The organism is Pseudomonas chaetocerotis (genome assembly GCF_015712105.2).
GTDB lineage: Bacteria > Pseudomonadota > Gammaproteobacteria > Pseudomonadales > Pseudomonadaceae > Aquipseudomonas > Aquipseudomonas chaetocerotis.
Map to the genome: position 1 here is coordinate 169816 of NZ_JACFYX020000001.1, position 115343 is coordinate 285158.

The 115343-nt window shown below is 62.4% G+C and carries 109 protein-coding genes, 1 other RNA gene and 1 pseudogene (2 of these 111 only partly in view); 41 read left to right on the forward strand and 70 right to left on the reverse strand.

Going from position 1 to position 115343, the window contains the following annotated elements:
- From H3221_RS00850 to murJ, 5 genes are all read right to left on the reverse strand, one after another.
- On the reverse strand, positions 1–333 hold the 5' portion of the coding sequence (locus H3221_RS00850; RefSeq protein WP_160019541.1) for an FKBP-type peptidyl-prolyl cis-trans isomerase. The gene continues 105 nt to the left of window position 1, outside the view; the window shows 333 of its 438 coding nt (coding positions 1–333); its start codon is at positions 331–333; the stop codon falls past the left edge of the window.
- Complete coding sequence (gene lspA / locus H3221_RS00855; RefSeq protein ID WP_059390538.1) at positions 330–839, reverse strand: signal peptidase II; 510 nt, start codon at positions 837–839, stop codon at positions 330–332. Before lspA ends, H3221_RS00850 begins: the two co-directional genes overlap by 4 nt.
- Positions 832–3666, reverse strand: coding sequence for an isoleucine--tRNA ligase (gene ileS / locus H3221_RS00860; protein WP_196473680.1), 2835 nt, complete (start codon positions 3664–3666; stop codon positions 832–834). Before ileS ends, lspA begins: the two co-directional genes overlap by 8 nt.
- Entirely contained in the window at positions 3663–4613 is a 951-nt protein-coding gene (gene ribF, locus H3221_RS00865; RefSeq protein WP_196473681.1) for a bifunctional riboflavin kinase/FAD synthetase, read from the reverse strand. The genes ileS and ribF overlap by 4 nt, the downstream gene beginning before the upstream one ends.
- Before the next feature lie 151 nt (positions 4614–4764).
- The gene (gene murJ, locus H3221_RS00870) at positions 4765–6306 is read right to left on the reverse strand and encodes a murein biosynthesis integral membrane protein MurJ (RefSeq protein ID WP_196473682.1); all 1542 of its coding nucleotides are present in this window, start codon (positions 6304–6306) and stop codon (positions 4765–4767) included.
- Between the two features lie 191 nt (positions 6307–6497).
- On the opposite strand from murJ, the gene rpsT reads away from it, so the two are divergent.
- On the forward strand, positions 6498–6776 hold the full coding sequence (rpsT, locus tag H3221_RS00875; protein WP_003243036.1) for a 30S ribosomal protein S20: 279 nt from the start codon (positions 6498–6500) through the stop codon (positions 6774–6776).
- A gap of 198 nt (positions 6777–6974) precedes the next feature.
- Here the strand turns inward: rpsT and H3221_RS00880 are convergent, their stop codons facing one another.
- Complete coding sequence (locus H3221_RS00880; RefSeq protein ID WP_160019536.1) at positions 6975–7262, reverse strand: PA4642 family protein; 288 nt, start codon at positions 7260–7262, stop codon at positions 6975–6977.
- 172 nt (positions 7263–7434) lie between these two features.
- Between H3221_RS00880 and dauA the strand changes: the two genes are divergently transcribed.
- Positions 7435–9174, forward strand: a complete 1740-nt coding sequence (gene dauA / locus H3221_RS00885; RefSeq protein ID WP_196473683.1) for a C4-dicarboxylic acid transporter DauA — start codon at positions 7435–7437, stop codon at positions 9172–9174.
- 106 nt (positions 9175–9280) lie between these two features.
- Here the strand turns inward: dauA and H3221_RS00890 are convergent, their stop codons facing one another.
- The gene (locus tag H3221_RS00890; protein WP_196473684.1) at positions 9281–9838 is read right to left on the reverse strand and encodes a hypoxanthine-guanine phosphoribosyltransferase; all 558 of its coding nucleotides are present in this window, start codon (positions 9836–9838) and stop codon (positions 9281–9283) included.
- A gap of 239 nt (positions 9839–10077) precedes the next feature.
- Here H3221_RS00890 and upp point away from each other — a divergent pair, with 239 nt between their 5' ends.
- Both upp and H3221_RS00900 read left to right on the forward strand, forming a co-directional pair.
- A complete protein-coding gene (gene upp / locus H3221_RS00895) occupies positions 10078–10716 on the forward strand; it encodes a uracil phosphoribosyltransferase (RefSeq protein ID WP_196473685.1) in 639 nt (212 codons plus the stop codon).
- Between the two features lies 1 nt (position 10717).
- Positions 10718–11980, forward strand: a complete 1263-nt coding sequence (locus H3221_RS00900; protein WP_196473686.1) for a uracil-xanthine permease family protein — start codon at positions 10718–10720, stop codon at positions 11978–11980.
- A gap of 62 nt (positions 11981–12042) precedes the next feature.
- On the opposite strand, the gene H3221_RS00905 is transcribed toward H3221_RS00900, so the two are convergent.
- Both H3221_RS00905 and H3221_RS00910 read right to left on the reverse strand, forming a co-directional pair.
- A complete protein-coding gene (locus H3221_RS00905; protein ID WP_196473687.1) occupies positions 12043–13056 on the reverse strand; it encodes a DUF481 domain-containing protein in 1014 nt (337 codons plus the stop codon).
- 189 nt (positions 13057–13245) lie between these two features.
- Positions 13246–14238 carry a DUF481 domain-containing protein gene (locus H3221_RS00910; protein ID WP_196473688.1) on the reverse strand — a complete coding sequence of 331 codons (993 nt, stop codon included), beginning with the start codon at positions 14236–14238 and terminating at the stop codon, positions 13246–13248.
- 16 nt (positions 14239–14254) lie between these two features.
- On the opposite strand from H3221_RS00910, the gene H3221_RS00915 reads away from it, so the two are divergent.
- Both H3221_RS00915 and H3221_RS00920 read left to right on the forward strand, forming a co-directional pair.
- Positions 14255–14629: an MGMT family protein gene (locus tag H3221_RS00915; protein ID WP_196473689.1), complete on the forward strand. Its 375-nt coding sequence runs from the start codon at positions 14255–14257 to the stop codon at positions 14627–14629.
- Positions 14630–14668: 39 nt separating this feature from the next.
- The gene (locus tag H3221_RS00920) at positions 14669–16465 is read left to right on the forward strand and encodes an AmpG family muropeptide MFS transporter (protein ID WP_196473690.1); all 1797 of its coding nucleotides are present in this window, start codon (positions 14669–14671) and stop codon (positions 16463–16465) included.
- 52 nt (positions 16466–16517) lie between these two features.
- Here the strand turns inward: H3221_RS00920 and H3221_RS00925 are convergent, their stop codons facing one another.
- Complete coding sequence (locus H3221_RS00925; protein ID WP_196473691.1) at positions 16518–17345, reverse strand: mechanosensitive ion channel family protein; 828 nt, start codon at positions 17343–17345, stop codon at positions 16518–16520.
- Positions 17346–17449: 104 nt separating this feature from the next.
- The gene (locus H3221_RS00930; RefSeq protein WP_074675821.1) at positions 17450–17929 is read right to left on the reverse strand and encodes a YajQ family cyclic di-GMP-binding protein; all 480 of its coding nucleotides are present in this window, start codon (positions 17927–17929) and stop codon (positions 17450–17452) included.
- 135 nt (positions 17930–18064) lie between these two features.
- Between H3221_RS00930 and H3221_RS00935 the strand changes: the two are divergent.
- From H3221_RS00935 to H3221_RS00950, 4 genes and pseudogenes are all read left to right on the forward strand, one after another.
- Positions 18065–19030 (forward strand): annotated as a pseudogene (locus H3221_RS00935) (response regulator); the annotation flags it as partial.
- The gene (locus H3221_RS00940) at positions 19027–19938 is read left to right on the forward strand and encodes a putative 2-dehydropantoate 2-reductase (RefSeq protein ID WP_196473692.1); all 912 of its coding nucleotides are present in this window, start codon (positions 19027–19029) and stop codon (positions 19936–19938) included. The pseudogene H3221_RS00935 and the gene H3221_RS00940, both read left to right, overlap by 4 nt.
- 125 nt (positions 19939–20063) lie before the next feature.
- Positions 20064–22082, forward strand: coding sequence for an ATP-binding protein (locus H3221_RS00945; protein ID WP_196473693.1), 2019 nt, complete (start codon positions 20064–20066; stop codon positions 22080–22082).
- Between the two features lie 3 nt (positions 22083–22085).
- Positions 22086–22661, forward strand: a complete 576-nt coding sequence (locus H3221_RS00950; RefSeq protein ID WP_196473694.1) for a cob(I)yrinic acid a,c-diamide adenosyltransferase — start codon at positions 22086–22088, stop codon at positions 22659–22661.
- Positions 22662–22768: 107 nt separating this feature from the next.
- Here H3221_RS00950 and H3221_RS00955 read toward each other — a convergent pair whose 3' ends face one another.
- The 5 genes from H3221_RS00955 to H3221_RS00975 form a co-directional block, all read right to left on the reverse strand.
- Positions 22769–23710, reverse strand: a complete 942-nt coding sequence (locus H3221_RS00955) for a Nudix family hydrolase (protein ID WP_196473695.1) — start codon at positions 23708–23710, stop codon at positions 22769–22771.
- A complete protein-coding gene (locus H3221_RS00960; RefSeq protein WP_196473696.1) occupies positions 23707–24339 on the reverse strand; it encodes a glutathione S-transferase family protein in 633 nt (210 codons plus the stop codon). Before H3221_RS00960 ends, H3221_RS00955 begins: the two co-directional genes overlap by 4 nt.
- Before the next feature lie 114 nt (positions 24340–24453).
- Complete coding sequence (argJ, locus tag H3221_RS00965) at positions 24454–25671, reverse strand: bifunctional glutamate N-acetyltransferase/amino-acid acetyltransferase ArgJ (RefSeq protein ID WP_196473697.1); 1218 nt, start codon at positions 25669–25671, stop codon at positions 24454–24456.
- A 302-nt stretch (positions 25672–25973) separates the two neighbouring features.
- On the reverse strand, positions 25974–28709 hold the full coding sequence (gene secA, locus H3221_RS00970; protein ID WP_196473698.1) for a preprotein translocase subunit SecA: 2736 nt from the start codon (positions 28707–28709) through the stop codon (positions 25974–25976).
- Positions 28710–28947: 238 nt separating this feature from the next.
- Positions 28948–29868, reverse strand: coding sequence for a M23 family metallopeptidase (locus H3221_RS00975; protein ID WP_196473699.1), 921 nt, complete (start codon positions 29866–29868; stop codon positions 28948–28950).
- Positions 29869–29946: 78 nt separating this feature from the next.
- Between H3221_RS00975 and H3221_RS00980 the strand changes: the two genes are divergently transcribed.
- Positions 29947–30402, forward strand: a complete 456-nt coding sequence (locus tag H3221_RS00980; protein ID WP_196473700.1) for a DUF721 domain-containing protein — start codon at positions 29947–29949, stop codon at positions 30400–30402.
- Between the two features lie 155 nt (positions 30403–30557).
- Here H3221_RS00980 and lpxC read toward each other — a convergent pair whose 3' ends face one another.
- The 18 genes from lpxC to rsmI form a co-directional block, all read right to left on the reverse strand.
- Positions 30558–31469, reverse strand: coding sequence for a UDP-3-O-acyl-N-acetylglucosamine deacetylase (lpxC, locus tag H3221_RS00985; RefSeq protein WP_013714156.1), 912 nt, complete (start codon positions 31467–31469; stop codon positions 30558–30560).
- A gap of 111 nt (positions 31470–31580) precedes the next feature.
- The gene (gene ftsZ, locus H3221_RS00990) at positions 31581–32774 is read right to left on the reverse strand and encodes a cell division protein FtsZ (RefSeq protein WP_196473701.1); all 1194 of its coding nucleotides are present in this window, start codon (positions 32772–32774) and stop codon (positions 31581–31583) included.
- Between the two features lie 42 nt (positions 32775–32816).
- Entirely contained in the window at positions 32817–34064 is a 1248-nt protein-coding gene (ftsA, locus tag H3221_RS00995; RefSeq protein WP_160019515.1) for a cell division protein FtsA, read from the reverse strand.
- Positions 34065–34080: 16 nt separating this feature from the next.
- A complete protein-coding gene (locus tag H3221_RS01000) occupies positions 34081–34947 on the reverse strand; it encodes a cell division protein FtsQ/DivIB (protein ID WP_196473702.1) in 867 nt (288 codons plus the stop codon).
- 3 nt (positions 34948–34950) lie between these two features.
- Entirely contained in the window at positions 34951–35892 is a 942-nt protein-coding gene (locus H3221_RS01005; protein WP_196473703.1) for a D-alanine--D-alanine ligase, read from the reverse strand.
- Positions 35889–37289 carry a UDP-N-acetylmuramate--L-alanine ligase gene (gene murC, locus H3221_RS01010; RefSeq protein WP_224490475.1) on the reverse strand — a complete coding sequence of 467 codons (1401 nt, stop codon included), beginning with the start codon at positions 37287–37289 and terminating at the stop codon, positions 35889–35891. The genes H3221_RS01005 and murC overlap by 4 nt, the downstream gene beginning before the upstream one ends.
- A gap of 34 nt (positions 37290–37323) precedes the next feature.
- Positions 37324–38394, reverse strand: a complete 1071-nt coding sequence (murG, locus tag H3221_RS01015; protein WP_196473705.1) for an undecaprenyldiphospho-muramoylpentapeptide beta-N-acetylglucosaminyltransferase — start codon at positions 38392–38394, stop codon at positions 37324–37326.
- The gene (ftsW, locus tag H3221_RS01020; RefSeq protein WP_196473920.1) at positions 38384–39592 is read right to left on the reverse strand and encodes a putative lipid II flippase FtsW; all 1209 of its coding nucleotides are present in this window, start codon (positions 39590–39592) and stop codon (positions 38384–38386) included. Before ftsW ends, murG begins: the two co-directional genes overlap by 11 nt.
- Positions 39592–40938 (reverse strand): UDP-N-acetylmuramoyl-L-alanine--D-glutamate ligase, encoded by a 1347-nt coding sequence (gene murD, locus H3221_RS01025; RefSeq protein WP_196473706.1) that lies wholly within the window; start codon positions 40936–40938, stop codon positions 39592–39594. The genes ftsW and murD overlap by 1 nt, the downstream gene beginning before the upstream one ends.
- Positions 40939–40944: 6 nt before the next feature.
- On the reverse strand, positions 40945–42027 hold the full coding sequence (gene mraY / locus H3221_RS01030) for a phospho-N-acetylmuramoyl-pentapeptide-transferase (RefSeq protein ID WP_196473707.1): 1083 nt from the start codon (positions 42025–42027) through the stop codon (positions 40945–40947).
- Positions 42028–43398, reverse strand: a complete 1371-nt coding sequence (locus H3221_RS01035) for a UDP-N-acetylmuramoyl-tripeptide--D-alanyl-D-alanine ligase (protein WP_196473708.1) — start codon at positions 43396–43398, stop codon at positions 42028–42030.
- A complete protein-coding gene (locus tag H3221_RS01040; protein WP_196473709.1) occupies positions 43391–44854 on the reverse strand; it encodes a UDP-N-acetylmuramoyl-L-alanyl-D-glutamate--2,6-diaminopimelate ligase in 1464 nt (487 codons plus the stop codon). The genes H3221_RS01035 and H3221_RS01040 overlap by 8 nt, the downstream gene beginning before the upstream one ends.
- Positions 44854–46581: a peptidoglycan D,D-transpeptidase FtsI family protein gene (locus H3221_RS01045; RefSeq protein ID WP_196473710.1), complete on the reverse strand. Its 1728-nt coding sequence runs from the start codon at positions 46579–46581 to the stop codon at positions 44854–44856. Before H3221_RS01045 ends, H3221_RS01040 begins: the two co-directional genes overlap by 1 nt.
- Complete coding sequence (gene ftsL / locus H3221_RS01050; protein ID WP_160019505.1) at positions 46578–46871, reverse strand: cell division protein FtsL; 294 nt, start codon at positions 46869–46871, stop codon at positions 46578–46580. Before ftsL ends, H3221_RS01045 begins: the two co-directional genes overlap by 4 nt.
- Positions 46868–47812, reverse strand: coding sequence for a 16S rRNA (cytosine(1402)-N(4))-methyltransferase RsmH (gene rsmH, locus H3221_RS01055; protein ID WP_196473711.1), 945 nt, complete (start codon positions 47810–47812; stop codon positions 46868–46870). Before rsmH ends, ftsL begins: the two co-directional genes overlap by 4 nt.
- A gap of 2 nt (positions 47813–47814) precedes the next feature.
- Positions 47815–48270 carry a division/cell wall cluster transcriptional repressor MraZ gene (mraZ, locus tag H3221_RS01060; RefSeq protein WP_003459315.1) on the reverse strand — a complete coding sequence of 152 codons (456 nt, stop codon included), beginning with the start codon at positions 48268–48270 and terminating at the stop codon, positions 47815–47817.
- 308 nt (positions 48271–48578) lie between these two features.
- Positions 48579–48926, reverse strand: an RNA gene (rnpB, locus tag H3221_RS01065) — RNase P RNA component class A.
- A 59-nt stretch (positions 48927–48985) separates the two neighbouring features.
- Positions 48986–49885: a 16S rRNA (cytidine(1402)-2'-O)-methyltransferase gene (gene rsmI, locus H3221_RS01070; protein WP_196473712.1), complete on the reverse strand. Its 900-nt coding sequence runs from the start codon at positions 49883–49885 to the stop codon at positions 48986–48988.
- Between the two features lie 89 nt (positions 49886–49974).
- On the opposite strand from rsmI, the gene H3221_RS01075 reads away from it, so the two are divergent.
- The 4 genes from H3221_RS01075 to H3221_RS01090 are packed head-to-tail and all read left to right on the forward strand — an operon-like array spanning position 49975 to position 53288.
- Positions 49975–51783 (forward strand): penicillin-binding protein activator, encoded by a 1809-nt coding sequence (locus H3221_RS01075; RefSeq protein ID WP_196473713.1) that lies wholly within the window; start codon positions 49975–49977, stop codon positions 51781–51783.
- Entirely contained in the window at positions 51780–52139 is a 360-nt protein-coding gene (locus H3221_RS01080; protein WP_196473714.1) for a YraN family protein, read from the forward strand. Before H3221_RS01075 ends, H3221_RS01080 begins: the two co-directional genes overlap by 4 nt.
- A 25-nt stretch (positions 52140–52164) precedes the next feature.
- Complete coding sequence (locus H3221_RS01085) at positions 52165–52758, forward strand: phosphoheptose isomerase (protein ID WP_160019500.1); 594 nt, start codon at positions 52165–52167, stop codon at positions 52756–52758.
- On the forward strand, positions 52755–53288 hold the full coding sequence (locus tag H3221_RS01090) for a BON domain-containing protein (protein ID WP_196473715.1): 534 nt from the start codon (positions 52755–52757) through the stop codon (positions 53286–53288). Before H3221_RS01085 ends, H3221_RS01090 begins: the two co-directional genes overlap by 4 nt.
- Before the next feature lie 48 nt (positions 53289–53336).
- Here H3221_RS01090 and H3221_RS01095 read toward each other — a convergent pair whose 3' ends face one another.
- From H3221_RS01095 to rplM, 7 genes are all read right to left on the reverse strand, one after another.
- Entirely contained in the window at positions 53337–53750 is a 414-nt protein-coding gene (locus H3221_RS01095) for a ClpXP protease specificity-enhancing factor (RefSeq protein ID WP_196473716.1), read from the reverse strand.
- 13 nt (positions 53751–53763) lie between these two features.
- Positions 53764–54381 (reverse strand): glutathione S-transferase N-terminal domain-containing protein, encoded by a 618-nt coding sequence (locus tag H3221_RS01100; protein ID WP_192979975.1) that lies wholly within the window; start codon positions 54379–54381, stop codon positions 53764–53766.
- 167 nt (positions 54382–54548) lie between these two features.
- Entirely contained in the window at positions 54549–55328 is a 780-nt protein-coding gene (locus tag H3221_RS01105) for a cytochrome c1 (protein ID WP_196473717.1), read from the reverse strand.
- Complete coding sequence (locus tag H3221_RS01110; RefSeq protein ID WP_196473718.1) at positions 55328–56539, reverse strand: cytochrome b; 1212 nt, start codon at positions 56537–56539, stop codon at positions 55328–55330. The genes H3221_RS01105 and H3221_RS01110 overlap by 1 nt, the downstream gene beginning before the upstream one ends.
- Positions 56539–57132, reverse strand: a complete 594-nt coding sequence (petA, locus tag H3221_RS01115) for a ubiquinol-cytochrome c reductase iron-sulfur subunit (protein WP_196473719.1) — start codon at positions 57130–57132, stop codon at positions 56539–56541. Before petA ends, H3221_RS01110 begins: the two co-directional genes overlap by 1 nt.
- A gap of 254 nt (positions 57133–57386) precedes the next feature.
- A complete protein-coding gene (rpsI, locus tag H3221_RS01120) occupies positions 57387–57779 on the reverse strand; it encodes a 30S ribosomal protein S9 (protein WP_106738907.1) in 393 nt (130 codons plus the stop codon).
- 14 nt (positions 57780–57793) lie between these two features.
- Positions 57794–58222 (reverse strand): 50S ribosomal protein L13, encoded by a 429-nt coding sequence (gene rplM / locus H3221_RS01125; RefSeq protein WP_017678951.1) that lies wholly within the window; start codon positions 58220–58222, stop codon positions 57794–57796.
- A gap of 247 nt (positions 58223–58469) precedes the next feature.
- On the opposite strand from rplM, the gene H3221_RS01130 reads away from it, so the two are divergent.
- On the forward strand, positions 58470–59507 hold the full coding sequence (locus tag H3221_RS01130; protein ID WP_196473720.1) for an NADP(H)-dependent aldo-keto reductase: 1038 nt from the start codon (positions 58470–58472) through the stop codon (positions 59505–59507).
- Between the two features lie 75 nt (positions 59508–59582).
- Here H3221_RS01130 and H3221_RS01135 read toward each other — a convergent pair whose 3' ends face one another.
- A complete protein-coding gene (locus tag H3221_RS01135) occupies positions 59583–60722 on the reverse strand; it encodes an acyl-CoA dehydrogenase family protein (RefSeq protein WP_196473721.1) in 1140 nt (379 codons plus the stop codon).
- A gap of 247 nt (positions 60723–60969) precedes the next feature.
- Between H3221_RS01135 and H3221_RS01140 the strand changes: the two genes are divergently transcribed.
- The 4 genes from H3221_RS01140 to H3221_RS01155 all read left to right on the forward strand — a co-directional run bounded on the left by H3221_RS01140 (position 60970) and on the right by H3221_RS01155 (position 66400).
- Entirely contained in the window at positions 60970–61869 is a 900-nt protein-coding gene (locus H3221_RS01140; protein WP_178094761.1) for a GlxA family transcriptional regulator, read from the forward strand.
- A gap of 216 nt (positions 61870–62085) precedes the next feature.
- Positions 62086–63117: a hypothetical protein gene (locus tag H3221_RS01145; RefSeq protein WP_196473722.1), complete on the forward strand. Its 1032-nt coding sequence runs from the start codon at positions 62086–62088 to the stop codon at positions 63115–63117.
- Between the two features lie 52 nt (positions 63118–63169).
- Complete coding sequence (locus H3221_RS01150) at positions 63170–64168, forward strand: putative solute-binding protein (RefSeq protein WP_196473723.1); 999 nt, start codon at positions 63170–63172, stop codon at positions 64166–64168.
- 54 nt (positions 64169–64222) lie between these two features.
- On the forward strand, positions 64223–66400 hold the full coding sequence (locus H3221_RS01155; RefSeq protein ID WP_196473724.1) for a TRAP transporter large permease subunit: 2178 nt from the start codon (positions 64223–64225) through the stop codon (positions 66398–66400).
- Between the two features lie 39 nt (positions 66401–66439).
- On the opposite strand, the gene zapE is transcribed toward H3221_RS01155, so the two are convergent.
- From zapE to H3221_RS01170, 3 genes are all read right to left on the reverse strand, one after another.
- Positions 66440–67534 (reverse strand): cell division protein ZapE, encoded by a 1095-nt coding sequence (gene zapE / locus H3221_RS01160; protein WP_160019488.1) that lies wholly within the window; start codon positions 67532–67534, stop codon positions 66440–66442.
- A gap of 275 nt (positions 67535–67809) precedes the next feature.
- Positions 67810–69156 (reverse strand): tryptophan--tRNA ligase, encoded by a 1347-nt coding sequence (locus H3221_RS01165; protein ID WP_196473725.1) that lies wholly within the window; start codon positions 69154–69156, stop codon positions 67810–67812.
- A 111-nt stretch (positions 69157–69267) separates the two neighbouring features.
- Positions 69268–69897, reverse strand: coding sequence for an alpha/beta hydrolase (locus H3221_RS01170; RefSeq protein WP_196473726.1), 630 nt, complete (start codon positions 69895–69897; stop codon positions 69268–69270).
- A gap of 265 nt (positions 69898–70162) precedes the next feature.
- Between H3221_RS01170 and H3221_RS01175 the strand changes: the two genes are divergently transcribed.
- Positions 70163–70594 carry a YhcB family protein gene (locus tag H3221_RS01175; RefSeq protein WP_160019485.1) on the forward strand — a complete coding sequence of 144 codons (432 nt, stop codon included), beginning with the start codon at positions 70163–70165 and terminating at the stop codon, positions 70592–70594.
- 370 nt (positions 70595–70964) lie between these two features.
- Here H3221_RS01175 and cysN read toward each other — a convergent pair whose 3' ends face one another.
- The 3 genes from cysN to H3221_RS01190 all read right to left on the reverse strand — a co-directional run bounded on the left by cysN (position 70965) and on the right by H3221_RS01190 (position 74681).
- Positions 70965–72860, reverse strand: coding sequence for a sulfate adenylyltransferase subunit CysN (cysN, locus tag H3221_RS01180; protein ID WP_196473727.1), 1896 nt, complete (start codon positions 72858–72860; stop codon positions 70965–70967).
- Positions 72861–72872: 12 nt separating this feature from the next.
- Positions 72873–73790, reverse strand: a complete 918-nt coding sequence (cysD, locus tag H3221_RS01185) for a sulfate adenylyltransferase subunit CysD (protein WP_160019483.1) — start codon at positions 73788–73790, stop codon at positions 72873–72875.
- Between the two features lie 132 nt (positions 73791–73922).
- Positions 73923–74681, reverse strand: a complete 759-nt coding sequence (locus H3221_RS01190) for a Nif3-like dinuclear metal center hexameric protein (RefSeq protein WP_196473728.1) — start codon at positions 74679–74681, stop codon at positions 73923–73925.
- A 110-nt stretch (positions 74682–74791) separates the two neighbouring features.
- Between H3221_RS01190 and algW the strand changes: the two genes are divergently transcribed.
- The 3 genes from algW to H3221_RS01205 all read left to right on the forward strand — a co-directional run bounded on the left by algW (position 74792) and on the right by H3221_RS01205 (position 78837).
- Positions 74792–75934 (forward strand): Do family serine endopeptidase AlgW, encoded by a 1143-nt coding sequence (algW, locus tag H3221_RS01195; RefSeq protein ID WP_160019481.1) that lies wholly within the window; start codon positions 74792–74794, stop codon positions 75932–75934.
- An 88-nt stretch (positions 75935–76022) separates the two neighbouring features.
- Positions 76023–78104 carry a TonB-dependent siderophore receptor gene (locus H3221_RS01200; RefSeq protein ID WP_196473729.1) on the forward strand — a complete coding sequence of 694 codons (2082 nt, stop codon included), beginning with the start codon at positions 76023–76025 and terminating at the stop codon, positions 78102–78104.
- 13 nt (positions 78105–78117) lie between these two features.
- On the forward strand, positions 78118–78837 hold the full coding sequence (locus tag H3221_RS01205) for a DUF4198 domain-containing protein (RefSeq protein ID WP_196473730.1): 720 nt from the start codon (positions 78118–78120) through the stop codon (positions 78835–78837).
- A gap of 69 nt (positions 78838–78906) precedes the next feature.
- Here the strand turns inward: H3221_RS01205 and hisC are convergent, their stop codons facing one another.
- The 10 genes from hisC to H3221_RS01255 form a co-directional block, all read right to left on the reverse strand.
- A complete protein-coding gene (hisC, locus tag H3221_RS01210) occupies positions 78907–79959 on the reverse strand; it encodes a histidinol-phosphate transaminase (protein WP_196473731.1) in 1053 nt (350 codons plus the stop codon).
- Between the two features lie 128 nt (positions 79960–80087).
- On the reverse strand, positions 80088–81395 hold the full coding sequence (gene hisD / locus H3221_RS01215) for a histidinol dehydrogenase (RefSeq protein WP_196473732.1): 1308 nt from the start codon (positions 81393–81395) through the stop codon (positions 80088–80090).
- 265 nt (positions 81396–81660) lie between these two features.
- The gene (hisG, locus tag H3221_RS01220) at positions 81661–82296 is read right to left on the reverse strand and encodes an ATP phosphoribosyltransferase (RefSeq protein ID WP_017678932.1); all 636 of its coding nucleotides are present in this window, start codon (positions 82294–82296) and stop codon (positions 81661–81663) included.
- Between the two features lie 61 nt (positions 82297–82357).
- On the reverse strand, positions 82358–83623 hold the full coding sequence (murA, locus tag H3221_RS01225) for a UDP-N-acetylglucosamine 1-carboxyvinyltransferase (RefSeq protein ID WP_196473733.1): 1266 nt from the start codon (positions 83621–83623) through the stop codon (positions 82358–82360).
- A 22-nt stretch (positions 83624–83645) separates the two neighbouring features.
- A complete protein-coding gene (locus H3221_RS01230; RefSeq protein ID WP_003459267.1) occupies positions 83646–83885 on the reverse strand; it encodes a BolA family protein in 240 nt (79 codons plus the stop codon).
- A 117-nt stretch (positions 83886–84002) separates the two neighbouring features.
- Positions 84003–84311 (reverse strand): STAS domain-containing protein, encoded by a 309-nt coding sequence (locus tag H3221_RS01235; protein ID WP_196473734.1) that lies wholly within the window; start codon positions 84309–84311, stop codon positions 84003–84005.
- Positions 84308–84940 (reverse strand): MlaC/ttg2D family ABC transporter substrate-binding protein, encoded by a 633-nt coding sequence (locus H3221_RS01240; protein ID WP_196473735.1) that lies wholly within the window; start codon positions 84938–84940, stop codon positions 84308–84310. Before H3221_RS01240 ends, H3221_RS01235 begins: the two co-directional genes overlap by 4 nt.
- Before the next feature lie 14 nt (positions 84941–84954).
- A complete protein-coding gene (gene mlaD, locus H3221_RS01245) occupies positions 84955–85425 on the reverse strand; it encodes an outer membrane lipid asymmetry maintenance protein MlaD (protein WP_017678927.1) in 471 nt (156 codons plus the stop codon).
- On the reverse strand, positions 85425–86222 hold the full coding sequence (gene mlaE, locus H3221_RS01250; RefSeq protein WP_196473736.1) for a lipid asymmetry maintenance ABC transporter permease subunit MlaE: 798 nt from the start codon (positions 86220–86222) through the stop codon (positions 85425–85427). Before mlaE ends, mlaD begins: the two co-directional genes overlap by 1 nt.
- The gene (locus H3221_RS01255) at positions 86222–87031 is read right to left on the reverse strand and encodes an ATP-binding cassette domain-containing protein (protein WP_196473737.1); all 810 of its coding nucleotides are present in this window, start codon (positions 87029–87031) and stop codon (positions 86222–86224) included. Before H3221_RS01255 ends, mlaE begins: the two co-directional genes overlap by 1 nt.
- A gap of 245 nt (positions 87032–87276) precedes the next feature.
- Here H3221_RS01255 and H3221_RS01260 point away from each other — a divergent pair, with 245 nt between their 5' ends.
- The 10 genes from H3221_RS01260 (at position 87277) to H3221_RS01305 (ending at position 94314) form a co-directional block, all read left to right on the forward strand.
- Positions 87277–88251, forward strand: a complete 975-nt coding sequence (locus H3221_RS01260) for a KpsF/GutQ family sugar-phosphate isomerase (protein ID WP_196473738.1) — start codon at positions 87277–87279, stop codon at positions 88249–88251.
- Positions 88251–88772 carry a KdsC family phosphatase gene (locus H3221_RS01265; protein WP_196473739.1) on the forward strand — a complete coding sequence of 174 codons (522 nt, stop codon included), beginning with the start codon at positions 88251–88253 and terminating at the stop codon, positions 88770–88772. Before H3221_RS01260 ends, H3221_RS01265 begins: the two co-directional genes overlap by 1 nt.
- A gap of 8 nt (positions 88773–88780) precedes the next feature.
- A complete protein-coding gene (gene lptC / locus H3221_RS01270) occupies positions 88781–89347 on the forward strand; it encodes an LPS export ABC transporter periplasmic protein LptC (RefSeq protein ID WP_196473740.1) in 567 nt (188 codons plus the stop codon).
- Positions 89334–89873 (forward strand): lipopolysaccharide transport periplasmic protein LptA, encoded by a 540-nt coding sequence (gene lptA / locus H3221_RS01275; RefSeq protein WP_196473741.1) that lies wholly within the window; start codon positions 89334–89336, stop codon positions 89871–89873. Before lptC ends, lptA begins: the two co-directional genes overlap by 14 nt.
- The gene (gene lptB, locus H3221_RS01280; RefSeq protein ID WP_196473742.1) at positions 89873–90598 is read left to right on the forward strand and encodes an LPS export ABC transporter ATP-binding protein; all 726 of its coding nucleotides are present in this window, start codon (positions 89873–89875) and stop codon (positions 90596–90598) included. The genes lptA and lptB overlap by 1 nt, the downstream gene beginning before the upstream one ends.
- Positions 90599–90788: 190 nt before the next feature.
- Positions 90789–92282 (forward strand): RNA polymerase factor sigma-54, encoded by a 1494-nt coding sequence (locus H3221_RS01285; RefSeq protein ID WP_160019467.1) that lies wholly within the window; start codon positions 90789–90791, stop codon positions 92280–92282.
- 99 nt (positions 92283–92381) lie between these two features.
- A complete protein-coding gene (gene hpf, locus H3221_RS01290) occupies positions 92382–92690 on the forward strand; it encodes a ribosome hibernation-promoting factor, HPF/YfiA family (protein ID WP_003459233.1) in 309 nt (102 codons plus the stop codon).
- Positions 92691–92702: 12 nt separating this feature from the next.
- On the forward strand, positions 92703–93167 hold the full coding sequence (ptsN, locus tag H3221_RS01295; protein WP_160019466.1) for a PTS IIA-like nitrogen regulatory protein PtsN: 465 nt from the start codon (positions 92703–92705) through the stop codon (positions 93165–93167).
- A 2-nt stretch (positions 93168–93169) separates the two neighbouring features.
- Positions 93170–94027 (forward strand): RNase adapter RapZ, encoded by an 858-nt coding sequence (rapZ, locus tag H3221_RS01300; RefSeq protein ID WP_160019465.1) that lies wholly within the window; start codon positions 93170–93172, stop codon positions 94025–94027.
- Positions 94028–94041: 14 nt separating this feature from the next.
- Positions 94042–94314: an HPr family phosphocarrier protein gene (locus H3221_RS01305; RefSeq protein WP_196473743.1), complete on the forward strand. Its 273-nt coding sequence runs from the start codon at positions 94042–94044 to the stop codon at positions 94312–94314.
- A 56-nt stretch (positions 94315–94370) separates the two neighbouring features.
- Here the strand turns inward: H3221_RS01305 and pmbA are convergent, their stop codons facing one another.
- Positions 94371–95717, reverse strand: coding sequence for a metalloprotease PmbA (pmbA, locus tag H3221_RS01310; protein ID WP_196473744.1), 1347 nt, complete (start codon positions 95715–95717; stop codon positions 94371–94373).
- A 128-nt stretch (positions 95718–95845) separates the two neighbouring features.
- Between pmbA and yjgA the strand changes: the two genes are divergently transcribed.
- Positions 95846–96364 carry a ribosome biogenesis factor YjgA gene (gene yjgA / locus H3221_RS01315; protein ID WP_224490449.1) on the forward strand — a complete coding sequence of 173 codons (519 nt, stop codon included), beginning with the start codon at positions 95846–95848 and terminating at the stop codon, positions 96362–96364.
- A gap of 73 nt (positions 96365–96437) precedes the next feature.
- Here yjgA and tldD read toward each other — a convergent pair whose 3' ends face one another.
- The 8 genes from tldD to mreB all read right to left on the reverse strand — a co-directional run bounded on the left by tldD (position 96438) and on the right by mreB (position 107470).
- Positions 96438–97880 (reverse strand): metalloprotease TldD, encoded by a 1443-nt coding sequence (tldD, locus tag H3221_RS01320; protein ID WP_196473745.1) that lies wholly within the window; start codon positions 97878–97880, stop codon positions 96438–96440.
- Between the two features lie 2 nt (positions 97881–97882).
- Entirely contained in the window at positions 97883–98731 is an 849-nt protein-coding gene (locus H3221_RS01325; protein ID WP_196473746.1) for a carbon-nitrogen hydrolase family protein, read from the reverse strand.
- A 49-nt stretch (positions 98732–98780) separates the two neighbouring features.
- Positions 98781–102602, reverse strand: coding sequence for a YhdP family protein (locus tag H3221_RS01330; protein ID WP_196473747.1), 3822 nt, complete (start codon positions 102600–102602; stop codon positions 98781–98783).
- 17 nt (positions 102603–102619) lie between these two features.
- Positions 102620–104077 (reverse strand): ribonuclease G, encoded by a 1458-nt coding sequence (rng, locus tag H3221_RS01335; protein ID WP_055983995.1) that lies wholly within the window; start codon positions 104075–104077, stop codon positions 102620–102622.
- A gap of 103 nt (positions 104078–104180) precedes the next feature.
- A complete protein-coding gene (locus tag H3221_RS01340; protein ID WP_196473748.1) occupies positions 104181–104783 on the reverse strand; it encodes a Maf family protein in 603 nt (200 codons plus the stop codon).
- A gap of 49 nt (positions 104784–104832) precedes the next feature.
- Positions 104833–105321, reverse strand: a complete 489-nt coding sequence (gene mreD, locus H3221_RS01345; RefSeq protein WP_178094715.1) for a rod shape-determining protein MreD — start codon at positions 105319–105321, stop codon at positions 104833–104835.
- On the reverse strand, positions 105321–106247 hold the full coding sequence (gene mreC / locus H3221_RS01350) for a rod shape-determining protein MreC (RefSeq protein WP_397427947.1): 927 nt from the start codon (positions 106245–106247) through the stop codon (positions 105321–105323). The genes mreD and mreC overlap by 1 nt, the downstream gene beginning before the upstream one ends.
- A 185-nt stretch (positions 106248–106432) precedes the next feature.
- The gene (gene mreB / locus H3221_RS01355) at positions 106433–107470 is read right to left on the reverse strand and encodes a rod shape-determining protein MreB (protein ID WP_013714086.1); all 1038 of its coding nucleotides are present in this window, start codon (positions 107468–107470) and stop codon (positions 106433–106435) included.
- Between the two features lie 238 nt (positions 107471–107708).
- Between mreB and gatC the strand changes: the two genes are divergently transcribed.
- The 6 genes from gatC to H3221_RS01385 all read left to right on the forward strand — a co-directional run bounded on the left by gatC (position 107709) and on the right by H3221_RS01385 (position 113095).
- Positions 107709–107996 carry an Asp-tRNA(Asn)/Glu-tRNA(Gln) amidotransferase subunit GatC gene (gene gatC, locus H3221_RS01360; RefSeq protein WP_196473749.1) on the forward strand — a complete coding sequence of 96 codons (288 nt, stop codon included), beginning with the start codon at positions 107709–107711 and terminating at the stop codon, positions 107994–107996.
- A 15-nt stretch (positions 107997–108011) separates the two neighbouring features.
- Positions 108012–109463 carry an Asp-tRNA(Asn)/Glu-tRNA(Gln) amidotransferase subunit GatA gene (gatA, locus tag H3221_RS01365; protein ID WP_196473750.1) on the forward strand — a complete coding sequence of 484 codons (1452 nt, stop codon included), beginning with the start codon at positions 108012–108014 and terminating at the stop codon, positions 109461–109463.
- A gap of 113 nt (positions 109464–109576) precedes the next feature.
- Positions 109577–111025: an Asp-tRNA(Asn)/Glu-tRNA(Gln) amidotransferase subunit GatB gene (gatB, locus tag H3221_RS01370; protein ID WP_196473751.1), complete on the forward strand. Its 1449-nt coding sequence runs from the start codon at positions 109577–109579 to the stop codon at positions 111023–111025.
- Positions 111026–111097: 72 nt separating this feature from the next.
- On the forward strand, positions 111098–111520 hold the full coding sequence (locus H3221_RS01375) for a septal ring lytic transglycosylase RlpA family protein (protein ID WP_196473752.1): 423 nt from the start codon (positions 111098–111100) through the stop codon (positions 111518–111520).
- Between the two features lie 91 nt (positions 111521–111611).
- Positions 111612–112706 carry a calcium/sodium antiporter gene (locus H3221_RS01380; protein WP_196473753.1) on the forward strand — a complete coding sequence of 365 codons (1095 nt, stop codon included), beginning with the start codon at positions 111612–111614 and terminating at the stop codon, positions 112704–112706.
- 2 nt (positions 112707–112708) lie between these two features.
- A complete protein-coding gene (locus H3221_RS01385; protein WP_196473754.1) occupies positions 112709–113095 on the forward strand; it encodes a carboxymuconolactone decarboxylase family protein in 387 nt (128 codons plus the stop codon).
- Between the two features lie 54 nt (positions 113096–113149).
- Here the strand turns inward: H3221_RS01385 and H3221_RS01390 are convergent, their stop codons facing one another.
- The 3 genes from H3221_RS01390 to H3221_RS01400 all read right to left on the reverse strand — a co-directional run.
- Positions 113150–114091, reverse strand: coding sequence for an AEC family transporter (locus H3221_RS01390; RefSeq protein WP_196473755.1), 942 nt, complete (start codon positions 114089–114091; stop codon positions 113150–113152).
- A 195-nt stretch (positions 114092–114286) separates the two neighbouring features.
- Positions 114287–114847, reverse strand: a complete 561-nt coding sequence (locus H3221_RS01395; protein ID WP_024306962.1) for a response regulator transcription factor — start codon at positions 114845–114847, stop codon at positions 114287–114289.
- Between the two features lie 16 nt (positions 114848–114863).
- On the reverse strand, positions 114864–115343 hold the end of the coding sequence (locus H3221_RS01400) for an ATP-binding protein (RefSeq protein ID WP_196473756.1). It continues 774 nt past the right edge of the window; 480 of the gene's 1254 nt are visible here — the last part of the coding sequence; its start codon lies off the right edge, out of view; the stop codon is at positions 114864–114866.

The following is a 115343-nucleotide window of genomic DNA, read 5'->3' on the forward strand; positions in this document are numbered from 1 at the left end:
CACGCCCGGCAACTCGGTATTGGCGGCGTCGTTGAAGATCACCAGCAGCCCTTCGGAGAGCTCCATGCCGTCGAACTGACTACGCGGCATGATCTGCACATTCTGAGGGTTCGGCTGGCCGAAACCCTGCTCTGGCTGCACCTGTACGCTACGTTTATCGCCGGCCTTGAAGCCATATAGCGCCTGCTCGAAGCCTGGCAGCAGATTGCCGTCGCCGACCTTGAAGGTCGCCGGCTGCTTGTCGAATGTGCTGTCGACCACGTCGCCGTTTTCCAGCTTGAGGGCGAAGTGCAGGGTCACTTCCCTGTCCGGCCCGATGCGTACGTCTGTCATTGCGCAGCCTCCTTCGCGGACTTGTCGCTCTTGAACATATCCAGCGCCAACAGGATGGCGCCGATGGTGATGAAGGTGTCGGCCAGGTTGAACGCCGGGAAGAACCAGCGGCTCTGCCAGTGCACCAGGATGAAGTCGACCACATGGCCGAGCACCACACGGTCATACAGGTTGCCCAGCGCGCCGCCCAGGACCATGGCCAGTGCCACAGCCAGCAGGGTTTCGTGACGCTTGAGGCGCTTGAGCCAGATCACCAGCACGACGCTGACAACGATGGCGATGGCCGCGAAGAACCAGCGTTGCCAGCCGGCTGCATCGGCCAGGAAGCTGAATGCCGCGCCGGTGTTGTAGGCCAGGGTCCAATCGAAGTAGCCCGGAATGACTTCGATGCGCTGATACATGCTCAGCGTGCCCTCGAAGATGTCCTTGGTCACCCGGTCGGCGACCAGGATCAGCACGCTCAGCAGCAGCCAGGGCAGATGCCCGAAACGCGAGGACTCAGGCATGCTTGCGCACCTCACCGATGCCTTCGATGTTGCTCACGCAGCGACCGCACAACTCCGGATGCGCAGCATGACTGCCGACGTCGGCGCGGAAGTGCCAGCAGCGGCCGCACTTGGCATGGGCAGATTTGAGGATCTTCAGCTTCAGGCCTTCGACCTCGGTCACCACCGCATCACTCGGCGCATCGGCCAGTGGCGCGGTCTGCGCCGCCGAGGTGATCAGGGCGAAACGCAGCTCGTCGCCGAGCTTGGCCAGGTCGGCCTGCTTGACCTCGTCGCAGAACAGGGTCACTTCCGCCTGCAGGCTGGCACCAATGGCCTTGGCCGTGCGCAGGTTCTCCAGCTCCTTGTTGACCGCAGCCTTGACCTGCATGACGCGGTCCCAATAGGCACGATCCAGTTCGAAGCCTTCCGGCAGGCGCTCCAGACCGGCATACCAGGTATTGAGCATCACCGACTCGTTGCGCTCGCCCGGCAGGAACTGCCAGATTTCCTCGGCGGTGAACGCCAGGATCGGCGCGATCCAGCGCACCAGCGCCTCGCTGATGTGGAACAGCGCGCTCTGGCAGGAGCGACGCGCCACGCTGTCGACAGCGGTGGTGTACTGACGATCCTTGATGATGTCCAGGTAGAAACCGCCCAGCTCCTGCACGCAGAAGTTGTGCACCTTGGAATAGACGTTCCAGAAGCGGTAGTCGGCGTAGGCCTCGATGATCTCTTCCTGCAGGCGCAGGGCAGCGTCCACGGCCCAGCGGTCGAGGTCGAGCATCTGCTCGGGCTGCAGCAGGTCCCTGGCCGGGTCGAAGCCATTGAGGTTGGCCAGCATGAAGCGCGCAGTGTTACGGATACGCCGGTACGCGTCGGCGCTGCGCTGCAGGATCTGGTCGGAGACGGCCATTTCACCGGAGTAGTCGGTGGAGGCGACCCACAGGCGCAGGATGTCGGCACCCATGCTGTCGATCACCTTCTGCGGTGCGACCACATTGCCGAGCGACTTGGACTGCTTGCGGCCCTGCTCGTCGACGGTGAAACCGTGTGTCAGCAGCTCCTTGTAGGGGGCATGGCCGTCGATGGCACAACCGGTCAGCAAGGATGAATGGAACCAGCCACGGTGCTGGTCGGAGCCCTCCAGATAGAGGTCGGCAGCCGGGCCATCGACATGCGCCAGCTCAGCGTGGGAACCGCGCAGTACGTGCCAGTGGGTGGTGCCGGAGTCGAACCACACGTCCAGGGTGTCGCGGCTCTTGTCGTACTGGTCGGCCTCGGCGCCCAGCAACTCGGTGGCGTCCAGTTTGAACCAGGCCTCGATGCCTTCCTGCTCGACACGCTTGGCGACCTCTTCCATCAGCTCGACGGTGCGCGGATGCAGCTCGCCGCTTTCCTTATGGGTGAAGAACGGGATCGGCACGCCCCAGTTGCGCTGACGCGAGATGCACCAGTCCGGGCGGCCGGCGATCATGCTGTGCAGACGCGCCTGACCCCAGGCCGGGACGAACTTGGTGTCTTCGATGGCGGCCAGCGAACGCTCACGCAAGGTGGCGCCGTCTTTCGGCTTGGTATCCATGCCGACGAACCACTGCGCGGTGGCGCGGTAGATCAGCGGCGTCTTGTGGCGCCAGCAGTGCATGTAGCTGTGGCTGATGGTGGCGTGCTTGAGCAACGCACCGACTTCGGCGAGTTTCTCGACGATGGCCGGGTTGGCCTTCCAGATGAACTGGCCGCCGAAGAACGGCAGCGAGTCGACGTACACACCGTTGCTCTGCACCGGATTGAGGATCTCGTCGTTACTCATGCCGTAGGCTTTGCAGGTGCGGAAGTCGTCCTCGCCATAGGCCGGCGACGAGTGGACGATACCGGTACCCGCGCCCAGCTCGACGTATTCGGCCAGGTAGACCGGCGAGAAGCGCTCGTAGAACGGGTGGCGGAAGCGGATCAGCTCCAGCGCCGAACCGGGGGCAGTGGCGATCACCGTGCCTTGCAGGTCGTAGCGCTGCAGGCAGCTTGCAACCATTTCCTCGGCCAGCAGCAGGATGCGCTCGCCGGTGTCGACCAGAGCGTACGTAAATTCCGGGTGTGCGTTGAGCGCCTGGTTGGCCGGGATGGTCCAGGGCGTGGTCGTCCAGATGACGATGGCGGTCGGTTTGCTCAACTCGCTCAAGCCGAAGGCAGCGGCCAGTTTGTCGGCATCTTCGACCGGGAAGGCGACGTCGATAGCTTCGGATTTCTTGTCCTGATACTCAACTTCGGCCTCAGCCAGCGCCGAGCCGCAGTCGAAGCAGAAGTTGACCGGCTTGAGCCCCTTGAACACGAAGCCGTTCTTGACCATCTCCGCCAGCGCGCGGATCTCGCCGGCCTCGTTGGCGAAGTTCATGGTCAGGTACGGGTTGTCCCAGTCACCCAGCACACCGAGACGGATGAAGTTGGCTTTCTGCTCTTCGACCTGCTCGGCCGCATAGGTGCGGCAGCGCTCACGGGTCAGGTCCGCCGGCTGGTTCTTGCCGAAGGTGGTTTCGACCTTGTGCTCGATCGGCAGGCCATGGCAGTCCCAGCCCGGTACATAGGGCGCATCGAAGCCGGCCATGGTCTTGGAACGGGTGATGATGTCCTTGAGGATCTTGTTCAGCGCATGACCGATGTGGATGCTGCCATTGGCATAGGGCGGGCCGTCGTGCAGGACGAACTTCGGCCGATCTTCGCCAATCTTGCGCAGCTTGCTATACAGACCAATCTCGTTCCAGCGCTGCAGGGTCTGCGGCTCACGTTGCGGCAGGCCGGCCTTCATCGGGAACTGGGTATCGGGCAGGTTCAGCGTAGCTTTGTAGTCGGTCATTTCGGGCTCTTCATCAGCGGGTGGCTCTGCCAATAATCACGGGCAGCGGCGATATCGGCGGCAATCGCCGCCTTCAAGGCCTCCAGCGAGGCGAAACGCTGCTCATCACGCAGCTTGTGGTGGAAAGCCACCGAGAGACGCCGGCCATACAGATCGCCGGCAAAATCCAGAAGGTGAACTTCCAGATGGGCGCTGCCGTCACCGGCAACGCTGGGTCGCACGCCAATATTGGCGACGCCCGGTTGAATCACGCCATCGACTTCGCAGCTCACCAAGTAAACACCGGTCAGCGGCACCTTGCGCCGCTTGAGCTGGATATTGGCAGTCGGCGCATCGAGCTGGCGGCCGAGTTTCTGTCCGTGCAGGACGCGCCCGGCGATACGGAACGGTCGACCGAGCAGGGCTTCGGCCAGCTCGAAATCGCCATCGGCCAGTGCCTGGCGTACACGCGTGCTGCTGACCCGGCCACCCAGCACTTCGACGGTGGTAGAAGCATCGACGCTGAAACCGTGGCGCAGGCCTGCGGCCTTGAGAAATTCGAAATCGCCGGCACGGTCACAACCGAAACGGAAATCGTCGCCGATCTCCAGATCCTTGACCTTGAGCCCATCGACCAGTACGCGCTGGACGAACTCGGCAGCCGACAGTTCGCGCAGGCGGCGATTGAAGGCCAGGCACAGCACCATGTCGACGCCTTCTGCAGCCAGCAGGGCGAGCTTGTCACGCAGGCGAGTCAGGCGTGCCGGCGCGGTGTCCGGGCCGAAGAATTCACGCGGCTGCGGCTCGAAGATCACCACGCAGCTGGGCACGGCCAATTCCGCGGCACGCTCGCGCAGACGCGCCAGGATGGCCTGGTGCCCACGATGAACGCCGTCGAAATTACCGATGGTGACCACACAGCCCCGCGCCTGGGGCTGCAGGTTATGAAGACCTCGAACCAGCTGCATAGCACGCTTCTTGTTCACAAAGTGGCCGATTATACGCACAGCAGGCCACGCACAACAGGCATCGCGACGCCTTGAATCGCAAGGTGCGCCATGCGCACCACTCCTGCGCCGACCCGACGGTGCGCACGGCGCACGGCGCACCCAGCAACGGCTACAGCGACCGCCGGGCGAAATCGCGCAGGCGAAAACCCAGTACCAGCAACATGCCGAAGTAGGCGATCAGACCAGCAAACACCAGCGCGCCCAAACGCAACAGGCGCACGAGCATCTCGCCTTCAGCCCAGGCTGGCATGAGCTGCAGCAGCCCCAGCAGCACTGCGACCATCACCGCCACTGCGACCACCAGTTTGAGCAGGAACAGGCCCCAGCCAGGCAGCGGCTGGAAGATATCGGCACGGCGCAGCTGCCAGTACAGCAGGCCGGCGTTCAGGCAGGCCGCCAGGCTGATCGCAAGCGCCAGGCCGACATGCGCCATATCCAGGCCGAACACGAACAGCGCGTTCATCGCCTGAGTCGCCAGCAGGCTGACGATGGCAATGCGCACCGGCGTCTTGATGTTCTGCTGGGCGTAGAAGCCAGGCGCGAGGATCTTGATCAGAATCAGCGCAAGCAGGCCGACCGAATAAGCCACCAGCGCCCGCTGGGTCATCAGCGCGTCCTCTGCACCGAACTTGCCGTACTGGAACAGCGAGACCACCAGCGGCTCGGCGAGAATTGCCAGCGCCAGGGTGCAGGGCAGCACCAGCAGAAAGCACAGACGCAGCCCCCAGTCGAGCAGACGGCGGTACTCGTCGCGATTCTTGCTCGCATAGGTCTTGGAGAGTGCTGGTAGCAGGATGGTCCCCAGCGCCACGCCCAGCACACCCGAGGGCAGCTCCATCAGGCGGTCGGCGTAGTACATCCAGGACACCGAGCCAGCCACCAGGAAGGAAGCGAAAATGGTGTTGATGATCAGCGAAATCTGGCTCACCGAGACGCCGAAGATCGCCGGCCCCATCTGTTTGAGCACGCGCCAGACACCGAGATCACCGAAACTCAGGCGCGGTAGCACCAGCATGCCGATCTTCCTCAGATGCGGCAGTTGCCAGAGCAGTTGCGCCAGCCCCCCGACCAGTACCGCCCAGCCCAGCGCCATGATCGGCGGGTCGAAATAGGGCGTCAGAAACAGCGAGAAGACGATCATGCTGACGTTGAGCAAGGTCGGCACGAACGCCGGTACCGAAAAACGGTTCCAGGTATTGAGCACGGCCCCGGCCAGCGATGACAGGGAGATCAGCAATATATAAGGAAAAGTCACCCGCAGCAGATCGACAGTCAGCTCGAAACGCTCGGCCTCATCGGCAAAACCCGGTGCCGTGGCCCAGACGATCCAGGGTGCAGCGAGCACGCCGATGGCCGTGACCAGCGCCAGCACCAGGGTCAGCAAACCAGAGACGTAGGCCACGAAGGTGCGCGTGGCCTCCTCGCCCTGCTGCATCTTGTACTCCGCCAGAATCGGCACGAAGGCCTGCGAGAACGCCCCTTCGGCAAAAATACGGCGCAGCAGGTTGGGCAGCTTGAAGGCCACCACGAAGGCATCCGACGCCACCCCGGCACCGAAGGTACGGGCGATGATGGTGTCGCGCACGAACCCCAGCACGCGCGAAACCATGGTCAGTGAACTGACGGCAGCCAGGGACTTGAGCAGATTCATGGGGTGTTTCGGCTTCCATAAAAAGGTGCAGTAGCGGACAATCCGCCGCTCAACGAAGGCGTCGAGTGTAGCGAGCCACCACTGGTCAGGCCAGCACAGGAAAGCGTCATCAGACTTGACAGCAGGCAGATGGATCGGCATGATTCGCGGCCTTATTTGTCGTAACCCCCCAGTTTTCGAGGAGCTTGACGGTGGCCAACTCACCTTCTGCCAAAAAACGCGCCAAACAGGCTGAGAAGCGCCGTAGCCATAACGCCAGCCTGCGCTCGATGGTTCGTACCTACATCAAGAACGTAGTCAAGGCTATTGCTGCCAAAGATCTCGAGCTTGCCAAAACCGCTTACACCGCAGCTGTTCCGGTCATCGACCGCATGGCTGACAAAGGCATCATCCACAAGAACAAAGCCGCTCGTCACAAGAGCCGCCTGAACGCGCACATCAAGGCGCTGGGCGAAGCTGCTGCCGCCTAAATCGCGACAGGTTCTTGAAAAACCGGCCCCAGAGGCCGGTTTTTTATTGCCCGCCATGCCTGGCGGCCACTCTACAGAGTCATGACTGGGCAGCGCTGAAAACGCATCCCGGCAATTTTCAGTTGTCAGCAATCTGCGCGCATAAAAAATGCCCGCCTTCTCAATGGAACGCGGGCATTTTTGTCCTGCGGACGAGAATCAGCCGCGAGCAGCCTTGATCACGTCGATATAGGGCTCGGCATTGCGCTGATCCTGAATCAGCGCGATGAAATCATTGCCTTGCGCATCGGTGGCCGAAAGATCGTAACCCTCGGCAACGAAGAAACCCACGAAACGCTCGAAGTCATCGATACGCAGGCCGCGATAAGCCTTGACCAGCTTGTGCAGCGAAGGCGGTGTGGCGTCCGCTGGTTCCACTGCAAGGAACAGCTTGATCGAGTCATCGCTGATTTCTTCGCCAATCACCTGCTTCTTGTCTTTACGCATCGCCCGCTCCCGCCAGCATTACAGAGGGCCGGCAGTGTAACGCCGAGCCGCGCGCGGCTCAACGCGCAGCCAGGCAGGCTAACACGCGAACAATCGACACGACAGCCGACCTAGGTCATGCCGCGCCCAGCGAACTGGCTCCTATAATGCGCCAAGCCATTAGGAAGCCAGCATGTCACGCTCATCGTTACCGCTGTTCGCCGCCTGGCGCCAGACCCTGCGTGCAGGCTACTCGTGGAAGGCCCTGCGCGGAGACTTGGGCGCCGGCCTGACAGTGGGCATCATCGCGATTCCGCTGGCCATGGCGTTGGCCATCGCCGTGGGCGTGGCGCCGCAGCACGGCCTCTACACCGTGTTGATCGCCGCACCACTGATCGCTTTATGCGGCGGCTCACGCTTCAATATTTCCGGCCCCACCGCGGCCTTCGTGGTGATTTTGTTGCCGATCACCCAGCAGTACGGCCTCGGTGGCTTGCTGCTGTGCACGCTGATGGCTGGCGTGATTCTGATTAGCCTGGGCCTGCTGCGCGCCGGACGCCTGATCGAGTTCGTACCCTATCCGGTGACACTAGGCTTTACCGCCGGCATCGGCATCGTCATCGCCGTTCTGCAGATCAAGGACCTGTTTGGCCTGCGTCTGGCCGGAGCGCCTCAACATCTGCTGGAACAGATCACTCTGCTGGTCCGTGCACTTCCCAGCCTGCAGCCCGGCGACAGCCTGGTAGGCGCCGCGTGCCTGGCGACACTGCTGATCTGGCCGCGCCTGATGCCGAAGATTCCTGCGCACCTGGTCGCCCTGGCGGTTGGCGCGCTGCTAGCGCTCGTACTGGAACGCCTGGGGCTGCCGGTGGCGACACTGGGCGAGCGCTTCAGCTATTCACTCGATGGCATTGAACATCCCGGCATCCCGCCTTTCCTGCCTGATCTGGCGCTACCCTGGAACCTGCCGGGTGCTGACGGCCAGCCACTGGTGCTGTCATTCGAACTGATTCGCCAACTGCTGGCACCTGCATTCGCCATCGCCATGCTCGGCGCCATCGAGTCACTGTTGTGCGCAGTGGTCGCCGACGGCATGACCGGTAGCAAGCATGACCCCAACGCCGAGCTGATCGGCCAGGGCCTGGGTAATCTGGCCGCGCCGTTCTTTGGTGGCATCACCGCCACCGCCGCCATCGCCCGCACCGCAGCCAACGTGCGGGCAGGCGCCTTTTCGCCGATAGCGGCACTGGTGCATGCAGGCGTGGTGCTGGCAGCGATTCTGCTGCTCGCGCCGCTGTTCGGTTATCTGCCCATGGCCGCTCTGGCGGCGCTGCTATTGATGGTGGCGTGGAACATGAGCGAGCCACAGCATGTCGCCCACACCCTGCGCATCGCACCGCGCAGTGATGTACTGGTACTGCTGACCTGTCTGATGCTGACGGTGCTGTTCGACATGGTACTGGCCGTTGGCGTCGGCCTGCTGCTGGCGGCAGGGCTGTTCATCAAGCGCATGAGCGAGCTGACCGATACGGCTGCGCTGAGCCGGCAGCAGCGTCAGGCCCTGCAGGATCTGCCGGAGCACGTGCTGGCTTACGCCATTCGCGGTCCGCTGTTTTTCGGCGCAGCGGAGAAGGCGCTGAGCGTGCTGCGCCGCTTTACCCCAGGGGTGCGCGTGGTGATCGTCGATATCAGCGCAGTGCCATTACTGGACATGACCGCCATCGCCGCACTGGACAACGTGCTGCGTGACTACCGTCAGCAGAACGTGGCGCTGATTCTGAGCGGGCCGACTGCGCAGGTGCGCTTGCAGCTGCGGCGCGCCGGAGTGCATCGCCGCGAAGGCGAGCTGGCGTATGCGCGGGACCTGCCACAAGCACGGGAAAAGGCGCTGCGCTGGCTGGATGACACGCAGAGGAAGGTGCCACCCGAGTAGGGTGCGCCATGCGCACCGGGGACCGCGGCATGAAAGCCGGTGCGCACGGCGCACACTACCGGGCTATTGTCCGAGCAGTGCTAACGCTACGTATGGATAAAGGGACTTACAGCCCTTTGACCGCAAAGATCCCAGCAGCGTTGCGCCAGTAGCCCTTGTAGTCCATGCCATAGCCGAAGATGTAGCGGTCGATGCACTGCAGGCCCACATAGTTGGCCTTCAGGTCCGGGCGCGCCTTACGATCATGTTCCTTATCGATCAGCACCGCAGTGTGCACGGCGCGCGCACCGGCGTGGCGACAGAAATCGATGATCGCGCCCAGGGTGTGCCCCTCATCGAGAATGTCGTCGATGATCAGTACATCGCGGTCGATGAACGAAACTTCCGGCTTGGCCTTCCAGAACAACTCACCGCCACTGGTTTCGTTGCGATAGCGCGTGGCATGCAGGTAGGACGCCTCCAGCGGGAAGTTCAGTTTGGTCAGCAGCTTGCCAGAGAAAATCAGCCCGCCGTTCATGACGCAGAACACCACAGGGTTGCGCTCGGCCAGCTCGGCGTTGATCTGACTGGCGACCTGGTCGATAGCCGCTTCCACCTCGGCTTCGGTGAACAGGCAGTCGGCTTCCGCCATGACTTGGCGAATGTGCACGAGATCGGCGGACATGATGTGTTCTCTCTTGATCGGGCTGATGAATGGCGGCGGACAGCTTGAAAGCTGATCGAACCGTCAAATAAAAGCGGGCAAAGGTACAGACCCGGGCAACGCTTGCCAAGTATCGACTGACCAGCGTAGCCGATGCGCGGCACGGGGCATCGTGACTCATCAGTCACTCACCACTTGGCACAAGCAATGCTTTAATCTAACGCGATTTTTTCCCAGAGCCCCGTTGGAGATCCCAGCCCATGCCCACTCGCGAGATCCGCCACCCGCTGATCCGTCACAAGATCGGCCTGATGCGCCGCGCCGATATCAGCACCAAGAATTTCCGTGAGCTGGCCCAGGAAGTGGGCGCCCTGCTGACTTATGAAGCCACCAACGACCTGCCGCTGGAAACCTATGATATCGAAGGCTGGGCGGGCACCGTGCAGGTCGAGAAGATCGCCGGCAAGAAAATCACCGTGGTTCCGATCCTGCGCGCCGGCATCGGCATGCTCGATGGCGTGCTCAGCCTGATCCCCGGTGCCAAGGTCAGCGCCGTGGGCGTGGCGCGCAATGAGGAAACCCTGGAAGCGCACACCTACCTGGAAAAGCTCGCGCCGGAAATCGACGAGCGCCTGGCGCTGATCATCGACCCGATGCTGGCCACCGGCGGCTCGATGGTCGCCACCATCGACTTGCTGAAGAAGGCCGGCTGCAAGGACATTCGCGCCATGGTCCTGGTCGCCGCTCCGGAAGGCATCAAGGCCGTCGAGCAGGCTCACCCGGACGTGACCATCTTCACCGCCTCCATCGATCAGCGCCTGAACGAACATGGCTACATCATCCCGGGCCTGGGCGATGCCGGTGACAAGATCTTCGGCACCAAGCAGAAGGACGCCTGACATGTCGCAGTCGGAATTCAACGATCCGCTGTGGCGCCAGGGCATTTCCGGCGCGCAGATGCTGTTCGTCGCCTTCGGCGCTCTGGTGCTGATGCCGCTGATCACCGGCATGGACCCCAACGTCGCGCTGTTCACCGCCGGTATCGGTACCCTGCTGTTCCAACTGGTGACCAAGCGCCAGGTGCCGGTGTTCCTGGCCTCCAGCTTCGCCTTCATCGCGCCGATTCTGGCGGCCAAGGGAGAGTTCGGCCTGCCTGCTGTGATGGGCGGCGTGATCGCTGCCGGTGTGGTCTACATCCTGCTTTCGGCGCTGGTGAAACTGCGCGGCCCCAGCTTCATCGACCGCCTGCTGCCGCCGGTGGTGATCGCTCCGGTGATCATCTCCATCGGCCTGGCGCTATCGCCCGTGGCGGTGAACATGGCCATGGGCAAGGCCGGTGATGGTAGCGTCGAACTGGTGCCGTACAGCACGGCGATGATGATCTCGATGCCAGCGCTGATCACCACCCTGCTGGTAGCCGTGCTGGGTCGTGGCATCTTCCGCCTGGTGCCGATCCTCTCAGGTATCGCCGTTGGCTGCGCCATCGCTGCGGTGCTCGGCGTGATCGATACCAGTGCCGTCGATCAAGCGGCCTGGCTCGCCGTACCCAACTTCATCACACCCGAGCTGCACTGGGGCGCCATTCTGTACATGGTGCCAGTGGCACTGGCGCCAGCCATCGAGCACATCGGCGGTGTGGTGGCGATCGGCAACGTCACCGGCAAGAACTTCGTCAAGAAACCGGGCCTGCACCGCACCCTGCTCGGTGACGGCCTCGCCACCTCGGCGGCCGGTCTGTTCGGAGGCCCACCCAACACGACCTACGCTGAAGTCACCGGCGCCGTGATGCTGACCAAGAGCTACAACCCGAAGATCATGACCTGGGCAGCCATCTTCGCCATTGCCCTGGCCTTCATCGGCAAGTTCGGCGTGGCCCTGCAGAGCATTCCGGTTCCGGTGATGGGCGGCATCCTGTGCCTGTTGTTCGGTTCGATCGCCGTGGTCGGCCTCAACACCCTGATTCGCCATCAAGTGGATCTTTCCGAAGCTCGCAACCTGATCATCGTTTCGGTGACCCTGGTGTTCGGCATCGGCGGCATGGTCATCGGTGGCAAGGAGTTCGCCCTGTCAGGGATATCCCTGTGCGCGATCACTGCCCTGCTGCTCAATCTGGTGCTGCCAGGTGGCGCCGGCTGGAAACAAAGGGAACAGGAAGAAGCCTGATTCCGTCGCCCAATGAAAAGCCCGCGAGCAGATCGCGGGCTTTTCGTTTGCGATGCTGGAACTTACCAGCCGACACCGAAGCCAAGGGTATAACGGGTTTCGTCCAGATCACCCTCGGCACCACTGACCATGTCCTTCTCGGCCTTCATGTTCAGCGACGCCCAGTCGGTCACTTTGTAGCGCAGCCCTACCTCGGCATCCAGGCTGTAATCCGCCGCCCCACTCAGCGGACGACCTAGCTCTCCGACACTGAACAGCTCGACAGTCTTGCCGATCAGATAGCGGTTGTAGTCCCACTTCACGCTCATGGCGTAGAAGCGATCCTGCTCACCGTTGCTGTAGCGGTAATCGCTACGGTTGGCCAGGGTAGCGATGGAGAACGCGCCCAGTTCGTCATCCCAGAACTGATAACCAGGACCTGTACCGAGCGTGCGCTGACGCTCCACCTCTTCGATACGGTCGCGCTTGTACTCGAAGCGCCCCTGCCAGAACCATTTTTCCGTGAGAAAGCGGTCGAGCGCGTACTCGGCGCTCCAGTTGTCGGTGCTGACGACATCGTCTTTCAGTTCGCGGTTGTAGTCGGCGAGCGCATTGTGCCGCCAGAGACCATGGCGGGCCTGGGTCTTGATGCCGACATCGTAGTCGTCGGAGTCGCGCTCACCGCGCTTGTAGTCCAGACCGAGGTCGATGTTGCCCTTCCAGGTGAAGTCTTCCACCAGGGGCTTGGGCTTCATGATCTGCTCGATCTGCGCCAGCTCGATGGTCTTCGGCGACTCGCCATTGGCCAGCGTGACCTTACCCGGCTCAGCGGCCAGCAGCGACTTGGCACGCTCGCCATCTACCGGCCCGAGCTTGATCAGCAGCTCGTGATCACTTTCCAGGGTGGCGATTTTCTTCCAGTCCAGCGGGATGGAGCCGCCGTAGTCGGTTTCCAGAAGCAGTTTGCTACCGTCGAAGAAGCGGATGGTGCCGGAGAGACGATCACCGTTCTTCAACCAGACGGTATCGGCGAAGGTGGCGGAACTGCACAGAGCGATGCTCAGGCCAAGCAGGGACAGCGATATAGGGCGCGACATAAGTTGGATAATGGCGTTGGTGGGCGAAAGCCGGGCATTATCCGCAACCCCGGCGCCAGAGCAACAGCAGACCGGGCCGAATCCGCAGAGTTCAGCTTTTTCCGTCGGGCGGCGATCCGTCGGGCGGCGGTCCGTCGGGCGGCGATCCGTCGAGCGGTATTCCGTCGGGCCGTACTCCGCCAGACGGCATCACCACCCGACGCCGACACCGATCAGATAATGCCGATCCGAAACCGTCTGCCCCGGAGCACGCAACTGATCCAGCTCGTACAAGAGCGATAAGCGCGCCCACTGGTTGAGGCGATAGCGCAGGCCGAATTCGCTATCGAGCACGTAGTCGATCTCGTCGATATGAGGAATCTGCAGCTGGGCGTTGGCATAGAACTCCAGGCGCGTGCCCCACAACAGGCGCTTGTAATCCAGTTCCAGTGACGTGGTGTTGAACGCGAGATCGGCAACGCCCGACTCCAGTCGCACGCGATTGAACTGGCCGATCAGGTCAAAACGCCCCAGCTCGTCATCCCAGAAGCGATAACCGGGGCCGGTGCCAACGATACGCTGACGGTCGACGGTTTCGAACTCATCCTCGGCCTGCTCCACACCCACCCGCCAGAACCAGTGTTCGGTGAGAAAGCGATCGAGGTCGTACTCCAGCTCCCAGTTGTCCTCGACCTTTCTGTCGTTCTTGGTTTCACGCTCCAGCTCGCCACTTAGCACGTGGCGCCAGCGCCCGTGCTCGACGCGGGTATTGCCCTTGAGCTTCCATTCGTCGACATCGTTCTGGTTACGCTTCATGTCCAGCTTGGCATCGAGATTGCCTTCCCAGAGACGATCCTCCAGCAGCGGCCGCGGCGGCACCAGGCGCTTGATCTGCGCCAGCGGCAAGGTGTACTCGCGTTCGCCTTGCACCCGTACCATGCCGCTACCGGCAGCCGACAACCTTTCGCTGCGTTCGTTGTCAAAGCCGCTACGGCGCACCAGCAGGGGCTTGTCCGAACTGAGGGTATCGATATCCTTCCAGTCGATCAGCACCTGGCCGGCATATTGGGTCTTGAGCGCCAGCTTGCCGCCGTCGAGCAGGATGATCTCACCGCTGAGGCGATCACCGTTGTCCAACCAAACGGTATCGGCACAGAGCGGGGCTGCCAGGGTAAAAAGGAATAAGGCGATCAGTACGCGCATGATAAGGACGAACCCTATGGGCAAGACGAAACCGTCAGAGTCTGCATGGCAGGCATCACCACCGGCAAGCGTCGAGGCACGCCGCGAAGCACTGTATCTGGTACTGGCTCAGGTGCCGGCAGGCAAGGTCGTCAGCTATGGCGAACTGGCGCAGTTGGCAGGTCTTGGCCGTGCCGCGCGCTGGGTCGGACGTACGCTGAGCCAGTTGCCCGACGGCACCACGCTGCCCTGGCATCGGGTGATCGCCGCTGGCGGCCACCTCAGCCTGACCGCCGGCAGCGCTTCCGGCGCCGAACAACGGGCGCGCTTGCGTGCAGAAGGCATCAGTATCCTGAATGAACGTGTGGATATGTGCCGCCACGGCTGGCGCCCGATGGAGTACAGCAGTTAGAGTGCGCGCTATTCATTTTCCACCCCAGATTCGAGCCTGATGCCACGCAAATCCTGGCGAGAAGCCCTCGCGACCTACGCCAACCCCGCCACACTAGCTTTGTTACTTCTGGGCTTCGCTGCCGGCCTGCCTTACATGCTGGTGTTCTCGACCCTTTCGGTATGGTTGCGCGAAGCCGGTGTGGCGCGCGAGACCATCGGCTTCGCCAGCCTCATCGGCCTGGCCTACGCCTTCAAATGGGTGTGGGCGCCCATGCTCGACCAATGGCGCCTGCCACTGCTCGGCAAACTTGGCCGGCGCCGCTCCTGGCTGGTGCTGTCGCAGGGTCTGGTTGCCATCGGCCTGATCGGCATGGCCAATTACGACCCGCAGACGCACCTGTCCTCCTTGATCGCCCTCGCCGTACTGGTGGCCTTCGCCTCGGCCACTCAGGACATCGCCGTCGATGCCTACCGCCTGGAAATTCTCGGCGACGAGCATCAGGCTGCGCTGGCTGCCGCCTACATGACCGGCTACCGGGTTGCCGCGCTGCTGGCCACCGCTGGCGCGCTGTATTTCGCCGAAGGCTTCGGCTCGACCGCCAAGGACTACCAGTTCGGCGCCTGGACCGGTACCTACATGCTCTTCGCCCTGCTGATGCTGCCGGGCCTGCTCACCTCCATCTGGATGCGCGAGCCACCGGCACCGCCGCACATCAATGTCGCACCACCCAAGCACGGTTTTTTCCACCAGTTGCTGGCGATCAGCGCGGTCATCATGCTGATCATCGCCGTGCCGACCATGTTCATCCAGTTCTATCAGAGCGATCTGGTGCCGATGCTGCTCGGCGACGTCAGCATGCAGGAGCTGCTCTACAACGACCGAGCCTTCCTGCGCGCCATGCTCTACAGCACCCTGGCCTGCCTCTGTGCATCCGGGCTGTTCTGGGGTGGGCTGGCACCGGTCCTGAAAACGGCTGCGGCGAGATACGGGTTCTTCCACCAGCTACTTTCCGTTCTGCTGCTGATCATTCTGCTGATCGCCATTCCGGCCATGGTCACCCAGTTCTACGAAAGTGACGTGATGCTGCTGTTCCGGGGTCAGATCAGCCTGCAGGAGTTGCTCTACTACGACCGCGCCTTCCTGCGTGCGCTGCTCTATACCCTGCTCACCAGCCTGTCGGTCTCCAGCCTGTTCTGGGGCGGCATGGCCCCGGTGCTCACGCCGATCAACGATTTCATCCTGCGCTACCGCTGGCAGGCCCTGCTGCTGCTGAGCCTGATCGCCACCTATCGGCTGTCGGATACCGTGATGGGCGTGATGGCCAACGTCTTCTACATCGACCAGGGCTTCACGAAAGAACAGATCGCCAGTGTCAGCAAAGTCTTCGGTCTGGTGATGACGTTGCTCGGCGCCGGGGTCGGTGGCCTGTTGATCGTACGTTTCGGCATCATGCCGATTCTGCTGATCGGTGCTACCGCATCGGCGGCCACCAACCTGATGTTCATGCTGCTGGTGGGCATGGGGCCGCACCTGAACATGCTGATCGTCACCATCAGTTGCGACAACTTCAGCGCTGGCCTGGCCACCTCAGCCTTCGTGGCCTACCTGTCGAGCCTGACCAACCTGAAATTCTCGGCCACCCAGTACGCCCTGCTCAGCTCCATCATGCTGCTGCTGCCGCGTCTGATCGGCGGGTATTCTGGCGTGATGGTGGAAAGCCTCGGCTACGCCCACTTCTTCCTCGCCACGGCGCTGATGGGTATACCGACACTGCTGCTCATCGTCATCCAGTGGCGCCGCGACAAACGCCAAGCGGTGCCTGAGACGACACCGCCCACAGTCGAAAACGCCTGATCACAGGCAGAAAAAAGCCCCGGATCGACCGGGGCTTTTTTTGTGGTGAGTGTCAATCGGCCTTGGCCAGATGCACCACCCGCTGCGGGAACGGAATACCAATACCCGCCTCGGTCAGACGCTCCTTGGCCAGTTCGGTGAACTCGAAGGTCACCGGCCAGAAATCACCGGTCGCCACCCATACGCGCAGCGAGATGTTCACGGCGCTGTCGCCCAGTCCGGTCACGAAGACTACCGGTGCGGGATCAATCTGAACACGCGGGTCCTTGGCGATATCAAGCAGTACTTCACGGGCACGCTTGATATCGCTGGAGTAGTCGATGCCGATATTGATGTCGGCACGCCGACGCGGCTCACGCGAGTAATTGGTGATATGGCCGTTGGACAGCGCGCCATTAGGTACGATCACCACCTTGTTGTCCGCCGTTTTCAGCGTGGTGTGGAAGATCTGGATGCTGTCGACGCTACCGGAAACGCCCTGCCCCTCGATCCAGTCGCCCGCGCGGAACGGGCGAAACAGCATGATCAGCACACCGCCCGCGAAGTTGGCCAGGCTGCCCTGCAGCGCCAGGCCAATGGCCAGCCCCGCTGCACCGATCATGGCGATGAACGAAGTGGTCTCCACACCGACCATCGACGCCACGCTGATCAGCAGCAGAATGCGCAGCACGATGCTGACCAGGCTGCTGATAAAACTGCTCAGCGCGCGATCGACCTTGCGCGCCTCGAGCATGCGCCCGATGCTGGAGGTGAGCCTGCTGATCAGCCACCAACCGATCAGCAGCGTGATCAGTGCCAGGGTCAGCTTGCCGCTGTACTCAAGCACCACAGGCAGCCAGGCCTCGGACAGCTTGACCAGTTCGTCGACGTTCATCTCCATAGGGGTACTCCCGTTTTCCTGTGCATGAAACGAAACCGCCATGGCATGCCATGGCGGTCAAAATGCTATCAACCTAGCCTGCGACGCCTCAGCGCCACAAAGGTTCAATCGCGAAAGTTGTTGTACTGCAGCGGCATGCCGAATTCGTGACCACGCAGCAGCGCGATAGCTTCCTGCAGATCGTCGCGCTTCTTGCCGGTGACGCGCACCTGCTCACCCTGGATGGCGGCCTGCACCTTGAGCTTGGCGTCCTTGATGTGGGCGACGATCTTCTTCGCCAGCTCCTTGTCGATACCTTCACGGAAGGTGACTTCCTGCTTCATCACCTTGCCCGAGGCATAGGGATCTTTGGTTTCCAGGCATTGGCAGTCGATCTTGCGCTTGACCAGGCTGCTGCGCACGATGTCGAGCATCTGCTCGAGCATGAACTCGGCTTCGGCGGTCAAGGTCAGCGCCTTGTCCTTGCTCTCGATGCTGCATTTACCACGCAGGTCAAAACGGCGGTCGAGCTCCTTGATGGCATTGTCGACCGCATTGGTCAGTTCGTGTTTGTCCAGTTCAGACACGATGTCGAACGAAGGCATGAGCGGGCTCCTGATGGACGGCGCGATCCTCTTCACGGAGTGAACGCGCCTGACTTGACGATAACTATGGCGGGCCCATTATATCCAGACTGATACACGCCGTTTGGCGTCCTTCCTCTCTGCCTGCGAGCCAGCCCCATGCCCAACCCCCATCTCAGCATCCTGGTGGTGGACGACGCCAAGTTCTCCAGTGCCATGATCGGTCGCGCACTGAGCCAGGCCGGCTATCAGGACGTGCGCTTCGCCAGCAGCGCCAGCGAAGCGCTGCAGCTGCTCGAACAGCGCCCCGCCAGCGTGCTTCTGGCAGACTGGCTGATGCCCGAGATCGACGGCCTGGAGCTGACCGCACGGGTACGCCAGTTGGACGAGACCGCCGACCACTACACCTACATCATCCTGCTGACCGGCAAGGAAGGCGAAAATGTCCTGGGCGAAGCCTTCGACCGTGGCGTCGATGACTTCATCAGCAAGGCGGCGATGAACGAACAGTTGGTGCCACGCGTGTACGCCGCTGATCGCCTGTGCAACACCCTGCAGCGCCTGCTGCACGAAAATCGCATGCTGACGCAGAACATCGCCAGCCTGGAGCGACGCAATCTGGTCGATCCACTCACCGGCCTGGGTAACCCGCGCTATCTGCGCCAGAAGCTCACCGACAGCCTGCGCCAGATCGAATCGCGAGGCGGCGCCGTGTGCTACCTGCTGATCGGCCTGCAGGACGCCGGTCAGCTGCGCAACCAGTACGGTGACCGCTTCTTCAACGAACTGCTGCATGGCGTCGCACGACGCCTGCAGCAGCTTGTCAGGCCACTGGACGTGCTGACGCGCCTGGATGACAACCACTTCGGCCTTATCACCCTGCTCGAAGACCTGCACGAATGCTCACCGAGCAGCTTCAAGCGCTTGCACGAAGGCCTCAACTTCAAAGCGTTCAAGACCAGCGAAGGTTTCATTACGCTGAAAGCCGGTATCAGCCTGGTCGGTCTGGACGCCAAGGTGCTGCCCACTGATCCCGAGCAACTGATTCAGCATGCGCAGAATCTGCTGCCAGAGTCTTACGCCAGCGGCCGGGTCGCAGCCATGCGCCTGCCTCTGCCGTGACCTGGCACATCCTCGGTGCCGGCAGCCTCGGCAGCCTCTGGGCTGCACGCCTGGCCCGCGCCGGCCTGCCAGTGAGGCTGATCCTGCGCAACCCGCAACGCCTCGAAGCCTATCGCCAGGCCGGCGGGCTAACGCTGGTCGAGGCAGGCCAGCCTCAGCAATACGCCATTGCCGCAGAGTTGCCGCAAGCGGATACGCCAATCCATCGCCTGCTGCTCGCCTGCAAGGCCTATGACGCACAAAGCGCGGTGGCGACCATCGCCGAACGCCTGGCCCCGGGTGCCGAGTTGCTGCTGTTGCAAAATGGCCTGGGCAGCCAGGATGAAGTCGCCCAACGCCTCCCCAGGCAGCGCTGCCTTTTCGTCTCCAGTACCGAAGGCGCTTTTCGCCCTAGCGACTTTCAGGTGGTGTTCGCCGGCAATGGCCACAACTGGCTGGGCGACCCGAGCGATCCCCAGCCACCAACCTGGCTGAACGAACTGCAGCGCGCGGGCATCGCTCACCAGTGGAGCCCGGATATCCTCACGCGCCTGTGGCGCAAGCTGGCGCTGAACTGCGCGATCAACCCGCTCACCGTACTGCACGACTGCCGCAATGGCGGCCTGACCGAGCACCCTGCTGAAGTTGCTACACTGTGCGCCGAACTCGACGAGTTGCTGCAACGCTGCGGCCAACCGGCGGCTGCGGAGAATCTGCACGAGGAAGTCCAGCGCGTGATCCTCGCCACCGCAGCGAACTATTCGTCCATGCATCAGGACGTCACTCAGGGACGTCGCACCGAGATCAGCTATCTGCTTGGCTACGCCTGCGCATCGGCGCAGCGTCATCAACTGCATGTGCCGCACCTGCAGCATCTGCAGCAGCGCCTGCTGAGCCACCTGCGTGAACGGGGTTTGCCCCTCGATTGAGTACGCAGGCCGGGTGTAACCCATCACTCGCAGCTTGGCGGGTTGCACCCGCCCTGCACAGGCAGTAGGCAATGGCCTGACAGCCGCGCTAACCTGCCGCCTTCACTCACCACAACGATAACCTCATGAGACTGCGTCAGCGCCTCGAAAATCTGCCAGTGGGCCGCAAACTGCTCGCCGCGCTGCTGGTGTTGCTCGCTGCTGTGATGCTGGTAGCCAATCTGGCTTTCATCAGCGCAGCCTACTGGATCACCCAGGAGAGCATGGCACCGCAGGCCCTGCACACCCTCGGTCGCCTGATCGCCAGCCCGACGCTGAGCAAGGAGGCCTTGCACTCGTCAGCATCGGCCGAGGCCGTGCTCAAACGCCTGGATGACTATGCCCCCCTGCGCGCAGCGGTTATCTACGACAGCAATGGCAACAGCCTGGCACAACTGCAGCGAGGGGAAAAATTGCAGCTGCCGCAGCAACTGGGCCAGTTGCAGAACTGGCGCGAAACAGCCTTTCGCACCAACCTGCTGGTCGACCTGCCGCACCCCAGTGGTCGTCCCGGCGCCTTGCTGCTGGTGGCTTCCAGCGAATTGCCTGGCGCTTTCTATACCGGCACCCTGACCGCCAGCCTGGTCATTCTGGCGTTCAGCGTGCTGCTGTGGATGCTGGTGGCCAGGCAGATCAAACGCCTGGTGACCAAACCCATTCGCCGCCTGGAAGAATTGTCGCGCCAAGTCACCCGCGAAGAGAACTATGCGCTGCGTGCCAATCGCGGCAATCAGGACGAGATCGGTAGCCTGGCCGATGCGTTCAACACCATGCTGATGCGCATGGAGGCCCGCGAGCAGCAGCTCAAGCGTGCCCGCGACGACGCCCAGCAGGCCTTCGATCAGGCGCAGAGCCTGGCCGAAGAAACCCGCCACTCCAACCGCAAGTTGGAGCTGGAAGTGCAGGTGCGCAGCAAGATCGAGAAGAAACTCACCGGTTTTCAGAATTACCTCAACAGCATCATCGACTCCATGCCTTCGGCGCTGATCGCTCTCGACGAACAGCTCTACGTGACGCAGTGGAACCAGGAGGCCAGCGCCCTGTCCGGTACGCGCCTGGAAGAGGCGCTGAATCAGCCGGTATTTCTCGCCTTCCCGCCACTCAAACCCTTTCTCGCACAGCTCAAACGCACCGCCGAGCAACATCGCGTGGAGAAGATCGAGCGCGTTACCTGGCACAAGGATGAAGAGCCCCACCACTACGCCCTGACCTTCTACCCGCTTATGGGCAGTGCCGGCCGGGGCGTGGTGATCCGTATCGACGACATCACCCAGCGCCTGGCACTGGAAGAAATGATGGTGCAGTCGGAAAAGATGCTTTCAGTCGGCGGACTGGCGGCAGGCATGGCGCATGAAATCAATAACCCGCTCGGCGCCATCCTGCACAACGTGCAGAACATCCGTCGGCGGCTGTCGCCCGGCCTGGAAAAGAACATCGAACAGGCCGAGCAAGCCGGCGTCAGCCTGCCTGCCATTGAGCACTATATGGAGGCCCGTGAGGTACCGCGCCTGCTCGACGGCATCCAGCAGGCCGGCCAGCGCGCCGCCAAGATCGTCAGCCACATGCTCAGTTTCAGCCGGCGTAGCGACCGCCAGCTAGCCCCCTGCGATCTGCCGGCGCTGATCGACCAGGCTCTGGAGATCGCCGGCAATGACTTCGACCTGACCGACAGTTTCGACTTCAAGGCCCTGGAAATCGTGCGCCAGTTCGATCCGCTGCTGGGTTCGGTAGCCGGCACCGCCAACGAACTTGAGCAGGTACTGCTCAACCTGCTGAAGAACGCCGCCCAGGCCATTCACCAGCGCGACCAGGACACCGAGCCCGGCCGCATCATCCTGCGCACTCGGCAGACCGGTAGTTGGGCGGAGGTTCAGGTGGAAGACAACGGCACCGGCATGAGCGAGGCGGTGCGCAAACGCATCTTCGAACCCTTCTTCACCACCAAGGAGGTCGGCCAGGGCACCGGACTCGGCCTGGCGGTCTCCTACTTCATCATTACCAACAATCACAAAGGGCAGATGGAGGTCCACTCGACGCCAGGCCAGGGCACCTGTTTCACCCTGCGCTTGCCGCTGGCCTCCCTGCCCGAGCACACAGGACTCTGAGCCATGGGCTTTCGACTCTCGAAGATCTATACCCGTACCGGCGACAAGGGGGAGACCGGCCTGGCCGACGGCCGCCGGGTCGGCAAGGACCACCCACGAATCGAGGCCATCGGCGAGCTGGATACGCTCAACAGCCAGCTCGGCCTGCTACTGGCTGAACTGGATGATGCCGCCACGACCTGGCCGGCACTCAAGGAGATCAGCGAGGTGCTGAGCCCCTGCCAGCATCGCCTGTTTGATCTAGGTGGTGAACTGGCGATGCCCGAGTATCAGGCTCTGCAACAGGTGGAGGTGGAACGCCTTGAAGTGGCCATCGACAGCTGGAACGAGGAGGTCGGGCCACTGGAAAACTTCATTCTGCCGGGCGGCTCCAGGCTGATCGCACAGGCCCACGTCTGCCGCAGCTTCGCGCGCAGCAGCGAACGTCGCTGCCAGCACCTCAATGCCGTCGAGCCATTGCGCGGTGAGGGCCTGGCCTACGTCAACCGCCTCTCCGACCTGCTGTTCGTCGTTGCCCGCCTGATCGCCAAGCGCCAGGGCATCGCTGAAGTGCTGTGGAAGGCGGCCAACAAACCGTAAGGCTAAAAGCTGTGCGTAGGGTGCGCCGTGCGCACCCGCAATGCTGCGATTACCGCTCGGTACGCACAGCGCCCCCTACCCCGGCCAGCTCGGTGCCCGCGGCGCCCCTACTGCGGCCAGAACGCGCGGATACCGGCCACACCTTGGGCGCCAACCTGCCAGGCGCGCTCGATATCCGTCGGGCCTACGCCGCCCAGCAGATAAGCCGGCAGGTTGAAATGGGTCAGCATCTCGCGCGCGGCGTCCCAGCCGAGCGGCTGCGCCTCGGGATGAGTCGCGGTCGCCTGCACCGGCGACAAGGTGACGAAGTCCACGCCCATCTCCATGGCCAGCGCCAGCTCCTCGGCATTGTGGCAGGACGCAGCCAACCAGCGATCCTCAGGGAACGGGCGGCCACCAGCGGCGTACTTGCGCAGTTGCTCGGCGGTCAGGTGCCAGCCGGCCGCAGGAAAGTCTCCCAGCCACTCCAGCGGCCCTTTGAGCATCAGTTGTGCCTTACCGGCACACAGGCCCTGCACATCGACAGCGAGGTCGCGGTATTGCGGGTCGAACATGTTCGGCGCACGCAGTTGGATCAGTCGCACGCCCTGCGCCAGGGCGTTGCGGATGCCGGCGAGCAGCTCACTCGGCTGCAGGCCATCCGGGGTGATCAGGTAGCGCTCGGGCAGGCGCGCGGCGGCGACTATGGGTTTGTTCGCGGCAGGAAATTCGTACTCCAGCAATTGCCGCTCGCTGACCCAGGCCAATGGTTGGCCTTCTGCGCCATGCGGCTCGCCACTGAACCCCGAGACTTCCCAGACGTCCAGCAACACCTGCTTGTCCGGATAATCGTGGCGAATCTGGATCAGCGGGCGCGCAGCCTGCGGACGAATACCCAGTTCCTCCTCCAGCTCGCGATCGAGGGCGACGCGCACGGCCTCGCCCTCTTCCACCTTGCCGCCGGGAAATTCCCACAGACCGCCCTGGTGCTTGTCCTGCGGGCGCCTGGCGATCAGGATGCGTTCATCGGCACCCCGAATCACCGCTGCTGCGACATGAACGCGTTTCACCCCTTTACCTCCTGCAATGCCGCCTGATACCAGCGTTGGAATGCCGGCCAGCGATAGATGGTTTCGACATAGGCCGCTGCCGCTGTCGGCAGCGCCACATGATAACTGCGCAGACGCGCGGCGACAGGCGCATAGAAGGCATCGGCAATGCAGGCCTGACCGAACAGATAGTTGCCGGTGCTGGCGAAGCGCTCGCGGCAACCGGCCCAGATTGCGCAAATGCGATCGATATCGGCCTGCGCCGCATCCGGTAGCTCGAGCAACGCCTTGTCACGCGCCAGGTCCATCGGCAGGTGGCTACGCAGAGCGCTGAAGCCGCTGTGCATCTCCGCACAGACGCTACGCGCCAAGGCGCGGGCCTGACGATCCTGCGGCCACAGCTGCGCTTCGGGATAGCACTCGGCCAGATACTCGGCTATCGCCAGGGAATCCCACACCGGCCCTTGCTCAGTCAGCAGAACCGGCACCTTGCCAGTAGGCGAATGACACAGCAGTTGCGCACGACTATCGGGCTGATACAGACGCACCAGCACCTCGTCACATTCCACGCCAGCCAGCTCGACTGCCAGAGCGGCGCGCAACGACCAGGAGGAATAGTTCTTGTCGCCAATTACCAGTTTCAGGGCCATCTCGCGCGTCCTCGGGAATGAAGTCGCTCGACGTTAAAAGCCTGCACCCCGAATAGCAAATTCCCGCGCGTCATGGGGTCATGAGGCGCGGGAATACGGACGAGCAGGACGCGATCAGGTGCGGTATTCGGCGTTGATCTTGACGTACTCGTGGGACAGGTCGGTGGTCCAGATGGTCTCGCTGCAGCTGCCGCGGCCAAGCTCGATGCGAATGGTGATTTCCTCACGGGCCATCACCGCCGCGCCCTGTTCTTCGGTGTATGAGGTCGCACGGCAGCCCTTGCTGGCGATGCAGACTTCGCCGAGAAACACGTCGATCTTGCTCACGTCCAGCTGCGGCACTCCGGCATAGCCCACGGCGGCCAGGATGCGCCCCCAGTTCGGATCGGAGGCGAACAGCGCGGTCTTGATCAGCGGTGAATGGGCCACGCCGTAGGCCACGTCCAGGCACTCCTGATGCGTGCCACCGCCGTTGACCTGTACGGTAACGAACTTGGTCGCACCCTCGCCGTCACGGACGATGGCCTGAGCCACTTCCATGAATACCTCGAACACAGCCTGCTTGAGCTTGGCGAACAACTCACCGGAGGCCTCGGTGATTTCCGCCAATGCAGCCTGGCCGGTAGCGATCAGCATGCAGCAGTCATTGGTGGAAGTGTCACCATCGATGGTGATGCGATTGAACGACTTGTTCGCCGCGTCGCGCACCAGATCCTGCAGCACGCCCCGGGCCACCTTGGCGTCAGTGGCGATGTAGCCGAGCATGGTGGCCATGTTCGGACGGATCATGCCGGCGCCCTTGGAGATACCGGTGACGGTGATGGTCACACCATCGTGCTGGAACTGCCGGCTTGCGCCCTTGGGCAGAGTGTCGGTGGTCATGATGCCGGTGGCCGCTGCTTCCCAGTTGTCGGCCTTGAGATCATCCAGCGCCGCCTGCAGCGCAGACTCGATCTTCTCGACCGGCAGCGGCTCTCCGATCACACCGGTGGAGAACGGCAGCACGGCGTTTTCGGTCACACCGGTCAACTCGGCCAGCCGCGCACAGGCACGGCGCGCACGGGCCAGACCATCGGCGCCGGTGCCGGCATTGGCATTGCCGGTGTTGGTCAGCAGGTAACGCACTTCACCACCCAGACGCTCGCGAGTGATCAGCACTGGGGCCGCGCAGAAGGCGTTGGTGGTGGTCACACCGGCGATGCGCGAACCTTCTGCACAACGCATCACCACCACATCCTTGCGCCCGGGACGCTTGATACCGGCTGAGGCGATGCCCAACTCGAAACCAGGAACCGGGTGCAGGGTAGACAGCGGGCCAAGACCAACAGCCATAAGGTGAGCTCCTTGTGAGACGTTGCCGACCGCCAGGCGGTCTGAAAGATGGTAAAACGCCGCGAGCGGCAGAGCCGTCGCGGCGTCATCGAGGGCGGCGACAGCATAGCCGAAGCCCTCTCTACTGCAAGCGCCTTGGCAGGCCGTTGAAAAGCGTAGGCGAGGCAGCCAGTGCAAGGCAAAAACAGGCGAAAAAGCGCAGTTTACGTGTTGTAAATGAGCATTTTGAGCCTGTTTTTAACGCAGCAATGGCAACGCAGGTAGTTTTTCAACAGCCTGTTAGCGGCGCGCACCTGCCATGATCAGCCGATCTGACCGTGGCAGTGCTTGTACTTCTTGCCCGAACCGCAAGGGCACGGCTCGTTGCGGCCGACCTTCTGCTCGGCGCGTACTGGTGCTGCGGCCACGGCGACGTCGCCCTCTTCGCCATTGCTCTCTTCAGCTGCCAGGGCCGAAGCATCGGCGTGCTGGAACTGCATGCGCTCGGCCATGGCTTCGGCTTCGCGACGCAGTCGGGCTTCTTCTTCGGCCGGGTCTTCGCGACGCACCTGAACGTGACTGAGCACGCGGATGGCGTCGCGCTTGATCGACTCCAGCAGTTCCTGGAACAGGGCGAAGGACTCGCGCTTGTATTCCTGCTTCGGGTTCTTCTGTGCATAACCACGCAGGTGGATGCCGTGACGCAGGTGATCCATGGTCGACAGGTGGTCTTTCCACAGGTCGTCCAGCACGCGCAGCAGAATCTGCTTCTCGAAGGTACGCAGGGCCTCGGCGCTGGCCTGGGTTTCCTTCTCGTTGTATGCGCTCAGCAGCTCGGCAAGGATGCGCTCACGCAGGGTTTCTTCGTACAGTTTGTCATCTTCATCCAGCCACTGCTGGATCGGCAGCTTGATGCCGAAGTCGCTTTGCAGCGTCGACTCCAGGCCCGACACGTCCCACTGTTCTGGCATCGACTGCGGCGGAATATGGTTGTTGACCGCTGCGGTCAGCACTTCCTCGCGGAACTCGGCGATGGTGTCGCCAACGCTCTCGGCAGCCAGCAGGCTGTTGCGCATGTGATAGATCACTTTGCGCTGCTCGTTGGCCACGTCGTCGAACTCGAGCAGTTGCTTACGCATGTCGAAGTTACGCCCTTCGACCTTGCGCTGAGCCTTCTCGATGGCGTTGGTGACCATACGGTGCTCGATGGCCTCGCCGGACTGCATGCCGAGGGCCTTCATGAAGTTCTTCACCCGATCCGAGGCGAAGATACGCATCAGGTTGTCTTCCAGCGACAGGTAGAAGCGGCTGGAACCCGGATCGCCCTGACGGCCGGCACGACCACGCAGCTGGTTGTCGATACGACGCGACTCGTGGCGCTCGGAGGCGATCACGTGCAGGCCACCCGCTTCGATCACCTGCTGGTGACGCTTCTGCCACTCGGTCTTGATCTGCGCGATCTGCTCGTCGGTGGGGTTTTCCAGCGCCGCGACTTCCACTTCCCAGTTGCCACCGAGGAGGATGTCGGTACCACGGCCCGCCATGTTGGTGGCGATGGTCAGCGCCCCCGGACGACCGGCCTGGGCGATGATCTCGGCTTCCTTGTCGTGGAACTTGGCGTTGAGCACCTTGTGCTCGATGCCTTCCTTGTCCAGCAACTGGCTGACGTACTCGGACGTTTCGATGGTGGCGGTACCGACCAGAATCGGACGGCCCTGGGCCTGGCAATCCTTGATGTCGGCGATGATCGCCTGGTACTTCTCTTCCTGGGTCAGATAGACCAGATCGTTGAAGTCCTTGCGCGCGACCGGCTTGTTGGTCGGGATCACCATCACGTCCAGACCATAAATCTGCCGGAATTCGAACGCCTCGGTATCGGCGGTACCGGTCATGCCGGACAGCTTGTTGTAGAGGCGGAAGTAGTTCTGGAAGGTAGTCGAGGCCAGGGTCTGGCTCTCGGCCTGGATATTCACGCCCTCCTTCGCCTCGATGGCCTGGTGCAGGCCCTCGGAGAGGCGACGCCCCGGCATGGTACGGCCGGTATGCTCGTCGATCAGGATCACCTGGCCGTTCTGCACGATGTACTCGACATTGCGGTTGAACAGCTTGTGCGCACGCAGGCCGGCATACACGTGGGTCAGCAGGCCGAGGTTGTGCGCGGAGTAGAGGCTTTCACCTTCGGCCAGCAGACCGGCAGTGGTGAGCATCTCCTCGACGTACTGGTGGCCGGCCTCGTTGAGTTCGACCTGGCGCGTTTTCTCGTCGACCTTGTAGTGACCTTCCTGAGTCACCACGCCTTCCTCTTCCTCGATGTGCTGCTTGAGGCGCGGGATCAGCTTGTTGATCTCGATGTACAGCTTGGAGCTGTCTTCGGCCTGACCGGAGATGATCAGCGGAGTACGGGCTTCGTCGATGAGGATGGAGTCGACTTCGTCGATCACGGCAAAATTCAGCTCACGCTGGAATTTGTCTTCCAGGCTGAAGGCCATGTTGTCGCGCAGGTAGTCGAAACCGAATTCGTTGTTGGTGCCGTAGGTGATGTCGGCGGCGTAAGCGGCGCGCTTCTCTTCCGGGGGCTGGAAAGGGGTGACGATACCGACGGACAGGCCAAGGAACTCGTACAGCGGACGCATCCAGTTGGCGTCGCGGCGGGCCAGGTATTCGTTGACCGTGACCACGTGCACGCCCTTGCCGGACAGTGCGTTGAGATAGACCGCCAGGGTACCTACGAGCGTCTTGCCCTCACCGGTACGCATCTCGGCGATCTTGCCTTCGTGCAGGGTCATGCCACCGATCAACTGCACATCGAAGTGGCGCATGCCCATCACGCGCTTGCCGGCCTCACGGGCCACAGCGAAGGCTTCGGGAAGCAGCTTGTCGAGGGTTTCGCCCTGAGCCAGACGGCCCTTGAACTCTTCGGTCTTGCCACGCAGTTGCTCGTCCGAAAGGGCAATCATCTGCTCTTCGAGAACGTTGACGGACTGCACCGCCTTGAGCAAGCGTTTGACTTCACGCTCATTCTTACTTCCGAAAAGTTTTCTAAACAGAGGCGCAAACATATCGACAGGATCTTCCGGCGAATGGATGGAGGTCGGCGCAAATCGCGACCTGGCAGCCAGCATGGCTGCAGGCGAAGGGGGCATTCTACCCGGAAAACTCAGGGAGGAAAGTGACGTTGTCAGCCCGTTGCTGCCGTGTGATGGCGCAGGCCACGCATTCCCGGTCGACCAGGGGCGCGGCGTGAAACGTTATATGGGGATGAATGCTGGCAATTCAAGGCCAGTCAGCGACCCAGAGTTACTCGACGCCGTTGGCGCGCGCGATGTAAAGAGCCGGATTGACCTGCCGGCCATCCTTGCTGACTTCGAAATGCACGTGATAACCGGTGGAGCGACCACTGCGACCGACCTTGGCGATGACCTGGCCGCGCTGCACCAGATCACCGATCTGCACAGTGTTGCTCTGATTGTGAGCGTAGAGCGTGACGTAGCCATCGGCGTGGCTGATTTCCACGGTATTGCCGTAACCATTCTTCCTGCCGGAAAAGGTCACTACGCCAGCAGCAACCGAAACCACGTCACTGCCGGGCTTGGCTGCGAAATCGATGCCCTTGTGGACGCTGGCGCGGCCGGTCAGCGGATGCACGCGACGGCCGAAAGGTGACGACACATAACCGTGCAAAACCGGGCGACCGGACAGGGTTTCGGCCTCGCTCAGGCGGCGCTCGCCAAGCAGTTGCTCCAGCACTTCCAGCTGCTGTTCACGGCTTTCGACACGCAGCGCCAGCTCATCCAGGGCGTTCATGAAAGGTGGCGGTGCATAAGCCGAAGCACCTAGCGCATCTTCGGCACCGCCCTGACCGACACTGAGGGAGAAGTCGAACTCTCCAGCGTCAAGCTCAGCCAGTTCGGTGAGACGCTCACCGAGCGCATCGAGACGGGTGAGGCGCGCCTGCAAATCCGCAACGTGTACGGCGAATGCGTCGAGCTGACGTTGCGCGTCCTGGCGCACGGCGCCGACCTGCTCACGCTGCTGGTCGAGCGCTTCGACCAGCGAGGTGTCGACCACTGGTTCGGCGGTCAACCACTTGGCGCCCATTGCAGCACCGGCGGCAAGGCTCAGGACCAGCAGCAGGACAACCGACAACAGCAACCAGCGCAGGTCCAGATGGATCGTTCGCGCCGAACCGTGACGGCTATTTAACAAGATGATATGCATGGCTTCCCCTTTTCGCAGAACACAGGCCGACAGCACGCTCTGCTACCATGACGACTCTGCAACTTAAGGCTTCCTGCCATGACGTTTCGTCCCTTGCCGGCCCAGGCACCCGCTAAGCTGTTACGCGAAGCCAAGCCCCTGAAAGCGCTGTTCGGTCAGGCGCAGCGCCTGACTCACCTGCAGCGTCTTGTCGATAGCCAGCTACAGCCCGCTGCCCGGGAACACTGTCACGTAGCGTCCTGGCGCGAGGGCTGTTTGCTATTGATAGTGACCGATGGCCACTGGGCAACACGCCTGCGTTATCAGCAAAGAAGACTGCAACGACAACTACAGGCACTCGAAGAATTCGCGACCTTAACGAAAATCATGTTCAAGGTGCAACCTCAAGGCGGTCAGAATCGTGGAACCGGTCGCACCTTGCACTTGTCAGATAGCGCCGCGCAAAGCATCCAGGCGACAGCCGAAGGCATCAGCGATCCCAGGCTGCGCGCGGCACTTGAGCGTCTGGCCAGTCATACGCAGAAAGGCGAATAACACCCTCGCTCCGTTCGTCGCCGTGCTTCTCTTCGCCGCACTCGCCAGACAAATGGCGCCATATTTTCTTACAGCAAAAGCCACTCCACTGAGCGACCAACCATAAAAAAGGCCACCCGAAGGTGGCCTTAATTGAAGCGGGAAAGAGAGTGCGTTTACACAGCCGCAACCGGGCGCATGTAAGAGATCGGTGCGAGCTTGGCGTCCTCGAAGGTCACCATTTCCCAGGCATCGGTCTGCTCGATCAACGTACGCAGCAAACGATTGTTCAGTGCGTGACCAGACTTGAAGCCCTTGAACTCGCCGATCAGGCTGTTACCCAGCAGGTACAGGTCGCCGATGGCATCGAGAATCTTGTGTTTGACGAACTCGTCCTCGTAGCGCAGGCCGTCTTCGTTGAGCACACGATATTCGTCGACCACGATGGCGTTTTCCACACTGCCACCGAGTGCCAGGTTCTGCGAACGCAGGAACTCGATGTCACGCATGAAGCCGAAGGTGCGGGCCCGGCTGACTTCCTTGACGAAAGACGTGCTGGAGAAATCCACACTGGCGCTCTGCGTGCGATTGCGGAACACGGGGTGATCGAAGTCGATTTCGAAGCTTACCTTGAAACCATCGAAAGGCACGAAGGTGGCGCGCTTGTCGCCCTCCTCCACCGTCACCTCACGCAGGATGCGGATGAACTTCTTCGGCGCTTCCTGCTCCTGCAGGCCAGCGGATTGAATCAGGAATACAAAGGGACCCGCACTGCCATCCATGATCGGCACTTCGGACGCGGAGAGCTCGACGTAGGCGTTATCGATGCCCAGGCCTGCCATGGCCGAAAGCAAGTGCTCTACCGTATCCACCTTGACATCACCATTGATCAACGTAGTCGACATGGTGGTTTCACCGACATTCCCGGCCAGCGCGCGGATTTCCACGACGGGGTCGAGGTCGGTACGACGAAACACGATACCGGTGTCCACCGGAGCCGGCTTCAGGGTCAGGTAAACCTTCTCCCCCGAATGCAGGCCAACGCCGGTGGCACGGATGATGTTCTTCAGGGTGCGTTGTCTGATCATGGCTTGGCCGCTATATCGCTAGTTGCGAACTGTTTTCAACAATGGTCGGGAATGATAGCAGAACCGACCTTTGCTGAACACCAATCACCCATATACTCCTGATAAACTCCATCAATCAGCCTGGCGACGCAGGAAAGCCGGAATATCCAGGTAATCGAGGTCATCCTGGGTATTGAGCTTGGCTGCAGTGGCCGCACCGCCATGGCTCTGGCGCTGTACGGTCGGACGCTCGTAGTCCTTGTAGTTGACCGACTGCTCGCTGCGCGGCTGCGCGGCAGGCTGCTGGGCAACCGGCTGGCTGACGGCGACCTGAACGGTGTTGTCGACCACCTTCACCGGCTTCTCCATGCGCGCGCCAAGGCCGGTAGCGACCACGGTGACGTGCAGTTCGTCGCGCATGTCGGCATCGATCACGGTGCCGACCTTGACGGTGGCGTGCTCGGAAGCGAACTGTTCGATGATGTTGCCGACGTCGGAGTACTCACCCAGCGACAGGTCAGGACCGGCAGTGATGTTCACCAGGATGCCGCGCGCGCCCTGCAGGTTGACGTCTTCCAGCAGCGGGTTGCGGATCGCCGCCTCGGTCGCTTCACGCGCACGGTTCGGACCGCTGGCGCAGCCGGTGCCCATCATGGCCATGCCCATTTCGCTCATCACGGTCTTCACGTCGGCGAAGTCGACGTTGATCATGCCCGGACGCTTGATGATGTCGGAGATACCGCGCACCGCACCTGCCAGCACGTCGTCAGCCTTGGCGAAGGCGGACAGCAGGCTGGCGTCCTTACCGAGGATGGTCAGCAGTTTTTCGTTGGGGATGGTGATCAGCGAGTCGACGCTCTCGGACAGCGCGCGGATGCCTTCATCGGCGATGACCATGCGCTTCTTGCCCTCGAACGGGAACGGACGGGTCACCACGGCCACGGTGAGAATGCCCAGTTCCTTGGCCACCTCGGCGATCACCGGCGCAGCGCCGGTACCAGTACCACCACCCATGCCGGTAGTGATGAACACCATGTCTGTGCCAGCAAGCACTTCGGCGATGCGCTCGCGATCTTCCAGCGCGGCCTGACGACCGACCTCCGGATTGGCGCCAGCACCCAGGCCCTTGGTCACGCCCGGGCCGAGCTGCAGCACGGTGCGCGCGCCGATGTTCTTCAGCGCTTGCGCGTCGGTGTTGGCGCAGATGAACTCGACGCCCTCAATGTTGCTGACCGCCATGTGATTGACTGCGTTGCCGCCGCCACCACCGACACCGATTACTTTGATAACCGCGCTTTGCGGAATGTTATCTACTAGTTCGAACATGATCCCTCTCCTTCCTTTCTAGTTGTAACGCCTACTGCAAATTTAGAAATTGCCTTGCACCCAACGCTTGATACGTTCGAGTACCGGGGTTTTGCTTTCGTCCTGGTAAGGACTGCCCACCGACATGGAAATGCCGTCGTTCTGCTTCTGCAGCCCGTACAACAGCAAGCCCACACCGGTGGAATAAATCGGGTTGCGCACTACGTCGCCCATGCCCTTGACGCTGTGCGGTACGCCCAGTCGAACCGGCATGTGGAAAATTTCCTCGGCCAGCTCGACCGCGCCTTCCATCTTCGCCGTGCCGCCGGTCATGACGATGCCGGCCGGGATCAGGTCCTCGTAGCCGCTGCGACGCAGCTCGGCCTGAACCAGGGTGAACAGCTCGTCGTAACGCGGCTCGACCACTTCGGCCAGGGATTGGCGCGACAGGTCGCGCGGCGGACGGTCACCAACGCTAGGCACCTTGATGGTTTCGCCAGCACCGGCCAGTTTGGCCAGGGCGCAGGCGTAGCGAATCTTGATTTCCTCGGCGTACTGGGTCGGCGTACGCAGGGCCATGGCGATGTCGTTGGTGACCTGGTCACCCGCAATCGGGATCACCGCGGTGTGGCGAATGGCGCCTTCGGTGAAGATCGCGATATCAGTGGTGCCGCCGCCGATGTCCACCAGGCAAACGCCCAGTTCCTTCTCGTCCTCGGTCAGCACCGAGTAAGCCGAAGCCAGTTGCTCGAGGATGATGTCGTCGACTTCCAGACCGCAGCGGCGCACGCACTTCTCGATGTTCTGCGCCGCGTTCACGGCGCAGGTCACCACGTGCACCTTGGCCTCCAGACGCACGCCGGACATGCCCAGCGGCTCGCGCACGCCCTCCTGGTTGTCGATCACGTAGTCCTGCGCCAGGGTGTGCAGCACGCGCTGGTCAGCCGGGATAGCGACAGCCTGCGCGGCATCGAGCACACGCTCGATGTCGGCCGGGCTCACTTCGCGATCACGAATGGCAACGATACCGTGGCTGTTCAGGCTGCGGATGTGATTGCCGGCCACACCGACGAACGCCGAGTGAATGCGGCAGCCAGCCATCAGTTGCGCTTCTTCCACAGCACGCTGAATCGAGGCCACGGTGGATTCGATATTGACCACCACGCCCTTCTTCAGCCCGCGCGACGGATGAGTGCCGATACCGACGATTTCCAGCTGGCCGTCGGCCGTCACCTCGCCCACCAGCGCCACCACCTTGGAGGTGCCGATGTCCAGGCCAACGATCATCTTGCCGCTCTGCGCGCTATTCATTTAGTCCTGCCTCTCCTCAATTCACTTTCTGCTCGGCCGTAGCCGGCTCCACCGGCTCACGCCAGGCCACGGCCAGGCCGTTGGCATAACGCAGGTCGATGCGCGCGATGTTCGCGCTTTGTTCTTTCAACTCCCGCTCATAGATGGCGGCGAAACGACGCATTTTTTCCACCACATGATCACGTCCCAGCAGGATGTCGATGCGCTGACCGCTGGCATTCTCGGTGGCCGAGAGGAACCAGCTGCCGCGCTCGCGCAACTGCAGCCCGACCACGGTGAAGCCCATCGGCCGCAGCAGCTGACTGAGCATCTGATACTGCTGCATCACCTTTGGCTGCGCCCGCTTCGGGCCGGACAGCTGCGGCAGATGCTGATAGTTGTCCAGTTCCTGTGGCGCGAACGCCTGCCCCTGGTTGTTGAGCAGCGCCTCGTCACCCCAACGGGCGATGGGCAGCTGTTCTTCCAGGCGCACGTCGATCTGATCCGGCCAGACGCGACGCACTTCGGCGTGGGCGATCCAGGGCATGCGCTCGAGCTCCTCGCGCATACCGCGCAGGTCAGCGCTGAAGAAGCTCGCCTCGATGTACGGCGCGATCCGCCGCTGCACCGCCTGCTGACTGACATAAGCCAGATCACCCTGCACGCTGATGCGCGCGATCGGGCGGTCTGCGTAAGGCAGCAGGCGCAGCGCCCCCTCGTATGCGCCAAAACCCAGACCGACCAGCACCAGCGGCCAGAGCAGCCGTCCCACCCAGGAGAAATCCGCCTTGGGCATGCGCAGACGCATCGGCTCCTTGGCCACCAGACGGCTGGCGCCACGCGGCGCGGGCTTGCCGCGTGGCGGAGCCCTCAGCGAGTCCTGATGGCGCAGGGCGATGCTCATCGCTTAACCCCTCGCCTCGACGCTGTCAGCCAGGATCGCCAGCACCAGTTGCTGGAAATCCAGACCGGCAGCACGCGCGGCCATCGGTACCAGGCTGTGATCGGTCATGCCCGGTACGGTGTTCACTTCCAACAGCCAGAACTGGCCACTGGCATCCTGCATCACGTCGGCACGCGCCCAACCCTGAGTACCCACGGCCTCGCAGGCACGCGCAGTCAGCTCCTTGAGCTCGACTTCCTTCTCGGCGGACAGGCCGCAGGGAATGCGATACTGGGTGTCATCGGCCAGGTACTTGGCGTCGTAGTCGTAGAAGGTGTGCGGCGTGCCGAGCCCGATGGGCGGCAGCACCTCGCCACGCAGCACGGCGATGGTGTATTCGGGGCCGGCGATCCACTGCTCGACCAGCACCTGGCTGTCGTAGCGCGCGGCGTCCTGCCAGGCAGCAATCAGCGCCTCGACGCTTTCGACCTTGGCCATGCCGATGCTGGAACCTTCATGCGCCGGTTTGACGATCAGCGGGAAGCCCAGCTCAGTGGCAGCAGCCTCGCAGTCAGCACGCGAGGTCAGCACGGCATGGCGCGGCGTCGGCAGGCCGAGGCTGTGCCAAACCTGTTTGGTGCGCAGCTTGTCCATTGCCAGCGCAGAGGCCAGGATGCCGCTGCCGGTGTAGGGAATGCCGGCGCACTCGAGCAGGCCCTGCATGGAGCCATCTTCGCCACCACGGCCGTGCAGCACGATAAAGGCGCGGTCGATCTTCTCGCTGTTCAGGCGCTGCAGAAAATCATCACCCACGTCGATGCCGAAGGCGTCCACACCACCGGCCTGCAGGGCGCTGAGCACGGCGTTGCCGGATTTCAGCGACACCTCGCGCTCGGCGCTCTTGCCGCCAAACAACACGGCGACGCGACCGAAGGCCTTGGGATCGAGGGTACTGTGCAAACTCATTTCGACTCCCCTACGAACAGCGGGTGTTTGATCAGTTGCGGTGCCACTGCGCCGATATCGCCCGCGCCCTGGCACAGCAGGATGTCGCCGGCACGCAGCAGCGGTTTGAGCAGCGGAGCCAGGTCGGCACCGCGTTCGACATAGATCGGATCGAGTTGGCCACGCTGACGGATGCTGTGGCACAGCTGGCGGCTGTCAGCGCCCGGGATCGGCTCTTCGCCAGCCGGATAGACTTCCACCAGCAGCAGCACATTGGCCTCACCGAGCACCTGCACGAAGTCGTCGTACAGATCACGGGTGCGGCTGTAACGGTGCGGCTGATAGACCATCACCAGGCGACGCTCCGGCCAGCCGCCACGCACGGCCTTGATCACGGCGGCCACTTCACGCGGGTGATGGCCGTAGTCGTCGACCAGCATCACGCCGCCACCGTCCACCGGCAGTTCGCCGTAGACCTGGAAGCGCCGGCCGACACCCTGGAAGCCCGACAGCCCGGCGACGATGGCGGCATCGTCGATGCCTTCGTCGGAAGCGATGGCGATGGTCGCCAGGGCATTGAGGACGTTGTGGTTGCCCGGCATGTTCACCGACACGTCGAGCGGCTCGCAGTCCGGGCGCAGTACGGTGAAGTAGGTGCGCATGCCTTCCTGGCGCACGTTGATCGCGCGCACGTCGGCATCTTCGGCAAAGCCGTAGGTCACGGTCGGACGACCAACCTGCGGCAGCAGCTCGCGCACCACCGGGTCATCCACGCAGAGCACGGCCAGGCCATAGAACGGCAGGTTGTGCAGGAACTCGATGAAGGTCTTCTTCAGCCTGTTGAAGTCGCCGCCGTAGGTGCTCATGTGATCGGCGTCGATATTGGTGACCACCGAGACCATGGGCTGCAGATGCAGGAAGCTGGCATCGCTCTCATCGGCTTCGGCGATCAGGAAGCGGCTGGAGCCAAGCTGGGCATTGGTGCCGGCCGCATTCAGCCGCCCACCGATGACGAAGGTCGGGTCAAGACCACCGGCGGCGAACACCGACGCCAGCAGACTGGTGGTGGTGGTCTTGCCATGGGTGCCGGCCACGGCGATGCCATGACGGTAGCGCATCAGCTCGGCGAGCATCTCGGCACGCGGCACCACCGGAATACGCCGTTCCAGCGCGGTGGCGACTTCCGGGTTGCTGGTGTTGACGGCGCTGGATACCACCAGCACGTCGGCTTGCTCGGCGTTCTCGGCAGCATGACCGATGAAGATCTGTGCGCCGAAACTCTTCAGGCGCTCAGTGACGGCCGAGGCCTTGAGGTCGGAGCCGGACACTTCGTAACCCAGGTTCAGCAGCACCTCGGCGATACCGCACATGCCCACACCGCCGATACCGACGAAATGGATGCGGCGGATACGGCGCATGCGCCGAACTTCGGCCTTGACCGCAGCGGGAGACTTAGCCACGCATCACCTCCTGGCAGATGTCGACCACCGTGCGGGTGGCATTGGGCTTGGCCAGGCGACGCGCGGTGGCGCCCATGACATTGAGTTTTTCCAGGTGCATCAGAACCTCGGTGAGCTGCGCGGCAAGCGTGTCCGCGTCAGTGGCATGTTGCGCAAGAAGGACAGCGGCGCCCTCCTTCGCCAGATATTCGGCATTGCGGCTCTGGTGGTCGTCGATGGCATGCGGCAGGGGCACGAGAAACGACGGCAGACCAGCTGCGGCCAGTTCGCTGACGGTCAGCGCACCGGCGCGGCAAACCACCAGATCGGCCCAGCCATAAGCACGCGCCATGTCCTTGATGAAAGGCGCGACCTCGGCTTCGACCGCGGCATCGCGATAACGCTCCGCAGTGATTTCGGCATGTTGCTTACCGGCCTGGTGGAACACCTGCGGACGTACGTCGGCAGAGATTTTCCCCAGCGCGGCAGGCAGTAACTTGTTCAGCGGCTCGGCACCCAGGCTGCCGCCCAGCACCAGCAGTTTCGGCTTGCGACCGGCCAGCGGCTCGCGCGGCGTTTCCAGGAACAGCTCCTCACGCACCGGGTTGCCAGTGGTGCGGCGCTTGTCGGAAACCGCGAAGGTGTTCGGGAACGCCTCGCAGATGCGCGTGGCGATGCGCGACAGCAGACGATTGGCAGTACCGGCCACGGCGTTCTGTTCATGAATCACCAGCGGCACACCGGCCATGCGCGCGGCCAGACCGCCGGGACCGGTGACATAACCGCCCATACCGAGCACGCACACTGGCTGCAGTTCACGCACGATGCGACGTGCCTGAAGCAACGAACGCAGCAGCTGGAACGGCGCCTTGAGCAAGGACAGCTTGCCCTTGCCACGCAGGCCGCTGACGTTGATCAGGTGCAGCGGCAGGTCTGCCTGCGGGACCAGTTCGTTCTCGATGCCACGCGGCGTGCCAAGCCAATGCACGGCGTAACCGCGCGCCTGGAACTCGCGCGCGCAGGCCAGCGCCGGGAATACGTGACCACCGGTGCCGCCGGCCATGATCAGCACATTACCGCGCATGGCTGAGCTCCTCGGCAAAATCCGCTTCGGTGAAGTCCACGTCCTCGTTACCCAGAATGTTGCGCCGCTCCCACTCGATACGCAGCAGCAGCGCCAGACTCACGCAGCAGATCACCAGCGACGAGCCGCCGTAGCTGAGGAACGGCAGGGTCAGGCCCTTGGTCGGCAACAGACCGGTGTTCACGCCGATATTGATCAGGAACTGACCGATCCACAGAAACGCCAGACCGTAGGCGACATAGGCGGAGAAGAATTGCTTGGCCTTCTCGGCCCACAGACCGACGTAGAGCGCACGCACGCTGACGAAGACGAACAGCCCCAGGGTGGCCAGCGCGCCAACCAGGCCGAGCTCCTCGGCCAGCACCGAGAAGACGAAGTCGGTGTGGGCTTCCGGCAGGTAGAACTGCTTCTGAATACTGTTGCCCAGACCAACACCGAACCACTCGCCGCGGCCGAAGGCGATCAGTGCCTGGGTCAGCTGGTAGCCTGCGCCGTACTGGTCGGCCCAGGGATCGGTGAAGGTGATCAGGCGCTGCAGACGGTATTCCTGGGTCTGCACCAGGACGAACACCGCGCCGACCGCCAGGGCCACCATCAGGCCGAAGCGCAGCAGGCCGACGCCACCGAGGAACAGCATGGCCATGGCCGAGCCCATCATCACCACGGTGGCACCGAAGTCAGGCTCCAGCAGCAACAGGCCGGCCATTGGCAGCAGCACGACGAAAGGTTTGAAGAAACCGGCCCAGCTCTCGCGCACCTCTTCCTGGCGGCGCACCAGGTAGCCGGCCAGGTAGACCACCACGAACACCTTGGCGATTTCCGACGGCTGCACGTTGAATGCACCGAAGCCGATCCAGCGCCGCGCGCCGTTGACCTCACGGCCGATTCCCGGCACCAGCACCAGCACCAGCAGGGCGAATGCCGCCAGCAGCATGATCCAGCCGTAACGCTGCCAGATGCTCATCGGTACCATCAGCACCACGCCAGCGGCGCCGAGGCCGATCACCAGGTAAATCAGATGGCGAATCATGTGATAGAGCGGGCTACCGGTCTGGGCTGCAGCCACTTCCGAAGACGCCGAAGCGATCATCACCAGGCCGAGGCCGAGCAGGCCCAGGCAACCGGCCAGCAGCGGGAAGTCCAGATCGAGGCCGCGGCCCAGCAGCGGCGAGGGACGAATCTGCAGGAAGGACAACATCATTCGAGCCCCTCCACAGCCAGGGCGAACAGCCGCCCGCGCTCTTCGAAGTTCTTGAACATGTCCAGGCTGGCGCAGGCCGGCGACAGCAGCACGGCGTCGCCGGCCTCGGCCAGCTCGCTGCACCGCTGCACCGCTTCCTCCAGACTCGCTACCCGCACCTGCGGTATGGCGTCGCCCAGGGTGTCGGCCAGGCGCTGAGCATCACGCCCCAGGAGCACCACCGCACGGCAGAAACGTGCGACCGGATTCTTCAGCGCGGTGAAATCTGCGCCCTTGCCATCGCCACCAGCGATCAACACCAGCTTGCCGGCGATATCCGCGCCCAAGCCTTCGATGGCTGCCAATGCCGCTCCGACGTTGGTGGCCTTGGAGTCATCGTAATAATTCACCCCGGCGCGCTCACCGACCCACTGGCAGCGATGCGGCAAACCGGTGAACTGACGCAGGGTGGCGAGCATGGCCTCCATCGGCAGGCCAACGGCATGACCGAGCGCCAGCGCCGCCAGGGCGTTGGACTGGTTGTGCGCACCACGGATCTTCAGTTCGCTCACCGGCAGCAGCGCGTCGAAACGAAACGCCAGGCACTTCTCGCCGTTGTCCTCAAGCAAACCGAAGCGCTTGAAGTCCGGTTTGCCCAGGCCGAATTCCCAGCAGGTGACTTGGTCGGCGATCAGCGGGCGTGACAGCGCGTCGTCGCGGTTGATCACCACCTGACGGGCGCCACGAAAGATCCGGTGCTTGGCCAGGTGATAGGCCGGCAGGCCGCTATAGCGGTCCATGTGGTCTTCGCTGATGTTCAGGCAGGTGGCCACTTCGGCGTTGAGCTGATCGGTGGTTTCCAGTTGGAAGCTGGACAACTCCAGCACGTACAGCTCGATATCGTCGGCCAGCAGATCCAATGCCGGCGTACCCAGGTTGCCACCCACGGCGACACGCTTACCGGCAGCGGCCGCCATCTCGCCGACCAGGGTGGTGACGGTGCTCTTGGCGTTGGAGCCGGTGATGGCGACGATCGGTGCCTTGGCGTGGCGGGCGAACAGGTCGATATCGCCGGACAGCTTGACCCCACGCGCAGCGGCTTCGGCCAGCGCTGGAGTCGCCACGGCCAGGCCGGGGCTTACGTACAGTTCCGAGGCGCGGCAGAGGAAATCCACGTCCAACTCGCCGCAACGCACTTCCACCTGCGGGTAGTCACGCTTGAGCGTCTCCAGCTCCGGCGGGTTCGCGCGCGTATCGGCCACGGCAAAGCGCACGCCCTGCTGCGCCAGGAAGCGCACCAGGGACATGCCGCTCTTGCCGAGGCCGACAACGATGCGGAACTGGTCGGAAGCGATCAATGACACGCTCTATTACCTCAGTTTCAGGGTGGCCAGGCCGATCAGCACGAGAATCACGGTGATGATCCAGAAACGGACGATCACGCGTGGCTCAGGCCAGCCCTTGAGTTCGAAATGGTGGTGAATCGGTGCCATGCGGAATACGCGCTTGCCGGTCAGCTTGAAGCTGGCGACCTGGATGATCACCGACAGGGTTTCCATGACGAACACCCCGCCCATGATGAACAGCACGACTTCCTGGCGAACGATCACGGCGATGGTGCCCAACGCGGCGCCGAGCGCCAGCGCGCCGACGTCACCCATGAACACCTGAGCCGGGTAGGTGTTGAACCACAGAAAGCCCAGGCCGGCACCAACCAGCGCGGCGCAGAACACGATCAGCTCACCGGCGCCCGGCACATAAGGAATCAGCAGGTACTCGGCGAAGTTCACGTTGCCCGACAGGTAGCAGAAGATCGCCAGCGCACCGGCCACCATCACGGTGGGCAGGATGGCCAGGCCGTCGAGGCCGTCGGTGAGGTTCACCGCATTACTGGTACCGACGATGACGAAGTAGGTCAGCACCACGAAGCCTGCGCCCAGGGGAATGGCGACATCCTTGAGCAGCGGAAGGATCAGGGTGGTCTCCACCGGGCTCTGCGCAGTCATATAAAGGAAGACGGCGGCGGCGAGGCCAAACACCGACTGCCAGAAATACTTCCAGCGGCTCGGCAAGCCACGCGAGTTCTTCTCGATCACCTTGCGGTAGTCATCGACCCAACCGATGGCGCCGAACGCCAAGGTCACGGCCAGCACCACCCAGACGTAACGATTGGACAGGTCGGCCCAGAGCAACGTGCTCACGGTGATGGCACTGAGGATCAGCGCACCGCCCATGGTCGGCGTGCCTTTCTTCGACAGATGCGACTGCGGGCCATCGTGGCGCACCGCCTGACCGATCTGACGTATCTGCAGGGTACGGATCATCCACGGGCCGAGCCACAGCGACAGCGCCAGGGCGGTGAGCACGCCGAGGATGCCGCGCAGGGTCAGGTACTGAAAGACCGCGAAGCCCTTGTGGAACTGTTGCAGGTACTCCGCCAGCAGCAGCAGCATTTAGTGAATCTCCCCAGATACGCCACACAGCGCCGCCACGACCTTGTCCATGGCAGCGCTGCGTGAACCCTTGATTAGTAGTGTGCTGCCGGCCTGTTCGGCACGCAGTGCTTCGATAAGCTCAGCCTGATCGACGAAGTGACGGCCTTTTGAGCCGAACTCCTCGACCGCATGCCGCATCAGCGGGCCAACGGCATACAGTGCATCGACCTTGCCGGACGCATGGCGGCCGACATCGCGATGGCCCTGTTCGGCCCATTCGCCCAGCTCGCCCATGTCTCCCAGCACCAGAACGGTGCGACCGGAGAAGCCGGCGAGTATATCCACCGCCGCACACATGGACACCGGGTTGGCGTTGTAACTGTCATCGATGACTCGCACGCCGTTCGGCGCCAGCTGCGCTACGGCGCGGCCCTTGACCGGTTGCAGGCTTTCCAGTCCTTCGACCATGGCGACCAACGGCATGCCCAGGGCATGAGCGGCAGCACAGGCCGCCAGCGCATTGGCCACGTTGTGCTCGCCCAGCAGGTTGAGCTGAATGCGCGCGCTGCCGACCGGGCTACGCAGGGTGAAACCCTGACAGCCACGCTCGTCGCGGGCCAGATCGCTGCCGTGGAAGTCAGCGCGGGTGTCGCGCAAGGCAAAGCTCAGCACCTTGCGCCCGGCAGCGCGGCGCTGCCAGGTGATGAAAGCCTTGTCATCCAGGTTGAGCACGGCCACGCCATCGTTCGGCAGGCCTTCGAGGATCTCGCCCTTGGCCTCGACGATCTTTTCCGGACCGCCGAACTCGCCCACATGGGCATTGCCGGCATTGGTGATGATCGCTACCTGCGGTCGGGTCAGGCTGACGGTATAGGCGATCTCACCAACATGGTTGGCGCCCAGCTCGATCATCCCGGCGCGATGCTCCGGGGCCAGCTCCAGCAGGGTCAGTGGCGCACCGAGGTCGTTATTGAGATTGCCACGCGTGGCCAGTACCGCGCCGCCGAGGCCGGCACGCAGAATGGACGCGAGCATTTCCTTGACGCTGGTCTTGCCGCTGGAACCGGTCACCGCAGCCAGCGGGCCAGTGAAGGCCTGGCGATTCAGCGCGCCCAGCTGACCGAGCGCCATGCGAGTATCGGCCACCAGCAATTGTGGCAACGGTGCATTCGCCACCTCACGCTCGACCAGCGCGGCGACCGCGCCCTTGGCGGCAACCTCGGCCAGATAGTCATGGCCGTCGAAGCGCGGCCCGCTCAGCGCTACGAACAGTTGGCCCGCAGCGATGGTGCGGCTATCAGTGCCCACGGCCGAGAAAGCGACATCGGCGCCAATCACGCGCGCGTTCAAGTCAGCGGCGACTTCGCTGAGCAGCCAGGGCTTAAGCATGCGCGGCCTCCCAGGCCGCCAGGGCCTTGTTCGCTTCGATAAGGTCGGAGAACGGCTGACGCACGCCCATGATTTCCTGGTAATCCTCGTGACCCTTGCCCGCCAGCACCACTACATCGGCGGCTTCGGCCTGGGCGATCAGTCGGGCGATGGCATCGCCACGACCGTGAATGAACTGCACCTGCTCCGGCACCGCAAAACCTGCGCGGATATCGGCAACGATCTGCGCCGGCGCTTCCGTACGCGGGTTGTCATCGGTCACCCACACCGTATCGGCCAGGCGCTCGGCAACTGCTGCCATCAGCGGACGCTTGCCACGGTCACGATCGCCGCCGCAACCGAACAGGCACACCAGACGCCCTTCGACATGCGGACGCATGGCTTCGAGAACCTTCTCCAGTGCATCGGGGGTGTGCGCGTAGTCGACCACCACCAGCGGCTTGTCGCCGCCACCGAGGCGTTGCATGCGACCTGCAGGCCCCTGCAGTTGCGGCAGGACCTTGAGAATCTCGTCGAGGGCGTAGTCCAGGCCCAACAGCGCACCGACCACCGCCAGCAGGTTACTGAGATTGAAGCGGCCGAGCAGATTGCTGCGCAGCACACCTTCGCCACGCGGAGTCACCAGACGAGCACGCACACCGTGATCATCGAAGTGCGCTTCGCTGCAATAAAGGAAGGCGCTGGCATCGTTCAGGCTGTAACCGATCAGACGCGACTCGTGCGCCTGCACAGCCAGTTCACGACCAAAGGCGTCATCCAGGTTGATCACCCGGCAACGCAGATTCGGCCAGGAGAACAGCTTGGCCTTGGCAGCACCATAGGCTTGCATGCTGCCGTGGTAATCGAGGTGATCACGCGACAGGTTGGTGAACACCGCCACGTCGAACTCCAGCGCGGAAACACGCCCCTGGTCCAGACCATGGGAAGATACCTCCATGGCCACAGCACGAGCACCGGCCTGCTTGAGCGAAGCCAGGGTGGCCTGCACGCCGACCGGATCGGGCGTGGTGTGCTTGCCCTGCTCCAGCGCGCCATGGAAGCCGGTACCCAGGGTACCGACGATGCCACAGCGCTGACCAAGCAGATCCAGTGCCTGGGCCAGCAACTGGCTGACGCTGGTCTTGCCGTTGGTACCCGTAACACCGATCAGGTGCAACGCGCGGCTCGGCTCACCGTAGAAGCGCCCGGCAATGGCCGAAAGCTGGCCAGCCAGCCCCTTGACCGGCACCAGCACAGCACTATCGGCATGCATGGGTGCAGCACCTTCGGCCTCGAAGGCCACTGCTGCAGCGCCGCGCGCGATGGCATCGGCGATATGTACGCGGCCATCCTGCTGGGTACCCGGCACCGCCAGGAACAGATCCCCCGGACGCACCTTGCGACTGTCCAGGGTCAGTTCACGAATCAGCACATTGCTCCCGGCAGCTGGCAACAATTGATTGAGCGACATGGGCATCAGTTGCGCCCTCCCTGGCCAACGGCGGCCATTTTCTGCTCGGGCGGAGGCAGATTGTCTGGCGCGATGTTCATCAAACGCAGCGAACCTGCCATCACCCGACTGAACACCGGTGCAGAGATCAGGCCGCCGTAATAAGCGCCCTTGCCAGGTTCGTCGATCACCACGACCAGCGCGATACGCGGGTCCTGTGCCGGGGCGAAGCCAGCGAACAGGGAACGGTAGGAATTGGTCTGGTAGCCCTTGGCGCCAGAGTTGGTCTTGCGCGCGGTGCCACTCTTGCCCGCGACGTGGTAACCCGGCACCTGGGCGCGGAACACGCCACGCGGTGCTTCGATGACCTGCTGCAGCATGCCTTGCACGGTCTTGGCCACGTCAGTCGGAACCACCTGCATCGCACTGGGTTTCTCATCCACGCGGATCATCGACAGCGGCGTCATCCCACCGCCATTGGCCAGCGCTGCATACGCATGGGCCAGTTGCACAGCCGTGACTGACAGACCATAGCCGTAGGACAACGTGGCCGTTTCGGCCTCGCGCCACTTGCGATGATTGGGCAGGTTACCCACCCGCTCGCCGGGGAAACCCAGTCCGGTATCACGACCGAAACCCAGGTTGCTGAACACCTGATGCAACTGTTCACCGCCAACATCGAAGGCAATCTTGCTCATGCCGACGTTGCTGGAGTTGATCAGAATGCCGGTCAGGTCCAGCGCCGGCCCCTGAGTGCGGGACACGTCACGAATGGTGTAACGACCGATCTGCAGCGTGCCGTTACCGACCTGAACGATGTCACTGGGCTTCCAGCGCCCCGTTTCCAGCGCGGCAGCCATCGACAGCGGCTTGATGGTCGAGCCGGGCTCGAATACGTCGATCATGGCACGGTTGCGCATGGCGGCCGGGGTCAGGTTGCGGCGATTGTTCGGGTTGTAGGTGGGATGGTTGACCATCGCCAGCACTTCACCGGTCTTCACGTCGACCATCACCAGACTGCCGGCCTTGGCATCGTTTTCCAGCAGCGCATTGCGCAGCTCGCGATGAGCCAGGTACTGCAGGCGCAGGTCAATGGACAACGCCAAGGCCTTGCCAGCCTTGGCGTTCTGCGCGACCTGCACATCCTTGATCAACTTGCCACGCCGATCCTTGAGCACCTGACGCTTGCCCGGCACACCAGCCAGCCAGTCTTCGTAAGCCAGCTCCATGCCTTCACGCCCACGGTCGTCGATGTCGGTGAAGCCGACGACATGGGCAGCCACCTCACCCGCGGGGTAGAAACGGCGGAACTCTTCGATGGCATAAACGCCCGGCACTTTCAAATCCAGCACACGCTGACCGTTCTCCGGGGTCAGGCCACGCACCAGATACATGAACTCGCGTTCCTTGTTCTGCTCAAGACGCGCGGCGAAGCTGACAGCATCCTGCCCGAGTGCGGCAGCCAGCGCCGGCCACTGTTCACGACCGGCCTGCAATTCCTTGCCATTGGCCCACAGCGTGGTGACAGGGGTACTGACGGCCAGTGGCTCGCCATTACGGTCGGTGATCAAACCACGGTGCGCAGGAATCGGGATGTGTCGCACGCTGCGGGCATCACCATGCGCCTTGAGGAAGTCATGGTCGAGCACCTGCAGGTCGAGCATGCGCCACGCGATGGCGCAGACCATCAGCGCCAGCAGCACCAGCACCAGGCGGAAGCGCCAGGGATAGAGTGCGCCTTCAAGCCCGATCATGGACGCACCATGCGCACGGCGGCAGGGTCAGGAATGTGCATGTTCAGCTGTTCGCTGGCCAGCGCCTCGATGCGATTGTGCGCGGTCCAGGTACTTTGCTCGAGAATCAGCCGTCCCCACTCGGCCTGCGACTTGTCGCGCACGCTCAGCTCGCCATACAGCTCATTGAGCAGCAGACGATTCCAGTGCGCGCTGTAAGACACCGCCACAGCGGAAACCAGGACGGCGATGAACAGCAGCAGCATCAGGAAGCTGCCGCTGGGCATGGACTTGATCAGCCGGCGGCTCACCGCAACTTCTCCGCGATGCGCATCACCGCGCTGCGCGAGCGCGGATTGGCTTTGAGTTCGGCCTCAGCGGCGTATACCGGCTTGCCGATCAGCTTCAGACGCGGCTCGAAGGCCTTGGGAATGATCGGCAGGTCACGCGGCAGCTTGTCCGCTTCGCCCTTGGCCTGACGCTTCATGAACTGTTTGACGATGCGGTCTTCCAGCGAGTGGAAGCTGATCACCACCAGACGGCCACCCACCTCGAGCGTTTCCAGCGCCGCTTCGAGGCCACGTTCGAGATCACCGAGCTCATTGTTGACGTGAATGCGAATGCCCTGGAAGGCACGAGTCGCCGGATTCTTGCCCTTTTCCCAGGCCGGATTGGCCACGGTCAGCACCTGCGCCAGATCGGCAGTACGGGTGAACGGCTGCTCGGCGCGGCGCTGCACCACGGCGCGCGCCATACGCTTGGCGAAACGCTCTTCGCCATAATCCTTGAGCACACGGGCGATTTCGTCTTCGGCCGCCGTGGCGATCCAGTCTGCCGCGCTGACGCCGATGTCCGGGTTCATGCGCATGTCCAGCGGGCCGTCGTTGAGAAAGCTGAAGCCACGCTCGGGATCGTCCAGCTGCGGCGAAGACACGCCGAGATCGAGCAGGATGCCGGAGACCTGACCGCAAATGCCGCGGACAACAGCTTCATCGCCAAGTTCCGCAAAACTGCGCTGCACAACGACAAAGCGGCCGTCTTCGGCCGCCAATGCTTCCCCGGTGGCTATCGCCAGGGGATCCTTGTCGAACCCCAAGAGCCGCCCATCTGGCCCGAGCTTCTGCAGAATCAGCCGGCTGTGCCCGCCACGCCCGAAGGTGCCGTCCATATAACGACCATCACCGCGCACAGCCAGCCCCTCGACGGCCTCGTCGAGTAGCACGGTGATATGGCGGAAATTGCTATCGGTCATGGTCACAGGATCAGGTCACGCAGGTCATCGGAAAGGGCGCCCGGCTGCTTGATGGCAGCGAGGTCGGCTTCGGCTACGGCATTCCAGGAATCTTCATCCCAGAGTTGAAACTTGTTCAGCTGACCGACGAGCATCGCTCGCTTGTCCAGCTTGGCGTATTCGCGCAAGCGCGGAGGGACCAGGAAACGGCCACTGGCGTCCAGCTCGAGGTCGACGGCATTACCGATCAACAGACGCTGCAGGCGACGGTTCTCTTCACGAAAGGAGGCCAGCTCACGCAGCTTGTTCTCGATCAGCTCCCACTCGGCCAGTGGATAAACGCAAAGACAGGGATCGACGGCGTCGATGGTCACGATGAGCTGGCCACTGCAACGCGCAACGAGCTCGTCACGATACCGACTCGGCATCGCGAGGCGCCCTTTGGCGTCGAGACTGATGGCGTTAGCTCCGCGAAACACGGCTGCGCTTCCCCTGTAATTAGCTTTCCATGCCCAAAAAAACCCACTTCATGCCACTTCTTACCACTTGCGCACACTATAGGAACGCGCACGCCCCACCGTCAAGGCGCGCCAGAAGGGAAAAATCCTTACAGGACGGAGATTTAGCGAACAAAAGCGAGGGGAAAAGGGATGCCGGAACCGGCTTTTGACAGATAAAACTCAACCATTCCAGCCAGCTGAAATTCGAACTTAAAGTAATTTGTTAAGAGTAAGATTTTTTTGGTATCAGACGAGCGGGGAATAGAAGCGTGAAACGAGAGAGAAAGGAGGAGAGTCGATCTGTAAGCCGGGTTCTGTCGAGGACAGCCATTCCTCTACGACGTACATCACTGCACGCCTTTAGCAACCTACCCGGTTCCAGCGCGGGCCACGCCAATGGAACCCTATTTGGTCTTGCTCCGAGTGGGGTTTACCTAGCCACGGACTGTTGCCAGCCGCGCGGTGCGCTCTTACCGCACCTTTTCACCCTTACCGGCGCCGAAACGCTTAGGCGGTTATTTTCTGTGGCACTTTCCGTAGGCTCACGCCTCCCAGGCGTTACCTGGCACTCCGCCCTATGGAGCCCGGACTTTCCTCCCCCTTCTTGCGAAGGCAGCGACTGCCCGATCGACTCTCCGCCGGCAAGGGTACCGGGCGTGATGGCAAGCTGCAAGCTGGACGGACAGCGCGAGACCTAGTTCTTGCGCTCCAAAGCAACCTGATAAAGCAGATTCTTGCGCACCCCGGTGATCTCCGCCGCCAGCGCTGCCGCGCGCTTGAGCGGCATTTCCGCCATCAGCAGATCAAGTACGCGCAGGGCTTCGGCGCTGACTGCCTCCTCGCCATCTGGTGCCTGCCAACCCGCCACCAGCACCACGCACTCGCCGCGCTGTTGATTGCTGTCTGCGGCCACCCATGCGCACAAGTCATCCAGCGGCAAGCCCTTGAGAGTCTCGAAGGTCTTGGTCAGCTCACGCGCCAGTACTGCCGGGCGATCACCACCAAAGACTTCGCGCATGTCCTCCAGGCACTCGAGGATACGGTGCGGCGCCTCATAGAAGATCAGCGTGCGCGGCTCCTCCCGCACCTGCTCCAGGCGCGCACGGCGCCCCACCGCCTTGGCCGGCAGAAAACCTTCGAAGATGAAACGATCCGAGGGCAGCCCGGCCGCCGACAGCGCGGCGATCAAGGCGCAGGCGCCGGGCACCGGCACCACCGCGACCCCAGCAGCGCGCGCCTGGCGCACCAGGTGGTACCCCGGATCGGAAATCAGCGGCGTCCCCGCATCGGAAATCAACGCGACATCCTCGCCAGCCTGAAGGCGCGCCAGAAAACGCCCACCCTGATCGCGCTCGTTGTGTTCGTGACAGGCAGCCAATGGCGTCTCGATACCAAAATGCTGCAGCAGGCGCACCGAATGCCGCGTGTCTTCAGCGGCGATCAGCGTCACTTCGCGCAAGATCCGCAACGCCCGCGCGCTGATGTCATCCAGGTTGCCAATGGGCGTGGCGACCACATACAGGCTGCCTGGCTGGACGCTTGAGACTGCGGGCTGACTCACTGGAAACACCTCGTTAATTGAAAGAGCGCTCATTCTAGCCGGTTCCGCCCCAGCGGCATCGCACGGATGTCGCCCCTTGGGTACAATCGCCGCTCGTTTTGCTCAAGTATCAGGATGACCCGATGATCGCTAGCCTGCGCCCTCTTTCTGCTCTTTTCCTGGCCGGCCTGCTCGCCGCCTGCGCCAGCTCGCCCTCCAATAACCTGGGCCAGTTGCCTCGCACGCCACAAGCCAGCATCGAGCAGATGCTTCAGCAAGCTGCCGAGAGCAAACCCGAGCAGGCCGCCCTGCTGCGCCTGTCCGCTGCCGACCAGAGCTACCAGCAAAACGACGTGGCCCGCGCCACCCGCATTCTCGAGCAGATCAACATAGCCAGCCTGCAGCCTGCCCAGCAGATCTTCGCCAGCACCCTGAAGGCCGAGCTGGCAATGGCCCGCAAGCAACCCAAGAGCGCCCTTGCAGCCTTGCAGCACCCCAGCTTCGAGCGCTTGGGTGAGCTGCCGGTCGAGCAACAGATTCGCACCCAACTGGTCCGCGCGCGCGCTCTGGAAGCCGACGGCCAGACCCTGGCCGCCGCCCGCGAGCGGGTGTTCATCGCGCCGCTACTGAGTGGCCAGGCCGCCAACGACAACCACGAAAACATCTGGGAGCTGGTATCGAGCCTGCCACCACAAACCTCTGCCGGCGCAGATAGCGACCTGGCAGGTTGGCTGGAATTGGTTCGCGCGACCAAAAGCGGCGCCACGCTCGAACAGCAGCAAGCAGCCATCGACCAGTGGGTCGCACAGAACCCGCAGCACCCGGCGGCCGAACAACTGCCCGAGGCATTGAGCAAACTGCGCGAACTGGCCAGCCAGCCCCTGACCCGCATCGCGCTGCTGCTGCCACAGGAAGGCCAACTGGCCAATGTTGCCCGCGCCCTGCGTGACGGCTTCCTCGCCGCGCATTACGAAGCCCAGCAAGCCGGACAGAACCCACCGCAAATCAAGCTCTACGACAGCTCCCGCATTGGCTCGCTGGACGCTTTCTACCAACAGGCGCAAGCCGATGGCGTGCAACTGGTGGTCGGTCCACTGGAAAAACCGCTGGTCAAGCAGCTCAGCGATCGCGAACAACTGCCCATCACCACCCTCGCCCTGAACTACAGCGACGCAGGCCAGGAAGGCCCGGCGCAACTATTCCAGTTCGGCCTGGCCGCCGAGGACGAAGCACGCGAAGTAGCGCGCCGCGCCTGGAATGATGGCATGCGCCGCGCCGTAGCACTGGTGCCGCGTGGCGACTGGGGCGACCGCGTACTGGACGCCTTCCGCCAGAGCTGGCAAGCCCAGGGCGGCACCCTGATCGCCGCCGAGCACGTCGACCAGCCCGTGGAGCTGGCTCGTCAGATCGCCGACCTGTTCCAATTGCGCGAAAGCGAAGCCCGCGCACGCCGCCTGCAGAACACCCTGGGCACCAGCCTGGATGCACAACCGGCGCGCCGCCAGGACATCGACTTCATCTTCCTCGCCGCCACGCCACAACAGGCGCAGCAGATCAAGCCGACCCTGGCCTTCCAGTACGCCGGCGACGTGCCGGTCTACGCCACCTCGCACCTGTTCACCGGCGCCCATAGCCAGGCCCAGTACCAGGACCTGGAAGGCATTCGCTTCTGCGAAACACCCTGGCTGCTCGATACTCACGCACCGCTGCGTCAGGAAGTCAGCAATCAGTGGCCGCAAGCCGGTGGCAGCCTCGGCCGCCTGTATGCCATGGGTGTCGACGCCTACCGCCTGGCGCCGCGCCTGGGCCAGCTCCAGGCCCTGCCGGACTCGCGCATCGACGGCCTGTCAGGCAGCCTCAGCCTCAACGCCACGCAGCGCATCGAGCGCCAGCTGCCCTGGGCCGAGTTCCGTGGCGGCCAGATCCAGCGCCTTCCCGACAGCATCAATTGAGCGCACACAACGATCTGGGGCGAGCCGCCGAACAGGCGGCTCGCCAGCATCTGGAACGCAGCGGCCTGAAACTGATCGAACAGAACTGGAGCTGTCGCCGTGGCGAGCTCGATCTGGTCATGCTCGACGGCGATACAGTAGTATTCGTCGAGGTCCGCGCCCGCCGCCACAGTGCCTGGGGCGGCGCCCTGGAGAGCATCGATGCGCGCAAGCGTGGCAAGTTGGTCATCGCCGCGGAGCTCTTCCTTCAGCAACACTCACGCTGGGCCCGCTACCCCTGCCGCTTCGATGTGGTCGCCATCAGTACCGACGGTGCCACTCGCCTCGACTGGATCAAAAACGCCTTCGATGCCTGACGGCCGTAAATTCAAGGTTTAACCGATGGACATGCAATCCCGAATCCGCCAGCTCTTCCAAGCCAGCATCGATACCAAGCAACAGGCCATGGACGTTCTGACTCCATACATCGAGCACGCCAGCCTGGTCATGGTTCAGGCCCTGCTCAACGAGGGCAAGATTCTTTCTTGCGGCAATGGCGGCTCCGCCGGCGATGCCCAGCATTTCTCCTCCGAGCTGCTCAACCGTTTCGAGCGCGAGCGCCCGAGCCTGCCGGCCATCGCCCTGACCACCGACAGCTCGACCATCACCTCCATCGCCAACGACTACAGCTACAACGAGATCTTCTCCAAGCAGATCCGCGCACTCGGCCAACCGGGCGATGTACTGTTGGCGATTTCCACCAGCGGCAACTCTGCGAATGTCATCCAGGCCATTCAAGCTGCACATGATCGTGAGATGACCGTTGTCGCCCTCACCGGCCGCGACGGCGGCGGCATGGCCTCGCTGCTGCTGCCGGAAGACGTCGAAATCCGCGTTCCAGCCAAAGTCACCGCACGCATCCAGGAAGTCCACCTGCTGACTATCCACTGCCTCTGCGACCTGATCGACAGTCAATTGTTTGGGAGTGAAGAATGAAGCGTTCCGCCCTGATTCTGGCCGCCCTGGCCGTTACCCTGAGCCTGGCAGGCTGTGGCAGCCGCAGCATCGGCAACAAGATCGATGACCAGTTCCTCGGCCCGGAAGTCGCGTCACGCATCAGCAATGCCCATGCCGACCTGGCCAGCCCGACCTCGCGTATCGTGGTTACCAGCTATAACGGCGTAATTCTGCTTGCAGGGCAAACCCCACGCAGCGAGCTCAAGGATCGCGCCGCTCAGACCGCCCGCAGCGTACAGGGCGTGAAGAAGATCTATAACGAGCTGCAGGTACAGCAACCAGCATCCCTGCTGGCACGTAGCAACGACTCGCTGCTGACCACCAAGATCAAGGCGCAGATGCTGACCGACAGCAGCGTACCGAGCGCGCGCATCAAGGTCGTGACCGAGAACGGCATCGTCTATTTGCTCGGCCTGGTCACGCGCGAGGAAGCCAACGCCGCCACTCGCGTGGTGCAGAGTGTATCGGGGGTGCAACGGGTCGTGCGCCTGTTCGAATACACCAACTGATTCGAACGCAGAAACGACAAGGGCGCCCACGGGCGCCCTTTTTATTGCTCACTTGACCACTTTCAGACTTGGCCGGCCGCCAGGACGCGGCGGCTCGCCACCGGAAGGCCCACCATCATCCGGCTCAGGCTCCTCCGGACCACCCGCAACCGACGGCTCCATATCGAAGACCATGCCTTGACCGTTCTCCCGCGCGTAGATCGCCAGGATCGCCGCTGCCGGGATGTACAGGCTGTGCGCCACACCACCGAAGCGCCCTTCGAAGCTCACCGCCTGATTATCCATATGCAGATGACGCACAGCGCTGGGCGAAGCATTCAGCACGATCTGGCCATCACTGGCGAAGCCTGGTGGCACCTGCACGCCCGGATACTCGGCGCTGACCAGTAGATGTGGTGTGCAATCGTTATCGACGATCCATTCATAGAGGGCGCGCACCAGATAGGGACGACTGGAATTCATGGTTTCCTCCTTCTCAGCGCATCGCGCGCTCGGCAGCGGAAAGACTGGCCTGAAAGGCCTCACGAGCAAACTGGCGCTCCATATAGTCAAGCAAGGGCTTGGCCGGACGCGGCAGTTCGATACCCAGGACAGGCAGACGCCAGAGAATGGGCAGCAGACAGCAATCCACCAGGCTCAGCTCGTCACTGAGGAAGAATGCCTTGTCCGCGAACAGCGGCGATACACCGGTCAGACTCTCGCGCAGCTCCTTGCGCGCCAGCTGGCGCTCAGCCTCCTTGCTGCGTTTGTCGAGAATACGGTCGACCAGCACACACCAGTCACGCTGGATGCGGTGCATCAGCAGACGGCTGTTGGCGCGAGCAACCGGATAGACAGGCAGCAAAGGGGGATGCGGGTAGCGCTCATCCAGATACTCCATCACCACGGACGATTCGTACAGCGCCAGGTCACGATCGACCAGCGTCGGCACACTGCCATAGGGATTGACCTCGGCAAGCCTGGGCGGACAACGGCCCTGCTCGACATCGATGATCTCGACGCTGACACCTTTCTCGGCGAGCACCAGACGCACGCGATGGGAATAGTGGTCGGCGGGGTCGGAGTAGCAGGTCAACCTATTGGTCACCGCCATGGCGATCCTCCTCGCTTGTTTTGATTTTGCAGAAACACGAAAAATTGCCCAGGGCAATTCTTGAAGTTGCAAGTGACGACACCGCAAGGCGGTCACTCGGAATGGCATGCCACAAAAACCTGCGCGCCCATAGGGGCGCGCAGGTATATGCAGGGAACTGCGACGCTTTAATGCACGTCCTTCCAGTACTCACGCTTGAGCAGGTAGGCGAACACGAAGAAGAACGCCAAGTACAGCAGCACGTAAGTACCGATGCGCTGGGACTTCAGCTTGACCGGGTTGGCCGAATAAGCCAGGAAGGTCACCAGGTTCTTGATCTTCTCGTCGAACTCGGCCTCGCTCAGCGCGCCGGTCTTCTCCTCGACGGTCAGCTGATCACAGGCCTCGTGCGTGATCGGCGCACCGGTCAGCGGGTCGAATTGCTTCTTGCCGTCGGTGACGACCTGAACCTGCTTGCAGCCGATGACCTGGTTGCCCTGTAGACCCACCAGCACGTTGGGCATACCCACGTTCGGGAACACCTTGTTGTTGGCGCCCAGCGGACGACTCGGATCTGCGTAGAAGGTGCGCAGGTAGGTGTACAGCCAGTCGTTGCCACGCACACGAGCGACCAGGGTCAGATCAGGTGGCGCTGCACCGAACCAGGCCTTGGCGTCGTCCGGCTTCATGCCGATCTTCATGTGGTCACCGATCTTGGCGTCGTTGAACACCAGGTTGTCCAGCATGATTTCGTGCGGAATACCGAGGTCATCGGCAACACGCTCGTAACGCTGATACTGAGCCGAGTGGCAACCCATGCAGTAGTTGGCGAAGGTACGCGCGCCGTCCTGCATGGCAGCCTTGTCGGTCAGGTCGATGTCGACCTTGTCCAGCGGGTAGTTGCTGGCAGCACCCATGGCCAGGGCCGGCAGCGCAGCGAAAACAAATGCAGCAAAGAGCTTTTTCATCAGCCAGTCACCCTTTCCGGAACCGGTTTGGTCTTCTCCATCCTGGTGTAGAACGGCATCAGGATGAAGTACGCGAAGTACAGGAAGGTGCACACCTGCGACAGCAGGGTACGACCCGGGGTCGGCGCCAGCACACCCAGCACACCCAGGATGACGAAGGAGATGCAGAACACCACCAGCCAGATCTTGCTCATCCAGCCTTTGTAGCGCATGGACTTGACCGGGCTACGGTCCAGCCAGGGCAGCACGAACAGAACGGCAATGGCTGCGCCCATGGCGATTACGCCGAGCAGCTTGTCCGGCACCGCACGCAGAATCGCGTAGAACGGCGTGAAGTACCAAACCGGGGCAATGTGCTCAGGGGTCTTGAACGGGTTGGCTGCTTCGAAGTTCGGCTTCTCGAGGAAGTAACCACCCATTTCCGGGAAGAAGAACACCACGAAGCAGAACACGAACAGGAACACTACTACGCCGACGATATCTTTCACGGTGTAGTAAGGGTGGAAGGCGATGCCATCGAGCGGCACACCGTTCTCGTCCTTGAGCTTCTTGATGTCGACGCCGTCAGGGTTGTTCGAACCTACTTCGTGCAGCGCCAGGATGTGCAGCACGACCAGGCCAAGCAGAACGATCGGCAGTGCAATCACGTGCAGGGCGAAGAAGCGGTTCAGGGTGATGCCGGAGATCAGGTAGTCACCACGAATCCACTGGGTCAGGTCGTCACCGATGACCGGAATGGCACCGAACAGCGAGATGATCACCTGGGCGCCCCAGTAGGACATCTGGCCCCACGGCAGCAGGTAGCCCATGAAGGCCTCGGCCATCAGTACCAGGTAGATCAGCATGCCGAAGATCCACACCAGCTCTCGCGGCTTCTGATAGGAGCCGTAGAGCAAACCGCGGAACATGTGCAGGTAGACCACCACGAAGAACGCAGAGGCGCCGGTGGAGTGCAGGTAACGCAGAATCCAGCCGTACTCGACGTCACGCATGATGTATTCGACGGAAGCGAAAGCGCCTTCAGCCGAGGGCTCGAAGCTCATGGTCAGCCAGATACCGGTAACGATCTGGTTGACCAGCACTAGCAGAGCCAGCGAGCCGAAGAAATAGAAGAAGTTGAAGTTCTTCGGGGCGTAGTACTTGGAGAGATGGTCTTCCCACATCTTGGTGGCGGGGAAGCGCGCATCCACCCATTCCATGAATTTGCTCATCACGCGTTCTCCTGGTCCACACCGATGATGATCACATCATCCGTTTCGTAGGTGTGCGGCGGCACTGGCAAGTTCAGCGGTGCAGGCTGCGACTTGTACACGCGACCGGCGAGGTCGTAACGCGAACCGTGGCAAGGGCAGAAATAGCCACCCACCCAGTCCGGCCCCAGGTCAGCCGGGGCTACTTCCGGGCGGAAGGACGGCGCACAACCCAGGTGAGTGCAAAGACCTACCAGAATCAGCAGCTCTGGTTTGATCGAGCGGGTTTTCTTGTCCACGTACTCCGGCTGCACGGAGGCAGCGGACTCGGGATCGGCGACGCTGCCTTCGATCTTGGTCAGATTGGCCAGGATCTCCTCGGTACGGCGCACGATGAACACCGGCTGACCGCGCCACTCAGCAACCATCTGCTGACCTGCCTCGATCTTGCTGACGTTCACCTTCACCGGTGCACCGGCCGCCTTGGCCTTGGCACTGGGGAACCATGACCCCACGAACGGAGTCGCAGCACCTACCGCTCCTGCTGCACCCACCACGGAGGTGGCTGCAACCAGGAAGCGACGCCGGCCTGCATTCACGCCGTCATTGCTCATTCAGTCGTCTCCCATCAGCTTTGTGGCCTGTTGTTCAGGCCTCTACTAAGTAAAAATCGGGCCGCGCAAAAAATTCGCCAAATGGTAAAGAAAAGCCCCTTTTCTGACAAGGTAATTACCCCCGAAGAGGCTGGCGAAAGCCTTGGAAGACGCGGCTTACGCGTATGCGGCACGTTGTCGCAGCAATTTGCCACGCCCATAAAAAACGCCCAGCTCCGTAAGGAAACTGGGCGCTTTGGGAAGCGTAGTCGCGATTAACGCTTCGAGTACTGCGGACGCTTACGCGCTTTACGCAGACCAACTTTCTTACGCTCGACTTCACGGGCGTCACGAGTAACGTAACCAGCTTTGCGCAGCGGGCTGCGCAGGGTTTCATCGTACTCGATCAGAGCGCGGGTGATACCGTGACGGATGGCACCAGCCTGACCACTGACACCACCACCGGCAACGGTGACGAAGATGTCGAACTTCTCGACGGTCTCGGTCAGCTCCAGCGGCTGACGCACGACCATGCGAGCGGTTTCGCGACCGAAGAATGTATCCAGGGCGCGATTGTTGATCGAGATGTTACCAGTACCCGGACGCAGGAAAACGCGCGCGGTTGCGGTCTTGCGACGGCCAGTGCCGTAATTTTGAGTCGCCGACATAATGAACTATTCCGTTAAATCTTCAGTTCTTGGGGCTGCTGAGCAGTGTGCGGGTGGACTGCACCCTTGTACACCTTCAGCTTACGGTACATGTCGCGACCCAGCGGGTTCTTCGGCAGCATGCCTTTGACCGCAGTCTCGATCACGCGCTCAGGAGCACGAGCGATCAGCTTCTCGAAGTTGATCTCTTTGATGCCGCCCGGGAAACCGGAGTGGGAGTAGTACTTCTTGTCGCTGGCTTTGGCACCAGTTACACGCACCTGCTCGGCATTGATCACGACGATGTAGTCGCCAGTATCAACGTGCGGGGTGTACTCAGGCTTGTGCTTGCCACGCAGACGGCTCGCGATTTCGGTGGCCAGACGACCCAGGGTCTTGCCAGCAGCATCAACGACGAACCAGTCGCGTTTTACTGTTTCCGGTTTAGCAGTAAAAGTTTTCATTCTTTATAGCCTCAGGGGCCGCCCAGCAAAAATAGACGGCGGATCTTACTGGATAGTGCGTACTTTGACAAGTCAAAGGCAGCCGCATACGGACGCTATCGGGGGCTCGGGTCAGCGCGTCCACAATACGGCAAGATTCTTCGGCAGGCGGCGCATCACTTCCACCGCAGAAAGAGGTGCCGAATTATCCTGATTGCGAAAAAAAATTCAACCTGCTTGTATGACTCTTTTGCCGAAGGAGTCAATCATGGAATACCGCAAGCTAGGCCGAACCGATCTCGATGTCAGCGCACTGTGCCTGGGCACCATGACCTGGGGCGAGCAGAACAGCGAGAGCGAAGGCCATGCGCAGATCGAGCGGGCCAAGGCCAGCGGCATCAATTTCATCGATACCGCAGAGATGTACCCGGTGCCACCGCGCGCCGAAACCTACAGCAAGACCGAGCAGATCATCGGCAGCTACTTCAGGCAGCGTGGCGACCGCGCCGACTGGATTCTGGCCAGCAAGATCGCCGGCCCCGGCAACGGCATCTCGCACATCCGTGACGGCCAACTGAAGTTCAACCGCCAACACATCGTCAACGCACTGGACGCCAGCCTCAAGCGCCTGCAGACCGACTGGATCGATCTGTACCAACTGCACTGGCCGGAGCGGCCGACCAACTTCTTCGGCCAACTGGACTACAAGCACAAGGACGTTGAGTTCACACCTCTGGAAGAAACCCTGGAAGTGCTCGATGAGCAGGTCAAGGCCGGCAAGATCCGCCATATTGGCCTGTCCAACGAAACCCCGTGGGGCACCATGAAGTTCCTGCAACTGGCCGAAAGCCGTGGCTGGCCGCGCGCCGTGTCGATCCAGAACCCTTACAACCTGCTCAACCGCAGCTTCGAGGTGGGTCTGGCGGAAGTGGCGATTCGCGAGCAGTGCGGCCTGCTGGCCTACTCACCACTGGCTTTCGGCATGCTCAGCGGCAAATACGAAGGCGGCGCTCGCCCGGCCGGCGCACGCATCAGCCTGTTCAGCCGCTTTGCCCGCTACACCAACCCGCAGTCGGAAGCAGCCTGCTCACGCTACGTGGCCCTGGCTCGCGAGCACAGCCTGGATCCGGCGCAGATGGCCCTGGCCTTCGTCACTGCGCAGCCCTTCGTGACTAGCAACATCATTGGCGCCACCAGCCTGGAGCAACTGGACAGCAACCTGGCCAGCGCCGAGCTGAAGCTCTCCGAAGAAGTGCTCGCCGGCATCGAGGCGATCCACAAGTCGCAACCCAACCCCGCGCCCTGACGCACCACGTAGGGTGTGCCGTGCGCACCGACAAGCACCTCAGCGTTGTAGGTGCGCACAGCGTCCCCTACGGATTTACACCAGTGAACGAGCGATGATTTCCTTCATGATCTCGTTGGTGCCAGCGTAGATGCGCTGTACCCGCGCGTCGGCCCAGGCGCGCGCCACCGGGTATTCCCACATGTAACCGTAGCCACCGTGCAGCTGCACGCACTCGTCGAGCACCTTGCACTGCAGATCGGTGGTCCAGTACTTGAGCATCGCCGCCGTCGGCACATCGAGCTTGCCCACCAGGTGCAGCTCCAGGCAGCGGTCGATGAACACCCGACCGACCTGAATCTCCGTCGCCATTTCGGCGAGCTTGAAGCGAGTGTTCTGGAAGTCCGCCACGGCCTTGCCGAAAGCCTTGCGCTCACGGGTGTAATCCAGCGTCCACTGCAGCGCCGCTTCCGCCGAAGCCAGGGCGCCGATGCCGACGGTCAGGCGCTCCTGCGGCAGCTCCTGCATGAGGTAGGCGAAGCCCATACCCGGCTGGCCCAGCAGATTTTCCTTGGGTACGCGCACGTCCTGGAAGAACAGTTCGGAGGTGTCCTGAGCCTTCATACCCACTTTCTCCAGGCGCTTGCCCTTGGAGAAGCCGGGCGTATTGGCTTCGACCAGAAACAAACTGGTGCCCTTGGCGCCGGCCTTGGGGTCGGTCTTGGCCACGACAATCACCAGATCGGCTAGCCAGCCATTGGTGATGAAGGTCTTCGAGCCGTTGATCACGTACTCGTCGCCATCGAGTACGGCAGTGGTCTTCACGCCCTGCAGGTCGGAACCCGCACCCGGTTCGGTCATGGCGATGGCCGTGATCATCTCGCCGCTGAACAGCTTGGGCAGGTAGTGCTGCTTCTGCGCCTCGCTGCCGTAATGCAGGATGTAGGGCGCGACAATGTCCGAATGCAGCGAGAAACCGATGCCGGTCAGTCCCAGGCGCCCGATCTCCTCGATCACCACGGTGCTGTAGAGGAAGTCGGCCGCCATGCCGCCGTACTCCTCCGGGATATGCGAACACAGCATCCCCGCCTCGCCCGCCTTGTTCCATAGCGCGCGGTCGACATGTCCGTCTTTCTCCCATTGGTGGTGATAAGGCACGGCTTCCTGCTCGAGAAACTTGCGCACGCTGTCGCGAAACAGTTCATGGTCGGAGCTGAATAGAGTTCTGGGGATCATGGCGCTACCTGTGTCTGAGGCGGGAGAAAAAGCATGGCCTCGACTTTAGCCAAGCAAACGCTTGGTCGCACTGGACACAAGCGCCAAAAAATAAGACGATCCAGCCGCTGCATGACCACTTAGCCTTGAACAAGAATAAATACTTATGGTTATTCCAGAGCCGCGTACGGCGTTACGCCGCGTCAGCATTCTCGCCACCGACGGCGTCTTCGCCTCCACCCTGATGCAAGCCAAGGACTTCTTCCACATGGCTGGCATTCGCTATGCCAAGCAGCAGGGCCTGGGCTTCGAACCGCCGTTCGACATCCATCTGGTCAGCCCGGATGGGTTGCCTGTGAACAGCTTCAGCAAGGTCAAGGTGCCGGTAGACGGCGGCCTGGACAGCTGCGACGTGATCATCCTTCCCGCCTTCTGGGACGATTTCGACGCACTCAGTCGTCGTTATCCACAGGTGCTGGACTGGCTCAAACGTCAGCATGCCAGCGGCACGGCGATCTGCGGCGAGGCCAGCGGGGTGTTCTGGATGGCCGAAGCCGGTCTGCTCGACGGCAAGGAAGCGACCACCTACTGGCGCTTCTTCCGCGAATTTTCCGAGCGTTTTCCCAAGGTACTGCTCAATCAGGACAAGCACCTGTCCGATGCCGACAATCTGTATTGCGCAGGCGGCGTCACCTCGGCCTGCGACCTCTATATCTATCTGATCGAGCGTTATTGCGGCGCCGGCGTGGCTCAGGGCGTGGCGCGCGACATTCTCTACGAGGTACAGCGCAGTTATACGCCAGGACGCATCGGCTTCGGCGGCCAGAAGCTGCACCAGGACGTCACCGTGCTGCAGATCCAGCATTGGCTGGAGGAGCACTATGCCGACAAGTTCCGCTTCGAGGACGTGGCCCGCGAGCACGGCATGAGCATCCGCAACTTCATGCGTCGTTTCCAGGGTGCCACCGGCGACAAGCCTCTGCACTACCTGCAACGCCTGCGCATCGAAACTGCCAAGAGTCTGCTTTCTTCCACCCGCAAGAGCATCAAGACCGTCAGCTACGAGATCGGCTACGACGATGCCAGCTTCTTCGCGCGCCTGTTTCGCCAGCACACGGGGCTGTCCCCCAACCACTATCGCCGCCAGTTTCAGCAGCAGCCCCAGTGAAATCGCGCAGGCGCCATTCGGCACGCCTGCGGCGATTCGGTAACGCCCTGCACTAGACAACCTGTCTACCGCTCCGCCACACCCACCAGAAGATTGGGTATCAGCCCAACCCGCTGCCAGTAGAGTGCTTACGTGGTCGGCCCGCTTGCGCGTGGCAGACACACAAGAACGTGCGCTGGATGCGCCCCTACAACAACAATAACGATGGAGAACGCCATGGGAGCCTCTCGTGCGCTGCGCCTGTGTGCGATTGCATCGCTGGTGCTACTGACAGCCTGCACCCCGATCAAACGCTTCGGTGCCGACCAATCGCTGCGCTTCATGGAAAACAACCTGGTCGGCCCCATGCTCGAAAGCCATGACGCCGACATGGCCTGTTATTCCGGCGCGTCCGTCGCCCCACTCATCCAGTCCACCAGCGGCATGGGTGCCGACAACCAACAGTTGCTGACCCTGCTCTACCTCACCGCCGCTACCTGTGCCGAGCAGACCGCCTTCGAGCAGGAGCTGCGCTACCTGCGCGCCTCACGCAGCAAGCAGGTCGAAGAGGCACAGGACGCACGTATCACCCAGAAGCGCTATGCCGAACTGGCGGCACGACGCCAATACCAGTCGTACCAGAACTTCGCCAGCTACTACGAGAAGCGCTTCGATATCCGCATCGGCGATAGCTGCCCGGCCTTCGACAAGGATCTCGACGAGCTGATCTACCTGCTAGGCCTGATCCAGGGACTGCAAGCCATCCAGAACGACATCAACTCGCAGAACGCCGTCGGCGTGCCCAAGGACATCGCGGCCAAGACCGAGCGCGCCATGGCGTGCCTGGACAATGAGAAGTGGTGGGGTGCCCCGATGGCGGCGCGCGCCCTGGTCTGGAACATGCTGCCAGGCAGCGGTGAGGGACAGAACCCCTGGCAGGTGCTCGAGCAGTCGCGACAGATCGGTGAGCGTCACGGCGTGCGCCTGGCCCACGCCCTCTATGCGATCTCCGCCACCGCGAAGAACGACGAGCAGCACTTGCGCAGCGCGCTGCGGGCCTTCGGCGCGACCGAAGCGGCGAACAGCAGCTTCAAGCTCAACGAACCCTATGCCCAGGTCGATGCCATCAGCAGCAGCACCGTCATGAACAATGCCGATCGCTACTGGACGACCAATGCCGGTACACGTACTCCAATCGGCGGCCTGCTGCGTTTCTGGGACGAGCAACAGCCGGTCGATACCGGCATCGAGATCGACGACCTGCTCTAGTCAGATCGTCACAAGCCTTCCCGCCTCAGCAGCACGATCCGGAGTATCCGCCATGAAGTGTTCCAACCTAGCCGCCCCCGCTCTGCTCTGTCTGGCACTGGGCGCCTCCCCCCAGGCCTTCGCTCAGAGGATCTGCGTGTTCGACATCCTCGGTGCCCAGGGCGACATCTACAGCCTGATGAAGGACTACCAACTGGCTGCCAACCATTTCGGCGCCAGCCTCGAACTCAAACCCTACACCGACGAGAAAATCGCTGCAGAAGACTTCAAGGCCGGGCAATGCGATGGCGTGATGATCATGGGCTTGCGCGCCCGTCAGTTCAACGGATTCACCGGCAGCCTGGAAGCACTGGGTGCCCTGCCCAGCTACCAGGCACTGGAAACTGTGATCACCACCTTGAGCTCAGCCAAGGCCAGCAAATTCATGCTCAACGGCCCCTACGAAGTGGCGGGTATCGTGCCCATGGGCGCGGCCTACCTGTTCGTCAACGACCGCACCATCGACAACATCAGCAAACTGTCGGGCAAGAAGTTCGCGATCATGGACTACGACAATGCACAGGCGAAGATGGTGCAGCGGATCGGCGCTCAGCCAGTCGCCTCCGATGTCACCAACTTCGCCGGCAAGTTCAATAACGGCTCGGTGGATGTGGTCGGTGCTCCGGCGGCGGCCTACAAACCGCTGGAACTGCAGAAGGGTATGGGTGAACGCGGCGGCGTGGCGCGCTTCCCGGTGCTGCAACTGACCTACCAGCTGGTCATCCGTCCTGACCGTTTCCCCGAAGGCTTCGGGCAGCAATCACGCGAGTTCGCCCTCAGCCAGTACAGCCGCGCCATGGACATCATCACGCAATCGGAAAGCGAGATCGACAGTCACTACTGGATCGACATTCCGCCCGAGGACATGGAGAAGTACAGCGTGATGCTGCGTGAGGCGCGTATTTCGCTGACCGAGGAAGGCATCTATGACAAACGCATGATGGCGGTGATGAAGCGCGTGCGCTGCCAGATCGACTCAGCCGATGCCGAGTGCGCCCAGAACCTCGAATAACAACAACGAAACGGGGGCACGCCCCCGGACTCCGCCTCGACCGTAGAGCCTGCCATGCCCATTGCCTCGACCATGATCAGCCATGACCAGCCTGCGCCAACCCAGACGTTCAAACGTCCTCTGTTTGGCCGATGGCTTTCCACCCTGCCGGTCTTCCTTCTGCTGACCCTCACCCTGGTCATAGGCACCGGGGAGATGCTCCATGGCCAACTTCTGCGCATGGGCGAGCGTCTGTTCGGTGACCCGGCTGCCGGTGTGCAATACTTCATGCTGCGCGCCGATCCGGTGACCCCGACCTGCGATCCCACCCCCGACCTCGAAGCTCTGCTGGCCAGGCAGCCCGCCCGGGCCAGCAGCGATATCGACGACCTGTTCGACGCTACCGAGGTCGACCCGCAAGCGCAACGCAGCGCCCTGCAACGTGCCGCCCAACTCTGCGCGCAGCAGCATACGCTGCACGCGGCCGTCGTCGCGCACACGACGCCTGAACTGAAACTGTTCCGCAGCCTGGAAACCTCGTTCTTCGGCATCTTTCGCTTCGGCACTGACAACCGCGCCCTGCTCCTGCTGCTGCTCATCGCCATCGCCGGCATCACCACCACCCTGCGCAACCACCACATCTCGCTGCGTCCCGCCAAGAGCCGGCTCGATCACCGTGTCTCGGCTGCCGGCATGGTCATTGCCAATGCCTTGCTGGTATTTTCCTGCAGCCACTACCTGCATACCTTGGTCCACGCCGACCTGCCGCTGAACAGGCCGTATCTCAATGGGCTGTGGATCGCGCTGTTCAGCTGCCTGTGCCTGATCAGCGTCTACAACTTGCTCAAACCACCGGCGGAAGCCGAACCTGGCGGCAATCTGGGACTGGCGCTGCTCTGCACGCCGCTGTACGCCATCATGGCGATCAGTTCCTTCACCTCGTTTTCGCTGCAAGGCCACCATGGCGGTATCGCCATCTACCTGGGTCAGCTCGTCGAGCTGTCAGGTATTTTCCTCAACCTGGCCCTGTTCATCTGGGCCGGCATGCTGCTCAAGCAAACCAACGTGGTCGACCGCTTCCTGGATCTGGTTCGCCCCTGGCGTCTGTCGCCGGAGCTTCTGACCTGGATTCTGCTGATCGGTGCCGCCGTGCCGACTGCCTACACCGGCGCCTCGGGCATCTTCGTCATCGCCGCCGGGGCCATCATCTACCGCGAAGTGCTGCTCTCCGGAGGCCGCCGGCAATTCGCCCTGGCCGTCTCGGCGATGTCCGGCTCGCTCGGCGTAGTACTGCGCCCCTGCCTGCTGATCGTGGTGGTCGCAGCATTGAACAAGCAGGTGACCACAGCCGAACTGTACAACTGGGGGATCGCCGTTTTCGTCCTGACCTCGTCGCTGTTCTTCATCGCCTCGCAGGTGCTGCGCCAGCAACGAATCAACATTGCCCATCCACGCGACGCCATGCCCGCCATGGCCCGCGCCCTGGTGCCGGTGGCACCCTACATCCTCATCGCCATCGTGGTGGTCTGGGTCTACAGCTACCTGCTCGATACCCGGCTGAACGAGTTCACCGCGCCGGTGATGTTGCCGGTCATCCTGCTGGTGGTGCTGATTTTCGACAAGCTGCGCGGCGAGTCACTGGTGGAAACACCGAGCGCTCGCGTCATAGAGAACGATCAGGGCAACAGCCAGCGCAACTTCACCCAGGCAGTGGGCGCCGCCACTTACGACACTGTCGGACATATCGGCGCGCTGACCTTGCTGATGGCCTTGTCGGTATCCACTGGCGGGGTGATCGAACGCTCCGGCCTCATGGAGCTGATCCCGCAGGACTTCCAGAGCATCTGGCTGGCACTGACCGCGTTGATGGTGGTGCTGTTCCTGATCGGCATGGTGATGGACGCCTTTGGCGTGGTGATCCTGGTGTCGGCCACCATTGCGCCGATCGCCTATGCCAACGGCATTCACCCGGTGCATTTCTGGATGATCGCCCTGACGGCCATGGAACTGGCCTACCTGTCACCGCCCGTGGCGCTGAACCACCTGCTGGCCAGACAGGTGGTGGGCGAGGCAGAAATCGCCGCCGCCAACGAGGAGGTGCGCGACAAGGGTTTCTACTACCGCTACGAGCGCTGGATTCTGCCGATGACGGTAATGGTCGTGGCGCTGCTGATCGTCACCTATGGCGGTGAACTGATCGTCGAGCACGGTGCGCAGACGCTGGAGCTGTGGCGCAGCTGGCTGCCACAGTGACCGGGCAACGCCCGCCCGATGCAGGGCGGGCGCCAGTTTTCAGGGCCGGTGTGGGCGCGAAAGGAACTCGTGCGACTGCATTTCCAGCAGACGGCTCAGCGTGCGCTGGAACTCGAAGCTCAGGCGGCCGCCGGTATAGAGATCCTTGAGCTCCACCTCGGCGGAGATGATCAGCTTGACGTTGCGGTCGTAGAACTCGTCCACCAGGTTGATGAAACGGCGCGCCATGTCGTCCTTGGCCACGCTCATCTGCTCGACATTGGCCAGGATCACCGCATGGAAGATCTTGCCCAGCTCGATATAGTCGTTCTGGCTGCGCGGGCCGTCGCACAGCTCGCGAAATTCGAACCAGGCCACGTCCTCGCACACCCGCACGGCGTGAATCGCGCGGTTCTCGATCATCAGCGCCTCGTTCTCCACCATATGGGTGCAGTCCGGCAGCAGGCTCTGGAAGCTCTTGCGCAGGCTCTCTTCCGCAGCCGGGCCGAGCGGGAAATGGAACAGCTCGGCCTGCTCCAGCGCACGCAGGCGATAGTCGACACCGCTGTCGACGTTGACGATATCGGTGTGCTCCTTGAGCAAGGCGATGGCCGGCAGGAAGCGCGCGCGCTGCAGGCCGTCCTTGTACAGGCCATCCGGCACGATATTGGAAGTGGCCACCAGGGAAACGCCGTTCTTGAACAGCTCTTCCATCAGCGTGGCGAGAATCATGGCATCGGTGATATCGCTGACGAAGAACTCATCGAAGCAGATCACCCGCGCCTCGTCGGCGAAACGCTTGCCGATGATGGTCAGCGGGTTCTTCTCGCCCTTGAGGGTCTTCATTTCCTCGTGCACACGCTTCATGAAGCGGTGGAAGTGAGTGCGCATCTTCTGCTCGAACGGCAGCGCATCGAAGAAGGTATCGACCAGGTAGGTCTTGCCGCGCCCTACACCACCCCAGAAATACAGGCCCTTGACCGGCCCCTGCGGCTTCTTGCCGAACAGCTTGCCCATCAGTCCGGACTTGCCCTGGTCGCGCGCGATCAGGTCGTCGTACAGACGCTGAAGATGGCGGACGGCATTTTCCTGGGCCGCATCATGGAAGAAGTCTGGCCGCTTGAGATCGGCCTGATAACGCTCTAAGGGGGTCATGATTCGTTAGCCGGGCAAGTAAAAACGGGGGCGTCACTTTAGCGACGCCCCCGTTGATTGGCAATCGGTGCAAGCTGGGCACACTCCCTCTCCCATTTATGGTAGAGGTTCGGGGAGAGGGCAGGCCGACGACGCGGTGCACCGGACAACCCTCTCCCCCAGCCCCCGCTCCGCGCCCTAGCCCTTCGCAGAGCTCAGGGCGCTCCAGCGGGCGAAGCCATGCTTCGCTCTTTCCGCTTACGCCCCGCAAGCGGGAGAGGGGAGCAAAAGCCTCTTCATTCCTGCGGTGCCAGCGCCTCACGCAGACGGACGATGGCATCTTCCAGCGCCTGACCGTCAGCGAACTCGGGACTGCTCGCCACGCGCTCACCGTCGATCCAGACCGAGAACACCTGACCTTCGGCACGCACATCCAGCGGATCGCCAGATTGCAGACGCTTGTTGATCATGCCGGCCGATTTGCCATCGGCGAAGGATTTCGACAGCAGCAATTGCTCGCCATCGGCATCGAGCAGACGGAAGCGGAAGCTGCCGTCGTCGTCACGGAAGCTGACGAAGCGTGCGCTCTTGGCGGCTTTCTTCTTCTCGCCAGTAGCAACCTGCACCTGTTCACGGAACGAGCGCAAGCCCACGGCCTCGCGCAACTCGCCGAGGAACGGCGTGGCAATCTTGCGCGCCTTGACTGCACCAGCGAGGAGAATGTCTTCCAGGTCGGTCGGCCGAGCGATCAGCGCGTTGTAACGCTCGCGCGCCTCGCCCAAGGTGTCTTCGAGCAGCTGGTACAGACGGTTTTTCGCCTCGCCCCAGGCCAGGCCGCCTTCCAGCTCGGCACGGAACTCGGCCTGCTGCGTGTGGCTGGCGAAGGCCTGGTACAGGGTGAACAGGTGCGAACCCTCGGCATCCTTGGGCTCACCCGGCAGCCTGGAGTCGGTGACGATGCGCGCCACGGCGTCCTTGAGCTGCTTGGCGCTGCCGAACAGCGGGATGGTGTTGTCGTAGCTCTTGCTCATCTTGCGCCCATCGAGGCCCGGCAGCGTGGCCACTTCTTCCTCGATCACCACCTCAGGCAGGACGAACAGATCCTTGCCCTTGCCGAACAGATGGTTGAAGCGCTGACCGATATCGCGCGCCATCTCCACGTGCTGGATCTGGTCACGACCGACCGGCACCTTCTGCGCGTTGAACATCAGGATGTCCGCTGCCATCAGCACCGGATAGCTGAACAGCCCCATGGTCACGCCGGCATCCGGGTCTTCGCCCTGTTCGACGTTTTTGTCCACCGAAGCCTTGTAGGCATGGGCACGGTTGAGCAGGCCCTTGCCGGCGACGCAGGTGAGCAGCCAGCACAGCTCGGGAATCTCGGGGATGTCGGACTGGCGGTAGAAGGTCGCCTTGTCGGTATCCAGGCCCAGCGCCAGCCAGGTGGCTGCGATTTCCAGGCGCGAACGCTGGATGCGCGCCGGATCATCGCACTTGATCAGCGCGTGGTAGTCGGCGAGGAAGTAGAAGGAATCCATCTGCGGATCGCGGCTGGCAACGATGGCCGGACGGATGGCGCCGGCGTAGTTGCCCAGGTGCGGCGTGCCGGTGGTGGTGATACCAGTAAGGATACGGGTGGTCATGATCAGATTCGCTTTGCTTGAACTATTTCGCTGATCGCGCGAGCCGAGGCCGCGGGACGCCTTGAATACCAGATTGATCGCAGGGTGCGCATGGCGCACCCTGCGCCACGTTCACAGACGCGGCAGAAGGAGTTCCTTCAGATCCGTCAGCTTGCCGTGAAAAAAGTGACCGCATTCTGCCACTTTCAGCATCTCATGGGCACGCCCGAGATGGGTCGACCAGTCGTACACGGTCTGCGGCTCGACCACTTCGTCGCTATCGGGCTGGATCACCACCAGCGGACACTGGCTGGCAGGTGGCGTCTCGGCGGTCAGCCGATGCACCGCCGGCGCCACCATGAACAGCTTTCTCGGCACCTGCCCCTGCGCCTCCAGGCGCGCACCCAGCGCAGCAGCGACGAAGCCACCGAAGGAAAAGCCCAGCAGCGTGACGGGCAGGTTCGGATATTCCTCCTGCAGCCAGGCGGCGACGGTTTCGGCATCGTCCACCTCGCCGGTGCCCATGTCGTGGCTGCCGGCACTGGCGCCAACGCCGCGATAATTGAAACGCAATGTGTGATATCCACAGTCACGTGCGGTGCGTTGCAAGGTGCTCACCACCTTGTTGAGCATGGTGCCGCCCTGCACCGGGTTGGGATGGCAGATCAGCGCCACGCCTCGGGCGTCGGGTACTTCCAGCAGAAGGGCTTCGAGTTGACCCACCGGGCCTTGAATGAAAAGAGGGGTTTCGCGACTGAGCAACACTGAACTCCGTGACCCCGCAACGGGTCGACTCGTCTAGCAAACTGCCTGTGCGGCAAATGAACCTGTTCAGCGTCTCGAGAGCTCGCGCAATGCAAGGCAAGAACAGGAGAGGAAGCGCAGTGTACTGTTGTACATGAGCATTCCGAACCTGTTTTTAACCCAGCAGTGTCGACGCGCAGTAGACTCTGAGCAGGATCTGGTCGTATACAGCACAGGCTCGAGCCGCTAACGTAAAGCAAAGCCGTTTTGAGAGGAAGGACTCGTGGAACAGACCGTTACAGCCTGGTTGATACCCGCCCTGACCCTGGTGGTCGGCATCGCCGTGGGCTTTGTGCTCGCCCGCCTGGCCCCCAATGCTGCACCGGGCCGTACGCAGCGGCAGATGGATGAAATGCAGGCACGCTTCGAGGCCTACCAGAACGAAGTGGTGACCCACTTCAACACCACCGCCAGCCTGGTGAAGAAACTCACCCAGAGCTACCAGGACGTGCAGGAGCACCTGTCCGACGGCGCCAACCGCCTGGCCCTGGACGAGCTGACCCGCCAGCGTCTGCTGGCCACCCTGAACAGCACCGAAGCAGGCGAAAAGCGCGAGCGCCTGACCCCGCCGAAAAACCATGAAATGCCCAAGGACTACGCGCCGAAAAGCGACGGCCCAGGCATGCTGGACGAGAGCTACGGGCTGAAGAAGTAACCCGCCGGCCAGAAATACCGAGCCCCGCGATTGCGGGGCTTTTTTATGCTTCGGAGAACGTGCGGGTGGACACACCGGACTGGCAATTACGTGTGAGCTTTCGATGACTTGGCACTCTCCATTCACACGCCGCCTGGCCTGATGGGTTTACCCCTTACGGGCGCAACCCAAACGCTCAGACGATGCAGTAATGGATAGTGCTAAGTCAGTAAATGATGCGCACACAAACTTGCCAGCCCGGTGTCAAGCGTATCCTCGTCGCGAAAATGCGAAGAACCATTTTATTAGGTAAATATCGTCGGCTCCGCGCGTGGCCGGTAATGAAAAAGCCCCGCTAATAGGCGGGGCTCATCATGCTGCAACGCGAGTTTTAGATCGCGCCGCGGCTACGCAGCAGATCCAGCACCGCCTTGACGCCCTCCTCGACCGACTGCGTCTGGGTGTCGATCACCAGATCAGCATCCAGCGGCACATCGTAGGGGAAGCCTTCGCCTGGAATGTTGTCGCCACCGGCAGCGTACAGGCCCTGAGGATCACGCTCGGCGCAGATCTGCGGCGAAGCCTGGACGTAAACGGTGATGACGCGCTCACTGCCGATCAGCGCCTTGGCCTGCTCGCGTCCTTCGGCATCCGGTGCCACGAACGCAGCCAGGGCGATCAAACCGGCCTCGTTGAACTGACGTGCCACGTGCGCGGCACGACGCCAGTTTTCGGCGCGACCGGCGCGATCCTGCGGCAGGCCCTTGTTCAGGTCGTGGCGCAGGTTCTGGCCATCCAGTACGTACACAGCGCGGCCCATATCGAACAGCTTGCGCTCGACCGCATAGGCCAGGGTGCTCTTGCCTGCTCCAGACAAACCGCTGAACAGCACGGTGGCTGGCTGCTGACCGAAGCGCGAAGCACGCTCCTCGGTCGACACATGCGCCAGACGACCATGCTGACCGCCGCCATGAGCGACCGGATCGGCGATGATCATGCCAGCACCGACGGTACCGTTGGTCAGGCGGTCGACGATAATGAAAGCGCCGGTGGTGCGGTTGTACTCGTAACCATCCAGGGCAATCGGGGCGTCCAGCGCGACCTTGACCCGGCCGATCTCGTTGAGCTTCAGCTCGCTGGCCGCCCCCTGCTCCAGGGTATTCACGTCAACGCGATGAACGATACTCGGGATAGAGCCCTGCACGTAGCTGGTGGCGCGCTTGATGTCGTACTTCTTGCCCGGCAGCATCGGCTCTTCGCCCATCCAGACCAACATGGCCTCGAAGCTGTCGGTGACCAGCGGACGGTTGTCGGCATGCACCAGCATGTCGCCGCGGGAGACGTCGATCTCGTCTTCCAGGGTCAGGGTGATCGCCTGGCCCGGGCCGGCCTGCTCCAACTCGCCCTCGTACGTGACGATGGACTTGACCTTGCTGGTCTTGCCCGACGGCAGCGCCATGATCTCATCGCCCTTGCGCACGATGCCGCTGGCCAGGGTGCCGGCGAAACCGCGGAAGTTCAGGTTCGGGCGATTGACGTACTGCACCGGGAAGCGCAGGTCGTCGAAGTTGCGGTCGCCAGCGACCTCGACGGTCTCGAGAATCTCCATCAGCGACTGGCCGGTGTACCAGGGCGAGCGCTCGGACTTGTTGACCACGTTGTCGCCCTTGAGCGCCGACATCGGCACGAACTCGAGGGTGGTCGGGCGCAGGTTGATCTTCTCGGCGAAGGCCAGATAGTCGGCCTTGATCTGCTCGAACACGCCCTGATCGAAGTCCTTGAGGTCCATCTTGTTGACGGCGACGACGATGTGCTTGATGCCCAACAGGGAGGCGATGAAGCTATGGCGCTTGGTCTGGGTCTGCACGCCGTAACGGGCGTCGATCAGGATGATCGCCAGGTCGCAGGTCGAAGCGCCGGTGGCCATGTTGCGCGTGTACTGCTCATGGCCGGGGGTGTCGGCGATGATGAACTTGCGCTTGGCGGTGGAGAAGTAGCGGTAGGCCACGTCGATGGTGATGCCCTGCTCGCGCTCAGCCTGCAGACCGTCGACCAGCAGTGCCAGGTCGATGTCATCGCCGGTGGTGCCGACTTTCTTCGAATCCTTGGTGATGGCTTCTAGGTGATCCTCGTAGATCATCTTGGAATCGTGCAGCAGACGGCCGATCAGCGTGCTCTTGCCGTCGTCGACGTTGCCGCAGGTAAGAAAGCGCAGCAGTTCCTTGCGCTCGTGCTGGGCCAGGTAAGCGAGAATGTCCTGGCCGATCAAATCGGATTGGTGACTCATGGTGCGCGATCCTCAGAAATAGCCCTGACGTTTCTTTTCTTCCATCGACCCTGCGGCATCGTGATCGATCACGCGGCCCTGGCGCTCGGAAGTACGGGTCAGGAGCATCTCCTGGATGATTTCGGGCAAAGTCAGTGCCGTGGACTCCACCGCACCGGTCAGCGGGTAGCAGCCGAGGGTACGGAAACGCACCATCTTCTTGGTGATGCGCGCCTTCTCTTCATCGGACAGGTGCTCGAGGATGCGCTCGTCGTCGATCATGATCAGCGTGCCGTTCTTCTCGATCACTTCGCGTTCGGCGGCGAAGTACAGCGGCACGATTGGAATCTGCTCCAGGTAGATGTACTGCCAGATGTCCAGCTCGGTCCAGTTCGACAGCGGGAAGACGCGGATCGACTCGCCCTTCTTGACCTTGCCGTTGTACACGTTCCACAGCTCGGGGCGCTGGTTCTTCGGATCCCAGCGGTGCTTGCTGTCGCGGAAGGAATACACGCGCTCCTTGGCGCGCGACTTCTCTTCGTCGCGACGCGCGCCACCGAAGGCGGCATCGAAGCCGTACTTGTCCAGCGCCTGCTTGAGGCCTTCGGTCTTCATCACGTCGGTGTGCTTGGCACTGCCGTAGGTGAAGGGGTTCATGTCCTGCGCCACACCATCAGGGTTGATGTGGGTAATCAGATCCAGGCCCATCTCGCTGACCATCTTGTCGCGGAAGCGGTACATCTCCTGGAATTTCCAGCGGGTATCGACGTGCATCACCGGAAACGGCAGCTTGCCAGGGAAGAACGCCTTGCGGGCCAGGTGCAGCATCACGGCTGAATCCTTGCCGATGGAATAGAGCATCACCGGGTTGTCGAATTCGGCGGCCACTTCACGAATGATGTGGATGCTTTCCGCCTCCAGCTGCTTCAGATGGGTCAATTTGTCGAGCATGGCTACTCACGGTTTGCTGTTGTGGGGCCGGCGGGCCGTGGACGAGCGCGCACTCTATCACAGCGTCTGCTTATACTCAGGACGCCAGTTAGACCGAAACGATCTAGCGTTATACCTGCCCGTACGGGCGATTCAGATCGGGTTGGGGCAGTCGATAAACAGGTGTTCGAGGGCGAAACGCCGCGCCAGATAGTCCCCCAGAGCCTGCACACCGTAGCGTTCGGTGGCGTGATGGCCGGCGGCGATGAAGCTCACGCCATTTTCGCGTGCGCTGTGGAAGGTCTGCTCGGAAGCTTCGCCAGTCAGGTAGAGGTCGACTCCTGCGGCAATCGCCTGGTCGATATAGCCCTGGCCGCCGCCCGTGCACCAGCCGACTCGACGAATCAGGCCATCGCCCTCGACCAGCAGCGGCGCACGCCCCAGCGTTTGCTGCACGTGCCTGGCGAAGTCGGCCGCGCTCATCGGCTCTCGCAGCGAGCCGACGAGGCCAACGGTGCGCGGATTTTCCGGCTCCAGCGGGCCCTCGACGACGATGCCTAACTGCCGCGCGAGCTGCACGTTGTTACCCACCTCGGGATGCACGTCCAGCGGCAGGTGATAGGCCAGCAGGCTGATGTCATTGGCCAGCAGCGCTTTCAGACGGCGCTGCCTCATGCCGATGACACAGGGGTTCTCGCCCTTCCAGAAATAGCCATGATGCACCAGTAGCACATCGGCCTCAGCCTCGATGGCCGCGTCGATCAGTGCCTGGCTGGCGGTCACGCCGCTGACGATGCGACGGACCTGCGGACGCCCCTCGACCTGCAGGCCATTGGGGCAGTAATCATTGATACGCGACGCGTTAAGAAAAGCGTCAGCTTCTTCCACTAGCGTGGTCAGGGCAATGGCCATGAAGATTCCTCACAAGCTGTTGCGGGCCGCTGCCTAATTGGCGAGCACCTCACTATAATGCGCCACCTTAAGGGCCGGATTTGGCCCCCGCAACCCTCAGGATTGTCTCGATGCCCCAGGCACTGCGTTTTCTCGGTTGGCCCCTGCTGGTCGGTGTGCTGTTCGCACTGCTGCTGATTCAGCGCTACCCGCAATGGGTCGGCTTGCCAAGCCAGGAAGTGCAGCTGGTGCAAGCACCGCTCTACAGCCGCCTGCAGGAAGGCCCGGTGTCCTACTCCGAAGCAGTCGATACCGCATCGCCAGCAGTGGCCAACCTGTACACCACCAAACTGGTGAGCAAACCGGCCCATCCGCTGTTCGAAGATCCGACGTTCCGCCGCTTCTTCGGCGACAACCTGCCACGCCAGCAGCGCATGGAGTCGAGCCTCGGCTCGGCCGTGCTGTTGAGCCGTGAAGGCTATCTACTGACCAATAATCATGTGGTCAGCGGCGCCGACCAGATCGTCGTTGCCCTCAAGGACGGCCGCGAAACCCTGGCGCGGGTGATTGGCAACGATCCGGAAACCGACCTGGCCGTATTGAAGATCGACCTGCCCAATCTCCCGGCAATCACTCTGGGACGCTCCGACAGTATTCGCATCGGCGACGTCACCCTGGCCATCGGCAACCCCTTCGGCGTCGGTCAGACCGTGACCATGGGCATCATCAGCGCCACCGGGCGCAACCAGCTGGGCCTCAACACCTACGAAGACTTCATCCAGACCGATGCGGCGATCAACCCCGGCAATTCCGGCGGTGCGCTGATCGATGCACACGGCAACCTGGTGGGCATCAACACCGCGATTTTCTCCAAGTCCGGCGGCTCGCAGGGCATCGGCTTCGCCATTCCTGTGAAACTGGCCATGGAGGTGATGCAGGCAATCATCGAACATGGCCAGGTGATTCGCGGCTACCTCGGCGTCGAGGTGCAACCACTGACGCCGGAGCTGGCCGAGTCCTTCGGTCTCGATGGCCGTCCTGGCATCGTCGTCGCTGGTGTCTATCGCGACGGCCCGGCACAGAAGGCCGGCCTGCAGCCTGGCGACCTGATTCTCAGCATCGATGGCGAACCGGCCAGTGACGGTCGCCGCTCGATGAATCAGGTCGCACGCACCACGCCTGGCGATAATATCCGCATCGACGTGCTGCGCAACGGCAAGCCGCTGCAGCTGACCGCCGAGGTCGGTATTCGCCCTCCCGTTAACGGGAACTGATCGGCGCTCATTTTCAAGTGGGAACTTTTCTCGATTGAGGTTATTGTAATGTTATTACATAAACCACAATCATCCGGAGACCCTCCCCTTGCGCGTCACTTCCGCCTTGCTTGCCGGCAGCCTGTTAACACCCTGCGCTCTTGCCGCTGAATCTCCGGCCAAACTGGCCGACAGCATCATCAGCGCCCCCAGTGAACAAGCCGATGGGCCGGTGCAGGGCTACCGCGCCAAACGCTCATCCAGTGCCACTCGCACCAACACACCGATCAGCGAAATTCCCCAGGCCATCAGCGTGGTCCCCGCCCAGGTGCTGGACGATCTCGGCAGCAGTCGTATCGACCGCGCCCTGGATTTCGCTGGCGGCGTCTCGCGGCAGAACAATTTCGGCGGCCTGACCTTCCTCAACTACAGCGTGCGCGGTTTCACCACCGGCGAGCTGTATCGCAACGGTTTTGCCATCAACCGCGGCAGCTACAGCTCGCCGGACGCATCGGCTATCGAGCGCCTGGAAGTACTCAAGGGGCCGGCGGCGGCTCTCTACGGCCGTGGCGACCCCGGCGGTCTGGTCAATATCGTCACCAAGCGCCCGCAACTGGAGCCCTTCACCCAGTTCAAGGCCAGCGCCGGACGCTGGGATCGCTACCGCAGCAGCCTCGATGTCAACACACCACTGAACGAGGACGGCACCCTGCTTTCGCGGGTAAATCTGGCAGTGGAAGACAACGGCAGCTTCCGTGATCACGTCGGCAACCAGCGGCAGATCATCAACCCGACCTTCAGCTGGCAGCTGTCGCCCGACACCCTGCTGATGATCGACAGCGAGTTTTCCCGCACCGACTCGGTGTTCGACCGTGGCATTCCCGCCGTCAACGGCAAGATGGGCGCGGTCAAACGCTCGACCTTTCTCGGCGAACCCAATGACGGCAAGATCCGTAACGACAACCAGTTGCTACAGGTCAGCCTCGAGCACTATTTGAACGATGCCTGGAAGCTACGCCTGGCCAGCCATTACAGCCAGGGCACGCTGGACGGCAACAGCTCCGAACCTTCGCGCCTGATTGGCGATCAGGTCACGCGCTTCTACCGCGAGCGCAGCTTCGAATGGAACGACAGCATTACCCAGGCCGAACTGCATGGACAATTCGAGCTGGCCGGCTGGCAACATCAGGTGCTGCTGGGGCTGGAGTACGAGAACTATCGCAACAGCCAGAAGTACCCGCAAAGCGTTACCGGTCTGGGCTATGGCCAGGACATCTACAAGCCGATCTATGGGCAACCGAAACCCTCCATCGTCAATCCCAACGACTTCCACGAACACACCGAAAGCTACGCCCTCAACCTGCAGGATCAGATCAGCTTCAACGAACGCTGGAGCGGCCTGCTCGGCGTGCGCCTGGAGCGCTTCGAACAGACCGCACTGAACCGCAGCACCCGCGTCAGTAATGAGCAGAGCAAGGATGTCGCCACACCGCGCGCGGGCGTGCTCTATCAGCTGACGCCAGAGGTCGGTGTGTTCGCCAACGCCTCGATGTCGTTCAAACCCAACGCCATCGGTGCTCAGGGTCAGGTGTTCAGGCCGGAGAAGGGTCTCGGCTACGAAACCGGCCTCAAGCTCGACCTGCTCGACAGTCGCATCGGCGCCACCGTGGCGCTGTTTCATATCGACAAGGAAAACGTGCTGACTGCCGACCCGAACAACCCCGGCGACAGCATCGCCGCCGGCAAGGCGCGCAGCCAGGGCCTGGATCTGCAGATCACCGGCCAACTCAGCGAGGCCGTGAGGGTCATCGGTGCCTATGCCTATATCGACGCCGAAGTAACCAGGGACAACAGCATCCCTGAAGGTAGCGACCTGCTCGGCATCGCCCGCAACAGCGCCAGCCTGATGAGCGTTTACCAGTTCCAGAGCGGCGCACTGCAAGGTTCCGAACTGGGCGCCGCGATCACCTACGTTGGCGACCGTTCCGGGCAAACCGGCAGCGATTTCGAGTTGCCGGCCTACACCACGGTCGACCTGCTCGCACGCTGGCAGGCCAGCAAGGACCTGAGCCTGGGGCTGAATCTCAACAACCTGTTCGACCGCAAGTACTACGAGCGCTCGTTCAATAACGTCTGGGTAATGCCCGGCGACCCTCGCAATCTCAGCGTCAGCCTGACCCTCAACCTTTGAATCGGAGATTCACATGCGTATTCCTGCCTACCTGCTGCTCGCCGGCCTGTTCGCCAGCAACAGTGCACTCGCCCACGGCCTCTGGACCGAAGAGCGTCGTGGCAATATCGAAGTCGTCTATGGCCATGGCGCCGAGGACAATGCCTTCAAGGCACAAAAGATCAGCGGCGCCTGGGCCTATGACGCAGCAGGCCGAATGATTCCGGTGACCGTCGAGCGCCTTGCCGATCACGCCCGCCTGCAACCCTTGAAGAAACCCGCCGTGCTCGGCGTGGCCCTGGACAATGGTGCCTGGTCAAAGACCCCGGAAGGCCAATGGATCAACCAGGGCCGCAGCCAGGTGCCGAACTCGACCCAGTCGCTGCACACCTACAAGTACAGCCTGGCGATCTACAGCGAGGGCGCCAAGCTGCCCGACCTCAAACCGCTGAAACTGGTCATCGTTCCGCAAGTCGATCCGCTCAAGGTCGGCCCCGGCAAACCTCTGCCCGTGCGCGTGCTGGCCGACGGCAAGCCGCTGGCGGGCGTCGAGCTGGTCGGCGATTACCGCGGCGCGCCACATCAGGTCAGCGCCAAGACCGATGCCGAGGGCCGCGCTCAGGTGATGGTGCGCAACGAAGGGCTGAACATCATCAGCGCGGCGGTCTACCTGCCGGTAGAGAACGACCCCAATATCGAAAGCCGCGGTCTGTTCACCTCGCTGACTTTCCTCGGCGAGCCGCATCACGAGTAAGCCCCCTCTGTGCCATGAAAAAAGCCGGTGGCGCTGATGCGCCACCGGCTCTCTTCAGATTCGCCTGGATCAAAGGCCTTGCAGGGCGTCCAGCAGGGCCTGGTTCTGCTCCGGGGTGCCGATGGTGATGCGCAGGAACTGGGCGATGCGCTGTTGCTTGAAGTGGCGCACGATTACCCCCTGCTCACGCAGCCCGGCTGCCAGAGTCGCGGCATCCTTGTCCGAATGACGGGCGAAGACGAAGTTCGCCGCCGAAGGCAGCACCTGGAAACCCAGTCCCTGTAGACCGGTGACCACCGCCTCACGGCTCTCGATCACCTGTTGGCAGGTTCTCTCGAAATAAGCGCGGTCCTCGAACGCCGCCGCAGCACCGGCGATGGCCATGCGATCGAGCGGATAGGAGTTGAAGCTGTTCTTGATCCGTTCCAGCGCCTCGATCAGGTCCGGATGACCAACCGCGATGCCCACGCGCAAGCCCGCCAGAGAGCGCGACTTGGACAGGGTCTGGGTGACCAGCAGGTTCGGATACTTGTCGACCAGGGCGATGGCCGTCTGGCCGCCGAAGTCGATATACGCCTCATCTACCAACACCACGCTGTCCGGGCTGTTCTGCAGCAGACGCTCGATGGCTTCGAGCGGCAGCAGGCAGCCGGTCGGCGCATTGGGGTTAGGGAAGATAATGCCGCCATTGCGCCGGGCATAGTCCTCGACACGAATCTGGAACTGTTCGTCCAGCGCCATCTGCTGGTAATCGATACCGTACAAGCCGCAATAGACCGGATAGAAGCTGTAACTGATATCCGGGAACAGCAGCGGCGCATCATGCTGGAACAAGCCATGGAAGGCGTGTGCCAGCACTTCGTCGGAACCGTTGCCGACGAACACCTGAGCGGGCTGCACGCCGTAATAGGCAGCCACCGCGTGTTTCAGGCGATCCCCATTGGGATCCGGGTACAGGCGCAGGTCATCATTCAACTCGGCCTGCATCGCTGCAATGGCCTTGGGCGACGGGCCGTACGGGTTCTCGTTGGTGTTGAGCTTGACCAGCTTGCTCAGTTTGGGCTGCTCACCCGGTACATAGGGCACCAGGTCCTTGACGAAGGGGCTCCAGAATTTGCTCATCTGCCCTTCTCTCCTCGAATGCGTTGCATGGGCGATGGATATCGCTTCGCTCAACCGGCGAAGCGCGATCCCGTAGGGTGCGCCATGCGCACCAGTACATTCACAAGGTGCGCACGGCGCACCCAACCTCACTTGATCCGGTATTCGGCGCTGCGCGCATGCGCAGTCAGCGACTCGCCACGGGCCAGCACGGAAGCGCTCTTGCCCAACTCCGACGCGCCGTCCGGCGAGCAGAAGATGATCGACGAGCGCTTCTGGAAGTCGTACACCCCCAGCGGCGAAGAAAAACGCGCGGTACCGGACGTCGGCAACACGTGATTCGGGCCAGCCACGTAATCACCCAGAGCTTCTGCGGTGTAACGGCCCATGAAGATCGCACCGGCGTGGCGAATCTGCGACAACCAGGCCTCCGGATCGGCCACGGATAGCTCCAGGTGCTCCGGCGCAATGTGGTTGGCAACGCTAATGGCCTGCGCCATGTCCGCCACCTGGATCAGCGCACCACGGCCTTCCAGCGAAGTACGAATGATCTCGGCGCGCTCCATGGTCGGCAGCAACTTGGCGATACTCTCGGCGACGCGGTCGAGGAAGGCAGCATCCGGGCTGACCAGAATCGACTGTGCGTCCTCGTCGTGCTCAGCCTGGGAGAACAGGTCCATGGCGATCCAGTCCGGGTCGGTATGGCCGTCGCAGACCACGAGAATCTCCGACGGGCCGGCGATCATGTCGATGCCAACCTTGCCGAACACGTGGCGCTTGGCGGTGGCCACATAGATGTTGCCGGGCCCGACGATCTTGTCCACCGGCGGCACGCTCTCGGTGCCATAGGCCAGCGCGGCGACAGCCTGGGCACCCCCGATGGTGAACACGCGGTCGACACCGGCGATGGCGGCAGCAGCCAGCACGAGTTCGTTGATCTCGCCGCGCGGGGTCGGCACCACCATCACCACCTCGGGTACGCCGGCGACCTTGGCCGGAATCGCGTTCATCAGCACCGAAGACGGATAGGACGCCTTGCCACCCGGTACGTAAAGGCCGGCACGATCCAGCGGGGTGACCTTCTGCCCCAGCACCGTGCCATCGGCCTCGGTGTAGCGCCAGGAATCCTGCTTCTGTTTTTCGTGGTAGCTGCGCACGCGCTCGGCGGCAATCTCCAGCGCCTCGCGCTGAGCTGGGCTGATGCGGGTCAGGGCCAGTTCCAGACGCTCACGCGGCAGGATCAGGTCAGCCATGGAGGCGACCTCCAGGCCGTCGAAACGCTGGGTGTATTCGACCAGGGCGGCATCGCCACGCTCACGCACGGCCTGGATGATTTCCAGCACGCGCTGGTTGACGCCATCGTCGGACACACTCTCCCAGCTCAGCAGATGATCCAGGTGTCGGGCGAAATCCTGGTCAGCAGCGTTGAGTCGGCGAACAGCAATGGGAGCGGTCATGGCAAAGCCTCGTGTAAGGGTAAATCTCAGGCGCCGCAAGCGGACGGTTGAAAACTACCTGCGTTGCCGGTGCGTCGTTAAAAACAGGCTCGAAATGCTCATTTACAGCTCGTAAACTCCGCTTCCTCGCCTGTTTTTGCCTAGCATCGACCGCCTCGGCTACGTTTTCCAACGGTCCGCTAGAGTAGCAAGCCCACCGTGCGGGCACCTGAGAATTTGGCTATGACACGGATAGGCTGCCGCGACCAGACGTCGCGGTGAGGAATCAGCCTTGGTGTCGCGCCTCGATGGCGCCACGCAGGGTATCGATCAAGGACTGGATGCGCGCGTGCTGCATCTTCATCGAGGCCTTGTTGACGATCAGGCGCGAGCTGATGGTGGCGATCAGTTCCTGCGGTTCCAGTCCATTGGCACGCAGGGTGTTGCCGGTGTCGACCACGTCGATGATCTTGTCAGCCAGGCCCACCAACGGCGCCAACTCCATCGAGCCGTAGAGCTTGATGATATCGACCTGACGGCCCTGCTCTGCGTAGTAACGCTTGGCGACGTTGACGAATTTGGTGGCCACGCGCAGACGACCTTTCGGCTCCGGCGCGCCGACCTTGCCGGCGGTCATCAGCTTGCACTTGGCGATCTGCAGGTCCAGCGGCTCGTAGATGCCCTGGCCGCCGTACTCCATCAGCACGTCCTTGCCGGCTACGCCCAGGTCGGCGGCGCCATGCTCGACATAGGTCGGCACGTCGGTGGCCCGCACGATCAGCAGGCGCACGTCATCCTGAGTGGTCGGGATGATCAGCTTGCGGCTCTTGTCCGGGTTCTCGGTCGGTTCGATGCCCGCTGCGGCCAGTAACGGCAGGGTGTCATCGAGAATGCGGCCTTTGGACAGGGCGATGGTCAGCATGAAACGTTTCCTTGAACGGAAGCGGCCGCCCCATATGGAGCGGCCGTACAACGATAGAGGCTCAGCCCGGAACGCGGCGGATTTTAGCGCCCAACAGCTGCAGTTTTTCCTCGATGCACTCGTAACCACGATCAATGTGGTAGATGCGGTCGATCAGCGTATCGCCGTCGGCCACCAGCGCGGCCAGCACCAGGCTCGCCGATGCGCGCAGGTCGGTCGCCATCACAGGCGCGCCCTTGAGCTTGTCGACTCCGGTGACCACGGCCGTATTGCCTTCGACCAGGATGTTGGCGCCCATGCGCAGCATCTCGTAGACGTGCATGAAACGGTTTTCGAACACGGTTTCGATGATGGTCCCGGTGCCTTCAGCCACGGCATTCAGGGCAATGAACTGCGCCTGCATGTCGGTGGGAAACGCCGGATAGGGCGCGGTACGCAGGTTGACGGCTTTCGGACGTTTGCCCTTCATGTCCAGCTCGATCCAGTCCGCACCGGTGGTGATCTCGGCACCTGCTTCCTGCAGCTTGGCCAGCACGGCCTCCAGGGTAGAAGGATCGGCATCCTTGACCTTGACCCGACCACCGGTAACGGCAGCCGCAACCAGGTAGGTACCGGTTTCGATACGGTCGGGCATGACGTTGAAGCGCGCACCGTGCAGGCGCTCGACGCCGTCGATGATGATGGTGTCGGTGCCGGCACCCTGGATCTTCGCGCCCATGGCGATCAGGCAGTTGGCCAGGTCGACCACCTCAGGCTCGCGCGCGGCGTTTTCCAGCACGCTGCGGCCCTTGGCCAGGGTCGCGGCCATCATGATGTTCTCGGTACCGGTCACGCTGACCACATCGAAGAAGAAGTGCGCGCCACGCAGGCCGCCTTCCGGCGCCTTGGCCTTGATGTAGCCACCCTCGACATCGATGATCGCGCCCATAGCCTCGAGACCACGGATGTGCAGGTCGACCGGACGCGAGCCGATGGCGCAACCGCCCGGCAGTGCCACTTCGGCCTCACCGAAGCGAGCGACCATGGGGCCGAGCACCAGAATCGAGGCGCGCATGGTTTTTACCAGCTCGTAAGGCGCGACCAGGGTCTTGATCGCCCGCGCATCGACTTCCACCGACAGCTTCTCGTCGATCACCGGCTCGATGCCCATACGACCGAACAGCTCGATCATGGTAGTGATGTCGTGCAGATGCGGCAGGTTGCAGATGGTGACAGGCTCATCGCCCAGCAGGGTCGCTGCCAGAATCGGCAGAGCAGAGTTCTTCGCACCGGAAATGCGGATTTCGCCATCGAGGCGAGCGCCGCCGGTAATGATCAGTTTATCCATAGGAATCTCGTCGCCCGCAGGCTCAGGAACGCGCGGCCCAATCGGCCTGGCTGAAGAATTTCATGGTCACGGCGTGGATGCTGCCATCAGCGATCCAGGCATTGAGGTGGGCATAGATCTGCTGCTGACGTTTGACCGGGCTGAGGGCGGCCAGTTCGTCGCTGATCAGGTTGAGCTGGAAGTTGCAGCCTTCGCCTTCGACTTCCACCTGGGTATTCGGGAGTTTTTCCTCTAGGAGGCTTTTTACTTCTGCAGCCTGCATGCTCGACCTCGACTGACGCATTCGGGCACCTGAGCCCGCGGGTCGGCCATCATACAAAAAAGCCTCCCGCCTGCGAACCCCGCCAGCAACGGCGCTGACGGAACGACGGGAAGCGCTTCACGATTGCAGCGGCAGCAATTCCAGCAAGCCACTGACCTGAGCGATCTCGCGCATGTCGTCGGGCAGCGCGCTGATCGTCAGCTCACGCCCGGCCTTGCGCGCATCGCGCATGAACGCCAGCAGCAACGCCAGACCGACGCTGCTGGACTTTCCCACCGCGCTGCAGTCGAGCGCCACGCACGCTGCGCTGCTGGCGGCGATCAGGCTCGCGCCCTGCTCACGCAGCAGTGGCCCGGTGCTGTAATCGAGCACACCGCTGAGCTGCAATTGCCCTGCAGCGCGCTCGCTGATGCTCGCCTGACTCACGATTCGCCTCGAGCCTGACGCGCCCTGGCCACGGTATCGGCCCAGGTGTCGATGACCTTGTCGAGATCGTTACGGTTGTTCTGCATGGACTGGGCGAACTGATCGCGGAACAGTTTGCCGACGTTGATGCCGTTGATCACCACGTTACGCAGCTTCCAGCCACCGTCCATCGACACCATGGTGTAGGACAATGGATAGACTACGCCCTTGCCATCGCGAATTTCCATACCGACCGAGGTGCGCTCGCCCTCGGCCCTGTCATTGCCTGGCAGCACACGAATGTCCTGATTGTTGTACTCGAGCAGGGCATTGCCGTAGAACTGCATCAGGCTGCGCTTGAAGTTCTCCTCAAAGCGGCTCATCTGCTCAGGCGATGCCTGGCGCGAGTAGCGCACGGTCATCACGCCACGGGCGATACCTTCGACATCCACCACCGGGCCGAGAATCTCGTTGAGCGAGTCGTAGAAGGCATTGGGATTGTTGCGGTACTGCTCCTTGTTGGCTTTCAGATCTGCCAGCAGGGTTTCGGTGGTCTGCTGCACCACTTCATGAGCGCTTGGCGCAGCGATGGCCAGCAGCGGCATGGTAGCCAGCAACACCAGCAGGGAATTACGCACAGTTTTGAACATGTCAGGAGCCCTCATCAATTGGCTTCATCTTTATTGACCGAATTGAGCAGGAATTTGCCAATCAGGTCTTCCAGCACCAGCGAGGACTGCGTGTCGTGGATGGTGCTGCCGTCCTTGAGCACCTCCTCGTCACCACCAACGCTGATGCCGATGTATTTCTCGCCGAGCAGCCCAGCGGTCAGGATCGACGCTGTGGAATCCTCAGGCAGGTTATTGACGCCGCCATCGAGCTCCAGGGTCACCCGGCCCATGTAACTGTCACGATCCAGATCAATGGCAGTGACCTTGCCAATGCTCACGCCAGCCATAGTGACCTTGGCGCGCACGGTCAGTCCGGCGATGTTGTCGAAGTAGGCGTAGACCTTGTAGGTATCGCCAGCGCTACCGACGCTCAGGCCGCTGACGCGCAGGGCCAGCAGCAGCAGGGCCAGCACACCGGCCATGAGGAACAGGCCGACACCAATCTCCAGCGTGCGGTTTTGCATCAGAAATCTCCAAACATCAAAGCAGTCAGAATGAAATCCAGGCCAAGTACGGCCAGCGAGGCGTACACCACGGTGCGCGTAGTCGCGCGGCTGATGCCTTCGGAAGTGGGCTCGCAGTCGTAACCCTGGAACACGGCGATCCAGGTCACCACGAAGGCGAAGACGATGCTCTTGATCACGCCATTGAGCACGTCGTCATAAAAGGAAACACTGTTCTGCATATTGGCCCAGAACGAGCCCTCGTAAACGCCCAGCCAATCCACGGCGACCATCGCCGCACCCCAGATGCCGACCACGCAAAAGATCATCGCCAGCAGTGGCATGGAAATGAAGCCGGCCCATAGCCGCGGCGCGACGATGTATTTGAGCGGATCGACGCCAATCATCTCCAGACTGGACAGTTGCTCGGTGGACTTCATGTTGCCGATTTCGGCGGTCAACGCGGAACCGGCGCGACCGGCGAACAGCAGTGCGGTGACCACCGGTCCCAGTTCACGCAGCAGGGTCAGCGCGACCATCTGCCCCACGGCCTGCTCGGAGCCATAGCTGACCAGGATGTTGTAACCCTGCAGGGCCAGCACCATGCCGATGAAAATGCCGGAGACGACGATGATCGCCAGCGACATCACGCCAACCGCGAACAGCTGCTTGATCAACAGTTGCAAAGGCTTGCCGGCACGGCTGCGGCCGCACAGCGCGCTGACCAGAAACAGCACCGAACGCCCCAGCGTCGCGACCACATCGATACCCGCACGACCGAACAGCCGCAGGCGTTCGAGCGTTGAAATTCTGCGCATCAACCTCTCCCCAACAGATCTTCGCGGTAGTCAGGCGCTGGAAAATGAAACGGCACCGGACCATCCGGAATGCCCTTCATGAACTGACGAATACGTGGATTATCCGACTCCATCAGCTCGGCCGGAGTGCCCTGCCCCAGCACCTGCGCATCACCGACGACATAGATGTAGTCGGCGATACTGGCGGTTTCTGCAAGGTCGTGAGAAACCACCACGCTAGTGATCCCCAGCGCGTCATTGAGCAGGCGGATCAGGCGCACCAGAACGCCCATGGCGATGGGGTCCTGACCGACGAACGGCTCGTCATACAGCAGAATCTGCGGATCGAGCGCAATGGCACGGGCCAGCGCGACACGGCGCTTCATACCCCCAGACAACTCGTCCGGCATCAGCTCCAGCGCTCCGCGCAGGCCAACGGCCTGCAACTTCATCAGGACGATGTCGCGGATCATTTCTTCCGGCAGCTGGGTATGCACACGCAACGGAAAGGCCACGTTCTCGAACACATCGAGGTCGGTGAATAGCGCACCGCTCTGAAACAGCACGCCCATCTGCTTGCGCATGTCGAACAACTCGTCGCGTGACAGCTTCGGCAGGCTGACGCCTGCTACACGAACATCACCGGCCGAAGGACGCAGCTCAGCGGCGATCAGGCGCAGCAGCGTGGTCTTGCCGCAGCCGGATGGCCCCATTATGCCGGTCACCTTGCCGCGCGGTATGCGGATATCGACCCTGTCGAAAATCGACCGCGCGCCACGCTGAAAACTGACGCCCTGCAACTCGATCGCGTACTCGTGCTCGGCGCTCATCTGAACTCCTTGAAAATCAGGCCTTCCTGGCAGACGCCGCCTCCAGAAGCAAGGACACGCGCCAGCCAGAGAGGGCCAAAATGGCCGCGAACTATAGCATTTGCCGAACAGGCCACCCAATAGCACCCCGAAGCGGCGTTCAGACTTGCGACAGTTTCGACACTGCCTCATTGCAGCAAGGGTGAGCGCGGAAAGCTTTTCCCGCTATAATCCTCATCTTTTTTCGCCCGACAGCCTTGCCCAGCATGAACCAGACCCGCGACCTGATTGACTCCGCGCAGCGCACCATCCGCCTCGAGCTTGAAGCGGTGCAGGAGCTATTGCCCCGCATCGATGCCGATTTCATCAAGGCCTGCGAGCTGATTCTCAGTTGCAAGGGCCGCGTGGTCGTGGTCGGCATGGGCAAGTCCGGGCATATCGGCAACAAGATCGCTGCAACCCTGGCCAGCACCGGTACAACGTCTTTCTTCGTTCACCCGGCAGAAGCCAGCCATGGCGACATGGGCATGATCACCAGGGACGACATCGTCCTGGCGCTCTCGAACTCGGGATCGACCGCCGAGATCGTCACCCTGTTGCCGCTGATCAAACGTCTCGGTATCCGCCTGATCAGCATGACCGGCAACCCGGACTCTCCATTGGCCAAGGCTGCCGAAGTCAACCTGGATGCACGCGTCTCGCAGGAAGCCTGTCCGCTGAACCTGGCGCCGACCTCCTCGACCACCGCCAGCCTGGTACTGGGTGACGCACTGGCTATCGCCCTGCTCGAAGCGCGCGGCTTCACCGCCGAAGACTTCGCCTTCTCCCATCCGGGTGGCGCCCTTGGCCGGCGCCTGCTGCTCAAGGTAGAGAACGTTATGCACGCAGGCGACGCCCTGCCACGCGTACGCCGCGGTACCAGCCTGCGCGATGCCCTGCTGGAAATGACCCAGAAAGGCCTGGGCATGACCGTGGTTCTGGAGGAAGACGGCCGCCTCGCCGGCATCTTCACCGACGGTGATCTGCGCCGCACCCTGGACAAGGGCATCGATGTGCGCCAGGCATTGATCGACGAGGTCATGACGCCGCACGGCAAGACCGCTCGCGCCGAGATGCTCGCGGCCGAAGCCCTGAAGATCATGGAAGACCACAAGATCAACGCACTGGTAGTGGTCGACGACATGGACAACCCGGTCGGCGCCCTCAACATGCATGACCTGCTGCGTGCCGGAGTAATGTGATGAACGACCTGCAGCAACGCGCCCGCGCCATCAAACTGGCGATCTTCGACGTCGACGGCGTGCTTACCGACGGCCGCCTGTACTTCCTCGAAGACGGCAGCGAGTTCAAGACCTTCAACACACTCGACGGCCACGGCATCAAGATGCTGATCAACTCGGGCGTGCGTACCGCCATCATCAGCGGGCGCAAGACCCCGGTGGTCGAGCGCCGCGCCAACAACCTGGGCATCCAGCACCTGTTCCAGGGCCGCGAGGACAAACTCGTGGTACTCGACGGCCTGCTCGCCGAACTCGGCCTAAGCTATGAACAGGTTGCTTATCTTGGCGACGACCTGCCGGACCTTCCAGTCATTCGCCGTGTCGGACTGGGCATGGCCGTGGCCAGCGCCGACAGCTTCGTCCGCCAGCACGCCCATGGCGTAACCGAGGCACGCGGCGGCGACGGTGCGGCACGGGAATTCTGCGAACTGATCATGCGTGCCCAAGGCACACTGGATGCGGCCCAAGCCGCCTACCTGTAGAGAACAGCATGCCGCGTAAAATCCTCAACACCCTGATCTTTGCTCTGATTGCAGTCGTCGTGGCCGCACTCGGTTACTGGAACCTTGCCCCGGACAGCGCACGCCAAACCCAGCGGACCAGCGACGACAACGTCGTTGACTTCTATGCAGTGGGCGCGCGCACCGTGCAGTTCCAGGATGACGGCAAACTGCACTACCGCATGACTGCGGACAAACTCGAGCACATCAAAAGCACTGACATCACCCTGATCGACACCCCCAAGCTGAAGCTCTATCGCGGTACCGAGCTCCCCTGGGAAGTCACCAGTCAGCGTGCCGAAGTCTCGCCTGGCGGCGTCGAGGTAGAACTGATCGACGACGTGCGCATCGCCCGCACCGACGCAAAGAACCGCCCCACCGTGATCACCAGCAGCCGCATGACCGTTATTCCTGACAAGGAATATGCGCAGACCGAGCAAGCCGTTAGAATCGTTGCGGCCAACGGGGTGACCACGGCACAAGGAATGAAAGCGTACTTGAATGACGGCAGGATGATCCTGCAGTCCAACGTAAGAGGCCAGCATGAGGTTCGTTAATACCCTCCCCCTTATTCTCAGCCTCGGCGCCGCATTGGGAAGCGCGGCTGCCTGGGCACTGCCATCGGATCGCGATCAACCGATCCGCATCCAGGCCGACAGCGCCGAACTGGATGACAAGCAAGGTGTAGCCGTTTATCGCGGCGACGTGATCATCACCCAGGGCACCCTGAAGATCACGGGTGACACCGTAACCATCACTCAGACCGCCAGTGGCGATATCGATGTATTCACCTCGGTCGGCAACCTGGCCTACTACGAGCAGAAGCCGGCCGTGGACAAGGACATCGTCAAGGCCTACGGCAAGACCATCCAGTATTTCGCCAGCAATGAGCGCATCGTACTGATCGACCAGGCCAGGGTAATTCAGGAAGGCAATACCTTCGAAGGCGAGAAAATCGTCTACGACACCCGCCGCCAGATCGTCAACGCCGGCCGCGCGACAGGCGGCAACGTCAGCACGCCGCGCCCACGTATCGACATGGTCATCCAACCGAAGAACAAACCCGCGGATCAGCAGCAGTAATGGCCATTCTCAAAGCCCAACACCTGGCGAAAAGCTACAAGAGCCGCCAGGTCGTGCGTGACGTCAGCCTGAGCATCGAAAGCGGTCAGATCGTTGGCCTGCTAGGCCCCAACGGCGCAGGCAAGACCACCTGCTTCTACATGATCGTCGGCCTGGTGCGCTCCGACCAGGGCCGCGTACTGATCGACGACCTCGACGTCAGTCATCAGCCCATGCACGGCCGCGCACGCGCAGGCATCGGCTACCTGCCGCAGGAAGCCTCGATCTTCCGCAAGCTGTCGGTAACCGACAACATCATGGCCATTCTCGAAACGCGCAAGGACCTGGACCGCGCCGGACGTCAGGCGGAACTGGAAAGCCTGCTGCAGGAATTCCATATCCACCATATCGCCGACAATCTCGGCATGAGCCTGTCCGGCGGTGAACGACGCCGCGTGGAGATTGCCCGAGCCCTGGCGACCAACCCCAAGTTCATCCTGCTCGACGAACCCTTTGCCGGGGTAGATCCGATCTCGGTGGGCGATATCAAACAGATCATCCATCACCTCAAGGCCAAGGGCATCGGCATCCTGATCACCGATCACAACGTGCGTGAAACCCTGGACATCTGCGAGACCGCCTACATCGTCAACGATGGACAGCTGATCGCCGAGGGTAACGCCGAGACCATCCTCGCCAACCAGACGGTGAAAGAGGTATATCTGGGCCATGAATTCCGCCTGTAACAGGCTGCGTGAAAACCACTGTGCTCGGCGCTGCTGCGTCAAAAACAGCCTGTAGGTTGCCCACTATTTCGCTACAGAAATATTGCACCCCCTAGGCAAAAACGAGAAGTTCAGGCATATAATTTGCTTCCTGCGGCGCTTCGGCGCCCTGATGTGGAAGGCGTAACTCGCCAGTAAATTAAGGTCTGCAATGAAACCATCGCTAGTCCTCAAGATGGGCCAGCAGCTGACGATGACCCCGCAGCTGCAACAGGCTATCCGCCTCCTCCAACTGTCCACCCTGGACCTGCAACAGGAAATCCAGGAGGCGCTGGAATCCAATCCCATGCTCGAGCGCCAGGAAGACGGCGACGACTTCGACAACAGCGATCCAATGGCTGATGGCGCCGAAAGCGCCACGCCGACCCCGAGCAAGGAAGAGAGCTACCAGGAAACCACCCCCACGGTGGATAACCTGGAAGAGGGCGAGTGGGGCGAGCGCATTCCCAACGAGTTGCCGGTCGATACCGCCTGGGAAGACATCTACCAGACCAGCGCCAGTAGCCTGCCCAGCAACGATGATGACGAGTGGGACTTCACCACCCGCACTTCCAGCGGCGAGAGCCTGCACAGTCACCTGCTCTGGCAGCTGAACCTGGCGCCCATGTCGGACAAGGATCGCCTGATCGCGGCCACCCTGATCGACTGCATCAACAACGACGGTTACCTCGAAGAAACGCTAGAGGAAGTCACCGAATCCTTCGACCCCGAGCTGGATGTCGAACTGGACGAAGTGGAAGTGGTGCTGCATCGCATCCAGCAGTTCGAACCGGCCGGTATCGGCGCCCGCGATCTGCGCGAATGCCTGCTGCTGCAACTGCGCCAACTGCCTGCCGGCACGCCTTGGCTGAGCGAGACACAACGCGTGGTCGGTGACTACCTGGAACTGCTCGGTAGCCGCGATTATGCCCAGCTGATGCGCCGCACCAAGCTCAAGGAAGACGAGCTGCGCCAGGTCATCGACCTGATCCAGCGCCTGAATCCGCGTCCAGGTTCGCAAATCGAATCCAGCGAACCGGAATACGTCGTGCCCGACGTCATCGTGCGCAAGCACAACGAACGCTGGCTGGTGGAACTGAACCAGGAGGCCATGCCACGCCTGCGGGTCAATCCGCAATATGCCGGCTTCGTCAAACGCGCCGACTCCAGTGCCGACAACACCTTCATGCGCAACCAGCTGCAGGAAGCACGCTGGTTCATCAAGAGCCTGCAGAGTCGTAACGAAACGCTGATGAAGGTGGCCACGCAGATCGTCGAGCACCAGCGTGGTTTCCTCGACTACGGCGACGAGGCGATGAAACCCCTGGTGCTGCACGACATCGCCGAAGCGGTGGGTATGCATGAGTCGACGATCTCACGCGTTACCACGCAGAAATTCATGCACACACCGCGCGGTATTTACGAGCTGAAATATTTCTTCTCCAGCCACGTCAGCACCTCTGAAGGCGGAGAATGCTCGTCCACCGCGATCCGCGCGATCATCAAAAAACTGGTTGCAGCAGAAAACGCGAAAAAGCCGTTGAGCGACAGCAAGATCGCTGGTTTACTGGAAGCACAAGGCATCCAAGTCGCCCGTCGGACGGTCGCCAAGTATCGCGAGTCCCTCGGTATAGCGCCCTCCAGTGAGCGCAAGCGACTGATGTAGGCCAGATCGACTGAAGGCCTCAGGCCTTCAGGCCAAAGTGTTCCGGCGGCGGGTCGAACCAGACCCGTCTCTTACACAAGGCAACAAGGAGAAAGCGGTATGCAAGTCAACATCAGTGGACATCAGCTGGATGTGACCGACGCCCTGCGTGACTATATCGGCGAGAAACTAGGCCGACTGGAACGCCACTTCGACAAGATCACCAACGTACAGGTGACCATGGAGGTCGAAAAACTCAAGCAGAAGATCGAAGCCACCCTGCACATCGCTGGCGGCGAAGTCGTCGCCAACGCCGAGCATCAGGACATGTACGCTGCCATCGACCTGTTGGCCGATAAACTCGACCGTCAACTCATCAAGCACAAGGAAAAGCAGCTAGAACGCCTGCAAGGCGCCACGGCCCGCTGACATTCCCTATCCATGATCCGACTTGAAAATATCCTGACCCCCGGCCGTTCCCTGGTGAACGTGCCGGGCGGCAGCAAGAAACGCGTGCTCGAACAGATCGCCAATGTGGTTGCGCGCGATCTGCCCGACCTGGATGCCCAGGACATCTTCGAAAGCCTCATCGCCCGCGAGAAGCTTGGCTCTACCGGCTTCGGCAACGGCATTGCCATTCCCCACTGCCGCCTGGCCGGCTGCAGTGCCCCGATCAGTGCTGTCCTGCACCTGGAGACGGCAGTCGACTTCGACGCCATCGACGGCGTGCCCGTCGATCTGCTGTTCGTGCTTCTGGTGCCGGAGGCGGCAACCGATGCGCATCTCGAACTGCTGCGCCAGATAGCCAGCATGCTCGATCGCCAGGATGTACGTGAACGTCTGCGCCAGGCCAACAGCGGCGAAGATCTCTACCAGGTCGTCGTGGACATTCAGAACGGTCAATAAACATGCGCCTGATCATCGTCAGCGGTCGCTCGGGCTCGGGCAAGAGCACCGCCCTCGATGTACTTGAGGACAACGGTTTCTACTGCATCGACAACCTGCCGGCCGGCCTTCTGCCGGATCTTGCCGAGCGCTTCCTGCCGCATAGCGATATGCTGCTGCCGCAGGTAGCCGTATCCATTGATGCGCGCAACCTGCTGAGCCAACTCAAGCGCTTCCCGGAACTGCTCGACGAAGTTCGCAAGCGCAGTATCCATTGCGACGTGCTGTATCTCGATGCCGAAGACGAAACGCTGCTCAAGCGTTTTTCCGAAACGCGCAGACGACACCCGCTGACCAACGACAATCGTTCGCTGGCCGAGGCCATTGCCTACGAAAGCCAACTGCTGGCACCGATCACCGATCGTGCCGATCTGAAGATCGATACCACCCGACTGAATCTCTACCAGCTGCGCGATACGCTCAAGCTACGCCTGCTGGGCCAGACGCAGACTGGCACCGCCTTTCTGGTCGAGTCCTTCGGTTTCAAACGTGGCATGCCAGTGGATGCTGACCTGGTGTTCGATGCGCGCTGCTTGCCCAATCCGTACTGGAAACCGGAACTGCGCGATCATTCCGGGCTGGATCAACCGGTGATCGACTATCTGGCCGCGCAACCGGAGGTCGAAGAGATGTATCAGGACATCCTCGTCTACCTGGAAAAATGGCTGCCACGCTTCGCCGCCAGCAACCGCGCCTATGTCACCATCGCCATTGGCTGCACGGGCGGCCACCACCGCTCGGTGTACCTGGCCAACCGCCTGAGCCAGGCACTCAAAGACTCGCTGAAGAATGTCCAGGTGCGTCACCGCGACCTCAGCTAAGGAATCCTGCCGCGATGCCAGCACGTGAAATCACCATCATCAACAAACTTGGTCTGCATGCCCGTGCTGCAGCGAAGTTCGTCGGTGTAGCGAGCACCTATCCCTGCCAGGTGCGCATCGGCCGCAGCGCCGAAAGCCTGGTAGACGGCAAGAGCATCATGGCGGTGATGATGCTGGCCGCCGGCAAGGGCACCAACGTGCACCTGCTGACCGAAGGCGAACAGGATCACGAGGCTCTCGATGCACTGGTTGCGTTGATCGAGAACTACTTCGACGAAGGCGAGTAGCATCACCCCACGAACGAAAAGGCCACCCGCGGGTGGCCTTTTCGTTTCTAGCAGCCTCAGCTACCGGCGACCATCATCTTCTCGATCAGCACCGAGCCGGTGCAGATATTGCCGCGCCGTTCCAGATCACACCCGACCGCGACGATCTGGCGGAACATGTCACGCAGGTTGCCGGCAATGGTCACCTCCTGCACCGGGAACTGGATTTCACCGTTCTCCACCCAGAAGCCCGCTGCGCCACGGGAATAGTCGCCGGTAACCAGGTTCAAGCCCTGCCCCATCAGTTCGGTGACCAGCAGGCCACGGCCCATGCGGCGAATCAGCGCCTGCTGATCCTCATCGCCATGGCTGACGAACAGGTTGTGCACGCCACCGGAGTTGGCGGTGCTCGGCAAACCCAGCTTGCGCCCGGAATAGGTGCCGAGCACGTAGGACACCAGTTCGCCCTTCTCCACGAACGGCTTGGCGTAGGTGGCCAGACCATCACCGTCGAAGGTGGCACTGCCGAGTGCGCGCGGCAGGTGCGGACGCTCGTCGAGGCTCAGCCATTCGGGGAACAGCCGCTGGCCGAGCGCACCTTCGAGGAACGAGGACTGGCGATACAGGTTGCCACCCGAAATCGCCGCCAGCAAATGGCTGAACAACCCACCGGCCAGCTCGGCGGCGAACAGCACCGGCACTTCGCAGGTCGGCACCGGGCGCGCACCAAGACGGCTGACCGCACGCTCGGCGGCGCGCTGGCCGATACCCTTGGCATCGGCCAGCAGTTCACCCTGACGATTGACGTCGTACCAGTAGTCGCGCTGCATCTGCCCTTCACCCTCGGCGATCATCACGCAGCTCAGGCTATGGCGGGTGCTGGCATAACCGCCGACAAAACCGTGGCTATTGCCATACACGCGACACCCCTGGTGGGTATTGAGGCTGGTGCCATCGGCGTTCCTGATCCGCGTGTCAGCCGCGAAGGCCGCAGCTTCACAGGCCAGCGCCTGCTCCACCGCCTGCTCCGGGGTAATCGACCAGGGGTGGTAGAGATCCAGCTCAGGCAACTCACGGGCCATCAGCGCAGCATCGGCCAGGCCGGCGCACTCGTCCTCGCTGGTATGTTTGGCAATCGCCAGGGCTGCCGCCACGGTCTCGCGAATGGCCTCGCTACCGGTGGCCGAGGTGCTGGCCGAGCCCTTGCGCTGACCAACGTACAACGTAATGCCAAAACCCTGGTCGCGATTGAACTCGACGGTTTCCACCTCGCCCTGACGCACCGTGGTGGACAGCCCCTGACCAGCCGAGACCGCGACCTCGCAGGCACTAGCGCCCTGGCGCCTGGCCTCGGCGAGAATGGCCTCCACCTGCTCTTGCAGTGCTGGCAAGGCCTGCGGCCCGATGCGTTCTACTTCACTCATAACCACTCCCGATTCTCTTGGCGCAGGCACTTTCTGTACGAAATCCTGGGCCTGCTCTCGACTGCCCGCTGCGGGCCGGCAGTCACGGTTACTGCTATCATGGCGGCGTTTCCCTCTGGACCCACCCCATGTCTGATTCCTACGACGACTTCTCCCTGGAGAAGAGTAAATCCCAGGTCAAACGCGAACTGCATGCCCTGCAGGAGCTTGGCGAGCGACTGACCACGCTCAAGGCGGATTTGCTGGCCAAGATGCCACTGACCGATGCCCTACGCCGCGCGCTCGCCGAAGCGCCAAAACATACCGCCAATGCCGCGCGCAAACGCCACATCCAGTTCATCGGCAAGCTGATGCGCGAACAGGATGTCGACGCGATCGTCGCCATGCTCGACCAGGTGGACAGCTCCACCCGCGAGTACAACGAACGCTTCCACGCTCTCGAGCGCTGGCGTGACCGCCTGATCGCCGAAGGCGACAGCGCGCTGGAGAGCTTCGTCGAGCTCTATCCCGACGCTGACGTCCAGCACTTGCGCGGCCTGGTTCGTCATGCTCAGCACGAAGCCGCGCGCAACAAGCCGCCGGCTGCGGCGCGCAAGGTGTTCAAGTACATCCGCGAGCTCGACGAAATCCACCGCGGATTGCGCTGACCCTAGGGTGCGCCATGCGCACCGACTCTTCGCCAGCCGCTGGTGCGCACGGCGCACCCGACTATTGTCGGCTCTACGCACCAGTGCCGCCGACGGTGATCGCGTCGATCTTCAGCGTCGGCTGACCGACGCCGACCGGCACCGACTGGCCATCCTTGCCGCACGTACCGACGCCACTGTCCAGCGCCAGATCGTTGCCGACCATGGACACGCGACTCATGGCTTCCGGGCCATTGCCAATCAGGGTGGCACCTTTGACCGGCGCCGTGATCTTGCCGTCCTCGATCAGGTAGGCCTCACTGGTGGAGAACACGAACTTGCCGCTGGTGATATCCACCTGGCCGCCGCCAAGGTTGGCGCAGTAGATGCCCTTCTTCACCGAACGGATGATTTCCTCCGGATCGCTCTCGCCAGCCAGCATGTAGGTGTTGGTCATGCGCGGCATCGGCAGGTGTGCATAGGACTCGCGGCGCCCGTTGCCGGTGGCGGCCATGCCCATCAGGCGGGCATTGAGTTTGTCCTGCATGTAACCCTTGAGCACACCGTTCTCGATCAACGTGGTGCATTGGGTCGGCGTGCCTTCGTCGTCGACGCTGAGCGAACCACGCCGCCCGGCCAGGGTGCCGTCGTCGACGATGGTGCACAGGCTGGACGCGACCTTCTGCCCGACCTGGCCGCTATAGGCTGAACTGCCTTTGCGGTTGAAGTCTCCTTCCAGGCCGTGGCCGACCGCTTCGTGCAGCAGCACGCCGGACCAGCCGGCGCCCATCACTACCGGCATGCTGCCGGCGGGTGCTGCGATGGCTTCAAGGTTGACCAGCGCCTGGCGCAGCGCCTCGCGGGCATAGCCCATGGCGCGGTCTTCATCGAGAAAATAGCGATAGTCGGTACGTCCGCCACCGCCATGGCCACCGCGCTCGCGGCGCCCGTTCTGTTCGACGATGACGCTGACATTGAAGCGCACCAGCGGGCGGATATCGGCGCTGAGGCTGCCGTCGTGGGCCGCCACAAGAATGCGGTCCCAAACCCCGGCCAGGCTCACGGTAACCTGCTTGATGCGCGGATCCAGCGCGCGCGTGGCACGGTCGATACGCTGCAGCAATTCAACCTTCTCGGCGCGGCCCATGACGTCCAGTGGGTTGCCTTCGGCATACAACTGGGTCACCTGCGGACTGACGAAGGCCTGCACACGGCCCTGCTGGCCAGCGCGCGAGATCGAACGTGCGGCCCGGGCAGCTTGCGTCAGGGCATCGAGGCTGATGGCGTTGCTGTAAGCGAAACCGGTTTTCTCGCCAGACTGGGCGCGCACACCGACACCCTGATCGAGGTTGAAGCTGCCTTCCTTGACGATGCCGTCCTCCAGCACCCAGGTTTCCGAAACCTGGCTTTGAAAGTACAGATCGGCGGCATCGATTCCCGGCCCAGCGACTTCGCCCAGCACGCTGCCGAGGCTATCGAGCGTCAGGTTACCGGGGGCAAGCAGATGCTCGCTGACGGATTGCAACATCGTATTCATGGTCACTCCACAACAATCGGACGGGGTACGTCCGATGAAAAGAATCGGCGGTGCTGCTGCACCGGCATGCGTTGGCGAATGTTCGCCTGCTCGGCGGCATCGCGGGGAGCCAGCAAGGCCCCTTCACCCTGATCCTGCTCGGCCAGCACCTGACCCCATGGATCGATGATCGCCGAGTGGCCGAACGTCAGACGCTGACCGGGGTGCTCACCGCCCTGCCCGGCCGCCAGTACATAGCATTGAGTTTCGATGGCACGGGCGCGGGTCAAGACCTGCCAATGCGCGGCACCGGTCACCGCAGTGAACGCTGCCGGCACGCTGATCAGCTCGGCGCCAGCTTCGCGCAGCGCACCGAACAGCTCAGGGAAGCGCAGGTCGTAACACACCGTCAGCCCCAGGCGCCCTACGGGGGTATCGGCCACCACGACGCGCTGGCCATGGGCGAAATCGTCGGACTCGCGATAACGACCACGGTTGTCGGCGACATCGACATCGAACAGGTGCAGCTTGTCGTAACGGGCCACACGCTCACCCTGATCATCGATCAGCAGTGAGCAGGCGTGCGGTTTGCCGTCGGCATCATCGTCCGAAGGCAGCGGCAAAGTGCCAGCCACTATCCATAAACTGAGGTCACGAGCAGCGCGTTTCAACCAGGGCAGGATCGGCCCCTCGCCCAATGCTTCGGCGCGACCGATGGCAGCCAGGTCGCGACGGCCCATGGCAGCGAAGTTTTCGGGCAGCACGGCGAGGCGCGCACCGCCCTGCGCGGCACGCTCCAGCATACGGCGAGCCAGACGCAGGTTGGTTTGCACGTCGTCCTGGCTAACCATCTGGATTACAGCGAGATTCATGGCGACACTCTTTGCGGCTTGGTGTAACAGCGTACGCCAAGAGACCACGTCATTGCGGTTTTTCGAAGGGCTTGTCGAAGCTGATCTGCGGGTCCTGCATCGGGCCCTTGACGTCGTACTGCACACTGGCGAAGCGGGCGACCTTGTCGCCGAGCAATTTGTCCACGACAAACAGCGCCCCGCCAATCGCCGGGGCGCCGACGATCAGCGCCGCCAGCGGCAGGTTGTTGGTCACCGGTAGGGTCACTAACAACTTGGCGTCTATGCGCTCGTTGTTCATGTCGAGATTGCCATTGAGTTCCAGATTGCTCGAAGGTCCGCTCAGGGTGATCGGTTCATGCGTCACGAACAGGCCATTGGTCGCCTGCAGGTTGCCCTTGACCCGGTCGTAACTCAGCCCCTTGCCCAGCAGGTCGGAGAAGTCCAGACGCAGGCGGCGACCAATGGAGTTGAAGTTGAGCAGGCCGAACACGCGCAGCGCCTGGGCCGAGCCCTGCACTTCGACGAACTGACCTTTGCGCAGCGAGGCGTCGAGATTGCCGGAGAAGCGTTTGAGCGAGAACCAGGCCGGTGAACCGGGCCAGCTGCCGTCGGCGTCCACACGAAAACTCTGACTGGTGACGCTCGGGGCGAAGTTCCAGGCCAGCAACACCTTGCTCAGGTCTTCGCCCTGCAGGCGCCCCTTGTACCAACTGCTGGTGTTGCCCGGCGTACCACGCCAACCGGCGCTGCCCCCAATCTTCAGCCCCTGCAGGTCGAGGTCGAGCTCCTCGAAGCGCACACCCTGTGCTTCGGGCCTGACCTTGAGCGACCAGGCGCCCAGCACCTTGTCACCGCGCTGCACGCGCTCAATGGCGATATCAAGCGCCGGAATCTGCCGAGGGTCGATATCGGCCAGAGGATCGGGCGCATCGCTGACTTTCGTCGCCTCAGGATCTGGCGCCGGCAACCGCAAGTGCTGCAGATCGATACGAATAGGCACACCCTCGGCATCGGCCAGCAGCACACGCCCGGCTGCCAACTCGCTGTCGAGTTGCAAGGCCCAGTCCCGGCCCTCTCGTGCCAGACCAAGCGTCAGCTGCTTGATCTCTTGACCAAAACCACGGAACCGTCCGATATCCAGTCGCGCGCTGCGAAACAGGCGCTGGCTGTCAGCATCCACCTTCACCGGATGTTGGCTGCCGAGCTGTTTCCAGGCATCCAGGTCCAGCTCATCCAGACGCCCACGCACTCGCAGCCCCTGGGCGGGCGGCAACCCCGCAGCACCGCCACCGAGCACCACCTCACCGCGTCCGTCAGCCAGCGCCCCCGGGGGCGCAGCCAGACTCAGGCTGGCCAGCTCGCCATAGTTCGCCCAGTAACGACGCTCGCGCCCGGAAAGGGTCATGCGCCAGTCGGCATCACGCTCCTGCTGCGCCGTCTTGCCGAAGGGCGCAGGCAGATTGATCGCCACACCGCGCAGATTGGAATCGACGCGCAGCTTGCTGTCATCGCCATCCAGGGTCAGGCGCAGCCGATAAGGCAGCAGTCCAGTGGCCGGCAACTTCTGCGGCCCGCCCAGCCACTGACTGAGGGTATCGACCTGGACCTGTCCACGCAGATCGAACACCGTACGCGCCTGCCCACGCGCGCCCTCGGCGCGGATAGTGCCGCGCACCTGACGCCCGAGGACCTCGCCGCGAACGTCCGGCGCGCTCAACCCGGCTGCGCTATCGAAGCGAAACGCACCCTGTACATTGCTCAGTTGCAAGGCGGGATTGGCCAGCTTGAGGCTCGCACCCTCGGTGGCGAAGTCCACCACCACACCGGGCGGCTGCCCCTTCTGCAACGGAATATCCAGCTTCAGACGCCCGGCCAGAGGCCCTTCACCTTGCCAACCGGCAAAGATCCCCGCAGTGCCCAGAGGCGCTTCCTGCAGCAGTTTGATGGCGTCACTCAGGCTGCTCTGCACCTCGCCATCGAGCTCCAGGCGCGGTGGCTTGCCATCATGCCGCAAGGGGATATTGGCTGTGACGTCATTGACCTGACTCTCCAGCAAACGCCCGCTCTGCAGGCGCACGCGCACTGCATCATCCTCGATCAGCACCTCGCCCACACCCTCACGCAGCGACGGCCAGCCGGGCTGGAACGCCAGCTCGGCATCCTTGACCTTGAAGAATAGGCTGAGGCTGCGCGCGCCCAATGGTGCGCCCTTGTTAAGCGAACCCTGATACTGGAAGTAACCCTCTTCGACGTGCCCCGCGCGGATCGCCGTCTTCAACCAATGATCGAGCTCAGCGCTCATGCCCGGCGCGCGGCTCGGCAGGTACTTCTCGGTGTAGGCCGCATCGCCGTCGCGCATGCCGACACGCAGGTCCATGTAGTCTTCAGCCTCGGGATCGCGCAACAGGCGGATCAGCATGTCACCGGCGACCTGCCCTTCCTCGCCATCCACGCGCATATAGGGGCTATACAGGGTCAGGCCGGTTTCACTCCAGTCCCAGCTCAACCGCGCCTGGGCATGGCGATATCGCCAGGGTTCGGGGAACAGTTGATCCAGATGCAGGGCGAAATTCTCGCTGTTCAGGCGCAGTTCGCCCCGGAACATATTGCCCGAGGCACTGCCACTGACGTTCTCGGCCGCCGGCGCACCGCGATAGGCCTGAATGCCCACGTTGTCCAGGTTCGCGGCGAACTGCAGGCGCTCAGCACCTTCACGCTGCGGGTAATAGTCGAGCAACAAGTTGTTGACCGCCCCCACCGGAGCCAGCGCGACCAGCACATCGCGCGCTGCATCGGGCAGCGGCACCAGCGCGTGAACCAACGGAGACCAGGCAGCGAGATCAAGCCGATCAGCCGTCAGCGCCCAGCGCTCGTCGGCTTCGCCCGTATCCTGCTGCTTCAGGTTCAGGTGCAGCTCGCCGATGCGCTGCTCACCATGGGTCAAGGCCAGGGAGTCGATCTGCGCCCGCACGCCCTGCTTGTCTTGCGTGAAGAAGGCGTTGAAGGCCAGGTCCTTGAGAGTCACGGCCTTGTGTTTGGCCTGGCCGCCGGCCAGCTCGGGTGCATGCAGACGCAAGGCGCCCTTGTCCAGGGCCAGACCATGGCCCTCCAACCAAAGCTCACCGCCGGCCTGCAAGCGCTGCACCTGCCAGTCGCCAAGCAGCGATTTGGGCAGCCAGGTGGCCCAGTCGCTCTGCGGCAGGCTCAGATAGAGCTCGGACTGTGCCTCGCGCCAGGTCTTGGGCTGCATGCGCGTCCGCAGCCGCAGCGCCACAGGCTGGCCATCGGGCAGCAGCAGGCGGCCGTCAAGGCGCTGACTGTTGCTGCCGTAACGCAGGCTCAGGTTGACGTAGCTGAGCAGCAGCGGCTCCTGATCGAGCGGCTGCAGCACCACGCGACTGTCGAGCAGACTGATGCGGTGCACGATCTGCAACTGTTGCAGTAGCTGTTCGACATTCAGCTCGGGGCCGCTGCGCTGTGGCAACCCTTGCAACTGCCAGCCACCCTCAGCGTTCTGCTGCACGTTCAATTGCAGGCCGTCGAATTGCAGGTGGGCGATGCGCGGCTGGCGTACCAGCAGGCTAGCGCCCACATCCGGCACCAATTGCACACGCTCCAGGCTCAGGCCTTGCTCTTCGTCACCCAGGTGCACGTCATGCGCCACCAGCACCGGGGCAAAACCCTGCCAACGACCTTCGAGGCGACCAATTCGTACCGGTACTCCCAGCTGCGCCGTGGCACGATCTTCCAGTTCGAGCCGGTATTCGGCCACCAGCGGCACCAGCTCACGGCCCAGGCTGACGTACAGCGCAGCCAGCACCAGAATGGCGGCGCAAAGACCCAGCCCCCAGCGCAGCAGCGCCGAAAACAGGCGCGCCAGGGCGTTCACCTCGACAGCTGGCGTGCTCAGAGCAGCACCACGTCGTACTGTTCCTGGGAATACATGGTTTCCACCTGGAACTTGATGGTACGTCCGATGAAGGCTTCCAGATCGGCGACGTTGCCCGACTCTTCATCGAGCAGGCGATCGACCACCTTCTGATTGGCCAGCACCCGATAGCTTTCCGCCTGGTAGGCGCGGGCTTCGCGCAGAATCTCGCGGAAGATCTCGTAGCAGATGGTCTCCGGCGTCTTCAGCTTGCCGCGCCCCTGACAGGCAGTGCAGGGCTCGCAGAGAATCTGTTCGAGACTTTCGCGGGTACGCTTGCGGGTCATCTGCACCAGGCCGAGCTCGGTGATGCCGATGATGTTGGTCTTGGCATGATCACGCTCGAGTTGCTTCTCCAGGGTGCGCAGCACCTGGCGCTGATGCTCCTCGTCTTCCATGTCGATGAAGTCGATGATGATGATGCCGCCCAGGTTGCGCAGACGCAGCTGACGGGCAATGGCCGTGGCCGCCTCGAGGTTGGTCTTGAAGATGGTTTCTTCGAGGGTGCGATGGCCGACGAAGGCGCCGGTGTTGACGTCGATGGTGCTCATTGCCTCGGCGGGGTCGACCACCAGGTAGCCGCCGGACTTCAGCGGCACCTTGCGCTCCAGTGCGCGCTGGATTTCATCCTCGACACCGTAGAGGTCGAAGATCGGCCGTTCGCCAGGATAGTGCTCGAGACGATCGGCAATCTCCGGCATCAATTCGGCAACGAACTGGGTGATTTTCTGGAAGGTTTCCCGCGAATCCACGCGAATCTTCTCGGTGCGTGGGCTGACCAGGTCTCGCAGGGTACGTAGCGCCAGGGACAGATCCTCGTAGATCACCGTGGGTGCCTTGCAGTTCTGGATCTGCGCACCGATCTGGTCCCAGAGACGGCGCAGGTAGCGGATGTCGATCAGAATTTCATCAGCCCCGGCCCCTTCGGCAGCGGTTCGCAGGATGAAACCACCGGCTTCCTCGATGCCCTCGGCGGCGACGCAATCGGCGACCACCTGCTTGAGGCGCTCGCGCTCTGCTTCGTCTTCGATCTTCAGGGAAATACCGACATGACTGGTGCGTGGCATGTACACCAGATAACGCGAAGGGATCGACAACTGAGTGGTCAGACGCGCCCCCTTGCTGCCGATGGGATCCTTGGTGACCTGCACCACCAGGCTCTGCCCTTCGTGCACCAGAGCGCTGATCGGCTCTACCGCAGTTCCCTCGCGGGTGGAAATCTCGGAAGCATGAATGAAGGCCGCACGCTCCAGGCCGATATCGACGAAAGCCGCCTGCATGCCAGGTAGTACGCGCACCACCTTGCCCTTGTAGATGTTGCCGACGATGCCGCGCTTCTGCGTGCGCTCGACGTGCACTTCCTGCAGCACGCCGTTTTCCACCACCGCCACGCGCGACTCCATCGGCGTGATATTGATCAGAATCTCTTCGCTCATGCATCCATCCTGGTGATCATGCCGGCCGGGCTACTGCACCGCCCCGCGGACTCTAGCTTTCGGGCACGCCAAAAAACTACCTATGCTGCCACCGCCAGGGTTCTTAGCGCGGCCCTTTCGCCGGCAACTGCCAGCAGGCGATGCCGAACTCGCCAAGCAACTCGGCAGTTTCGCACAGCGGCAGACCGACCACTGCCGAATAGCTGCCCTGCAATTGGCTGACGAACACGGCTGCCAACCCCTGGATACCATAACTGCCCGCCTTGTCGCAGGGTTCGCCGCTGGCCCAGTACGCTTCGATTTCCGCCTCGCCTATAGGACGAAAGCTCACTTCGCTGCTGACCACTCGCGCCGCCTCGCGGCCATCACCGACCAACGCCACAGCCGTCAGCACCTGATGACTGCGCCCCGACAGGGCCTGAAGCATCGCGCGTGACTCGGCGAAGTCCGCCGGTTTGCCGAGAATACGTCCATCGAGCACCACAGCGGTATCGGCGCCCAACACCACGGCGTCGTCACGCCCGCCCAAGGCGAGCAGACCGGCGCGCGCTTTTTCACGCGCCAGGCGTTCTACATAGGCTGCCGCCGGTTCGGCTGGCAATGGATTTTCATCTATCGAGGCGATTTGCGTGACGCAAGGCACAGCGATCTGAGCCAGCAATTCACGGCGACGGGGCGAGGCGGAGGCCAGAAACAGCTCGGCCATGCGGGTATCTCCCTTGGCGAACCGCAGCCAGCCGCACGACAGGCTGCGTTCAGTTGACGTTGAGGCGTAGGTGCAGACCACGCAGGATGGCGCAGATCCAGGGCCACAGCAGGGCACTGACCAGTGCCGGCAAGACGAAGGCCAGGGTTGGAGGGCGGCTACCCGTCAGGGCATTGAGCCACAGCTGAACCAGCTGGGCGAGGCCGAACACCACCATCAGCACCATGCTCTGCTGCCACATGGGGAACATGCGCAGGCGCTGATGCAGGCTCAGCACCAGGAAGGTGATCAGTGTAAGGATCAAGGCGTTCTGCCCGAGCAGGGTACCGAACAGCACGTCCTGCGCCAGGCCAAGAATCCAGGCAGTGGTCATGCCGACGCGATGCGGCAGGGCCAGCACCCAGTAGGTGAGGATCAATGCGACCCAAAGCGGGCGGCCGATCTGCATGAACTCGGGGAGCGGCGAAACGCTGAGCAACAACCCGAGCGCCAGGCTCAGCCAGATCACCCAGCCATTACGGGGCAGTACGCCAGCCATCAGTCTGTCTCCTGTGCTGGGGCGTCTTCGGCCGATGCATCACTCTGCGCCGGCACCTGCTCGCCATTGCGTGCCTGCTCGGCTTCGCGGTCAGCGGCTTCCTGGGCCTCGGCGGAATCGTTGGCACGCTGCTCGGGAGTGCGCCGGTCGGAGAAGACCAGCAGCAGGTAACGGCTGCGATTGAGTGCGGCAGTGGGTACGGCGCGGACGATGGCGAAGGGCTGGCCAGAGTCGTGAATCACTTCCTTGACCGTGGCCACCGGGTAACCGGCTGGGAAGCGCTGGCCCATGCCGGAACTGACCAGCAGATCACCCTCCTTGACATCAGCGGTGTCGGCAACGTGGCGCAACTCCAAGCGCTCCGGGTTGCCAGTGCCAACGGCGATGGCACGCAGACCGTTACGATTGACCTGCACCGGGATGCTGTGAGTGTTGTCGGTAAGCAACAGCACGCGCGAGGTGTAGGGCATGATCTCGACCACCTGGCCCATCAGGCCTCGCGCATCGAGCACCGGCTGACCGAGGAACACGCCATCCTTCTCGCCCTTGTCGATGAGAATGCGGTGGGTATAGGGGTTGGGATCGACGCCGATCAGCTCGCCGACCAGCACCTCCTCGTCCACCAGCGCGGCGGAGTTGAGCAGTTCGCGCAGACGCACGTTCTGTTCGGTCAGCGCTGCCAGCTTTTGCAGGCGACGCTGCAGCAGCAGAGCCTCGGCCTTGAGCTTCTCGTTCTCGGCCATCAGCTCGCTGCGCGAGGAAATCTGCTGAGTCGCACCATCCCAGACACGCACAGGCACATCGGCCAGCCAATAGAAAGGAGTGAGCACCAGTCCCATCTGACTGCGCATCGGCTTGAGGGTCTCGAAGCGGGCATCGACCACCATCAGCACCGCCGACAACACGGCAAATACCAACAGACGAATGCCCAGCGAGGGACCTTTGGCGAAGAGCGGCTTAATGACCTGCTCCTCGTGCGCCACATGGGCGGAAAGCGCGCGAATTCATGCGAAAGGCAAACCGGTCAGGCGAAGGTTGGGCCGAGTGTACTGCAATGCTCGAATATGCGCGTGCCGCCCGAAGGCGGCACGGCAAGCACGCGGAGTGAACCTTACTCGGTGGAGAGCAGATCCATGGCGTGGCGGTCCATCATTTCCAGGGCCTTGCCGCCGCCACGAGCGACGCAGGTCAGCGGGTCTTCGGCAACGATTACCGGCAGACCGGTTTCCTGGCTCAGCAGCTTGTCCAGATCACGCAGCAGTGCACCACCACCGGTCAGCACCAGGCCACGCTCGGCGATGTCCGAGGCCAGTTCGGGCGGCGACTGCTCCAGCGCGCTCTTGACCGCCTGGACGATGGTCGCCAGAGATTCCTGCAGCGCTTCGAGCACTTCGTTGGAGTTCAGGGTGAAGCTGCGCGGTACGCCCTCGGCCAGGTTACGGCCGCGTACGTCGACTTCACGAATCTCGCCGCCCGGATAGGCGGTGCCGATTTCCTGCTTGATACGTTCAGCGGTGCCTTCACCGATCAGCGAACCGTAGTTGCGGCGCACGTAGGTGATGATGGCTTCGTCGAAGCGGTCGCCGCCGACACGGACGGATTCGGCGTAAACCACACCATTCAGGGAAATCAGGGCGATCTCGGTGGTACCGCCGCCGATATCGACGACCATCGAACCGCGCGCCTCTTCGACCGGCAGGCCGGCACCGATGGCAGCGGCCATCGGCTCTTCGATCAGGAACACTTCGCGGGCACCGGCGCCGAGGGCCGATTCACGAATGGCGCGGCGCTCGACCTGGGTCGATTTGCACGGCACACAGATCAGCACGCGCGGCGACGGCTGCAGGAAGCTGTTCTCATGAACCTTGTTGATGAAGTACTGCAGCATCTTCTCGCAGACGCTGAAGTCGGCGATCACGCCGTCTTTCATCGGGCGAATCGCGGAGATGTTGCCAGGCGTACGGCCGAGCATGCGCTTGGCCTCGGTGCCGACGGCCACGACGCTCTTCTGGTTGCCGTGGGTACGGATGGCGACCACGGACGGCTCATTCAGGACGATACCGCGCTCGCGCACATAAATAAGGGTATTGGCAGTGCCCAGGTCGATCGACAGATCGCTGGAAAACATGCCACGCAGTTTCTTGAACATTAGGAAGGGACCCTAGGCAACGCGTGGGTGAAGGCCAGGCGCGGAAAACGCGCAGGTAAAAAGTGCGGCAAACTCTAACAACGGCAGGGATTTTGAGCAAGGCGGCAATATGGTAGATTGCCTGTTTTTCCGGGCCTTGTAGCTGCACATCGCGGCCTTTGACCGCTGGCTCGCGACATACGTTCCCTGCAGCCGCTCAGCGATGCCCCTCTGTCATACTTCCACTGGAGAACCCCCGATGGCGCTTGAACGCTCCGAGGTGGAAAAAATCGCCCACCTGGCCCGCCTGGGTCTGAATGAAGGCGATATTCCGCAAACTACCGAGACCCTGAACAGCATTCTCGGCCTGATCGACCAGATGCAGGCCGTCGACACCCAGGGCATCGAACCCCTGGCCCACCCGCTGGAAGCTACCCAGCGCCTGCGTGCCGACGTGGTCACCGAGAGCAACCAGCGCGCCGCCTACCAGGCCATCGCCCCGGCTGTGGAAAGCGGCCTGTACCTCGTGCCGAAAGTCATCGAATAAAGGAAAGGGCTCGACATGCATCAATTGACCCTGGCCGAGATCGCCCGCGGCCTCGCCGACAAGCAATTCTCCGCCGAAGAGCTGAGCCGCAGCCTGCTGGCGCGTATCGCGCAGCTCGACCCGCAGCTCAACAGCTTCATCACCGTCACCGAAGACCTTGCGCTGGAACAAGCCAAAGCCGCCGACGCCCGTCGCGCTGCCGGCGAAAACAGCCTGCTGCTCGGCGCGCCGATCGCCCACAAGGATCTGTTCTGCACCAACGGCGTGCTGACCTCCTGCGGCTCGAAGATCCTCACCGGCTTCAAGGCGCCCTATGACGCCACCGTGGTGGAGAAACTCAAGGCCGCCGGCACCGTCACCCTGGGCAAGCTGAACATGGACGAATTCGCCATGGGCTCGGCCAACGAATCCAGCCACTACGGCCCGGTGAAGAACCCTTGGGACACCAGTCGTGTACCGGGCGGTTCTTCGGGCGGCTCGGCTGCCGCCGTGGCCGCGCGCCTACTGCCGGCTGCCACCGGCACCGATACCGGCGGCTCGATCCGCCAGCCGGCTGCGCTGACCAACCTCACCGGCATCAAACCCACCTACGGCCGCGTCTCGCGCTGGGGCATGATCGCCTACGCCTCCAGCCTCGATCAGGGCGGCCCGCTGGCCCGTACCGCCGAGGACTGCGCCCTGCTGCTCGGCGCCATGGCCGGTTTCGACAGCAAGGATTCCACCAGCGTCGACCAGCCGGTCGATGACTACCTGGCCGCCCTCGCCCAGCCACTGGCAGGCCTGCGTATCGGCCTGCCGAAGGAATACTTCGGTGCAGGTCTGGACGCGCGTATCGGCGAGAAGGTCATGGCCGTGGTCGAAGAGCTGAAAAAGCTCGGGGCCACCGTCAAGGACATCAGCCTGCCGAACATGCAGCACGCGATCCCCGCCTACTACGTGATCGCGCCGGCCGAGGCCAGCTCCAACCTGTCGCGTTTCGACGGCGTACGCTTCGGCTACCGCTGCGAGAACCCGAAAGACCTGCAGGATCTGTACAAGCGCTCGCGCGCTGAAGGCTTCGGTGCCGAGGTCAAACGGCGCATCATGGTCGGCACCTACGCGCTGTCAGCCGGCTACTACGACGCTTACTACATCAAGGCCCAGCAGATTCGCCGACTGATCAAGAACGACTTCGTCGCAGCCTTCAAGGACGTCGACGTGATCCTCGGTCCGACCACGCCGAACCTGGCCTGGAAACTCGGCGAGAAGAACGCAGACCCGGTGTCTGCCTACCTGGAAGATATCTACACCATCACCGCCAACCTCGCCGGCATTCCCGGCCTGTCGATGCCAGCCGGCTTCGTCGATGGCCTGCCGGTGGGCGTGCAGTTGCTCGGCAACTATTTCCAGGAAGGTCGCCTGCTGAATGTCGCGCACCAGTACCAACAGGTCAGCGACTGGCATAACCACGCACCCAAAGGCTTCTGAGTCATGGCGCAGCCATGCGACCCATACCCCTCTCCCCTCGGGAGAGGGTGGCGCGAAGCGCCGGGTGAGGGCCGCACAGACCGCACGCCATACAGGATTGAGGAACACTAGAGATGCAATGGGAAACCGTGATCGGGCTTGAGATCCACGCTCAGCTCAGCACCCAATCGAAGATTTTCTCGGCCAGCGCCACCACCTTTGGCGCCGAGCCCAACACCCAGGCCAGCCTGGTCGACCTCGGCATGCCCGGCACCCTGCCGGTACTGAACGCCGAAGCCGTGCGCATGGCCTGCCAGTTCGGCCTGGCCATCGACGCCGAGATCGCCGAACGTAACGTCTTCGCGCGCAAGAACTACTTTTACCCGGACCTGCCCAAGGGCTACCAGACCAGCCAGATGGACCAACCCATCGTTGGCAAGGGCTTCCTCGACATCACCCTGGAAGACGGCACCGTCAAGCGCATCGGCATCACCCGCGCGCACCTGGAAGAAGACGCCGGCAAGAGCCTGCACGAAGACTTCCACGGCATGAGCGGCATCGACCTGAACCGCGCCGGCACACCGCTGCTGGAGATCGTCTCCGAACCAGACATTCGTTCGGCCAAGGAAGCCGTGGCCTACGTGAAGGCGATCCATGCGCTGGTGCGTTACCTCGGCATCTGCGACGGCAACATGGCCGAAGGCTCGCTGCGCTGCGACTGCAACGTCTCCGTGCGCCCAGTCGGCCAAGCGGAATTCGGCACCCGCGCCGAGATCAAGAACGTCAACTCCTTCCGCTTCATCGAAAAGGCCATCAATCACGAAGTGCAGCGCCAGATCGAGCTGATCGAGGACGGCGGCAAGGTGGTGCAGGAAACCCGCCTGTACGATCCGAACAAGGATCAGACCCGCTCCATGCGCAGCAAGGAAGAAGCCAACGACTACCGTTACTTCCCCTGCCCGGACCTGCTGCCGGTGGTGATCGAACGCAGCTTCCTCGACGAACTGCGCGCCGGCCTGCCCGAACTGCCGCCGCAGAAACGCGAGCGCTTCGAGAGCCAGTTCGGCCTGTCCACCTATGACGCCAGCGTGCTGAGTGCCAGCCGCGAGCTGGCCGACTACTTCGAAGTGGTCGAGAAGACCTGTGGCGATGCCAAGCTGTCGGCCAACTGGGTGATGGGCGAGCTGTCCAGCCTGCTCAACAAGGAAGGCCTGGAGATCGAGCAGTCGCCAGTGTCCGCCGAGCAACTGGGCGGCCTGATCCTGCGCATCAAGGACAACACCATCAGCGGCAAGATCGCCAAGATGGTCTTCGAGGCCTTGGCTGCCGGTGAAGGCGCCAGCGCTGACGAGATCATCGAGAAGAAGGGCCTCAAACAGGTTACCGACTCCGGCGCCATCGAAGCCATGCTCGATGAAGTACTGGCTGCCAACGCAGAGCAGGTCGAGCAATACCGCGCCAGCGATGAAGCCAAGCGCGGCAAGATGTTCGGTTTCTTCGTTGGTCAGGCCATGAAAGCCTCCAAGGGCAAGGCCAACCCGGGGCAAGTGAACGAACTGCTGAAGAAGAAGCTCGAAGGCTGAGCCAGGCCGGCGCGCTTACGCCAGCTGCAATGACGCCGGGCTCGCCCGGCGTTTTTCATGGAGACCACGAACATGACGATGCGTAGCCCGGATGCAATCCGGGAACCTTTGCTACCCCGGATTGCATCCGGGCTACAGGCCTGCGTTCTACTCGGTGCACTCGCCCTGCTCGGCGGCTGCTCCACCTTAGGCGGCGGCTCTGGCAGCAGCGAAACCGGCAAAGCCTCCTATTACGGTGACCGTCACCACGGCCTGCGCACTGCCAGCGGCGAACGCTTCGATCAGAACGCGCTGACCGCTGCTCATCGCACCCTGCCATTCGGCACCCGGGTACGGGTCACCAACCTGAACAACGAGCGCAGCGTGGTGCTGCGCATCAACGACCGCGGCCCCTTCGTGCGCGGTCGGGTCATCGATGTTTCCCGCGCCGCTGCAGTGCGCCTCGACATGCTGCGCGCAGGCGTGGTGCCGGTCAGGGTCGAGACGCTGGACTGAGGAACAATTGGCAACAAAATCTTTCTGCCGCCCCTGGCGGCCAAAAACGCCATCGCTACACTAGCCGCACTTTTTTCGGAGTTACCCTGCAATGACCCTGATGACCTATGTCTACCTGATCGCCGGCCTGGTGCTGCTGGTTGCCGGCGCCGAGGTATTGGTACGCGGCGCCGCCAAGCTGGCCGCACAGTTCGGCATCCCGCCACTGGTAATTGGCCTGACCGTGGTGGCCTTCGGCACCAGTGCGCCGGAAACGGCGGTCAGCGTGCAATCGGCCTTCAACGGCAGCGGCGACCTGGCCATCGGTAACGTGATCGGCAGCAACATCGCCAACGTGCTGTTGATTCTGGGCGTGACCGCCCTGGTCGCACCGCTGGTCGTCTCGCGCCAGCTCATTCGCCTCGATGTGCCCATCATGATCGGCGCCAGCCTGCTCACCTTCGGCCTGGCCTGGGATGGTGAACTGAGCCGTTTCGATGGCACCTTGCTGTTCGCCGGCGTGCTGGCTTACACCGGTTTCCTGATCTATAGCGCGCGCAAGGACAAGGGCGGCGACGATGACGAATTCGCCAAGGAATTCGGCCTCGACGAGGCGCCCAAGCCCTATGCCTGGGTGATCAACCTCGGCCTGATCATCGCCGGCCTGGTGCTGCTGGTGGTGGGTTCCAACTTCCTGGTCGAAGGCGCCGTGCAACTGGCGCGCGCGCTGGGCCTTTCCGAGCTGGTGATCGGCCTGACCGTGATCGCCATCGGCACCTCACTACCAGAGCTGGCCACCTCGATCATCGCGGCGTTCAAGGGCGAGCGCGACATTGCCGTGGGCAATATCGTCGGCAGCAACATCTTCAACCTGCTCTGCGTACTGGGCCTGGCCTCGCTGGTCTCGCCCGCCGCCATCGCAGTATCGCCCAATGCCCTGGCCTTCGATTTCCCGGTGATGATCGCCGTGGCCGTCGCCTGCCTGCCGATCTTCTTCAGCGGCTATCGCATCAATCGCTGGGAAGGCCTGCTGTTCCTGGGCTACTACGTGGCCTACACCCTCTATCTGGTGATGTTCAGCACGGGCCGCCCGCTGGCTCAAACCTTTGGTGACGCGATGATCGGCTACGCACTGCCGCTTACCGCCATCACCCTGGTGATCATCGCCGGGCGCGCCTGGCACAAACAACGCGGCGAGCAGGTGTGACCATGAGCGACAACCATGATCGTGGCGTGCAGGTACGCCGTGAGGTGATGGGCGACGCCTTCGTCGACCGCGCCCTGGGCAACGCCACCGAATTCACCCAGCCGCTGCAGGATTTCGTCAACGAGCATGCCTGGGGCGGCGTGTGGACGCGCAGCGGTCTGCCGCGCGCGACCCGCAGCCTGATCACTCTGGCGGCCTTGACCGCACTGAAATGCCCGCAGGAACTCAAGGGCCACGTGCGCGGCGCGCTGAACAATGGCTGTACCGTCGAGGAAATTCGCGAAACCCTGCTGCACTGCGCGGTGTATGCCGGCGTACCGGCCAGCATCGATGCTTTCCGTGCGGCACAGGAAGTGATCGACGAGTATCAGAGCAATACCGGTTCGTAGGGTGATGCCGTGCGCGCCATCGGTGCGCACGACACCACCCTACGGCGCCCTTCCCTAGATCCAGCCCCCCCACTGCAGTATCAGCAGACCGATATTGGTGGTGACCACCGCCGCCAGGGTGGTGATGACGATGATCGCCGCTGCCAGCTCATGGTTGGCGCCCACCGCGCGGGCCATGACGAAGCTGGCCGCCGCCGTCGGGCTGGCGAAGTAGAGAAACAGGATCGCCAGATCCGCCCCGCGAAAGCCCAGCAGCCAGGCGCCGAAGGTGCTCAGCAGCGGCAGCCAGACCATCTTCATCATGCCTGAACCGATGGCCGTGCCGCTGCTGCGGCGCAACGACGCCAGACTCAGGGTGCCGCCAATGCAGATCAGCGCCAGCGGCAGGGTCATCTGCGCGAAGTACTCGGCCGAGGTCAGGAACCACTGCGGCAGCGGGATTTTCCAGTAGGCAATCGGTACCGCCAGCAGCACGCCAATGATCATCGGGTTGGTCACGATGCTGCGCGCGATGGCCTTGGCGCCGGGTTTCACGCCTGGGCTGTAGATGGCCAGAACCACCGCCGAGAGCGCGTTATAGCAAAGGATCACCAGTGCGGCGAGCAGCGAACCGACCGACAGGCCATAGTCGCCATACATACTGGTGGCCAGCGCCAGACCGACGATACCGTTGTTGCCACGGAAGGCGCCCTGGGTGTAGATGCCACGATCCTCGAACGGCACTCGCCAGATCGCCCAGGCCCAGGCGACGAAGAACGACGCAGTAGTGGCCAGAAAGAAGTAGCTCAGCAACTGCGGCTGCATGGCCGTATCCAGGTCGGCCTTGACTACACCAAGAAACAGCAGGGTCGGCATGGTGCCGCGAAACACCAGACTCGAAGCGGTGTCGATGAAGGGCGTATCGATCCAGCGCAGGCGTTTGAGCGCCACGCCGAGAAACAGCATGGCGAACACGGGCGCGGTGATGGCAAGGGTTTGTGCAGCGGCGGCGAGCATGACGACACCAGCAGGTTGTCTGACGACCTATGTTAGCTGGCTAAGCATCTTCCTGCCATGGGCAAAAGCTGCGCAGTTGCAGGGTGGGCCGGGCGGCGATCCGCTTTAGCCCACGCGAACCCGCGTTGGTGAGCTCAAGCCCATCCTACGGCCTAAGCCCACCCTACGCCCTAAGGCGTCTGGATGTGCGAAGGCTTAGCGTCGTACCGGACGTTTCTGCAACTTGCGCTGCAGGGTGCGGCGATGCATGCCCAGGGCACGGGCGGTGGCGGAGATATTGCCTTCATGCTCGGCCAGCACGCGCTGGATGTGTTCCCACTGCAGACGGTCCACCGACATCGGGTTTTCCGGCACCAGGCTGTCGAGGTCGGCATGCTCGGAAAGCAGTGCAGTGAGGACATCGTCGGCATCAGCCGGTTTGCACAGGTAGTTGGCCGCGCCGCGCTTGATCGCCTCCACCGCGGTGGCGATGCTCGAGTAACCGGTGAGGATCACCACACGCATCTCGGCGTCCAGCTCCAGCAGCTTGGGCAGCAGCACCAAGCCGGAGTCACCTTCCATCTTCAGGTCGACCACGGCGTAATCCGGCAGGTCATCCTTGGCCAGAGCCAGGCCTTCTTCGGCGCTGGAGGCGGTAGACACGCGCAGGCCGCGGCGGCTCATGGCGCGCGCCATCACGCGGGTAAAGGTGGGATCGTCATCGACCAGTAGCAGATGGGGCTGCTCTTCGCCTTCGAACAGGGATTCTTCGCTCATGCTGGGGTTTTCCTTGTCAGGCCACGCCATAGGCTCGCGGCAACTTCAATTCGGTGAGGGTGCCGCCTTCTTCATGGTTATACAACTTAACCGTGCCACCAGCACGGGTCACGCTGGCCTGGCTGAGAAACAGTCCCAGGCCGAAGCCCTTGCCCTTGGTGGTGAAGAAGGGCCGCCCAAGCTGCTCGGCGATGGCCAGCGGCACACCTGCACCGTGGTCGCGGATGCTCAGGCGCAGCCACTGGTGGTCCCAGTCCAGGCGAATGTCGAGTTTGTCCGGGCAGGCGTCGGCAGCGTTGTTGAGAAGATTGAGCAGGGCCTGGGTGAGGTCGGCCGGCGGCATGATGCGCGGCGGCGTGCCACGACCCAGGCATTGATAGCGGTAGCTGGCCTCAGGACGCATCAAGTGCCAGCGATTGAGGGTCGTTTCCAACCATTCGACGCAGGACTGCTCCACCACCGCCTGGCGCCGGTCATTCTCGGCGGCACGCACCAG

Bases quoted from the DNA above. Each gene is read 5' to 3' on its own strand.
- H3221_RS00930 (WP_074675821.1), bottom strand. From the start codon at position 17,929: ATGCCTTCGTTCGACATCGTGTCTGAACTGGACAAACACGAACTGACC.
- H3221_RS00980 (WP_196473700.1), top strand. From the start codon at position 29,947: ATGACGTTTCGTCCCTTGCCGGCCCAGGCACCCGCTAAGCTGTTACGC.
- ribF (WP_196473681.1), bottom strand. From the start codon at position 4,613: ATGCAGCTGGTTCGAGGTCTTCATAACCTGCAGCCCCAGGCGCGGGGC.
- murC (WP_224490475.1), bottom strand. From the start codon at position 37,289: ATGCGCCGTATCCGCCGCATCCATTTCGTCGGTATCGGCGGTGTGGGC.
- H3221_RS00915 (WP_196473689.1), top strand. From the start codon at position 14,255: ATGGGCAAGACGAAACCGTCAGAGTCTGCATGGCAGGCATCACCACCG.
- H3221_RS00910 (WP_196473688.1), bottom strand. From the start codon at position 14,238: ATGCGCGTACTGATCGCCTTATTCCTTTTTACCCTGGCAGCCCCGCTC.
- algW (WP_160019481.1), top strand. From the start codon at position 74,792: ATGCCCCAGGCACTGCGTTTTCTCGGTTGGCCCCTGCTGGTCGGTGTG.
- lptA (WP_196473741.1), top strand. From the start codon at position 89,334: ATGAGGTTCGTTAATACCCTCCCCCTTATTCTCAGCCTCGGCGCCGCA.
- H3221_RS01090 (WP_196473715.1), top strand. From the start codon at position 52,755: ATGAAGCGTTCCGCCCTGATTCTGGCCGCCCTGGCCGTTACCCTGAGC.
- mreB (WP_013714086.1), bottom strand. From the start codon at position 107,470: ATGTTCAAGAAACTGCGTGGCATGTTTTCCAGCGATCTGTCGATCGAC.
- gatC (WP_196473749.1), top strand. From the start codon at position 107,709: ATGGCGCTTGAACGCTCCGAGGTGGAAAAAATCGCCCACCTGGCCCGC.
- rpsI (WP_106738907.1), bottom strand. From the start codon at position 57,779: ATGTCGGCGACTCAAAATTACGGCACTGGCCGTCGCAAGACCGCAACC.
- H3221_RS01145 (WP_196473722.1), top strand. From the start codon at position 62,086: ATGGGAGCCTCTCGTGCGCTGCGCCTGTGTGCGATTGCATCGCTGGTG.
- rng (WP_055983995.1), bottom strand. From the start codon at position 104,077: ATGAGCGAAGAGATTCTGATCAATATCACGCCGATGGAGTCGCGCGTG.
- lptB (WP_196473742.1), top strand. From the start codon at position 89,873: ATGGCCATTCTCAAAGCCCAACACCTGGCGAAAAGCTACAAGAGCCGC.
- gatA (WP_196473750.1), top strand. From the start codon at position 108,012: ATGCATCAATTGACCCTGGCCGAGATCGCCCGCGGCCTCGCCGACAAG.
- H3221_RS01095 (WP_196473716.1), bottom strand. From the start codon at position 53,750: ATGAATTCCAGTCGTCCCTATCTGGTGCGCGCCCTCTATGAATGGATC.
- H3221_RS01130 (WP_196473720.1), top strand. From the start codon at position 58,470: ATGGAATACCGCAAGCTAGGCCGAACCGATCTCGATGTCAGCGCACTG.
- H3221_RS01340 (WP_196473748.1), bottom strand. From the start codon at position 104,783: ATGGCCGAGCTGTTTCTGGCCTCCGCCTCGCCCCGTCGCCGTGAATTG.
- mlaD (WP_017678927.1), bottom strand. From the start codon at position 85,425: ATGCAAAACCGCACGCTGGAGATTGGTGTCGGCCTGTTCCTCATGGCC.
- tldD (WP_196473745.1), bottom strand. From the start codon at position 97,880: ATGAATACGATGTTGCAATCCGTCAGCGAGCATCTGCTTGCCCCCGGT.
- H3221_RS01380 (WP_196473753.1), top strand. From the start codon at position 111,612: ATGACCCTGATGACCTATGTCTACCTGATCGCCGGCCTGGTGCTGCTG.
- ftsZ (WP_196473701.1), bottom strand. From the start codon at position 32,774: ATGTTCGAACTAGTAGATAACATTCCGCAAAGCGCGGTTATCAAAGTA.
- H3221_RS00950 (WP_196473694.1), top strand. From the start codon at position 22,086: ATGGGCTTTCGACTCTCGAAGATCTATACCCGTACCGGCGACAAGGGG.
- H3221_RS01260 (WP_196473738.1), top strand. From the start codon at position 87,277: ATGAACCAGACCCGCGACCTGATTGACTCCGCGCAGCGCACCATCCGC.
- hisG (WP_017678932.1), bottom strand. From the start codon at position 82,296: ATGCTGACCATCGCCCTGTCCAAAGGCCGCATTCTCGATGACACCCTG.
- H3221_RS01305 (WP_196473743.1), top strand. From the start codon at position 94,042: ATGCCAGCACGTGAAATCACCATCATCAACAAACTTGGTCTGCATGCC.
- H3221_RS01285 (WP_160019467.1), top strand. From the start codon at position 90,789: ATGAAACCATCGCTAGTCCTCAAGATGGGCCAGCAGCTGACGATGACC.
- H3221_RS01240 (WP_196473735.1), bottom strand. From the start codon at position 84,940: ATGTTCAAAACTGTGCGTAATTCCCTGCTGGTGTTGCTGGCTACCATG.
- hpf (WP_003459233.1), top strand. From the start codon at position 92,382: ATGCAAGTCAACATCAGTGGACATCAGCTGGATGTGACCGACGCCCTG.
- rsmH (WP_196473711.1), bottom strand. From the start codon at position 47,812: ATGACCGATAGCAATTTCCGCCATATCACCGTGCTACTCGACGAGGCC.
- lspA (WP_059390538.1), bottom strand. From the start codon at position 839: ATGCCTGAGTCCTCGCGTTTCGGGCATCTGCCCTGGCTGCTGCTGAGC.
- secA (WP_196473698.1), bottom strand. From the start codon at position 28,709: ATGTTTGCGCCTCTGTTTAGAAAACTTTTCGGAAGTAAGAATGAGCGT.
- H3221_RS01375 (WP_196473752.1), top strand. From the start codon at position 111,098: ATGACGATGCGTAGCCCGGATGCAATCCGGGAACCTTTGCTACCCCGG.
- H3221_RS00925 (WP_196473691.1), bottom strand. From the start codon at position 17,345: ATGGAGATGAACGTCGACGAACTGGTCAAGCTGTCCGAGGCCTGGCTG.
- H3221_RS01000 (WP_196473702.1), bottom strand. From the start codon at position 34,947: ATGAGCATCGCCCTGCGCCATCAGGACTCGCTGAGGGCTCCGCCACGC.
- H3221_RS01100 (WP_192979975.1), bottom strand. From the start codon at position 54,381: ATGGCGGTGACCAATAGGTTGACCTGCTACTCCGACCCCGCCGACCAC.
- H3221_RS01005 (WP_196473703.1), bottom strand. From the start codon at position 35,892: ATGAGTTTGCACAGTACCCTCGATCCCAAGGCCTTCGGTCGCGTCGCC.
- pmbA (WP_196473744.1), bottom strand. From the start codon at position 95,717: ATGAGTGAAGTAGAACGCATCGGGCCGCAGGCCTTGCCAGCACTGCAA.
- H3221_RS01265 (WP_196473739.1), top strand. From the start codon at position 88,251: ATGAACGACCTGCAGCAACGCGCCCGCGCCATCAAACTGGCGATCTTC.
- H3221_RS01150 (WP_196473723.1), top strand. From the start codon at position 63,170: ATGAAGTGTTCCAACCTAGCCGCCCCCGCTCTGCTCTGTCTGGCACTG.
- rsmI (WP_196473712.1), bottom strand. From the start codon at position 49,885: ATGAGCGCTCTTTCAATTAACGAGGTGTTTCCAGTGAGTCAGCCCGCA.
- lpxC (WP_013714156.1), bottom strand. From the start codon at position 31,469: ATGATCAGACAACGCACCCTGAAGAACATCATCCGTGCCACCGGCGTT.
- H3221_RS01105 (WP_196473717.1), bottom strand. From the start codon at position 55,328: ATGAAAAAGCTCTTTGCTGCATTTGTTTTCGCTGCGCTGCCGGCCCTG.
- upp (WP_196473685.1), top strand. From the start codon at position 10,078: ATGCCCACTCGCGAGATCCGCCACCCGCTGATCCGTCACAAGATCGGC.
- ftsW (WP_196473920.1), bottom strand. From the start codon at position 39,592: ATGTTGTCCTTCCTGCAGATTCGTCCCTCGCCGCTGCTGGGCCGCGGC.
- murA (WP_196473733.1), bottom strand. From the start codon at position 83,623: ATGGATAAACTGATCATTACCGGCGGCGCTCGCCTCGATGGCGAAATC.
- murJ (WP_196473682.1), bottom strand. From the start codon at position 6,306: ATGAATCTGCTCAAGTCCCTGGCTGCCGTCAGTTCACTGACCATGGTT.
- H3221_RS01035 (WP_196473708.1), bottom strand. From the start codon at position 43,398: ATGCTTAAGCCCTGGCTGCTCAGCGAAGTCGCCGCTGACTTGAACGCG.
- H3221_RS01205 (WP_196473730.1), top strand. From the start codon at position 78,118: ATGCGTATTCCTGCCTACCTGCTGCTCGCCGGCCTGTTCGCCAGCAAC.
- H3221_RS01255 (WP_196473737.1), bottom strand. From the start codon at position 87,031: ATGAGCGCCGAGCACGAGTACGCGATCGAGTTGCAGGGCGTCAGTTTT.
- H3221_RS00920 (WP_196473690.1), top strand. From the start codon at position 14,669: ATGCCACGCAAATCCTGGCGAGAAGCCCTCGCGACCTACGCCAACCCC.
- mlaE (WP_196473736.1), bottom strand. From the start codon at position 86,222: ATGCGCAGAATTTCAACGCTCGAACGCCTGCGGCTGTTCGGTCGTGCG.
- argJ (WP_196473697.1), bottom strand. From the start codon at position 25,671: ATGGCTGTTGGTCTTGGCCCGCTGTCTACCCTGCACCCGGTTCCTGGT.
- H3221_RS01155 (WP_196473724.1), top strand. From the start codon at position 64,223: ATGCCCATTGCCTCGACCATGATCAGCCATGACCAGCCTGCGCCAACC.
- H3221_RS00880 (WP_160019536.1), bottom strand. From the start codon at position 7,262: ATGCGTAAAGACAAGAAGCAGGTGATTGGCGAAGAAATCAGCGATGAC.
- ileS (WP_196473680.1), bottom strand. From the start codon at position 3,666: ATGACCGACTACAAAGCTACGCTGAACCTGCCCGATACCCAGTTCCCG.
- zapE (WP_160019488.1), bottom strand. From the start codon at position 67,534: ATGACCCCCTTAGAGCGTTATCAGGCCGATCTCAAGCGGCCAGACTTC.
- H3221_RS01190 (WP_196473728.1), bottom strand. From the start codon at position 74,681: ATGGCCATTGCCCTGACCACGCTAGTGGAAGAAGCTGACGCTTTTCTT.
- H3221_RS01135 (WP_196473721.1), bottom strand. From the start codon at position 60,722: ATGATCCCCAGAACTCTATTCAGCTCCGACCATGAACTGTTTCGCGAC.
- H3221_RS00945 (WP_196473693.1), top strand. From the start codon at position 20,064: ATGAGACTGCGTCAGCGCCTCGAAAATCTGCCAGTGGGCCGCAAACTG.
- rplM (WP_017678951.1), bottom strand. From the start codon at position 58,222: ATGAAAACTTTTACTGCTAAACCGGAAACAGTAAAACGCGACTGGTTC.
- cysN (WP_196473727.1), bottom strand. From the start codon at position 72,860: ATGAGTCACCAATCCGATTTGATCGGCCAGGACATTCTCGCTTACCTG.
- H3221_RS01040 (WP_196473709.1), bottom strand. From the start codon at position 44,854: ATGCCCATGTCGCTCAATCAATTGTTGCCAGCTGCCGGGAGCAATGTG.
- ptsN (WP_160019466.1), top strand. From the start codon at position 92,703: ATGATCCGACTTGAAAATATCCTGACCCCCGGCCGTTCCCTGGTGAAC.
- ftsA (WP_160019515.1), bottom strand. From the start codon at position 34,064: ATGAATAGCGCGCAGAGCGGCAAGATGATCGTTGGCCTGGACATCGGC.
- H3221_RS00905 (WP_196473687.1), bottom strand. From the start codon at position 13,056: ATGTCGCGCCCTATATCGCTGTCCCTGCTTGGCCTGAGCATCGCTCTG.
- H3221_RS01385 (WP_196473754.1), top strand. From the start codon at position 112,709: ATGAGCGACAACCATGATCGTGGCGTGCAGGTACGCCGTGAGGTGATG.
- dauA (WP_196473683.1), top strand. From the start codon at position 7,435: ATGTCACGCTCATCGTTACCGCTGTTCGCCGCCTGGCGCCAGACCCTG.
- H3221_RS01075 (WP_196473713.1), top strand. From the start codon at position 49,975: ATGATCGCTAGCCTGCGCCCTCTTTCTGCTCTTTTCCTGGCCGGCCTG.
- hisC (WP_196473731.1), bottom strand. From the start codon at position 79,959: ATGAGCAAATTCTGGAGCCCCTTCGTCAAGGACCTGGTGCCCTATGTA.
- H3221_RS00890 (WP_196473684.1), bottom strand. From the start codon at position 9,838: ATGTCCGCCGATCTCGTGCACATTCGCCAAGTCATGGCGGAAGCCGAC.
- H3221_RS01165 (WP_196473725.1), bottom strand. From the start codon at position 69,156: ATGACCACCCGTATCCTTACTGGTATCACCACCACCGGCACGCCGCAC.
- lptC (WP_196473740.1), top strand. From the start codon at position 88,781: ATGCCGCGTAAAATCCTCAACACCCTGATCTTTGCTCTGATTGCAGTC.
- cysD (WP_160019483.1), bottom strand. From the start codon at position 73,790: ATGCTCGACAAATTGACCCATCTGAAGCAGCTGGAGGCGGAAAGCATC.
- H3221_RS01110 (WP_196473718.1), bottom strand. From the start codon at position 56,539: ATGAGCAAATTCATGGAATGGGTGGATGCGCGCTTCCCCGCCACCAAG.
- yjgA (WP_224490449.1), top strand. From the start codon at position 95,846: ATGTCTGATTCCTACGACGACTTCTCCCTGGAGAAGAGTAAATCCCAG.
- rapZ (WP_160019465.1), top strand. From the start codon at position 93,170: ATGCGCCTGATCATCGTCAGCGGTCGCTCGGGCTCGGGCAAGAGCACC.
- H3221_RS01390 (WP_196473755.1), bottom strand. From the start codon at position 114,091: ATGCTCGCCGCCGCTGCACAAACCCTTGCCATCACCGCGCCCGTGTTC.
- gatB (WP_196473751.1), top strand. From the start codon at position 109,577: ATGCAATGGGAAACCGTGATCGGGCTTGAGATCCACGCTCAGCTCAGC.
- petA (WP_196473719.1), bottom strand. From the start codon at position 57,132: ATGAGCAATGACGGCGTGAATGCAGGCCGGCGTCGCTTCCTGGTTGCA.
- mraY (WP_196473707.1), bottom strand. From the start codon at position 42,027: ATGCTGCTGCTGCTGGCGGAGTACCTGCAACAGTTCCACAAGGGCTTC.
- H3221_RS01140 (WP_178094761.1), top strand. From the start codon at position 60,970: ATGGCTGGCATTCGCTATGCCAAGCAGCAGGGCCTGGGCTTCGAACCG.
- H3221_RS00975 (WP_196473699.1), bottom strand. From the start codon at position 29,868: ATGCATATCATCTTGTTAAATAGCCGTCACGGTTCGGCGCGAACGATC.
- mreD (WP_178094715.1), bottom strand. From the start codon at position 105,321: ATGGCTGGCGTACTGCCCCGTAATGGCTGGGTGATCTGGCTGAGCCTG.
- H3221_RS01395 (WP_024306962.1), bottom strand. From the start codon at position 114,847: ATGAGCGAAGAATCCCTGTTCGAAGGCGAAGAGCAGCCCCATCTGCTA.
- H3221_RS01230 (WP_003459267.1), bottom strand. From the start codon at position 83,885: ATGCAGGCTGCAGAAGTAAAAAGCCTCCTAGAGGAAAAACTCCCGAAT.
- hisD (WP_196473732.1), bottom strand. From the start codon at position 81,395: ATGACCGCTCCCATTGCTGTTCGCCGACTCAACGCTGCTGACCAGGAT.
- H3221_RS00900 (WP_196473686.1), top strand. From the start codon at position 10,718: ATGTCGCAGTCGGAATTCAACGATCCGCTGTGGCGCCAGGGCATTTCC.
- H3221_RS01045 (WP_196473710.1), bottom strand. From the start codon at position 46,581: ATGATCGGGCTTGAAGGCGCACTCTATCCCTGGCGCTTCCGCCTGGTG.
- H3221_RS00960 (WP_196473696.1), bottom strand. From the start codon at position 24,339: ATGGCCCTGAAACTGGTAATTGGCGACAAGAACTATTCCTCCTGGTCG.
- H3221_RS01325 (WP_196473746.1), bottom strand. From the start codon at position 98,731: ATGAATCTCGCTGTAATCCAGATGGTTAGCCAGGACGACGTGCAAACC.
- murG (WP_196473705.1), bottom strand. From the start codon at position 38,394: ATGCGCGGTAATGTGCTGATCATGGCCGGCGGCACCGGTGGTCACGTA.
- H3221_RS01085 (WP_160019500.1), top strand. From the start codon at position 52,165: ATGGACATGCAATCCCGAATCCGCCAGCTCTTCCAAGCCAGCATCGAT.